Source organism: Streptomyces sp. NPDC050423 (assembly GCF_040655445.1).
Classification (GTDB): domain Bacteria; phylum Actinomycetota; class Actinomycetes; order Streptomycetales; family Streptomycetaceae; genus Streptomyces.
Map to the genome: position 1 here is coordinate 1 of NZ_JBFAJY010000008.1, position 115,343 is coordinate 115,343.

Annotated in this window: 98 protein-coding genes, 3 pseudogenes and 1 riboswitch (1 of these 102 running past the window's edge); of the genes and pseudogenes, 21 read left to right on the forward strand and 80 right to left on the reverse strand. The window is 71.1% G+C overall.

Annotation, left to right across the window (positions count from 1 at the left end; all coding sequences use genetic code 11):
- The 8 genes from AB0I52_RS08385 to rimP form a co-directional block, all read right to left on the reverse strand.
- A partial coding sequence (locus AB0I52_RS08385) for a serine protease (protein ID WP_363070210.1) occupies nt 1–3,730 on the reverse strand: 3,730 nt, incomplete at its 3' end.
- A 207-nt stretch (nt 3,731–3,937) separates the two neighbouring features.
- On the reverse strand, nt 3,938–4,837 hold the full coding sequence (gene truB / locus AB0I52_RS08390; protein WP_363070212.1) for a tRNA pseudouridine(55) synthase TruB: 900 nt from the start codon (nt 4,835–4,837) through the stop codon (nt 3,938–3,940).
- Nucleotides 4,834–5,286 carry a 30S ribosome-binding factor RbfA gene (gene rbfA / locus AB0I52_RS08395; protein WP_363070214.1) on the reverse strand — a complete coding sequence of 151 codons (453 nt, stop codon included), beginning with the start codon at nt 5,284–5,286 and terminating at the stop codon, nt 4,834–4,836. The genes truB and rbfA overlap by 4 nt, the downstream gene beginning before the upstream one ends.
- A 98-nt stretch (nt 5,287–5,384) precedes the next feature.
- Nucleotides 5,385–5,681 (reverse strand): DUF503 domain-containing protein, encoded by a 297-nt coding sequence (locus AB0I52_RS08400; protein WP_362966493.1) that lies wholly within the window; start codon nt 5,679–5,681, stop codon nt 5,385–5,387.
- A gap of 137 nt (nt 5,682–5,818) precedes the next feature.
- The gene (infB, locus tag AB0I52_RS08405) at nt 5,819–8,983 is read right to left on the reverse strand and encodes a translation initiation factor IF-2 (protein WP_363070216.1); all 3,165 of its coding nucleotides are present in this window, start codon (nt 8,981–8,983) and stop codon (nt 5,819–5,821) included.
- Between the two features lie 154 nt (nt 8,984–9,137).
- Nucleotides 9,138–9,416, reverse strand: a complete 279-nt coding sequence (locus AB0I52_RS08410; protein WP_362966489.1) for a YlxR family protein — start codon at nt 9,414–9,416, stop codon at nt 9,138–9,140.
- Nucleotides 9,417–9,576: 160 nt separating this feature from the next.
- Entirely contained in the window at nt 9,577–10,617 is a 1,041-nt protein-coding gene (gene nusA / locus AB0I52_RS08415) for a transcription termination factor NusA (RefSeq protein ID WP_123462619.1), read from the reverse strand.
- A 2-nt stretch (nt 10,618–10,619) separates the two neighbouring features.
- A complete protein-coding gene (gene rimP, locus AB0I52_RS08420) occupies nt 10,620–11,117 on the reverse strand; it encodes a ribosome maturation factor RimP (protein WP_363070218.1) in 498 nt (165 codons plus the stop codon).
- 177 nt (nt 11,118–11,294) lie between these two features.
- On the opposite strand from rimP, the gene AB0I52_RS08425 reads away from it, so the two are divergent.
- Genes AB0I52_RS08425 through AB0I52_RS08435 form a run of 3 tightly spaced genes read left to right on the forward strand, consistent with a single transcriptional unit; the run spans nt 11,295 to nt 13,335 of the window.
- Nucleotides 11,295–11,837, forward strand: a complete 543-nt coding sequence (locus AB0I52_RS08425; protein ID WP_363070220.1) for a hypothetical protein — start codon at nt 11,295–11,297, stop codon at nt 11,835–11,837.
- 11 nt (nt 11,838–11,848) lie between these two features.
- The gene (locus AB0I52_RS08430) at nt 11,849–12,373 is read left to right on the forward strand and encodes a ferritin-like domain-containing protein (RefSeq protein WP_363070457.1); all 525 of its coding nucleotides are present in this window, start codon (nt 11,849–11,851) and stop codon (nt 12,371–12,373) included.
- A gap of 29 nt (nt 12,374–12,402) precedes the next feature.
- On the forward strand, nt 12,403–13,335 hold the full coding sequence (locus AB0I52_RS08435; RefSeq protein ID WP_363070222.1) for an aminoglycoside phosphotransferase family protein: 933 nt from the start codon (nt 12,403–12,405) through the stop codon (nt 13,333–13,335).
- Between the two features lie 64 nt (nt 13,336–13,399).
- Here AB0I52_RS08435 and AB0I52_RS08440 read toward each other — a convergent pair whose 3' ends face one another.
- The 13 genes and pseudogenes from AB0I52_RS08440 to AB0I52_RS08500 form a co-directional block, all read right to left on the reverse strand.
- Nucleotides 13,400–15,100 carry a proline--tRNA ligase gene (locus AB0I52_RS08440; protein ID WP_363070224.1) on the reverse strand — a complete coding sequence of 567 codons (1,701 nt, stop codon included), beginning with the start codon at nt 15,098–15,100 and terminating at the stop codon, nt 13,400–13,402.
- 73 nt (nt 15,101–15,173) lie between these two features.
- Complete coding sequence (locus tag AB0I52_RS08445) at nt 15,174–15,749, reverse strand: GNAT family N-acetyltransferase (protein ID WP_363070226.1); 576 nt, start codon at nt 15,747–15,749, stop codon at nt 15,174–15,176.
- 74 nt (nt 15,750–15,823) lie between these two features.
- Entirely contained in the window at nt 15,824–16,666 is an 843-nt protein-coding gene (locus AB0I52_RS08450; RefSeq protein WP_363070459.1) for a GNAT family N-acetyltransferase, read from the reverse strand.
- Nucleotides 16,667–16,843: 177 nt separating this feature from the next.
- Entirely contained in the window at nt 16,844–17,998 is a 1,155-nt protein-coding gene (gene ispG, locus AB0I52_RS08455; protein WP_363070228.1) for a flavodoxin-dependent (E)-4-hydroxy-3-methylbut-2-enyl-diphosphate synthase, read from the reverse strand.
- 184 nt (nt 17,999–18,182) lie between these two features.
- Nucleotides 18,183–19,493 carry a site-2 protease family protein gene (locus AB0I52_RS08460; RefSeq protein WP_363070230.1) on the reverse strand — a complete coding sequence of 437 codons (1,311 nt, stop codon included), beginning with the start codon at nt 19,491–19,493 and terminating at the stop codon, nt 18,183–18,185.
- A complete protein-coding gene (gene dxr / locus AB0I52_RS08465; protein WP_363070461.1) occupies nt 19,490–20,752 on the reverse strand; it encodes a 1-deoxy-D-xylulose-5-phosphate reductoisomerase in 1,263 nt (420 codons plus the stop codon). Before dxr ends, AB0I52_RS08460 begins: the two co-directional genes overlap by 4 nt.
- Before the next feature lie 73 nt (nt 20,753–20,825).
- Nucleotides 20,826–21,593 carry a hypothetical protein gene (locus AB0I52_RS08470; protein ID WP_363070232.1) on the reverse strand — a complete coding sequence of 256 codons (768 nt, stop codon included), beginning with the start codon at nt 21,591–21,593 and terminating at the stop codon, nt 20,826–20,828.
- Between the two features lie 113 nt (nt 21,594–21,706).
- Nucleotides 21,707–22,201: an amino acid transporter gene (locus tag AB0I52_RS08475; RefSeq protein WP_363070234.1), complete on the reverse strand. Its 495-nt coding sequence runs from the start codon at nt 22,199–22,201 to the stop codon at nt 21,707–21,709.
- Between the two features lie 10 nt (nt 22,202–22,211).
- Nucleotides 22,212–23,506 (reverse strand): annotated as a pseudogene (gene aroA / locus AB0I52_RS08480) (3-phosphoshikimate 1-carboxyvinyltransferase).
- An 85-nt stretch (nt 23,507–23,591) separates the two neighbouring features.
- Nucleotides 23,592–25,553, reverse strand: coding sequence for an acyl-CoA dehydrogenase family protein (locus AB0I52_RS08485; RefSeq protein ID WP_363070236.1), 1,962 nt, complete (start codon nt 25,551–25,553; stop codon nt 23,592–23,594).
- 201 nt (nt 25,554–25,754) lie between these two features.
- A complete protein-coding gene (locus tag AB0I52_RS08490; RefSeq protein WP_363070238.1) occupies nt 25,755–27,200 on the reverse strand; it encodes an aldehyde dehydrogenase family protein in 1,446 nt (481 codons plus the stop codon).
- Between the two features lie 134 nt (nt 27,201–27,334).
- Nucleotides 27,335–28,900 carry a PucR family transcriptional regulator gene (locus AB0I52_RS08495; protein ID WP_363070240.1) on the reverse strand — a complete coding sequence of 522 codons (1,566 nt, stop codon included), beginning with the start codon at nt 28,898–28,900 and terminating at the stop codon, nt 27,335–27,337.
- A gap of 132 nt (nt 28,901–29,032) precedes the next feature.
- On the reverse strand, nt 29,033–31,483 hold the full coding sequence (locus AB0I52_RS08500; RefSeq protein ID WP_363070242.1) for an ATP/GTP-binding protein: 2,451 nt from the start codon (nt 31,481–31,483) through the stop codon (nt 29,033–29,035).
- Nucleotides 31,484–31,706: 223 nt separating this feature from the next.
- Between AB0I52_RS08500 and gabT the strand changes: the two genes are divergently transcribed.
- A complete protein-coding gene (gene gabT, locus AB0I52_RS08505) occupies nt 31,707–33,047 on the forward strand; it encodes a 4-aminobutyrate--2-oxoglutarate transaminase (protein ID WP_363070244.1) in 1,341 nt (446 codons plus the stop codon).
- 147 nt (nt 33,048–33,194) lie between these two features.
- Nucleotides 33,195–34,010 (forward strand): phosphatase PAP2 family protein, encoded by an 816-nt coding sequence (locus AB0I52_RS08510; protein WP_363070246.1) that lies wholly within the window; start codon nt 33,195–33,197, stop codon nt 34,008–34,010.
- Here AB0I52_RS08510 and AB0I52_RS08515 read toward each other — a convergent pair.
- The 8 genes from AB0I52_RS08515 to AB0I52_RS08550 all read right to left on the reverse strand — a co-directional run bounded on the left by AB0I52_RS08515 (nt 33,961) and on the right by AB0I52_RS08550 (nt 43,704).
- Nucleotides 33,961–35,790, reverse strand: a complete 1,830-nt coding sequence (locus tag AB0I52_RS08515; RefSeq protein ID WP_363070248.1) for a glycoside hydrolase family 18 protein — start codon at nt 35,788–35,790, stop codon at nt 33,961–33,963. The genes AB0I52_RS08510 and AB0I52_RS08515 overlap by 50 nt on opposite strands.
- An 89-nt stretch (nt 35,791–35,879) precedes the next feature.
- Nucleotides 35,880–36,338 (reverse strand): hypothetical protein, encoded by a 459-nt coding sequence (locus AB0I52_RS08520; RefSeq protein ID WP_363070250.1) that lies wholly within the window; start codon nt 36,336–36,338, stop codon nt 35,880–35,882.
- 160 nt (nt 36,339–36,498) lie between these two features.
- Entirely contained in the window at nt 36,499–37,914 is a 1,416-nt protein-coding gene (locus AB0I52_RS08525) for an FAD-dependent oxidoreductase (RefSeq protein WP_363070252.1), read from the reverse strand.
- Between the two features lie 23 nt (nt 37,915–37,937).
- Nucleotides 37,938–38,741 (reverse strand): ABC transporter permease, encoded by an 804-nt coding sequence (locus AB0I52_RS08530; RefSeq protein WP_363070254.1) that lies wholly within the window; start codon nt 38,739–38,741, stop codon nt 37,938–37,940.
- Nucleotides 38,741–39,658 carry an ABC transporter permease gene (locus AB0I52_RS08535; RefSeq protein ID WP_363070463.1) on the reverse strand — a complete coding sequence of 306 codons (918 nt, stop codon included), beginning with the start codon at nt 39,656–39,658 and terminating at the stop codon, nt 38,741–38,743. Before AB0I52_RS08535 ends, AB0I52_RS08530 begins: the two co-directional genes overlap by 1 nt.
- Before the next feature lie 5 nt (nt 39,659–39,663).
- On the reverse strand, nt 39,664–40,812 hold the full coding sequence (locus tag AB0I52_RS08540; RefSeq protein WP_363070256.1) for an ABC transporter ATP-binding protein: 1,149 nt from the start codon (nt 40,810–40,812) through the stop codon (nt 39,664–39,666).
- Between the two features lie 55 nt (nt 40,813–40,867).
- The gene (locus AB0I52_RS08545; RefSeq protein WP_363070258.1) at nt 40,868–42,118 is read right to left on the reverse strand and encodes a spermidine/putrescine ABC transporter substrate-binding protein; all 1,251 of its coding nucleotides are present in this window, start codon (nt 42,116–42,118) and stop codon (nt 40,868–40,870) included.
- 71 nt (nt 42,119–42,189) lie between these two features.
- Nucleotides 42,190–43,704: a gamma-aminobutyraldehyde dehydrogenase gene (locus tag AB0I52_RS08550; RefSeq protein WP_363070260.1), complete on the reverse strand. Its 1,515-nt coding sequence runs from the start codon at nt 43,702–43,704 to the stop codon at nt 42,190–42,192.
- 207 nt (nt 43,705–43,911) lie between these two features.
- Here AB0I52_RS08550 and AB0I52_RS08555 point away from each other — a divergent pair, with 207 nt between their 5' ends.
- On the forward strand, nt 43,912–44,499 hold the full coding sequence (locus AB0I52_RS08555) for an NADAR family protein (protein WP_363070262.1): 588 nt from the start codon (nt 43,912–43,914) through the stop codon (nt 44,497–44,499).
- Nucleotides 44,500–44,598: 99 nt separating this feature from the next.
- Here AB0I52_RS08555 and AB0I52_RS08560 read toward each other — a convergent pair whose 3' ends face one another.
- Nucleotides 44,599–45,417 (reverse strand): DUF4190 domain-containing protein, encoded by an 819-nt coding sequence (locus AB0I52_RS08560; protein WP_363070264.1) that lies wholly within the window; start codon nt 45,415–45,417, stop codon nt 44,599–44,601.
- Nucleotides 45,418–45,540: 123 nt separating this feature from the next.
- On the opposite strand from AB0I52_RS08560, the gene AB0I52_RS08565 reads away from it, so the two are divergent.
- Genes AB0I52_RS08565 through AB0I52_RS08575 form a run of 3 tightly spaced genes read left to right on the forward strand, consistent with a single transcriptional unit; the run spans nt 45,541 to nt 48,172 of the window.
- On the forward strand, nt 45,541–46,575 hold the full coding sequence (locus AB0I52_RS08565; RefSeq protein WP_363070266.1) for an adenosine deaminase: 1,035 nt from the start codon (nt 45,541–45,543) through the stop codon (nt 46,573–46,575).
- 24 nt (nt 46,576–46,599) lie between these two features.
- Nucleotides 46,600–47,304, forward strand: coding sequence for a glycerophosphodiester phosphodiesterase (locus AB0I52_RS08570; RefSeq protein WP_363070268.1), 705 nt, complete (start codon nt 46,600–46,602; stop codon nt 47,302–47,304).
- A gap of 13 nt (nt 47,305–47,317) precedes the next feature.
- On the forward strand, nt 47,318–48,172 hold the full coding sequence (locus AB0I52_RS08575; RefSeq protein WP_363070270.1) for an SAM-dependent methyltransferase: 855 nt from the start codon (nt 47,318–47,320) through the stop codon (nt 48,170–48,172).
- A gap of 246 nt (nt 48,173–48,418) precedes the next feature.
- Here the strand turns inward: AB0I52_RS08575 and AB0I52_RS08580 are convergent, their stop codons facing one another.
- Both AB0I52_RS08580 and AB0I52_RS08585 read right to left on the reverse strand, forming a co-directional pair.
- A complete protein-coding gene (locus AB0I52_RS08580; protein WP_363070465.1) occupies nt 48,419–49,582 on the reverse strand; it encodes a spermidine/putrescine ABC transporter substrate-binding protein in 1,164 nt (387 codons plus the stop codon).
- A 184-nt stretch (nt 49,583–49,766) separates the two neighbouring features.
- The gene (locus AB0I52_RS08585; protein WP_363070272.1) at nt 49,767–51,206 is read right to left on the reverse strand and encodes a gamma-aminobutyraldehyde dehydrogenase; all 1,440 of its coding nucleotides are present in this window, start codon (nt 51,204–51,206) and stop codon (nt 49,767–49,769) included.
- Between the two features lie 163 nt (nt 51,207–51,369).
- Between AB0I52_RS08585 and AB0I52_RS08590 the strand changes: the two genes are divergently transcribed.
- The 4 genes from AB0I52_RS08590 (at nt 51,370) to AB0I52_RS08605 (ending at nt 55,400) form a co-directional block, all read left to right on the forward strand.
- Complete coding sequence (locus AB0I52_RS08590; RefSeq protein WP_363070274.1) at nt 51,370–51,876, forward strand: Lrp/AsnC family transcriptional regulator; 507 nt, start codon at nt 51,370–51,372, stop codon at nt 51,874–51,876.
- Complete coding sequence (locus AB0I52_RS08595) at nt 51,861–53,240, forward strand: aspartate aminotransferase family protein (RefSeq protein ID WP_363070276.1); 1,380 nt, start codon at nt 51,861–51,863, stop codon at nt 53,238–53,240. Before AB0I52_RS08590 ends, AB0I52_RS08595 begins: the two co-directional genes overlap by 16 nt.
- Before the next feature lie 256 nt (nt 53,241–53,496).
- On the forward strand, nt 53,497–54,234 hold the full coding sequence (locus AB0I52_RS08600) for an ATP-binding cassette domain-containing protein (protein WP_363070278.1): 738 nt from the start codon (nt 53,497–53,499) through the stop codon (nt 54,232–54,234).
- Nucleotides 54,216–55,400 (forward strand): hypothetical protein, encoded by a 1,185-nt coding sequence (locus AB0I52_RS08605; protein ID WP_363070279.1) that lies wholly within the window; start codon nt 54,216–54,218, stop codon nt 55,398–55,400. Before AB0I52_RS08600 ends, AB0I52_RS08605 begins: the two co-directional genes overlap by 19 nt.
- A 108-nt stretch (nt 55,401–55,508) precedes the next feature.
- On the opposite strand, the pseudogene AB0I52_RS08610 reads toward AB0I52_RS08605, so the two are convergent.
- The 10 genes and pseudogenes from AB0I52_RS08610 to rpsB all read right to left on the reverse strand — a co-directional run.
- A pseudogene (locus AB0I52_RS08610) lies at nt 55,509–55,725 on the reverse strand (hypothetical protein); the annotation flags it as partial.
- A gap of 1 nt (nt 55,726) precedes the next feature.
- The gene (locus AB0I52_RS08615) at nt 55,727–56,776 is read right to left on the reverse strand and encodes an ABC transporter ATP-binding protein (protein WP_363070281.1); all 1,050 of its coding nucleotides are present in this window, start codon (nt 56,774–56,776) and stop codon (nt 55,727–55,729) included.
- A gap of 2 nt (nt 56,777–56,778) precedes the next feature.
- The gene (locus AB0I52_RS08620; RefSeq protein ID WP_363070467.1) at nt 56,779–58,392 is read right to left on the reverse strand and encodes an iron ABC transporter permease; all 1,614 of its coding nucleotides are present in this window, start codon (nt 58,390–58,392) and stop codon (nt 56,779–56,781) included.
- Nucleotides 58,393–58,478: 86 nt separating this feature from the next.
- Nucleotides 58,479–59,582: a thiamine ABC transporter substrate-binding protein gene (locus tag AB0I52_RS08625; protein WP_363070283.1), complete on the reverse strand. Its 1,104-nt coding sequence runs from the start codon at nt 59,580–59,582 to the stop codon at nt 58,479–58,481.
- A gap of 82 nt (nt 59,583–59,664) precedes the next feature.
- A riboswitch (TPP riboswitch) is annotated at nt 59,665–59,781 on the reverse strand.
- A 41-nt stretch (nt 59,782–59,822) separates the two neighbouring features.
- Entirely contained in the window at nt 59,823–60,929 is a 1,107-nt protein-coding gene (rlmN, locus tag AB0I52_RS08630) for a 23S rRNA (adenine(2503)-C(2))-methyltransferase RlmN (protein WP_363070285.1), read from the reverse strand.
- 104 nt (nt 60,930–61,033) lie between these two features.
- Nucleotides 61,034–62,119: a phosphatidate cytidylyltransferase gene (locus tag AB0I52_RS08635; RefSeq protein WP_363070287.1), complete on the reverse strand. Its 1,086-nt coding sequence runs from the start codon at nt 62,117–62,119 to the stop codon at nt 61,034–61,036.
- Nucleotides 62,119–62,676: a ribosome recycling factor gene (gene frr, locus AB0I52_RS08640; protein ID WP_362966856.1), complete on the reverse strand. Its 558-nt coding sequence runs from the start codon at nt 62,674–62,676 to the stop codon at nt 62,119–62,121. The genes AB0I52_RS08635 and frr overlap by 1 nt, the downstream gene beginning before the upstream one ends.
- Nucleotides 62,677–62,844: 168 nt before the next feature.
- Entirely contained in the window at nt 62,845–63,621 is a 777-nt protein-coding gene (gene pyrH, locus AB0I52_RS08645; RefSeq protein ID WP_362966854.1) for a UMP kinase, read from the reverse strand.
- 158 nt (nt 63,622–63,779) lie between these two features.
- Entirely contained in the window at nt 63,780–64,634 is an 855-nt protein-coding gene (gene tsf / locus AB0I52_RS08650) for a translation elongation factor Ts (protein WP_362966851.1), read from the reverse strand.
- 99 nt (nt 64,635–64,733) lie between these two features.
- Complete coding sequence (gene rpsB, locus AB0I52_RS08655) at nt 64,734–65,699, reverse strand: 30S ribosomal protein S2 (RefSeq protein WP_363070290.1); 966 nt, start codon at nt 65,697–65,699, stop codon at nt 64,734–64,736.
- A gap of 276 nt (nt 65,700–65,975) precedes the next feature.
- Between rpsB and AB0I52_RS08660 the strand changes: the two are divergent.
- A pseudogene (locus AB0I52_RS08660) lies at nt 65,976–66,629 on the forward strand (M23 family metallopeptidase); the annotation flags it as partial.
- Between the two features lie 92 nt (nt 66,630–66,721).
- Here the strand turns inward: AB0I52_RS08660 and AB0I52_RS08665 are convergent.
- From AB0I52_RS08665 to AB0I52_RS08750, 18 genes are all read right to left on the reverse strand, one after another.
- Complete coding sequence (locus AB0I52_RS08665) at nt 66,722–67,297, reverse strand: helix-turn-helix domain-containing protein (RefSeq protein WP_362966880.1); 576 nt, start codon at nt 67,295–67,297, stop codon at nt 66,722–66,724.
- 142 nt (nt 67,298–67,439) lie between these two features.
- Nucleotides 67,440–68,276, reverse strand: a complete 837-nt coding sequence (gene whiG / locus AB0I52_RS08670; RefSeq protein WP_363070292.1) for an RNA polymerase sigma factor WhiG — start codon at nt 68,274–68,276, stop codon at nt 67,440–67,442.
- Between the two features lie 290 nt (nt 68,277–68,566).
- Nucleotides 68,567–69,721 carry a DNA-processing protein DprA gene (gene dprA / locus AB0I52_RS08675; protein WP_363070470.1) on the reverse strand — a complete coding sequence of 385 codons (1,155 nt, stop codon included), beginning with the start codon at nt 69,719–69,721 and terminating at the stop codon, nt 68,567–68,569.
- 167 nt (nt 69,722–69,888) lie between these two features.
- On the reverse strand, nt 69,889–71,514 hold the full coding sequence (locus tag AB0I52_RS08680) for a YifB family Mg chelatase-like AAA ATPase (protein WP_363070294.1): 1,626 nt from the start codon (nt 71,512–71,514) through the stop codon (nt 69,889–69,891).
- The gene (locus tag AB0I52_RS08685) at nt 71,514–71,873 is read right to left on the reverse strand and encodes a YraN family protein (RefSeq protein WP_362967553.1); all 360 of its coding nucleotides are present in this window, start codon (nt 71,871–71,873) and stop codon (nt 71,514–71,516) included. Before AB0I52_RS08685 ends, AB0I52_RS08680 begins: the two co-directional genes overlap by 1 nt.
- An 84-nt stretch (nt 71,874–71,957) precedes the next feature.
- A complete protein-coding gene (locus tag AB0I52_RS08690; RefSeq protein WP_003965949.1) occupies nt 71,958–72,266 on the reverse strand; it encodes a DUF2469 domain-containing protein in 309 nt (102 codons plus the stop codon).
- A 63-nt stretch (nt 72,267–72,329) separates the two neighbouring features.
- Nucleotides 72,330–72,818 carry an NUDIX hydrolase gene (locus tag AB0I52_RS08695; protein WP_363070296.1) on the reverse strand — a complete coding sequence of 163 codons (489 nt, stop codon included), beginning with the start codon at nt 72,816–72,818 and terminating at the stop codon, nt 72,330–72,332.
- Nucleotides 72,808–73,548 (reverse strand): signal peptidase I, encoded by a 741-nt coding sequence (lepB, locus tag AB0I52_RS08700; protein WP_363070298.1) that lies wholly within the window; start codon nt 73,546–73,548, stop codon nt 72,808–72,810. Before lepB (AB0I52_RS08700) ends, AB0I52_RS08695 begins: the two co-directional genes overlap by 11 nt.
- 49 nt (nt 73,549–73,597) lie before the next feature.
- Entirely contained in the window at nt 73,598–74,503 is a 906-nt protein-coding gene (gene lepB / locus AB0I52_RS08705) for a signal peptidase I (RefSeq protein ID WP_363070472.1), read from the reverse strand.
- A gap of 188 nt (nt 74,504–74,691) precedes the next feature.
- A complete protein-coding gene (lepB, locus tag AB0I52_RS08710; RefSeq protein ID WP_363070474.1) occupies nt 74,692–75,591 on the reverse strand; it encodes a signal peptidase I in 900 nt (299 codons plus the stop codon).
- Nucleotides 75,488–76,564 carry a signal peptidase I gene (gene lepB / locus AB0I52_RS08715; protein WP_363070300.1) on the reverse strand — a complete coding sequence of 359 codons (1,077 nt, stop codon included), beginning with the start codon at nt 76,562–76,564 and terminating at the stop codon, nt 75,488–75,490. Before lepB (AB0I52_RS08715) ends, lepB (AB0I52_RS08710) begins: the two co-directional genes overlap by 104 nt.
- A complete protein-coding gene (gene lepB / locus AB0I52_RS08720; protein WP_363070302.1) occupies nt 76,557–77,327 on the reverse strand; it encodes a signal peptidase I in 771 nt (256 codons plus the stop codon). The genes lepB (AB0I52_RS08715) and lepB (AB0I52_RS08720) overlap by 8 nt, the downstream gene beginning before the upstream one ends.
- A 45-nt stretch (nt 77,328–77,372) precedes the next feature.
- Complete coding sequence (gene rplS, locus AB0I52_RS08725; protein ID WP_362963515.1) at nt 77,373–77,723, reverse strand: 50S ribosomal protein L19; 351 nt, start codon at nt 77,721–77,723, stop codon at nt 77,373–77,375.
- A 165-nt stretch (nt 77,724–77,888) separates the two neighbouring features.
- The gene (trmD, locus tag AB0I52_RS08730) at nt 77,889–78,710 is read right to left on the reverse strand and encodes a tRNA (guanosine(37)-N1)-methyltransferase TrmD (protein ID WP_363070304.1); all 822 of its coding nucleotides are present in this window, start codon (nt 78,708–78,710) and stop codon (nt 77,889–77,891) included.
- Nucleotides 78,710–79,345: a ribosome maturation factor RimM gene (gene rimM, locus AB0I52_RS08735; RefSeq protein WP_363070306.1), complete on the reverse strand. Its 636-nt coding sequence runs from the start codon at nt 79,343–79,345 to the stop codon at nt 78,710–78,712. The genes trmD and rimM overlap by 1 nt, the downstream gene beginning before the upstream one ends.
- Nucleotides 79,346–79,424: 79 nt before the next feature.
- Nucleotides 79,425–79,664, reverse strand: coding sequence for an RNA-binding protein (locus AB0I52_RS08740; protein WP_145765829.1), 240 nt, complete (start codon nt 79,662–79,664; stop codon nt 79,425–79,427).
- A gap of 2 nt (nt 79,665–79,666) precedes the next feature.
- The gene (gene rpsP, locus AB0I52_RS08745; RefSeq protein ID WP_073739096.1) at nt 79,667–80,110 is read right to left on the reverse strand and encodes a 30S ribosomal protein S16; all 444 of its coding nucleotides are present in this window, start codon (nt 80,108–80,110) and stop codon (nt 79,667–79,669) included.
- Between the two features lie 157 nt (nt 80,111–80,267).
- Nucleotides 80,268–80,861 carry a hypothetical protein gene (locus tag AB0I52_RS08750; protein WP_148021155.1) on the reverse strand — a complete coding sequence of 198 codons (594 nt, stop codon included), beginning with the start codon at nt 80,859–80,861 and terminating at the stop codon, nt 80,268–80,270.
- Nucleotides 80,862–81,387: 526 nt separating this feature from the next.
- On the opposite strand from AB0I52_RS08750, the gene AB0I52_RS08755 reads away from it, so the two are divergent.
- Nucleotides 81,388–82,242, forward strand: a complete 855-nt coding sequence (locus AB0I52_RS08755) for a methyltransferase domain-containing protein (RefSeq protein ID WP_363070309.1) — start codon at nt 81,388–81,390, stop codon at nt 82,240–82,242.
- A gap of 28 nt (nt 82,243–82,270) precedes the next feature.
- Here AB0I52_RS08755 and ftsH read toward each other — a convergent pair whose 3' ends face one another.
- The 6 genes from ftsH to AB0I52_RS08785 form a co-directional block, all read right to left on the reverse strand.
- On the reverse strand, nt 82,271–84,190 hold the full coding sequence (gene ftsH / locus AB0I52_RS08760; RefSeq protein ID WP_363070311.1) for an ATP-dependent zinc metalloprotease FtsH: 1,920 nt from the start codon (nt 84,188–84,190) through the stop codon (nt 82,271–82,273).
- Nucleotides 84,191–84,361: 171 nt separating this feature from the next.
- Nucleotides 84,362–85,912, reverse strand: coding sequence for a signal recognition particle protein (gene ffh / locus AB0I52_RS08765; protein WP_363070313.1), 1,551 nt, complete (start codon nt 85,910–85,912; stop codon nt 84,362–84,364).
- Nucleotides 85,913–86,044: 132 nt separating this feature from the next.
- Nucleotides 86,045–88,498, reverse strand: coding sequence for a [protein-PII] uridylyltransferase (locus tag AB0I52_RS08770; RefSeq protein ID WP_363070315.1), 2,454 nt, complete (start codon nt 88,496–88,498; stop codon nt 86,045–86,047).
- A gap of 31 nt (nt 88,499–88,529) precedes the next feature.
- Nucleotides 88,530–88,868, reverse strand: a complete 339-nt coding sequence (locus AB0I52_RS08775; protein WP_069170469.1) for a P-II family nitrogen regulator — start codon at nt 88,866–88,868, stop codon at nt 88,530–88,532.
- A complete protein-coding gene (locus AB0I52_RS08780) occupies nt 88,865–90,217 on the reverse strand; it encodes an ammonium transporter (protein ID WP_363070317.1) in 1,353 nt (450 codons plus the stop codon). Before AB0I52_RS08780 ends, AB0I52_RS08775 begins: the two co-directional genes overlap by 4 nt.
- Nucleotides 90,218–90,588: 371 nt before the next feature.
- Nucleotides 90,589–92,061, reverse strand: coding sequence for a hypothetical protein (locus AB0I52_RS08785; protein ID WP_363070319.1), 1,473 nt, complete (start codon nt 92,059–92,061; stop codon nt 90,589–90,591).
- A 445-nt stretch (nt 92,062–92,506) separates the two neighbouring features.
- Here AB0I52_RS08785 and AB0I52_RS08790 point away from each other — a divergent pair, with 445 nt between their 5' ends.
- Complete coding sequence (locus tag AB0I52_RS08790) at nt 92,507–93,166, forward strand: bifunctional DNA primase/polymerase (RefSeq protein ID WP_363070321.1); 660 nt, start codon at nt 92,507–92,509, stop codon at nt 93,164–93,166.
- 85 nt (nt 93,167–93,251) lie between these two features.
- Here the strand turns inward: AB0I52_RS08790 and ftsY are convergent, their stop codons facing one another.
- Together ftsY and AB0I52_RS08800 are read right to left on the reverse strand one after the other, a co-directional pair.
- Complete coding sequence (gene ftsY / locus AB0I52_RS08795) at nt 93,252–94,448, reverse strand: signal recognition particle-docking protein FtsY (protein ID WP_363070323.1); 1,197 nt, start codon at nt 94,446–94,448, stop codon at nt 93,252–93,254.
- Between the two features lie 127 nt (nt 94,449–94,575).
- Nucleotides 94,576–95,073: a hypothetical protein gene (locus tag AB0I52_RS08800; protein ID WP_363070325.1), complete on the reverse strand. Its 498-nt coding sequence runs from the start codon at nt 95,071–95,073 to the stop codon at nt 94,576–94,578.
- Between the two features lie 80 nt (nt 95,074–95,153).
- Here AB0I52_RS08800 and AB0I52_RS08805 point away from each other — a divergent pair, with 80 nt between their 5' ends.
- Nucleotides 95,154–96,119 (forward strand): LLM class flavin-dependent oxidoreductase, encoded by a 966-nt coding sequence (locus AB0I52_RS08805; protein WP_363070326.1) that lies wholly within the window; start codon nt 95,154–95,156, stop codon nt 96,117–96,119.
- A gap of 24 nt (nt 96,120–96,143) precedes the next feature.
- Here AB0I52_RS08805 and AB0I52_RS08810 read toward each other — a convergent pair whose 3' ends face one another.
- The 4 genes from AB0I52_RS08810 to AB0I52_RS08825 all read right to left on the reverse strand — a co-directional run bounded on the left by AB0I52_RS08810 (nt 96,144) and on the right by AB0I52_RS08825 (nt 102,799).
- Entirely contained in the window at nt 96,144–97,562 is a 1,419-nt protein-coding gene (locus tag AB0I52_RS08810; RefSeq protein WP_363070328.1) for a sugar porter family MFS transporter, read from the reverse strand.
- A gap of 220 nt (nt 97,563–97,782) precedes the next feature.
- Nucleotides 97,783–101,508: an AAA family ATPase gene (locus tag AB0I52_RS08815; RefSeq protein WP_363070330.1), complete on the reverse strand. Its 3,726-nt coding sequence runs from the start codon at nt 101,506–101,508 to the stop codon at nt 97,783–97,785.
- 358 nt (nt 101,509–101,866) lie between these two features.
- Nucleotides 101,867–102,079: a hypothetical protein gene (locus AB0I52_RS08820; RefSeq protein ID WP_024494492.1), complete on the reverse strand. Its 213-nt coding sequence runs from the start codon at nt 102,077–102,079 to the stop codon at nt 101,867–101,869.
- Between the two features lie 438 nt (nt 102,080–102,517).
- Entirely contained in the window at nt 102,518–102,799 is a 282-nt protein-coding gene (locus AB0I52_RS08825; RefSeq protein ID WP_026242487.1) for an acylphosphatase, read from the reverse strand.
- Between the two features lie 161 nt (nt 102,800–102,960).
- Between AB0I52_RS08825 and AB0I52_RS08830 the strand changes: the two genes are divergently transcribed.
- Together AB0I52_RS08830 and AB0I52_RS08835 are read left to right on the forward strand one after the other, a co-directional pair.
- Nucleotides 102,961–103,911 carry a CAP domain-containing protein gene (locus AB0I52_RS08830; RefSeq protein ID WP_363070332.1) on the forward strand — a complete coding sequence of 317 codons (951 nt, stop codon included), beginning with the start codon at nt 102,961–102,963 and terminating at the stop codon, nt 103,909–103,911.
- Nucleotides 103,912–104,019: 108 nt separating this feature from the next.
- Nucleotides 104,020–104,424 (forward strand): helix-turn-helix domain-containing protein, encoded by a 405-nt coding sequence (locus AB0I52_RS08835; protein WP_363070334.1) that lies wholly within the window; start codon nt 104,020–104,022, stop codon nt 104,422–104,424.
- A 16-nt stretch (nt 104,425–104,440) separates the two neighbouring features.
- On the opposite strand, the gene mutM is transcribed toward AB0I52_RS08835, so the two are convergent.
- The 8 genes from mutM to recG form a co-directional block, all read right to left on the reverse strand.
- A complete protein-coding gene (mutM, locus tag AB0I52_RS08840) occupies nt 104,441–105,301 on the reverse strand; it encodes a bifunctional DNA-formamidopyrimidine glycosylase/DNA-(apurinic or apyrimidinic site) lyase (RefSeq protein WP_363070336.1) in 861 nt (286 codons plus the stop codon).
- An 83-nt stretch (nt 105,302–105,384) separates the two neighbouring features.
- Nucleotides 105,385–106,212, reverse strand: a complete 828-nt coding sequence (gene rnc, locus AB0I52_RS08845) for a ribonuclease III (protein ID WP_363070338.1) — start codon at nt 106,210–106,212, stop codon at nt 105,385–105,387.
- Nucleotides 106,213–106,231: 19 nt separating this feature from the next.
- The gene (gene rpmF, locus AB0I52_RS08850; protein WP_003965982.1) at nt 106,232–106,405 is read right to left on the reverse strand and encodes a 50S ribosomal protein L32; all 174 of its coding nucleotides are present in this window, start codon (nt 106,403–106,405) and stop codon (nt 106,232–106,234) included.
- A 2-nt stretch (nt 106,406–106,407) separates the two neighbouring features.
- Nucleotides 106,408–107,016: a DUF177 domain-containing protein gene (locus AB0I52_RS08855; protein ID WP_363070340.1), complete on the reverse strand. Its 609-nt coding sequence runs from the start codon at nt 107,014–107,016 to the stop codon at nt 106,408–106,410.
- A 211-nt stretch (nt 107,017–107,227) separates the two neighbouring features.
- A complete protein-coding gene (locus tag AB0I52_RS08860) occupies nt 107,228–108,340 on the reverse strand; it encodes a cell division initiation protein (protein ID WP_363070342.1) in 1,113 nt (370 codons plus the stop codon).
- A 98-nt stretch (nt 108,341–108,438) separates the two neighbouring features.
- Complete coding sequence (coaD, locus tag AB0I52_RS08865; protein WP_363070476.1) at nt 108,439–108,918, reverse strand: pantetheine-phosphate adenylyltransferase; 480 nt, start codon at nt 108,916–108,918, stop codon at nt 108,439–108,441.
- Nucleotides 108,919–108,944: 26 nt separating this feature from the next.
- A complete protein-coding gene (gene rsmD, locus AB0I52_RS08870) occupies nt 108,945–109,529 on the reverse strand; it encodes a 16S rRNA (guanine(966)-N(2))-methyltransferase RsmD (RefSeq protein WP_123461894.1) in 585 nt (194 codons plus the stop codon).
- Nucleotides 109,530–109,639: 110 nt separating this feature from the next.
- A complete protein-coding gene (gene recG, locus AB0I52_RS08875; RefSeq protein WP_363070344.1) occupies nt 109,640–111,850 on the reverse strand; it encodes an ATP-dependent DNA helicase RecG in 2,211 nt (736 codons plus the stop codon).
- 230 nt (nt 111,851–112,080) lie between these two features.
- Between recG and AB0I52_RS08880 the strand changes: the two genes are divergently transcribed.
- Together AB0I52_RS08880 and AB0I52_RS08885 are read left to right on the forward strand one after the other, a co-directional pair.
- On the forward strand, nt 112,081–113,958 hold the full coding sequence (locus tag AB0I52_RS08880; RefSeq protein ID WP_363070346.1) for an HSP90 family protein: 1,878 nt from the start codon (nt 112,081–112,083) through the stop codon (nt 113,956–113,958).
- Nucleotides 113,955–115,343, forward strand: partial view of a tetratricopeptide repeat protein gene (locus tag AB0I52_RS08885; protein ID WP_363070348.1) — the start only. 1,557 nt of this gene lie beyond the right edge of the window; the window shows 1,389 of its 2,946 coding nt (coding positions 1–1,389); the start codon lies at nt 113,955–113,957; the stop codon falls past the right edge of the window. The genes AB0I52_RS08880 and AB0I52_RS08885 overlap by 4 nt, the downstream gene beginning before the upstream one ends.

Consider the following 115,343-nt stretch of genomic DNA (forward strand, 5'->3'; position numbering starts at 1 on the left):
CCCGCCCCCGCGCGCTGGCGCCCCCGCCCGCCGCCCACCCCGGGGGGGCGCCCGCCAGCCACCCGGTGACCCGGGCGGCGAAGCCGGGCCCCTCACGGCCCAGTACCACCCCCCCGCGCCCCCCCCGGCCGGCCCCTTCGGGGGTCCGGACGAGCAACATCCCGGTGCGGTGGACCAGGGCCCTGGTGCGGGCGCCGCCGCGGCCCGCACTGCCGGCCGCCGCGGCCCGCAGCAGCGCGTCGAGCACGATCGGGTCCCGGTGCGCACCGCCCTGCTCGAAGTCCAGCAGCACTTCCAGCAGCTCGTCCCGCAGCGGCTGCGAGGCCGGGCTGCCGGGTGAGGCCAGCACCCCGGCGAGCGCGCCGCGGACCGGCGCGGTCGCGGGCCGGTCCCGGAGCAGCCCGGTCAGCAGGGGGAGCAGCAGGGCACGGGCGGCGGGCCCCTGCTCCAGCCTGCGGTCGAGGTAGGCCGCCGCGTGCACCGTGTCCTCGGGGTGGCTGTCGACGTACGCCCGGACGAGCCCGGCGGCGTGCAGGGCGAGCGCGGGGGCATCGATCCCGGCCAGAGCACGCAGCACGTCGCCCGCACGGTCCCCGGACCGCACGAGCCGGTCGCGGAAGGCGGTCAGCACCTGCTCGGGGTGCGTGGGCAGCGCGACGGCGAGCGCGGCCGGGGACGGCCGGGGGCCGCCCGCGGCGAAGACGCGGAGCGCCTGCGGCAGATAGCGGTCCCTGGTCCGCGGATCGGCCACGAGCCGGGTCAGCGCGGGCCCGTGCAGATCGGTGTCCCCGGGGCGGGCCAGCAGGGCGAGGGCGGAGCGGCGCAGCAGGTCCCGGTCGGCGTCGCGGGTGAGGTTCGGTGCGACGACCGCTCCGTACGAGGCGGCCGCGATCCGCCGGGCGCGGCGGTCGTCGTCGCGGGACCACCGCTCGACGGCCCGGCACAGCGCCGAGGGCTCGTCCTCGGCCAGCGCGGCGAGCAGTTCCCCGGCGCGCGGGTGGTCGGTCGACACGAGCGCGTCGGTCAGATCGTCCACGGCGAGATCGCGGCGGGCGTACAGGAGGGCCTGCGCGGCCGCCGCGACGGTCGGGCGCATCGCCACTCCCTCCTCGGCGGCGAGCGGCCGCTCATCGGTGAACCAGGCGCACAGGAGCGGCTGGAGGGTACGCGGATGGGCGGCGAGCCGCCGTGCCACCGCGTCCAGGAAGCGCCCGCCGTCCGCGTCGCCCTCGCCGCGCGGCGGTCCGTCGGCGGGGACGAGCCGCCGGAACAGGTCCATCCGGTCCGCCTCGGGCAGCCGCAGCCGCCGCCAGAACCACGGCCCGAACTCGGCGTACACCCCCTGCGCACCGGACCCGCCCGCCACGGCCGAGCTGCGGACGACGCGCCCGGTGAGCAGCCGGAGCACCCCGAGATGCGGTCGGGCGTCGGGCACTCGCAGCAGTGTCCCGGCGAGCAGGTGCGCGGCCCACCAGCGGGCGTCGGGGGGCGGGCAGCCACTGCGCTCGGCGGAGGCGGCGCCGGAGGCCGTGCGCGAATCGGTGACGGCGACGAGGTCCGAACCCGGACCGGTGGTGACGATTCCAGAGGCGTCGCGCGGACCGGTGACAGCGCCGGAGGGCGTACCCGGCCCGAGAGCGGCTGCCCGCCCCGCCGGCAGCCGGTCCAGCGCCTCGATCAGGTCGGCCAGCCGGTGTGCCAGCGCGGCGGGGCCCTGGCGGCGGCCCAGGAGCAGCAGCGCCTGGATCACGGGGCCGATCCGATGGCGCGGCACCGGCAGGGTGCGCGGCTCCGCGTCCCCGGCCCCCCCGACGGCAGCGGAAGCGGCAGCGGGCACGGGCACGGGCGAGCTGCCGGGCCCGTCCGCGGCACCCGGGCGGCGGGGGTGCGGAACCCGCGCGCCGCTCTCCCCCTTGGCGGCACCCGGGGCATGCCAGCGGTGCACCAGGGCCCGCAGCGCGGCGTCCACGTCCAGATGCGCGCCCTGGACCCAGTCCCCCAGCTCCTCGTGCGCGAAGCGGTAGCCCGCCCCCGCCGGGACCAGCAGCCCCTCGGTGAGCACGGCCGACGCCCAGCCGGTGCGCCACGGGAAGAGGTGCTCGAACGCGGCCCGGTCCAGCTCCCCCTGGCCCGGCCCCAGACAGCGCCGGGCCGCCTCGTGGACCTGCCCCGCCACCCGCGCCGCCAGCCGCCGTACCGCCGTGCCCCTCGGCGCCGGGCGGCACTCGGCGGCGATCCGGACCGCGATGCGCAGGCACATCAGGTCCAGGTACGCGCCGAAGACCTCCTCCGTACCGGGCCGCCCCGGCGTGTCCGGGGGCAGGGCCGCGCGTACCTCCGCCAGCAGCCGCAGGGTGAGCGGGTGCCGGTCGTGGCCGGCGGCGAGCGCGTCGGGCGGGAGCGCGTACCGCTGCCGGGCCAGCTCGGTCTGGCCCACCGTGAGGTCGTCGATGCGCAGGGCGGACGGCAGCCGCCCGGCGGGCGTGGCCGGGCGGTGCAGCGCCCCGGGCGGACAGAGCGCGCCGGCGGTCTCCCAGTGCTCGGGGCGGCAGGCGACGACGAGCCGCGCCCCGTTCTCCCGGAGCCAGCCGACCGTGCCCGCGCTCCACCGGGCCAGCCGGTGCGCCAGGACGGGCGGCATCTCCTCCGGACCGTCCAGCAGGACGAGCAGTGGGCTGCCGGAGTCCGCTGCCAGCCGGGCCACCCGTTCAGGGGTGGCGGCCCCCATGTCGCCGAGGGCCCCGGCGGCGGTGACGATGCGTCCGGCCTGTCGGAGCGTGCGGGTGATCGCGTCGGCCACGGAGGTGTCGTCAGCCAGCAGATCGGCGCCGCGCAGCCACAGGGTGAGCGCGGGCACCGGGCCGCGGGCCCGGCGGGCGGCGAGGGCGGCGAGTTCGGTGGTGCGGCCCGTGCCCGGCTCGCCGACCAGGCCCAGAACCACCGCGCTCTCCCCCGTGTCCGCCGCCGGACCGGCGGCGGCGAACGCGCTGAACTCCGCGGTGGCTTCGGGCCGTTCCACCGGATCGGGGCAGGTGTCCGGTCCGCCCGCCGAGCCGACGGACATGGCGGTCAGCTGGAGGGCCCCGGCCAGGTTCAGGTCCCGGCCGTAGCCGGGGACGCTCAGGGCGTTGCGCAGCAGCAGGGCACCCAGGGGTCCCCCGTCGCCCGCCCCGGCCAGCGGCACCGCGCAGCCGGCGGCGGCGTGTCCGGCCCGCAGGGCGGTGCCGAGAACCGCGATGACCGCGCCGGTGTCCGGGTCCAGGACCGGCCCGCCCACTGCGGCGCCGCCGAGCAGGAGCGCGTCGCGGCCGTCCGTACCGAGGGCCAGTTCCAGCGCCCGGCCGATCCGGTGGGTGGCGCCGCCCGCGGTGTAGGTCACCGGGGCCGGGCCCAGGACGCGTGCCTCGCGCCAGCCGTGGGCCGCGATCGTCACATACGTACCGGCCTCGATCCGCTCCCGCTCCACGATCGGCAGCGGCTGCGCGCCCAGCGCGCCCGGCCCGCCGGTGGACAGGAGCGCGAGATCCAGCTCGGGCAGGGCGGTGATGTCATCGGCCTCGACGCGGCAACTGCGTCCGTCCGTGCCGTGCAGGACGAGGTGTGCGACCCCGTCGACCGCCTCGTGACTGGTCACGACCGTGCCCCGGTCGTCCGCGACGAACCCGGTCCCCCTTGGCCGGCCGGCCGGATCGCACAGTTGTACCAGCGTCGCCCGGTCCCCGCATCCCATGATCCGACGTTAGGTCCGCCGTGATCGACACGGAGCGATCAGAGCGAAAGCGCCCCCGTTCGCACCCCTGATTCACTCCGAGCGCCTGCCCGTTGGGGTGAATCAGGGGCGTTCGCTGGACAGGAAGCAGCGCACGGAGTGATGCGGATCGTGGAGCGGGCACCGGGCCCGGCCCGCTCCACGGTGCGATGCGGGTGTCCGAGGCGCTCAGCCGAAGACGGCGAGGCTCTTGGCCTTGCCCTTCTGCTCCTCGACGAGGACCAGGAACCGCCCGTCGGGTCCGAAGACCGCGACCGGCCCCGGCGGGTACGCGGGCATGTCCAGCCGCATCCCGTTGAGCAGCAGCCTGGCCCGCCTCTCGTCGACGTCCCAGCGCGGGAAGGCCGAGGCGGCGGCCTCGGCCACCGGCATCACGACCAGCTCCTCCTGGTGCTGGTCCAGGGTCCTCGCCCCGTCGAGGCCGTACGGACCGACGCGGGTGCGCCGCAGCGCCGTGAGGTGCCCGCCCACGCCGAGTCCGGCGCCGAGGTCGCGGGCGATGGCCCGGATGTACGTACCGGAGGAGCAGACCACCGAGACGACCAGGTCGACCACCGGGGTGCCGTCCTCGGCGACGGCCTCGCGGACGTCGTAGACGTTGAAGGACGAGATGGTCACCGGCCGGGCCGGGATCTCGAACTCCTCGCCGCCGCGCACCCGCGCGTAGGACCGCTTGCCGTCGATCTTGATGGCGCTGACCTTGGACGGCACCTGCATGATGGCGCCGGTCAGTTCGGCGACACCCGCGTCGATGCCCTCGCGCGTCACTCCGGAAGCGTCGGTGGACGAGGTGATCTCGCCCTCGGCGTCGTCCGTGACGGTGTCCTGGCCGAGCCGGATCGTGCCGAGGTACTCCTTCTCGGTCAGCGCGAGATGGCCGAGGAGCTTGGTGGCCCGCTCCACGCCGAGCACGAGAACGCCCGTCGCCATCGGGTCCAGCGTGCCGGCATGGCCGACGCGGCGGGTCCTGGCGATGCCGCGCATCTTGGCGACGACGTCGTGCGAAGTGAAGCCGGACGGCTTGTCGACGATGACAAGGCCGTCCGGCGTCTTGTTCTGCGCTGTCATTCGGAGGCGGTGTCCTCGTCGGTCTCGTCCTCCGGCTTGCGGTACGGGTCGGCGTCGCCGGCGTACTTGGCGCCCGAGGACGCCTCGCGCACCTTGGCGTCCGAGGCCCGTGCCCGGTCGAGGAGGGTCTCGATCGCCTTGGCGTTCTCGGGCAGCGCGTCCGCCATGAAGGCGAGCGTGGGGGTGAACTTCGTCCCCGCCGCCGCACCGACCGCCGAGCGCAGGACGCCCTTGGCGCTCTCCAGGCCGGCTGCCGCGCTCGCCCGGTCCTCGTCGTCGCCGTAGACCGTGTAGAAGACCGTGGCCTCCCGCAGGTCGCCGGTGACGCGGGTGTCCGTGATGGTCACGTGCGTACCCAGGCGCGGGTCCTTGATTCCGCGCTGCAGTTTCTCGGCGACCACCTCCTGGATGAGGTCCGCCAGCTTCTTAGCCCGCGCGTTGTCGGCCACTGGTCCGTCTCCTTCTCGCTTTGGACCGACCGGGAATCAGGGGCGGCGTCGCGGGGCTGGGCACGCGACGCCACCCCCCGATTTCCGGTCGGTCCTACTCAATCGTCTTCGTCGCTGTGCAGCCGCCGCCGTACGGACAGCAGCTCCACTTCCGGCCGGCCGGCGATCAGCCGCTCGCACCGGTCCAGCACGTCCGTGAGGTGCCCGGTGTCCCCGGAGACCACGGCGAGGCCGATCTCGGCCCTGCGATGGAGGTCCTGGCCGCCCGTCTCCGCCACGCTCACCCCGTACTTGCGCTGGAGCTCGGCGACGATCGGACGGACCACGGAACGCTTCTCCTTCAGCGACCGTACGTCGCCGAGAAGCAGGTCGAAGGACAGTGTCCCCACATACATGTATGTCCGGATGTCCCGCCGGTTCGGGTTCGTGCCCCGCCAATGATTGGCAGGGACACAAGAACCGTACACGGAACGGCCGGGGCCGATCGACGGAAATACGACCCGTCGACCGGCCCCGACTGTTGAGGTACGGGTCAGCCTCGCGGCTTCTCGCGCATCTCGTACGTCGCGATGACGTCGTCGATCTTGATGTCGTTGAAGTTTCCGAGGTTGATACCGCCCTCGAAGCCTTCGCGGATCTCGGTGACGTCGTCCTTGAAGCGGCGCAGACCGGAGATGTTGAGGTTCTCCGCGATGACCTTGCCGTCGCGAAGCAGGCGCGCCTTGGTGTTGCGCTTGACCTCGCCGGACCGGACCAGCACACCGGCGATGTTGCCCAGCTTGGACGAGCGGAAGATCTCGCGGATCTCCGCCGTACCGAGCTCGACCTCTTCGTACTCCGGCTTGAGCATGCCCTTGAGGGCCGCTTCGATCTCTTCGATCGCCTGGTAGATGACCGAGTAGTACCGGACGTCCACACCTTCGCGGTCGGCCATCTGCGCGGCACGCCCTGCGGCGCGCACGTTGAAGCCGATCACGATGGCATCGGAGCCGGTCGCCAGGTTGATGTCCGACTCGGTGACCGCACCCACACCGCGGTGCAGGACCCGGATGTCGACCTCTTCACCGACGTCGAGCTGGAGCAGCGAGGACTCGAGAGCCTCCACCGAACCGGACGCGTCGCCCTTGATGATGAGGTTGAGCTCCTGGACCAGACCGGCCTTGAGCGCCTCGTCCAGGTTCTCCAGGGAGAACCGGACACCCTTGCGGGCGAAGTTGGCGTTGCGCTCACGAGCGGCACGCTTCTCGGCGATCTGACGGGCCGTACGGTCCTCGTCGACCACCAGGAAGTTGTCGCCGGCACCCGGGACGTTGGTGAGACCCAGCACGAGGACGGGGGTCGAGGGACCCGCTTCCTCGACGTTCTCGCCCTTGTCGTCGAGCATCGCGCGGACTCGGCCGTACGCGTCGCCGACGACCACCGTGTCGCCGATGCGCAGCGTGCCGCGCTGGACCAGGACGGTCGAGACGGCACCGCGGCCACGGTCGAGGTGGGACTCGATCGCAATACCCTGAGCGTCCTGCTCCGGGTTGGCCCGCAGGTCGAGCGAGGCGTCGGCGGTGAGGACGACGGCCTCCAGAAGAGCCTCGATGTTGAGGCCCTGCTTGGCGGAGATGTCGACGAACATCGTGTCGCCGCCGTACTCCTCGGCCACCAGACCGAACTCGGTGAGCTGACCGCGCACCTTGACCGGGTCCGCACCCTCGACGTCGATCTTGTTGACCGCGACCACGATCGGCACGTCGGCCGCCTTGGCGTGGTTCAGCGCCTCGATCGTCTGGGGCATCACACCGTCGTTCGCCGCCACCACGAGGATCGCGATGTCGGTGGACTTCGCACCACGTGCACGCATGGCGGTGAACGCCTCGTGACCCGGGGTGTCGATGAAGGTGATCCTGCGGTCCTCGCCATTGACCTCGGCGCCGACCTGGTACGCACCGATGTGCTGCGTGATACCGCCGGCCTCGCCCGCAACGACGTTCGTCTTGCGGATCGCGTCCAGCAGTCGGGTCTTACCGTGGTCGACGTGACCCATGACGGTCACGACCGGCGGACGGGAAACCAGGGCCTCTTCGCCGCCCTCGTCCTCGCCGAACTCGATGTCGAAGGACTCGAGCAGCTCGCGGTCCTCCTCCTCGGGGCTGACGATCTCCAGGACGAAGTTCATCTCGTCCGCGAGCATCTTCAGCGTCTCGTCCGGGACGGACTGCGTGGCAGTGACCATCTCGCCGAGGTTCATCATCACGCCGACGAGCGACGCCGGGTTCGCGTTGATCTTCTCCGCGAAGTCCGTGAGTGAGGCACCGCGAGACAGCCGGACAGCCTGCCCGTTGCCGCGGGGCAGCATGACGCCGCCCACCGACGGGGCCTGCATCGACTCGTACTCCTGGCGCCTCTGCCGCTTCGACTTGCGGCCACGACGCGCGGGACCGCCGGGACGGCCGAAGGCACCCTGTGTGCCACCACGGGCACCGGGACCACCGGGACGACCGCCGAAGCCGGGACGACCGCCGAAGCCGCCGCCACCACCCGGACGACCGGGAGCGCCACCGCCGCCACCGGGACGACCGGCGAAACCGCCGCCACCGCCACCGGGACCGGCCGGACGGCCTGCGAAGCCGCCGCCACCGGGACGGCCTGCGCCGCCACCGCCGCCGGGACGACCGCCGCCGCCACCACCGGGACCACGGCCACCGCCGGGGCCACCACCGGGACGCGGGCCGGCAGCGGGACGCTGCGGCATCATGCCCGGGTTGGGACGGTTACCACCGCCGGCGCCGGGGGCGCCGCCGGGACGAGGAGCCTGCGGGCGCGGCATGCCGCCCGGAGACGGACGTGCGCCGCCCTGACCCTGACCCTGCGGGCGCGGGGCGCCGCCGGGGCCGCCCTGCGGACGCGGGGCGCCGGGGCGCTCAGCGCCGCCACCGGGACGCGGGGCGCCACCGGGACGGGGCGACTGCGGACGGGCCATGCCCGTCGAGCCGCCGGAGGTGAACGGGTTGTTGCCCGGACGGGGACCCGCCGGACGTGCGCCGGGACGCGGGGCGCCCTGGCCTGCGGGACGTGCCGGACGGTCGCCGCCACGGGCACCGTCGCGCTCGCCGCCACGGCCGCCGTCACGCTGACCGCCCTCGCGGCCACCGTCACGCTGACCGCCGGCCGGAGCCGGACGGGCAGAGCCACCGGCGGGACGCGGTCCCGGGGTGGCACCCGCGGGACGCGGGGCCTGCTGCTGCTGCGGCGCGGCCGGCTGTGCCGGGGCCGGGGCCGAGAACTCGGCCGCGGGCACCGGTGCCACCGGGGCGGGCTTCACGGGTGCGGGCTTGGGGCCCGGACGCGGGCCCGCGGACGGCGCGGAGGCCGCAGCGGGGGTGCTGCTCTCCGGAGCCTCGGCAGCGGCCGGCTTGGCAGCCGGTTCGCCGGGCTTCGGGGCAGCGGGACGTGCCGCAGCGGCCGGGGAGGGCGCTGCGGGCTTCACAGGGGCGGCCTTGCGGGGCGCGCCAGGCTTTGCAGCGGACTTGCCGGCGGCGTTGCCACCGGGACCCTGCAGTGCGTCAGTCAACTTGCGTACAACCGGCGCCTCGATCGTCGAGGACGCCGAACGTACGAATTCACCGAGTTCTTGGAGCTTGGCCATGACGACCTTGCTCTCAACCCCGAACTCCTTGGCGAGTTCGTATACCCGGACCTTAGCCACTTCGCTCCTTTTAGGTCCGGGTTACCGCCGGACCGTCGCTACTTCATGGGCGTACTCATCGCGTACTCATCGAGTGCTCATCGCAATCTCGACCTACTTCCAACTCGCGAGGTACCTGACCGCACGGGGACCCGTGCCGTTCAATTTCCTGTTCCTACGGTGTCACCCGTCCGACGAACCGCTGTACCGCGGCGGGATCGAACGGCCCCTTGGCCTTGAAGGCCCGGGGGAATGCCCGGCGGCGAACCGCCAGGTCGAGACAGACAGATTCGGGGTGTACGTACGCACCCCGGCCGGGCAGCGTACCGCGAGGGTCGGGGACGCATGCGTCCCCATCCGCCACGATGCGCAGCAGCTCGCTCTTGGCCGCTCGCTCCCGGCATCCCACACAGGTTCGCTCAGGGCAAGCGCGGGCGTGCGTCCGGCCAGACACGTTTAAGTCTACCTCCCCGTACCGACCTCACCTGTTTGGGGCAACGATCGAACGGATGTTGTCGTGATCTCAGCGGCATACCGACGAGATTCATTCCCTGTGGCCCGGTCCGGGCCGGGGCAGGGCGCGCTGTCGGAGCCGCGCCCGGCCCGTCTCCGGATCAGCTCCGCTCGGCCCGCTCCCGGGCCCGCTCGGCCCGCTCGCGGTCGGCCACATCGCGCTCGGCGTCGGTCTCGGTGTCCGGGCGGATGTCGATGCGCCAGCCGGTCAGGCGGGCGGCGAGACGGGCGTTCTGCCCCTCCTTGCCGATCGCCAGCGACAGCTGGTAGTCGGGCACGGTGACCCGGGCGGAGCGCGCGCCGAGGTCCACGACCTCGACCTCGCTGACCCGGGCGGGCGACAGCGCGTTGGCGACCATCTCGGCCGGGTCGTCCGACCAGTCCACGATGTCGATCTTCTCGCCGAGCAGCTCGGCCATGACATTGCGCACACGGCCGCCCATCGGGCCGATGCAGGCGCCCTTGGCGTTGAGGCCGGAGCGGGTGGAGCGGACCGCGATCTTGGTGCGGTGGCCGGCCTCGCGGGCGATCGCGCAGATCTCGACGGAACCGTCGGCGATCTCCGGGACCTCCAGCGCGAAGAGCTTCTTCACCAGGTTGGGGTGGGTCCGCGACAGCGTCACCGACGGACCGCGCACGCCCTTGGCCACCCGTACGACGTAGGTCCGCAGCCGCAGGCCGTGGGTGTACTCCTCGCCGGGCACCTGCTCCTGCACCGGCAGGATGGCCTCCAGCTTGCCGATGTCGACCAGGACGTTCTTGGGGTCCTTGCCCTGCTGGACGACGCCGGTGACGACATCGCCCTCGTGGCCCGCGTACTCGCCGAACGTCCGGTCGTCCTCGGCATCGCGCAGCCGCTGGAGGATGACCTGCTTGGCGGTGGTCGCGGCGATCCGGCCGAAGCCCGACGGGGTGTCGTCGAACTCCTTGGGCTCCTGGCCCTCCTCCAGATCGGCCGGGTCCTCCTTGGCCCACACCGTCACATGGCCACGCTCGTCCAGCTCCACCCGCGCCCGGCGGTGGCTGCCGTCCGTGCGGTGGTACGCGATGAGGAGGGCCGATTCGATCGCCTCGACGAGCACGTCGAACGGAATCTCCTTGTCCTGCGCCAAGCCCTTCAGAAGCTTCACATCGATGTCCACGGCTACGCCTCCTCTTCCTTCTTGTCCTTGCGGTTGAATTCCAGCTCCACGCGCGCCTTGGCGATCTCGTCGAAGGCGATCCGGCGGGACGTGGGCTTGCGGCCCTTGACGCCCGGCACCTCGAGATCGAGGCCCTCGTCGTCGACCGCGAGGATGCGGGCCACCAGCTCGCCGCCCTCGCGCAGCTGGAGCCTGGCCAGCCGGCCCGTGGCACGTACGTAGTGGCGGTGCTCCGTCAGCGGGCGGTCGGCACCGGGAGAGCCGACCTCCAGGACGTACTCTTCCTCGCCCATCACATCGGTCTCGTCGAGCCGCGCGGAGATCGCCCGGCTCAGTTCCGCGCAGGTGTCCAGCTCCACGCCCTCTTCGGAGTCCACGATGATCCGCAGCACCCGGCGGCGGCCGGCCCGGGACACTTCGATCTCTTCCAGATCCAGCTGCTCGGCGCTGACGAGCGGTTCTACCAGCCCGCGCAGCCTCTCGCTCTGGGTGGTGCTCATCCGGGTGACTCCTCGGCCGCGTGTGCTGTTGTGGGGATCGTCGCGTGTCTGGTCAAAGGGTATCCGGTCCCGAGGGGTGTTGCCGTCCGCCGGCCCCCCGAGCGCGGGTACGCTCGCCTGCGGTGATCACTTCCGGACACATCCGGTCAAGACAGGTCCAGGCCCGAAGGAGAACACGTGCGGCGCACGGGGACGACGCGCAGGGGCGCGCTCACCGCGACGGGAGCGATCGCCGTGGGGGCGGTACTGGCCGGCTGCGGAAGCGACGGCGACGACGAGGGCGGCGGCCGGAAGGGTTCCGCGCACACCGACGCCCGGACCGCGTCCGACAGCTCGTCGGCGGTGCGGTCGGAGACGTCGCTGCGGAAGCAGGCCGTCGGAGTGGCCACGTCGCTCCTCGGGCAGTACGAGAACGTGCTCGCCGCCCATCCGGCGACCGCAGCCGGGCTCACCCCGCTGCGCGACGCCGTCCGCGCCCACGCCAAGGCCCTCTCCCCGGCCGGGGCGGCCTCGCCCCAATCCGTCCGGACTCGGCCCGCCGGCGGCCGCCGGGAGGCCGTCAAGGCGCTGGCCGCCGCCGAGCGCCGTGCCGCGGCCTCGCACACGGCGGCCCTGCTGGAGGCGCCCCCGGAGCTGGCCCGGCTGCTCGCCTCGGTCGCGGCGGCCGCTTCGGCGCACTCCTACCTGCTGACCGAACTGGCCAAGGAGACGAAGGCGTGAGCGACGAGGACGTGCGCGACGGGGCCCTGAAGGCCGCACAGGCGGCGCTGGCCGCCGAACACGCCGCGGTGTACGGCTACGGGGTCGCGGGCGGCCGGGTCGCCGCGGGCCGCCGGGCCGAGGCCACCGCCGCCCACCACGCCCACCGGGCCCGCCGCGACTCACTGGTGCGGACGGTGCGCGGCCTGGGCGGTGAGCCGGTGGCGGCGGACCCCGCGTACGCTCTGCCGTTCGCGGTGCCCGGCCCGGCCGCGGCGGTGCGGCTCGCCGCCGTGCTGGAGGACCGGGTCGCGGACGTCTACTCCGACCTCGTACGGGCCGCCAAGGGCCCGCTGCGGCGGGAGGCCGCGGACGCGTTGCGGGAGGCCGCGGTGCGCGCGGTGCGCTGGCGGGGCAGCGGCGTACCCTTTCCCGGGCTCGCCGAGCGGGCCGCCGACGGCTCCCGCAAGGACGGTGCCGGTGAGAAGGACAAGGCGAGGGGTGCCGACGCGAGGATCGGTTCCGATGCGAAGGGCCGGACCGGCACGACGCACTGAAGCAGGCTCTGAAAGGGAACACGGCACGTATGGGTTTTGAACCGCCGCAGCGTCTAATGCGAGCGCTCGGCGAGTCGTACGGGGATACGGCCGCCGGGGAATGGCTCGCGGGGCTTCCCGCACTGACCGGGCAAGCGCTGGCCGGGACCGGGCAGGAGCTGTCCGTGGACCGGGTCGCGGCCCCGGGCGGGCGCAGCAGCCTGGTCCTCCTGGTGCGAGGCGGTGACGGCACCCCGGCAGCGCTGAAGATCTCCCCGTCCGGGGCTGTGCCCGAGCTCGAAAGGGCGGCGCTGGCGCACTGGAACGGCTGGGGCGCGGTGCAACTGATCGCGCCGGGTGAGGACCTGCTCCCCGGGCACCCCGCCGCCGGCGCCCTGCTGCTGGAGCGGCTGCACCCCGAGGTGTCGCTGCGTTCGCTGCCGGAGGCGAAGGCCCTGCTGGAGGCGGCGGGCACGGTACGGCGGCTGTGGGTCGAGCCGCCCGCCGGTCACGCCTTCGAGACGGTCGCCGAACGGACCGCGCCGCGGACCGGTCCCATGCGGGCCGCCGCCGAGGCCGATCCGGACCTGGAACCCCTGGTCTCGGCGGCCCTGGCAGCGCGCGAGGAACTGGTCGCCCACTCCCCCGAAACCCTGCTGCTGCACGGCAACTTCCGGCAGAGCAAGGTGCTCGCGGGCGAGCGCGCGCCCTGGCTGACGGTCGGGCCCGAGCCGCTGGTCGGCGAGCGGGCCTACGATCTGGCGCGGCTGGTGCGGGACCGGGTCGAGGATCTGATCGCCTCGCCGGGTGGCGCGGTGACGGCCCGGCGCAGGATCAAGAAACTCGCGGACGCGCTGGAGGTGGACCGGGAGCGGCTGCACGGCTGGACGCTGTTCCGCGCGGTGGAGTCCGGTACCCGGGCGCTGGCCGCCGGCCGCGGCCAGGAGGGCGAAGTGACGCTGGAGTTCGCGGGCTGGCTGTAGCTCCCGCAGGCAGGAGGGCGCCGCACGGATGTCCGTGCGGCGCCCTCCTGCGTGTGGTGAGTGGTCAGCCCTGCTCGGTGAGGCGGGCGATCGCCTCGTCGACGGTGAGCTCCTCGCGCTCGCCGGTGCGGCGGTCCTTCAGCTCCAGGACGCCCTCGGCGGAGCGGCGGCCGGCGACCAGGATCTGCGGGACGCCGATGAGCTCGGAGTCGGTGAACTTCACACCCGGCGAGATGCCGGGCCGGTCGTCGACCAGGACGCGCAGACCGGCCGCGCCCAGCTTCTCGGAGACGTCGAGGGCCAGTTCGGTCTGGAGCGCCTTGCCCGCGGCGACGACGTGCACATCGGCCGGGGCGATCTCGCGGGGCCAGCACAGGCCCTTGTCGTCGGCGGTCTGCTCGGCGAGGGCGGCCACCGCGCGGGAGACGCCGATGCCGTACGAGCCCATCGTGACGCGGACGGGCTTGCCCTGCTGGCCGAGCACGTCGAGGGAGAAGATGTCGGCGTACTTGCGGCCGAGCTGGAAGATGTGGCCGATCTCGATGGCGCGGTCCACCTGGAGGCCGGTGCCGCAGTTGGGGCAGGGGTCGCCCGCCTCGACGACGACGACGTCGAGGTAGTCGTCGACCTCGAAGTCACGGCCCGCGACGACGTTCTTCGCGTGCGTGCCCTCCTTGTTGGCGCCCGTGATCCAGGCGGTGCCGGACGCGATGCGCGGGTCGGCGATGTAGCGGACCTTCTCCAGGCCCTGCGGGCCGACGTAGCCGCGTACCAGGTCGGGGCGGCCCACGAAGTCCTCGGCGGTGACGAGCTCGACGACGGCGGGGGCGAGGTGCTCCCCGAGCTTGCCGAGGTCGACCTCGCGGTCGCCGGGCACGCCCACGGCCACGATCTCGCCGTCGACCTTGACCAGGAGGTTCTTCAGGGTGGCGGAGGCCGGGACGCCGAGGTGGACGGCGAGGGTCTCGATGGTCGGGGTGTCGGGGGTGTCCAGCTCCTCGACCGCACCGGTGCCCGAGGCGTCGCCCGGGGTGGCCTTGTAGGTCACGGCCTCGGTGTTGGCCGCGTAGTCACAGCCCGGACAGTCGACGAACGTGTCCTCGCCGGCCGGGGCGGGCGCGAGGAACTCCTCGGACGCCGAGCCGCCCATGGCGCCGGAGACGGCGGAGACGATGCGGTGGTCGAGGCCGAGCCGCTCGAAGATCCGGATGTAGGCGGCGCGGTGCAGCCGGTACGCCTCGGCGAGACCCTCGTCGGTGGTGTCGAAGGAGTACGAGTCCTTCATCTGGAACTCGCGGCCGCGCAGCACTCCGGCGCGGGGGCGGGCCTCGTCGCGGTACTTGGTCTGGATCTGGTAGAGGATCACGGGCAGGTCCTTGTAGGACGAGCACATGTCCTTGACGACCTGGGTGAAGATCTCCTCGTGGGTGGGGCCCAGGAGGTAGTCGGCGCCCTTGCGGTCCTTGAGCCGGAACAGCAGGTCGCCGTACTCCTCGTACCGGCCGCTCGCCTCGTACGCCTCCTTGGGCAGCAGCGCGGGGAGCAGGACCTCCTGGCCGCCGATGGCGTCCATCTCCTCGCGGACGACGCGGCTGACGTTGTCCAGGACCTTCTTGCCGAGCGGCAGCCAGGACCAGATGCCGGCGGCGGTGCGACGTACGTATCCGGCCCGGACGAGCAGCTTGTGGTTGAGCGTCTCGGCGTCCGCCGGGTCGTCGCGCAGTGTCTTGATCATCAATCGGGACATGCGCTGGACCTGGGCCATGGTGAACTCCTGCTCGGAAGGGTGATGTGCAGGAGGTTAGCCGGGCGGCGGGGGCGGGCGGAAATCGATTGGGTCACTCACGCGTCCGGCGGAGCAGCGGAAGCGGTGCTCCCATGACCGCGTACGGCTTGGGAGCGCTGGGGAAGAGCACCTGCCGGGCCAGGTCCTGGTAGCCGAGGGAGCGGTACAGACCGCGTGCCGGGCTCTCCGTGTCGATCGCGGAGAGGATGGAGCGTGGCTGGTCGACGGCGTCGGTGACCGTGGTGATCAGGGCGCGGCCGATCCCGCGGTTCTGGAACTCCGGGTGGACGTGCAGTTCGGTGATCACGAAGGAGTCGTCGAGCCAGCGCGTGGAGCCGGTGGCGCGCAGATAGGGCTCGACGACGGTGGACCACCAGTGGCCGCGTTCGTTCGGCATGCCGTAGACGAAGCCGACGAGCCGGTCGTCGGGGGTCAGGGCGCCCAGCGCGCGGGCGCGGGGGTGGTCGAGGTGTCTGAGGACGATATGGCGGCGCACTTCGATCTCGACGGCGCCGAGGCCGAACGCGACGGCCTGCACGGCGAGCGCCTCGTCCACGCGTGCGGCGAGATCGATCGGTCCGATCCGGACGCTGGGAGTGTGGGGGCCGCCCCCGGAAGCTGCTGCCATGGACAGACCCTACTGTCCGTGGCGGGGTGCGGGGTACGGGTCGGCGCGGGCCGGGGGCGGCGCCGGCGGCCGGGTCAGAACAGGACGCTCATGAACGCGCCGACCTCGCGGAAGCCGATCCGGCTGTACGACCTGCGCGCGGGGGTGTTGTAGTCGTTGACGTACAGGCTGACGATCGGCGCGACCTCGGTCAGCGCGTGGCGCAGAACGGCTGCCATGCCGGTCTCGGAATACCCGCGGCCGCGGAATTCCGGGGCGACCCAGACTCCTTGGATCTGGCAGGCCTGTGAGGTGGTCGCGCCGATCTCGGCCTTGAAGACGACCTTGCCGTCCTGGATCCGGGCGAACGAGCGGCCGGTGGCGACGAGTTCGGCGACGCGGGCCTGGTAGAGGAGTCCGCCGTCGCCCGCGAGCGGGGAGATGCCTACCTCCTCGGTGAACATGGCCACGCAGGCCGGCATCAGGACGTCCATCTCGTCCTTGCGGACGCGGCGGACCTGCGGATCGGGCGCCACGTCGGCGGCTGGGCTCTCGGCGACCATGAGCGGCTGGTTGGCCCGGACCTCGCGGGCGGGGCCCCAGCCCGGTTCGAGCAGCCGCCACAGCTGTGCGGTCCGCTCGGCGGGGCCGACGATCGAGGAGCAGCGGCGGCCGGCCCTGCGGGCCCGGTCGGCGAAGGCCCTGACGGCTTCGGGGGTGGCGCAGATGGGGACGAGATTGGCCCCGGAGTAACAGAGGGACCGCAGCCGCCCGTCGGCGTACCAGCCCCACATCTCGCCGCCGAGGCGCCAGGGGTCGAGGCCCGCGATCTGGACCCGGGAGGTCACGAAGGCGTTGGCTACGGGTTCGCTCTCCAGCACCGCGAGCGCGGCGCCGAGGTCGCTGGGTTCGAGGACCCGGGTGGTGGTCTGCGTCAACACGAGGGGGCCTCACCATACGGTCTGCTGATTTCCGCACTGTACCGAAAGAGGCAGGGGGCCGCCGCTCGTGGCCGTGAACAGCTTCCGCGGAAGGCGGTGAGCCCGCTCACGGGCAACGCCCCGCGGAAGTTCTCCGGCGGGGCGCTGTCCTGGCTTTCACGGGGTTCTTGGGGTTCAGCTGATGGAGACCTCGGGCTCGCCGGAGGCGATGCCGTCCTTCTCCATCTGTTCGGCGATCTTCAGGGCTTCCTCGATGAGGGTCTCGACGATCTTCGACTCGGGCACCGTCTTGATGATCTCGCCCTTGACGAAGATCTGGCCCTTGCCGTTGCCGGACGCGACGCCGAGGTCGGCCTCGCGGGCCTCGCCGGGGCCGTTGACGACACAGCCCATCACGGCGACGCGCAGCGGCACCTCCATGCCCTCCAGACCGGCGCTGACCTGGTCCGCGAGCTTGTACACGTCCACCTGGGCGCGGCCGCACGAGGGGCAGGACACGATCTCCAGGCGGCGCTGCTTCAGGTTCAGCGACTCCAGGATCTGGAGCCCGACCTTGACCTCCTCGGCCGGCGGCGCGGACAGCGAGACGCGGATCGTGTCGCCGATGCCCTCGCTGAGCAGGGCGCCGAAGGCGACGGCCGACTTGATGGTCCCCTGGAACGCCGGTCCGGCCTCGGTCACGCCGAGGTGGAGCGGGTAGTCGCTCTGTGCGGCGAGCTGCCGGTAGGCGTTGACCATCACGACCGGGTCGTTGTGCTTGACCGAGATCTTGATGTCCCGGAAGCCGTGCTCCTCGAAGAGCGACGCCTCCCAGAGGGCCGACTCCACCAGTGCCTCGGGGGTCGCCTTGCCGTACTTCTTCAGCAGTCGCGCGTCCAGCGAACCGGCGTTGACCCCGATCCGGATCGGGGTCCCGGCGTCATTGGCGGCCCGCGCGATCTCCTTCACCTTGTCGTCGAACTGCTTGATGTTCCCCGGGTTCACCCGCACCGCCGCGCAGCCCGCGTCGATCGCCGCGAAGACGTACTTCGGCTGGAAGTGAATATCCGCGATCACCGGGATCTGCGACTTCCGCGCGATCGTCGCGAGCGCGTCGGCGTCGTCCTGCGTCGGGCACGCCACCCGCACGATCTGGCACCCCGACGCCGTCAGCTCCGCGATCTGCTGCAGAGTCGCACCGATGTCGGACGTACGCGTCGTCGTCATCGACTGCACCGAAACCGGCGCGTCCCCGCCGACCGCCACCGATCCGACCTGGATCTTGCGGCTGACCCGCCGTACGGCGAGCTGGGTCGGAACGGTAGGCATTCCGAGAGAAATCGCAGTCATGCGCTGAGCATCCCCAAGGTGTGGATCAACGTCCCGAGATCGGCGGGCTCCGACCTTCGAGGTTACGGCACCGAGGACAACGTGAGGCACACGCCGTCCGGCTTCCGCACAAAATGTGGGCCGCCGGACGGATCGTGCGCGTCCGCGGTCGCTCGGGTTACATCAGGTGTGACCGTCTCACGGGTCAGCTGATCTTGACCGGATTGACGACGTCGGCCACCAGGACGAGCAGGGTGAAGCAGATGAACGCTCCGGCGACCACGTAGGCGACGGGCATCAGCTTGGCGACGTCGAAGGGGCCGGGGTCGGGGCGCTTGAAGACGCGCGCCACGTTCCGCCGGATCGCCTCCCACAGCGCTCCCGCGATGTGACCGCCGTCGAGCGGCAGCAGCGGCAGCATGTTGAAGAGGAACAGCGAGAGGTTGAAGCCGGCCAGCAGGAACAGCATCATCGCGATCTGGTTCTGCGCCGGAACGTCCAGCGTCATCACCTCGCCGCCGATCCTGGCCGCACCGACGACACCCACCGGGGAGTCGGCCGCACGGTCGCCGTCCGAGAAGGCCGCGTTCCAGAGGTCCGGGATCTTGGACGGCAGGGCGATGATCGAGTCGACGCCGTTCTCGATCATGTCGCCCATGCGGACGACCGAGTCACCGAAGGAGAGTGGGATGATCTCCGTCTGCGCCGCGAATCCGAGGTAGCCGGCGGAGACGAACTTCCCGGGGATCACCTCGCCGTCGGAGTCCTTCTTCGCCACCGCGTTCTTCTTGAGCACGGCGTGCAGGGTCTGCTCCTGGCCGTCGCGCTGGACGGTGATGGTGGCGGGGCCGATCGTGTCGCGGATCCGGTCGGAGAGCGTGGACCACTCGTCGATCTTCTGGCCGTTGAAGGCGACGATCTTGTCGCCCTCCCGGAGTCCGGCCGCCTGGGCGGGCGAGACCGGGTCGGACTTCTTGCAGGCCTCCCGCTTCTCGCTCTGGGAGATCACACACTTCTGGACGCCGGCGACCTCGGTCGTCTGGGTCTGGAACCCGAAGGTCATGGCCACGCCGAGGAAGATCGCGACGGCCAGGATCAGGTTCATGAACGGTCCGGCGAACATGACGATCACGCGCTTCCACGGCTTGCGCGTGTAGAAGAGACGCTTCTCGTCGCCCGGCTCCAGCTCCTCGAAGGCGGCCGACCTGGCGTCCTCGATCATGCCGCGCCACGGCGAGGTGGAGCGCGCCTCCAGCCGCCCGTCCGGGCCGGGCGGGAACATCCCGATCATGCGGATGTAGCCGCCGGCCGGGATGGCCTTGATCCCGTACTCCGTGTCGCCCTTCTTGCGCGACCAGACCGTCGGGCCGAAGCCGACCATGTACTGGGGGACGCGGATACCGAAGAGCTTCGCCGTCGAGAGGTGTCCCAGCTCGTGCCAGGCGATGGAGAACAGCAGGCCGATGGCGAAGACAGCGATGCCCAGAACGGTCAACAGGACCGACGTCATACTCATGCGCGCGCCTCCGCTGCGGCCTTGGCCGAGAGTTCAAGGGCCCGGGTCCGTGCCCAGGCCTCCGCTTCAAGGACGTCCGCGACGGTCAGTGAAGTTCCCGTCGGCGGCGTTCCGTGTTCGGCCACCACCGCCGTGACGGTGTCCATGATGGCGTTGAACGCCAGCCGCCCGGCCAGGAAGGCGTCCACGCACTCCTCATTGGCCGCGTTGAACACCGCCGGTGCGGTGCCGCCCAGCGTGCCCACGTGCCGGGCGAGCCCGACGGACGGGAACGCCTCGGTGTCCAGCGGGAAGAACTCCCAGGACGAGGCCTTCGACCAGTCGAAGGCGGGGGCGGCGTCGGGGACGCGCTGCGGCCAGCCGAGACCGATGGCGATCGGTCCGCCCATGTCGGGCGGGGTGGCCTGGGCGAGGGTGGAGCCGTCGGTGAACTCCACCATGGAGTGGACGTACGACTGGGGGTGGACCACGACCTCGATGCGGTCGAAGGGGATGTCGTAGAGGAGGTGCGCCTCGATGACCTCGAGCCCCTTGTTGACCAGGGTCGCCGAGTTGATCGTGATGACCGGGCCCATGGCCCAGGTCGGGTGCGCGAGCGCCTGTTCCCTCGTGACGTCCGCGAGCTCGCTCCTGGTGCGTCCGCGGAACGGGCCGCCGGACGCGGTGACGACGAGCTTGCGCACGTCGCCGCGCTTGCCGGCCGCCAGCGCCTGGAAGAGGGCGGCGTGCTCGGAGTCGACCGGGATGATCTGGCCCGGCGCGGCCAGTGCCTTGACCAGCGGACCGCCGACGATCAGCGACTCCTTGTTGGCGAGTGCCAGGGTGCGGCCCGCCTTGAGCGCGGCGAGCGTGGGCGCGAGGCCGATCGAGCCGGTGATCCCGTTGAGCACGGTGTGGCAGTCACCGGCGGCCAGTTCCGTGGCCGCGTTCGGGCCGGCGAGGATCTCGGGGAGCTGTTCCCCGGTCCCGTACTCCTGCCGCAGCGCCTCGCGCAGGGCGGGCACCGCTTCGGGAGCGGCGACCGCCACCGTGCGCACCCGCAGTCGGCGTGCCTGTTCGGCGAGGAGGGCGACCCGGCCGCCCGCCGCGGAGAGCGCGGTGACACGGAAACGGTCGGGGTTACGCAGCACCAGGTCGATGGCCTGGGTGCCGATGGACCCGGTGGAGCCGAGGATGACGAGATCCCGGCGGCCTTCCACGGCGTCGAAGACGAGGTGCGGGTCTGCTAGGGGGGCAGGGCTGTCGCTCATGGCCCCCATTGTTGCCGCATCCGCTGTGTGCGTGGACAGGGCGCCCCCGGCGCCGGCCCGTGACTGCTCGTTCATCGCGGCCTCAGCCCTTCGCCGCACGGAACTTCGCCCACTGGGCGGCCATGATCTCGGGCGGGACTCCGCCGATGTCCTTGGTGGAGGTGATCTCCGCGCGGAAGGCGAGGGTGGTGGAGCCGGAGCGGACGACGGTGAGGTACTCGTACAGCTTCTCCTTCCCCTTCACGTCGAGGATGGTGAAGCGGTACGCCTTCGACTCATCGGCCTCGGAGGCGAAAGCGGGGGCCTTGGCGGGCTCGACCTTCAGGTACTTCGCACGGGCGACGGCCCGCTGCTCGGTGAAGCCTCCGGCGCAGTCCCGGCCGGCCTTGCCGAGTGCCTTCATGACGGTGGCCGCCCCGCCGTCCCCGTAACCGCGCAGCGTGACGTCGACGGTGACGCCGAGCATCTCCTCCGGGACGTCGGCCTTGCGCTGCACCTGGGCGGTGGGGTCGGGGTCGCTGACCTCAGCGGCGAGGCTGACGAGCGGCTGGCATCCGGCCGGGTCCGCGGTGTAGTCGTCGCCGAGGGGGCCGCCGAGCGCGTACTCGGACGCGGTGTACGTGCCGACGCTCTCGCCGTCGGTGAAGGAGGCGGCCTTCAGCCGTGCCTCGTCGGGCGCCCGCGTTCCGGAGTGCTCGGCCGAGGCCTTGCCGCCCTTGTCCGCGCCGGCGGAGCCGCCCTTGCCGTCGTCGTCGCTGCCGCAGGCGGATACGCCCAGGGCCATCGCGGCCGCGATCCCGACGGCGGCCACCCGGTGCCGCCGTCCCCGCGGATTCCTCGCCCCGTGCATGTCTGTCCCCTTGTTCGCTTTGTTCGCTGGTTTCCCGTTGCCCGTCGCGCTCCCGGCCGACGCTCGATTGTGCTGCATCCCGCCGGTCCGGGACACCGGCGGGCCGGTCGCCCTCAGAAATGCGTGGTGACGCCGAACTCCCGGCGGAGCAGGGCCATGTCGTGCAGGTCGGCCGGGCCGGGGTCGTAGCCCTGGTGGAACTCGACCTGCTGCCGCACCGAGATGCAGCGCACCGGTGTCCCGCCGACGGTGCCGGTGACGAAGCACTCCGCCGGGTAGCGGAACGGCTCGCGCGGGTCGAACGACGACTGGGTCGCCGATCCGTCGGGGGCGAACTCCAGTGGATGCAGGTCGATTCCGGACCCGGACGGATGGCTGAGGACGAACCGTACGGGCCGCCAGTCAACCGTCTGCGCGTAGCCGGCCGCCACCAGGGCGGCGACGAGGGCGGGTTCCTGTTCACGCCGGTGCAGCAGGTCGAGGTCCTGGTGGGGGCGGGTCTCCTCGCCGACCAGCGCGTCGATCCCCCAGCCACCGGCGATCACCACGTCCGTACCGGCCTCGCGCAGCAGGGAGAGCACGGAGAGGACATCGGAGGCGGACATCATGCCGCGGAGACTATCCCTGAGCCGCGGGCGCCCGTCCAGGATTTCCCGGGCCGGGCTCCGGCCGGGCCGGGAGCTGCGCGAACGCGGCGAAGGCCTCGTGGAACCCGGGGAACGTCTTGCGTACGCAGCCGGGGTCGTCGTAGGTGAGGCCGGGGGTCCGCAGGCCGGCGACGGCGAACGACATGACGATGCGGTGATCGCCGTGGGTGGCGATCTCCGCGGCCCGCGGGGTGCCCGGCCTGATCTCGATCCAGTCCGGGCCCGTCGTGACCGTGACGCCCATCCGCCGCAGGTTCCCGGCGCACGCCTCCAGCCGGTCGCACTCCTTCACGCGCGTGTTGCCGACGTCCTCGATGCGCACCGGCCCCGAGGCGTGGGGGCGATCGCCGCCAGCGTCGGCATGGTGTCGGAGATGTCGCGCATGTTGACGGTGAGGCCTCGGAGCGTACCGGTGGAGCGGACCGTGGTGGAGTCGGCGGTCGTGCGCACCTCGGCGCCCATCCGGCGCAGTACGTCGACGAACCCCAGATCTCCCTGGAGGGCGTCCCGGCCGAGTCCGGGGACGGTGACCTCCCGGCCGGTGAGGGCCGCCGCCGCGAAGAAGTAGCTCGCGGAGGAGGCGTCCGGCTCGACGGCGTACGTGGTGGCCCGGTAGCCGCCCGGCGGCACCGTGAAGACGTTGTCGCCGGGGCCTCCGCGGGTGACCTCGACGCCGAAGCCGCGCATCATCGCGAGGGTGATCTCGATGTAGGGCGCCGACACCAGTTCCGTGACGGTGATCCGGAGCCCCTCGGCCGTCAGCGGTCCGAGCATCAGGAGCGCGGTGAGGTACTGGCTGGACTGCCCGGCGTCCAGGGTCAGTTCGCCGCCCCTGATGCCCGCGGCGGCGATCCGCAGCGGGTGGTGGCCCTCGGCCCCCTCGTGGTGGAGGTCGACGCCGAGGGCCCGCAGCGCCTCGGTGAGCGGGGCGAGGGGGCGGCGGCGCATCTGCGCCGAGGCGTCGAAGCGGTAGGTGCCGCGGGCCCCGGCCGCGGCGAGCGTCGGCAGGAAGCGGGCCGTGGTCGCGCCGTCGCGGCAGTAGATGTCGGCTTCGGTGGCGGCGGGCCCGGAGGGGCGGCCGGTGATCCGCCAGCGCTCCGCCTCCCGCACTACCTGGTAGCCGAGGCCGGTGAGCCCTTCGGCGAAGCCCTCGGTGTCGTCGGAGCTCAGCGGACGTACGAGCGTGCTGGTGCCGTTCGCGGCGGCGGCCAGGAAGAGGGCGCGCGCGGTGACGGACTTGGAACCGGGGACGTGGATGACGGTCACGGGTCCCCATCCTGCCGTGCCGCACGCGCGGCGGCGGGGCGCGTCCAGCGAGTGGACGCGCCCCGCCCGGTCCGGCGTCAGGCGCTCAGCGGATGGGCCGGTGCACGTTGTCCCGGGTGGAGGGGCCGGGGGTGGCGTCGGCGATCCACGGGCCTTCGCCGCTCGGGTCGACGATGCCCTCCTCCAGCCAGGTGTACGTACCCGACAGGACGCCGTCGACCACGCGCCGGTCCAGGTCGTCGGTGTTGGACCACAGCCGGGTGAAGAGTTCCTCGATCCGGACGCGGGACTGGTGGCAGAAGGCGTCGGCGAGCTGGTACGCCTCGCGGCCGTGGTCGTCGCCGGTGCGCAGGAGTTCGGCCCGGACGCAGGCGGCGCTCATCGCGAAGAGTTCCGCGCCGATGTCGACGATCCGGCCGAGGAAGCCCTGTTTGGTCTCCATCCGGCCCTGCCAGCGCGACATGGCGTAGAAGGTGGAGCGCGCCAGCTTGCGGGAGGAGCGCTCGACGTAGCGCAGATGGCCGGACAGGTCGGCGTGGCCCGCGGGGTGGAACTCCCCGTAGGTGCCCGGAAGCTGTCCGGGTCCGGCGACGAGCCTGGGCAGCCACCGGGCGTAGAAGCCGGCGGCGTTGGCGCCCGCCTTCGCCTTGGCGGAGAGCGGCTTGTCGGGGTCGATGATGTCCCCGGCGACCTTCAGGTGGGCGTCGACCGCCTCCCGGGCGATCAGCAGGTGCATGATCTCCGTCGAGCCCTCGAAGATCCGGTTGATGCGCATGTCCCGGAGCATCTGCTCGGCGGGGACGGCCCGTTCACCGCGGGCGGCGAGGGACTCCGCCGTCTCGAAGCCGCGGCCGCCGCGGATCTGGACGAGTTCGTCGGCCATCAGGCAGCCCATCTCGGAGCCCAGCAGCTTGGCGAGCGCGGCCTCGATCCGGATGTCGTTGCGGTTCTCGTCGGCCATCTGGGAGGCGAGGTCGACGACCGCTTCGAGGGCGAAGGTGGTCGCGGCGATGAAGGAGATCTTCGAGCCGACCGCCTCGTGCCGGGCGACCGGCCTGCCCCACTGCTCGCGGACCGCCGACCACTCGCGGGCGATCTTGAGACACCATTTCCCGGAGCCGACGCACATGGCGGGCAGCGAGAGCCGTCCGGTGTTGAGGGTGGTGAGCGCGATCTTGAGCCCGGCGCCTTCCGGTCCGATCCGGTTGGCCGCGGGGACGCGGACCTCGTGGAAGCGGGTGACGCCGTTCTCCAGTCCGCGCAGGCCCATGAAGGCGTTGCGGTTCTCCACGGTGATGCCGGGGGCGTCGGCCTCGACCACGAAGGCCGTGATGCCGCCCTTGTGGCCCTCCGACTTCGGGACCCGGGCCATGACGACGAGCAGATCGGCGACGACCCCGTTGGTCGTCCACAGCTTCACCCCGTCGAGCACGTAGTCGGAGCCGTCCGGGACGGCGGAGGTCGCCAGGCGTGCCGGGTCGGAGCCGACGTCCGGTTCGGTGAGGAGGAAGGCCGAGATGTCGGTACGGGCGAGCCGGGGCAGGAAGGTGTCCTTCTGCTCCTGGCTGCCGAAGATCTTCAGCGGCTGGGGCACGCCGATGGACTGGTGGGCGGAGAGCAGGGCGCCGATCGCCGGGCTGGCGGAACCGACCAGGGCGAGGGCCTTGTTGTAGTACACCTGGGTCAGGCCCAGACCGCCGTACTTCACGTCGATCTTCATGCCCAGCGCGCCGAGTTCCTTGAGGCCGTTGACCACCTCGTCGGGAATCCTGGCCTCGCGCTCGATCAGGGCCCCGTCGATCCTGCTGTCGCAGAACTCGCGCAGCCGGGCGAGGAACTCCTCGCCGCGCCGGACGTCCTCGCCGGCCGGCAGCGGATGCGGGTGGATCAGGTCCAGGCGGAAGCGGCCCAGGAAGAGTTCCTTGGCGAAACTGGGTTTGTGCCAGTCCCGCTCACGCGCGTCCTCGGCCACTTGGCGCGCTTCACGCTCGGAGACCTTGGGCGTGTGCTGTGGTGCGGACGGCCGTTGTGCGGATGGTGCGGACATGAGGAGCTCACCTCGCCGCTTCGTCGGGGGACTTCTACTTGTCCGTATGTACCCGATTCCTGCCGGTGCCACCATCCTCAGGACGCCGATCGGGTCGGCCGCCACTCCAGTGACCTGTACAGCTGGCGGAATACGGAAACGGCCGGAGCTCCCGCACAGTGGGCTCCGGCCGCTCGACTGAGGCCCCTGCGGGCCGCAGGGCTACAGGGCGAGACCGGTGAGGACCAGGACCCGCTCGTAGGTGTAGTCGTCCATCGCGTACCGGACGCCCTCCCGGCCGGTGCCGGACTGCTTGGTGCCGCCGTACGGCATCTGGTCCGCGCGGTACGAGGGGACGTCGCCGATGATCACGCCGCCGACCTCCAGCGCGCGGTGGGCGCGGAAGGCGGTCTGCAGGTCGTGGGTGAACACGCCTGCCTGGAGCCCGTACTTGGAGGAGTTGACGGAGGCGAACGCCTCGGCCTCGCCGTCCACCTTCTGCACCGAGAGCACCGGGCCGAAGACCTCCTCGCAGGAGAGGCTGACGCCGTCGGGGAGGTCGGTGAGGACGGTCGGGGCGTAGGTCGCCCCGTCGCGCTTGCCGCCGGTGAGCAGCGTGCCGCCGGCCCGTACCGCCTCGTCGACCCAGGACTCGACGCGCTTGGCGGCGTCCTCGTTGACCAGCGGGCCGACGTCGGTGGCGGCGTCGGACGGGTCGCCGGTGACCTGGGCCTCGACGGCCGCGACGATCTTCGGGAGCAGCCGGTCGTAGACCGTGACGTCCGCGATGACGCGCTGCACCGAGATGCAGGACTGGCCGCCCTGGTAGTTGGAGAAGGTCGCGATACGGGTCGCGGCCCAGTCCAGGTCCGCCTCGGAGGCGTAGTCGCCGAGGACGACCGCCGCGCCGTTGCCGCCGAGCTCCAGGGTGCAGTGCTTGCGCGGCACCGAGTCCATGATCGAGTAGCCGACCTGGGCGGAGCCGGTGAACGAGATCACGGGCAGCCGCTCGTCCTGGACGAGGGCGGGCATCCGGTCGTTGGGGACCGTCAGCACGGACCAGGAGCCGGCCGGCAGGTCGGTCTCGGCGAGCAGCTCGCCGAGGATCAGGGACGAGATCGGGGTGGCCGGAGCGGGCTTCAGGATGATCGGGGCGCCGACGGCGATGGCCGGGGCGACCTTGTGGGCGCTGAGGTTCAGCGGGAAGTTGAACGGGGCGATGCCCAGGACCGTGCCGCGCGGGAAGCGCCGGGTCAGGCCGAGCCGGCCGGTGCCGCCGGGGTCGGTGTCGAGGCGCTGGGCGTCGCCGCCGTTGAAGCGGCGGGCCTCCTCGGAGGCGAACCGGAACACCGAGACGGCCCGGCCGACCTCGCCGCGCGCCCACTTGACGGGCTTGCCGTTCTCGGCGGAGATCAGCTGGGCGATCTCCTCGGTGCGCTCCGTCAGGCGCCGGGCGACGTGGTCGAGCGCGGCGGCGCGGACGTGGGCCGGGGTCGCGGCGAACTCGTCGCGCACGGCGTGGGCGGCGGCGACCGCCTCCTCGACCTGGGCCTCGGTGGGCACGGCGACGGTGCCGACGAGCCGGCCGTCCCAGGGGTTGGTGACGTCGAAGCTTTCCTCGCCGGTGGCCTCGCGGCCGGCCAGCCAGAAGGCGTGGGTGGAGGTCATGGAGGTTCCGGCCCTTCGATGTCGTGGGGTGTTCCGCCCCCACCGTAGGGCCGTGCCGCCGGTCCGGCGTTTGTCCGGGGTGGAGCAGAGGCGCTCCGGGGTGCGCCGGTTTGTCGGAGGAAGGGGCCCCGTTCCTACGGCGTCGTCGGGGGGCTGGTGACCTTGAGGGCGAGCCAGAGTTCCATCCGGCTGTCCGGATCGTCCAGCGAGCGGCCGAGGATCTCCTCCACCCTCCGCATCCGGTAGCGCAGGGTGTGCCGGTGCACTCCCAGGTCCGCGGCGGCGGCGTCCCACTGGCCGTGGTGGGAGAGCCAGGCCCGCAGGGAGGCGACCAGGTCGCCGCGGCCCTTGGTGTCGTGTTCGTACAGGGCGCGGAGCATGGCGTCCGCGAAGGCGCGGACCGCGTCGTCGGCGAGCAGCGGGAGCACCGAGCCGGTCGCCAGCTCCTCGTGCTCGACCAGCGCCCTGCCCCGCCGGCGGGCCACCGACAGGGCCTGCTCGGCCTGCTTGTACGCGGCCGAGACGGCGATCGGCCCCGCGGGGGCGGAGAGGCCGACGACCACTTCGGTGTTCTCCGCCGGTTCGTGCGCGGGCCGCTTCTCCTGGGCCTCCGCGTAGGCCGTGCAGGCGGCGACCGCGGTGCCCCCGTCGGCGGCCAGGACGACGAGGCGTTCGCCCTCGGGCACCATGAGCACGGTCTCGCCCGACCGGGAGGCCGCGGTCTCCATCGCCTCGGCCAGCTGCGCCGTGGTCGAGGGTTCGGTGGCCTCGGCGATGAGCAGCCGGAAGGGCGCGTCGAGCAGTCCGCCGTAGAGATCTCCGGCGACGGCGCGTGCGTGGTCGGGCTGGCCGGCGAGCAGCATGCGCAGCACCGCGGCGCCGAGTCGCTGTTCGGCGCCCTGGAGCGAGCGGGAGCGGGCGGTGATGAGGGTGAGCAGGGCGACCGCCGAGTGCACCGCGTACCGTTCCGCGGTGCCGAGCGCCGACCCGGTGCCGACGGCGAGTGCGCCGCGGGCCCGGCGGCCGGTGCCCAGGGACTGGAGCTCGACCCGGTCGTCGGTGTCGCCGACGACCGCGCTGGCGGGGGCCGGGCGGTCCCGCAGGCGTTCCACGTCGGGGGTGAGCCGGGCGGCGCGGCGGGCGGCCCAGTCGGGGGCGGCGGCCACGACCGCCCCGGAGGCGTCGTACAGCGCGGCCCAGCCGTCGACGTGCGCGGCGAGCCGGGTGAGGAGTTCGGCGGGTCCGTCCCCGGAGAGCGCCGCCCTGGTGAGTTCGCGCTGCGCCTCGAAGCCGGCGGTGACGGCCCGGTACTGGTCGGCGGCGATCTCCGAGGAGACCGCCTTGGCGATGGCGATGAACGGGGTGCGGCGGGGCACTTCGAGGAGCGGCAGGCCCGCTTCCTCGGCGGCGTCGATCAGTGCCCTGGGTACGTCGTCGTAGTTCACGCCGACGGCGAAGCCCACCCCGACGACTCCGGACCCGGCCAGCCGTCGCACGTACCGCTGCATGCCTTCCGGGCTCTCGGCGTCGAGATTGGTCGCGGTGACCAGCAGCAGTTCACCGCCCTCCATGTAGCGGACGGGGTCGGCCAGCTCGCTGGCGTGCGCCCAGCGCACGGGCGTGTCGAGCCCGTCGGCCCCCGCACGGACCGTGAGCTTGAGCGCCGAGTGCTGGACGAGCGAGGCGAGCGTGGGCGGCATGGGACGGGCGACCTTTGGGAGGGGGCGTCGATTGTGCCGTCGCGTATGAACGGCTGCCATCGATTCTGCCAGGGCGGCAGGGTTCCCGTAACCGCTCTCAGCCCGCCCGTACCGCTGCTGCCACGTAACCCGTCAGCCTCCCAGTTCCACCAGGAGCGGGGGTGCGTGCTCGCCGTCGACGGTGGTGAGGGAGAGGACCGCGTGACCGGCCGGCAGCTCGTACGCCAGCTGTGACGCCGACCAGCGCTCCCGTTCCACTTGTCGCACGGTGACTGCGTCGGTGGTGACAGCGTTGCCCGTGGCCAGCTTCCGCAGTGCGTGCAGAGCGCGGGTGACCGGCTGGTCCGCGAAAACGGTGTGCTTGGCCACTTCCCGGACCGTGACCCATTCCTTGCCCCAGGCTTCCGAGAACCGTTTTCCGTCCCAGGTGGTGACGCCGGAGAAGATCATCCCGCACCCCATGGCACCGAGCAGTGCGGAATGCAGCCCTTCGGGGACGTCGTCCACGGTTCGCAGTGCCAGCACCGCACCGGCATTGACGGACCTGAGATGCCGCAGACCCCTGACGGTTCCGGGAGTGATCGTGCCGGTCGCGTCGTCGAGCACCAGACAGGCGAAGCGCGAGCGCTCCGTTCGCGCTGCGGCGATCGAGTTGAACTGCGCAAGAATCAGACGGGTCAGGACCCTCGACGCACCGGCGTGCACGCGTTCCGGAAGATCGATCCGGACCCTGACCGGGTGCTGTTCGAGAGAGCGGAGAGTGAAGGGCCGGGCGTCAGGACCGGTGGCGAAGAACCCCGCGAAAGCGGGCCGGTCGAGCAGGCCGATCCGCTCGGCGAGGACCGTGGCCGGGTCTCCGCTACTGCCCGTGTGACGCACTCGGGCATCCAGCTCACGCAACATGGCGTGGTGGCCGCCCTCCTCCAGAGCCTGTCGCAGCTCGGTGAGGACCAGCTCGCTCCCCGCGAGTAGTTCACGGAGCTCCGGGACGGACGGGAAGTGGCCATGGACGGTGCGATAGGGACCGAGCAACTGGCCGAGCGCGAGAGCCGCGCGTCGGCTGTCCAGGTCCGGAACGTCTCCGACCAGCCCTTCCGCGAGAGTGGCCGCGGCCTCGTCGGGATCGGTCGTGCTGCCGTAGAGATCGAAATCGTGCAGGGACGAGGGGTCACCGACCTTCACGACGACGTCGAACGCCTCGTCCGGACCGAGTGAGGCCCCCGCCGCGCCCACGGCGAGCACGGCGGCCTTGCCGGCGAGCGCCTGGAGCGCCAGCGTCTCGACGACCGGCCGCACCAGCCGGGCGGTCTTGCCCGCGCCGGACGGCCCGACCGCCAGCAGGGAGGTTCCCAGGGCGGCGGGTTCCAGAGCGACACCCGTGCCTCGGCGCGCGTGGGGGTTGCGCTCGTTGTCGACACAGACACCGATACGGACCTGATCGGTCAGCAGGTCGTGACGGGCCGACCGCAGTGGCAGGTCCCGGCTCCCCGAAGGGTGAAGGAAGGCATCCGGCCCTTTGCGTACGGTCTCTGCCGCAAAGGCGGCGAGGCGATCAGAGCTGAATCGTGCCCGCTCCCACGCCTGGCCCAGCCGCGCGCAGTCGACGTCGTTCATGCGATCGGCCTGGACTGCTCCGGTAAGGACGTCCGCCGCTTCGGGGAGTCCCGCAGCACGCAGTTCGGGCCAGCGCGACGAGTCCTCGAAGGCGGGCGCGGCCGGGAGTCGCGCCTGTGCGCCCGCCCGGCGTTGCCGGACTCCCTCGACAGCGGCGTGCCACCGGCCGATACGGGCGAAGGGCCACACCACCACGGCGGCGACCATGGCGTAGGCACCGTAGGCGACCAGAGCCACGGTGAACGCACTGCCGTCGGCACGCAGGAGACTTCTCGGAATCGCCAGGAAGACGATCTCCAAGATGGGCACGCTGCCGTTCCAGACGACCCACAGAGCAATGAATGCGCCCAGCCCCGTTGCCATCAGTCTCGCGCGCGCGAGGTTCGCCCCTGCGTAGTGACGGAAGAAACCCGCCCAGTTCCCGAGCTTTGCCGCCCACAGCGTGAGCAGGAGAGTCATGGCTTGGAAGTAGAGGGCCTGCCAGGCGTAGGCAATGTCCGGAGCGACACCCGGCCGGAGTTCGTTGCCCAGCGTCCACCAGTCCCGCGGCGTGAGGAAACGGAACGGAAGACCCAGGTAGGGAATGCGGTAGCCCGAGCTGTATGCCACGACGATCAGAGCGAGCACCAGCGTGAGCACGCGCCCCAGCACAGACGGCCGAGGAGGCTTCTCGGCGGGCCGCGGCACGTATGCGTACCGCCAGACCCCGGGGCCAACAGCAGGGCGGGGGGTGTCCAGCCACTGGGCGATCGGCGTTCCCCCTCGGGGCGCACCGCCAAGGTTCGGCGGCCCGCTGGGCGGCGGCACCGTCGGGGAGAACGCGGGCGGGGCGACGGGCGGCGGGCCGGGCGGAACGGCGGGCGGCGGGCCGGCCGGGTGCGGCACGGAGCTCCCGGGCCCGCCGGGGCGGCCGTCGGGCGGCTGCGCACCCCACGTGCCCCGGGTGCCGTGCGTGCTTTCGTTGTCCATGAACCGTTGCCCCCTGACCAGCCAGGTCCGACCGCTGCACGGCCAATCTAGTGCCCCGCCCGGATAGTGACGGGGAACGGGCCGCTCCGGTCCCCGTACCGCCTTCTGTCCGCCACGGACAAGGACACGCCCCCCACCACTCCCGATCGGAGCATGCCCGCGCCCCGCCCCCGCCCCTAGCCTGCAGAAACAGAAGCGTCCGAAACACCCCCAGGAGCCCCGCATGACCGCTATTCCGCAGGAGCGCCGCCTCGTCACCGCCATTCCCGGCCCGAAGTCGGTGGAGCTGCAGGCCCGCCGTCTCGCGACGGTCGCCGCCGGTGTGGGCTCCACGCTGCCGGTGTTCACCGCCCGTGCCGGTGGCGGGATCATCGAGGACGTGGACGGCAACCGGCTGATCGACTTCGGCTCCGGTATCGCCGTGACATCGGTCGGCGCCTCCGCCGAGGCCGTGGTGCGGCGCGCGTCGGCGCAGCTCGCCGACTTCACCCACACCTGTTTCATGGTCACTCCGTACGAGGGGTACGTCGAGGTCTGTGAGCAGCTCGCCGAGCTGACACCGGGCGACCACGCGAAGAAGTCCGCGCTGTTCAACTCGGGCGCCGAGGCCGTCGAGAACGCGGTGAAGATCGCCCGTGCGTACACCAAGCGCACCGCCGTCGTCGTCTTCGACCACGGCTACCACGGCCGGACCAACCTCACGATGGCACTGACGGCGAAGAACATGCCGTACAAGCAGGGCTTCGGCCCGTTCGCGCCCGAGGTCTACCGGGTGCCGGTGGCGTACGGCTACCGCTGGCCGACCGGTGCCGAGAACGCCGGTGCCGAGGCGTCCGCCCAGGCCATCGACCAGATCACCAAGCAGATCGGCGCGGACAACGTCGCCGCGATCATCATCGAGCCGGTGCTCGGTGAGGGCGGGTTCATCGAGCCGGCCAAGGGCTTCCTCCCGGCGATCGCGCGGTTCGCCCAGGACAACGGCATCGTCTTCGTCGCCGACGAGATCCAGTCCGGCTTCTGCCGCACCGGCCAGTGGTTCGCCTGCGAGGACGAGGGCATCGTCCCCGACCTGATCACCACCGCCAAGGGCATCGCGGGCGGCCTCCCGCTCTCCGCGGTCACCGGCCGCGCCGAGATCATGGACGCGGCGCACGCCGGCGGCCTCGGCGGTACGTACGGCGGGAACCCGGTCGCCTGCGCCGGGGCCCTCGGTGCCATCGAGACGATGCGCGAGCTGGACCTGAACGGGAAGGCCAAGCGCATCGAGGAGGTCATGAAGGGCCGGCTCGCCGAGATGCGGGCGAAGCTGCCGAACGGCGACCTCATCGGTGACATCCGCGGCCGCGGCGCGATGATCGCGATCGAGCTGGTGAGGTCCGGCACCAAGGACCCGAACCCGGAGGCGGCCGCGCAGCTCGCCAAGGCCTGCCACGCCGAGGGCGTGCTGGTGCTCACCTGCGGCACGTACGGCAACGTCCTGCGCTTCCTGCCGCCGCTGGTGATCGGCGAGGACCTGCTGGGCGAGGGCCTCGACGTCATCGAGCAGGCGTTCGCCACCCTCTGAGGCCGGCGGGTTCCGGAGGCGGCCGCGGCGTTTCCTCCGGGGATGCCCGGCGCCCGGGTGAGGGCCTGTGAAGAAGGTGTGCGGGGGCGATGGCGGGATACCGTTCCCGCTGTCGGTCCCCCATCGCCTGACGTACGGTTTCCGCAGATGAGAGAAACACCCCGCCCGCAGGGAACCGCGGGCGATACCGGGTCGGAGCTCCCCCAGCGCCGTCCTGGTCGTGCCTTCGCGCACACCACTGGAGCCTCGGGCTCCGGAACTCCTCACCGATCGGATGGCCGCCCGCCCCACACCCCCCGGGGCGCGCGGCACACCGGTCCTGCCGTCCGTCCCGGAACAACCCCCCCCGTTCCGGGACGGACGGCTCTTCTCGTTTCCGTGGTGTCGGGCCTGCTGGCCCTGTTCGCGCTTACCACCTGGCAGATCGCGGCCGGCGGCCCGCTGCGCGGCCTGGACGAGCGCACCGGCCGGGCCCTGGTCGGTCACGGTCCGGCCCGGCTCACCGAACTCCTCGCCGATCTCGGCAATACGCAGGTCGCGCTGCCGGTGCTGGGCTGCGCGATCGTCTGGTCGCTGGTGCGCGGCGCGCGCCGTGAACCGTTCACCGCGGCGCTCACCATGACCGCGGTGCCGCTGCTCGTCGTCCCGCTGAAGGACTGGATCGCCCGCCCGGGGCCGCTGACCGACGCCACCGGCTACTACCCGTCGGGCCATGCGGCGACCGCCGCCGTGGCGTACGGGGCGGCCGCGCTGCTGCTCGCCCCGTATGTGAGGCGCTCATGGATGATGCCCGTCGCCGCTGTCCTGCTGACGGCGGCGACGGGCATCGGTCTGGTGCTGCGCGGCTATCACTGGCCGCTGGACGTGCTGGGCAGCTGGTTCCTGTGCGGGCTGCTGCTCCTCCCGCTGGTGCTCAGCCGCCGAAGTAGGCGTCGAAGTTCTTCGAGAACTCCCAGTTGTTGAAGCGGTCCCAGTTGATCGACCAGGTCATCAGTCCGCGGAGTCCGGACCAGGTGCCGTGGGTGGCGTACGAGCCGCAGTCGGTCTTCTTCGTCAGGCAGTTCAGCGCCTTGGTGACCTCGGCGGGCGAGGTGTGGCCGTTGCCCGCCTGGGTGGAGGCCGGCAGGCCGATCGAGACCTGGTCGGGGCGGAGACCGGGGAAGACCTTGGTCTGGTCGCCCGCCACCGGGAAACCGGTCAGCAGCATGTCGGTCATCGCGATGTGGAAGTCGGCGCCGCCCATCGAGTGGTACTGGTTGTCCAGACCCATGATGGAGCCCGAGTTGTAGTCCTGGACGTGCAGCAGGGTGAGGTCGTCGCGCAGGGCGTGGATCACCGGGAGGTAGGCGCCGGCGCGCGGGTCCTGGCCGCCCCACGGGCCCGAGCCGTAGTACTGGTAGCCGAGCTGCACGAAGAAGGTCTCGGGGGCCATGGTGAGGACGAACTTGTCGCCGTACTTGGCCTTGAGGGTCTTCACCGCGGAGATCAGGTTGACGATGACCGGCGTGGTGGGGCTGCGGAAGTCGGTGTCGCCGGTGTTCAGCGAGAGCGAGTGGCCCTCGAAGTCGATGTCCAGTCCGTCCAGACCGTACTCGTCGATGATCTTGCTGACCGAGGAGACGAAGGTGTCACGGGCGGCGGTGGTGGCGAGCTGCACCTGTCCGTTCTGGCCGCCGATGGAGATCAGCACCTTCTTGCCGGCGGCCTGCTTGGCCTTGATGGCCGCCTTGAACTCGGCCGCGGACTCGACGTTCGGGCACTCCGCGACCGGGCAGAGCGAGAAGCGGATGTCGCCCGATGTGACGGAGGTCGGCTCGCCGAAGGCCAGGTCGATCACGTCCCAGGAGTCGGGCACGTCCGCCATCCGGGTGTAGCCGGAGCCGTTGGCGAAGCTGGAGTGCAGATAGCCGACGAGGGCGTGGGCCGGCAGGTCCGTGCCGCCACCTCCCCCGCTGCCGCCGGTCTTGGTGGTGGCGGGCACCGCGGCGGACTTGGCTGACTCGCCCGCCGCGTTGGTGGCGGTGACCTGGAAGCTGTACGCGGTCGAGGCCGCGAGGCCCGTCACGGTCGCCGAGGTACCGGTGGCGGAGAGGACCTTCGTCCCGCCCTGGTAGACGTTGTAGCCGGTGGCGCCCGCGGACGCCGTCCAGGACAGCGGGACCGAGGACGCGGTGGCCGTGCCGGTCTTCAGGCCCGCGGGTACCGCCGGGAGCGCGACCGGGTCGCCGCCGGGGCCGACGAGGGTGAGGTCGTCGGCGTAGTAGGCGGGGGTGCCGTACCAGCCGTGCGTGTAGACGCTCACCGAGGTGGTGGCCGCGCCCGTCCTGAACGTGGTGGTGAGCTGCTTCCAGCCGTCGGCGGACTGTGTCCAGGTGGACACGTCGGTGGTGCCGGTGCCGTCCGCCCCCAGGAAGACGTAGCTGCCCTGCACCCACGCGCTCAGTGTGTACGTGGAGTCGGGCTTGACCGTCACGGTCTGGGAGCACTTGGCGTTGTCGCTGCCGGCCGGGGTCGCCTTCAGCGCCGAGGTGCCGCCGTGCACGGGGGTGCTGACAGCGGCTCCGCTGCCGCCCGTACAGCTCCAGCCGTCCAGGCCGGCCTCGAAGGTTCCGTTGCGCGCCAGATCGGCGTCGGCCGCGGCGGCACTCGGCGCCGAGGCCGCCAGGCCGCCGGCGGCGAGCAGGGCGGCCGTGAAGGCGGCCAGAAGTCCGGTAATGCGGGCGGGGGGTCCCGTGCGTTCCACAACGGCCTCCGTGCAGGGGGGAATTGAGTGTGGCGCGCACAACATGGTCCAGACCAATCCGGTTGTCAAGACCTCTGGCACCCGGTCGCCTAACCGATGTCCCCCGCCGCGGCCCCTCCAGCGGCCTCGTGCATCGCGAGTTCCAGCAGCGTGGCGTCGGTGAGCGTGCCCGATCCGTCGGGCGGAATCAGCCAGCGCACCCCGCCTGCGGCCCGCCCCGGACGGGGCACCACGATCCAGGTGCCCTGGCCCGCGCCGCGGATCCCCGTGCCGATCCAGCGGTCGGCGGTGCCCGGCGGCACGAAGAACCCGATGCGGGCGTCGCCGAAGCCGGCGAGGACCGGCCCCGGCCGGTCGATGAGCCGGGTGAGCACGTCGAGCGTCCGACAGCCCAGCCTCCCCGGCAGAATCAGCACGTCCCAGCGCCGGCCGGCGGGAAGGAGCGCGATCCCCCGCGGATCGCGCTCCCACTCCCGCCGGCAGGCGCCGGGATCCGGTGCCACCGACACGAGCCACTCGACCGCTGCCTTGACCCCCGAGCCAGTCATGGCCCGCCTCCGTTCCGTGTCGCACCGGCAGGGATTTGCCGGTGCGTTCACGGAAAGAGAGCGGGGCGGGGCCGATCCATTACGCGGGTTCGGCTACCAACCGGTAGTGAACTGGGTCACGGTGGGCCCGGCCGGGCGACGCCGCAGGTCGGACGCGGGTTCAGCTGTCGAAGCCGAGCCCCATCCGGTCCATCGTCCGCAGCCACAGATTGCGGTGGCCGCCGTTCTCGTCGGCCCTGGCCAGGGAGCGCTTCGTCAGCTCGATTCCGGCCCAGGCCAGCGGCTCCGGCGGAAACGGCATCGGCTTGCTGCGCACCATCTCCAGCGCGGTCCGCTCCGTCCGCTCACCGGCGAGGAGGTCGAGCATCACGTCGGCGCCGAACCGGGTGGCCCCGACGCCGAGTCCCGTGTATCCGGCGGCATAGGCGACCCGGCCCTGATGGGCCGTACCGAAGAACGCGGAGAATCGGGAACAGGTGTCGATCGCGCCGCCCCAGGCATGAGTGAAACGCACTCCCGCCAATTGCGGGAAGCATTCGAAGAACTGCCCGGCGAGCTTCAGGAACGTTTCCGGCCGCTGGTCGAGACGGGCGCTGAGCCGGCCCCCGTACGGATAGATCGCGTCGTATCCGCCCCACAGGATCCGGTTGTCCGCGGAGAGCCGGAAGTAATGGAACTGGTTGGCGCTGTCTCCCAGCCCCTGCCGGTTCTGCCAGCCGATGGCGGCGAGCTGTCCGGCGGTCAGCGGCTCCGTCATCAGTGCGTAGTCGTAGACCGGGACGGTGTACGGGCGCACCCGCTTCACGAGCGACGGGAAGATGTTCGTGCCGAGGGCGACGCGGCGGGCGAGGACCTTTCCGTACGGGGTGCGGACCGCCATTCCGGTTCCGGTTCTGGCCAGCTCCAGCCCGCGGGTGTGCTCGTAGATCCGCACGCCCAGGTCGAGACAGGCCTGCTTGAGACCCCAGGCCAGCTTGGCGGGGTGCAGCATCGCGACCCCGCGGCGGTCCCAGAGGCCGCCCAGGAATGTCGGTGAGTCGACATGGGTGCGCAGCGCGTCACGGTCGAGGAAATCGACGCCGCCGAAGCCGCGCCGCTCCATCTCCTGGTGCCACTCCCGCAGCTCTTCGAGCTGGTGGGGCTCGGTGGCGACATCGATTTCACCGGTGCGCTCGAACTCGCAGTCGATGCCGTAGCGGGCGACCGCCTCCTCGATGGCGTCGAGGTTGCGCGCGCCCAGCTCCTCCAGCTTCCCGATCTCCTCGGGCCAGCGCTCCAGCCCGTTGGGCAGGCCGTGGGTGAGGGAGGCGGCGCAGAATCCGCCGTTGCGGCCCGAGGCGGCCCAGCCCGTCTCGTGCCCCTCGATGAGGACGACATCGCGTTCCGGTTCGCGCTCCTTGGCGAGCAGCGCGGTCCACAGTCCGCTGTAGCCGGCGCCGATGACGAGGAGGTCGCAGTGCTCGTCGCCGGTGAGCGCGGGGAGCGCTTCGGGCCTGCCGGGGTCGTCCAGCCAGAACGAGACCGGCTTGGCGTCGGCGAGTGACTGGGCGGCGGTGCGCATGGCGACTGGGGCCATGGTTTCCAACTCCTTCGGGACTTTCAGGGTCGTGCGCTGTTCTTGCGCCGGTTGGCGATGAGCTGGCCGGCGAGAACCACCAGTACCGCAACGATGAACATTGCCGTACCGATGACGTTGATCTGCACGGGCGTGCCGCGCTGGGCCGAACCCCAGACGAACATGGGGAAGGTCACGGTGGAGCCCGCGTTGAAATTGGTGATGATGAAATCGTCGAAGGAGAGCGCGAATGCGAGCAGCGCTCCCGCGGCGATTCCGGGGGCGGCGATCGGCAGGGTGACCCGTACGAAGGTCTGCACGGGCCCGGCGTACAGATCGCGCGCTGCCTCCTCCAGCCTGGGGTCCATCGACATGACCCGCGCCTTGACCGCCGTCGTGACGAAGCTGAGGCAGAACATGATGTGCGCGATGAGGATCGTCCAGAAGCCCAGTTGTGCGCCCATGTTGAGGAACAGCGTGAGCAGCGAGGCGGCCATGACGACCTCGGGCATCGCCATCGGCAGGAAGATCAGCGAGTTGATCGCGCCACGCGCCCGGAAGCGGTAGCGGACCAGGGCGAACGCGATCATCGTGCCGAGCACGGTCGCGCCGACCGTGGCCCAGAAGGCGATCTGGAGGGAGAGGGAGAGCGAGCCGCACATGTCGGCCACCCCGCAGGGGTCCTTCCAGGCGTCCAGCGAGAAGCGCTGCCAGGAGTAGTTGAACCTCCCGTTGGGCTTGTTGAAGGAGAACACCATCACGACGATGTTCGGAAGGATCATGTAGGCGAGCGTCAGCAGACCCGCGATGACGATGATGTGGCGTCGCAGCCAGCGCAGTACGGGCATCAGACCAGGTCCTCCGTCCCGGAGCGGCGGATGTAGAAGGTGACCGCGATCAGAACGACCGCCATGAGGATGAAGGAGAGCGCGGCCGCCGTCGGATAGTCGAGGACGCGCAGGAACTGGGTCTGGATGACGCTGCCGACCATCTTGGTGTCGGTGGAGCCGAGCAGTTCCGCGTTGACGTAGTCGCCGCTGGCCGGGATGAAGGTCAGCAGGGTGCCGGAGACCACGCCCGGCATGGAGAGCGGGAACGTCACCTTGCGGAAGGTGGTGGCGGGGGTGGCGTACAGGTCCCCGGCGGCCTCGTGCAGCCGGCCGTCGATCCGTTCCAGCGAGGTGTAGAGCGGCAGGATCATGAACGGCAGGAAGTTGTACGTGAGACCGCAGACCACCGCCATCGGCGTGGCCAGCACCCGGTTGGACTCGGTCCAGCCGAGCCAGCTGGTGACGTCCAGGACGTGCAGGGTGTTCAGTACGTCGACGACCGCGCCGCCGTCCGCGAGGATCGTCTTCCAGGCGAGCGTGCGGATCAGGAAGCTGGTGAAGAACGGGGCGATGACCAGCACCAGCACCAGGTTGCGCCAGCGGCCGGCCTTGAACGCGATGAGGTAGGCGAGCGGGTAGCCGAGCAGCAGGCAGAGGATCGTCGCGGTGCCCGCGTACAGCAGGGACCGGATGAACTGCGGGTAGTAGTCGGTCAGCGCGTCCCAGTACGTCTGGAAGTGCCAGGTGACCTCGAAGCCCTTCTCCAGGGATCCGGTCTGTACGGAGGTCGACCCCTGGTAGATCAGCGGCAGCGCGAAGAAGACGACGAGCCACAGGATGCCGGGGAGCAGCAGCCAGTAGGGGACGAGGCGCTTGCGGGTGGAGGGCTTGCGCACCTTCGGCTCCTCGACGGGAGCGGGTGGCGCCTCCTGGATGACGCTCACGCCGCGTCCTCCACCGTCTCCACACCGGCGTCGATGTCCTGGGTGGCGTCCAGGCCGAAGGTGTGTGCCGGGTTCCAGTGCAGGACGACCTCGGCTCCGGCGGTGAGCCCCGCGCGCCGCTCGACGTTCTGCTCGTACACGTGGAGGGACTTGCCGGCCGGGCTCTCCACCACGTACTGCGTGGAGACGCCGATGAAGCTGGAGTCGACGATCCGTCCGGTGACCCGGTTGCGGCCCTCCGCTATCTCGTCCACGTCGTCGCGGTGCGCGAGGGAGATCTTCTCGGGGCGGATGCCGAGGAGCAGCTTGCCGCCCTTCGTGGTCGGCTCCGGACACCGGCCGGCGGGCAGCCGGAGCTTCCCGCCGCCGGCCGACACGACGATGTCGTTGCCGGTGGAGAGGACTTCGCCCTCGATGAGGTTCGAGGTGCCGAGGAAGTTGGCGACGAACGTCGTCCTCGGGTTCTCGTAGAGATCGGCGGGGTCGCCGAGCTGCTCGACCCGGCCGGCGTTCATCACCGCGACGGTGTCGGCCATGGTCATGGCCTCCTCCTGGTCGTGGGTGACATGGACGAACGTGATGCCGACCTCGGTCTGGATGCGCTTGAGCTCGAGCTGCATCTGGCGGCGCAGCTTGAGGTCGAGGGCGCCGAGCGGCTCGTCGAGGAGCAGCACCTGCGGGTGGTTGATCAGGGCGCGGGCGACGGCGACGCGCTGTTGCTGGCCGCCGGAGAGCTGGTGGGGTTTGCGCCGGGCGAAGTCGCCGAGCTCGACGAGCTCCAGCATGTCGTCGACCTGCTTCTTGACCGACTTGATGCCGCGCCGGCGCAGTCCGAAGGCGACGTTCTCCGTGATGTCGAGGTGCGGGAAGAGCGCGTAGCTCTGGAAGACCGTGTTGACGGGCCGCTTGTACGGGGGGAGGCCGGTGATGTCCCGGCCGCCGAGCGACACGGTGCCGGTGGTGGCCTCCTCCAGGCCCGCGATCATGCGCAGGGTGGTGGTCTTGCCGCAGCCGGACGCGCCGAGCAGCGCGAAGAAGGAGCCCTGCGGGACGGTCAGATCGAGCGGTTGGACGGCGGCGAAGGAGCCGTACGTCTTGCTGATCCCGGTGAGGCGGACATCGCCGCCTGTCTGCTGCTGTGTCATGGATCGCAGTCCCAGTGGTGTCAGGGGGAGATCGGGGGGGAGGAAGGGCGGGGCGTCAGGCGCCGATGAGCTTGGCGAACTTCTCCTCGTACGCCGTCTCTTCCTCGGCGGTCAGGGACCGGAAGGCGTGCGAGGCGGACGCCATCTTCTTGTCCGGGAGAATCAGCGGGTTGTCGGCCATCGAACGGTCGATCCTGGCGAGTTCCTCGCGGACCCCGTCGACCGGGCAGACGAAGTTGATGTACGCGGCGAGTTCGGCGGCGACCGGCGGCCGGTAGTAGTGGTCGATGAGCTTCTCGGCGTTGGTCTTGTGCCGTGCCTTCACCGGAACCAGCATGTTGTCGCTGGATATGACGTAGCCCGCGGCGGGTATCGCGTACTTGACGTCCGGGTTGCCGGCCTGGAGCTGGACGATGTCGCCGGCCCAGGCGACGCAGGCGGCGATGTCGCCCTTGTCGAGATCCGCGGTGTAGTCGTTGCCGGTGAAACGGCGGATCTGGTTCCGGTCGACGCCCTTCTGGAGCCGGCCGACCGCGGCGTCGTAGTCGGCGTCGGTGAAGGCGCCGGGGTCCTTGCCCATGTCGAGCAGGGTCATGCCGATGGAGTCACGCATCTCCGAGAGGAAGCTGACCCGGCCCTTGAGCTGCGGGTCGTCGAGCAGCTGGCTGACGGAGTCGACCCGGCGCCCGCCGGTCGCCTTGGAGTTGTAGGCGATGACGGTGGGGATCCCGGCCCAGGGGTAGGAGTAGGCGCGGCCGGGGTCCCAGTCCGGGGAGCGGAACTGGGCCGAGAGGTTGGCGTAGGCGTGCGGCAGGTTCGACGGGTCGAGCTTCTGCGCCCAGCCGAGGCGGACGATACGGGCGGCCAGCCAGTCCGTGACGCAGATGATGTCGCGGCCGGTGTCCTGGCCGGCCGCGAGCTGCGGCTTGATCTTGCCGAAGAACTCGACGTTGTCGTTGATGTCCTCGGTGTACTTGACCTTGATGCCGGTCCGCTCGGTGAACTGCTCCAGGGTGGGCCGGTGCTTGCCGTCGTCGGTGACGTCCATGTACTCGGTCCAGTTGGAGAAGTTGACCTGCTTCTCCTTGGCCGAGTGGTCGTCGGAGGCCGCCGCGGCGTCCCCCTCCCGTTTCGCGGGAGGGATTCCGCACGCGCTCAGCGCGCCCAGTCCGCCGAGTGTGAGCGCGCCGGTACCGGAGGCGCGCAGCAGCGATCGGCGGGTGAGTGCTCCCCTGCCACTGGTCAGAGTGCGACGCACCGCGGCCAGCTGGGCCGCGGAGAGACGCTCGGGCTCGTACTGCTCCATGCGCGTTGCCCTTTCGGGTGGGTGAGCGGCCGGACCGGCCGGGGTGGACCGGCCGTCACATGGGGGCGGTCCTATCGGTCCCCGAAGATCGTGCGGTGCCAGTCCTTGCGGGCGACCGCGGTGTTGTCGTACATGACATGCTTGACCTGCGTGTACTCCTCGAAGGAGTACGACGACATGTCCTTGCCGAAGCCGCTGGCCTTGTACCCGCCGTGCGGCATCTCGCTGATGATCGGAATGTGGTCGTTCACCCAGACGCAGCCGGCCTTGATCTCGCGGGTGGCGCGGCCCGCCCGGTACAGGTCGCGGGTCCAGGCGGAGGCGGCGAGCCCGTAGGGGGTGTCGTTGGCCAGCGCGATGCCTTCGTCGTCGGTGTCGAAGGGCAGCACGACCAGGACCGGGCCGAAGATCTCGGACTGGACGATCTCGCTGTCCTGGGCCGCTCCGGCGATCAGGGTCGGCCGGTAGTAGGCGCCGTCGGCCAGTTCGCCGCCGGGGGCCTCGCCGCCGGTGACGACGGTGGCGTAGGCGCGGGCGCGCTCGACGAATCCGGCGACCCGGTCGCGCTGGGCGTGGCTGATCAGCGGGCCGAGGTCGGTCCCCGGGGCGAACGGGTCACCGACCCGGACGGTCGCCATCAGCTCGGCGACGCCCTGCACGAAGGCGTCGTAGAGCGGGCGCTGGACGTAGGCGCGGGTGGCCGCCGTGCAGTCCTGGCCGGTGTTGATGAGGGAGCCGGCTACCGCTCCGTTGACCGCGGCCGCCAGGTCGGCGTCGTCGAAGACCAGGAAGGGGGCCTTGCCGCCGAGTTCGAGGTGGAGGCGCTTGACGGTCGAGGTGGCGATCTCCGCGACCCGCTTGCCGACGGCGGTGGAGCCGGTGAAGGAGGTCATCACGACGTCGGGGTGGCCGACGAGGTGTTCACCGGCCTCCTTCCCCGCGCCGCTGACGATGTTGATCACGCCGTCCGGGATGCCGGCCTCGGTGGCCGCCTGCGCGAACATCAACGAGGTCAGCGGGGTGATCTCGGCGGGCTTCAGCACGATGGTGTTGCCCGCGGCGATGGCCGGGAGGACCTTCCAGGCAGCCATCTGGAGCGGGTAGTTCCAGGGGGCGATGGAGCCGACGACGCCGATCGCCTCCCGCCGTACGTACGAGGTGTGGTCGCCGTCGTACTCGGCGGCGGACTTGCCCTCCAGATGGCGGGCGGCGCCCGCGAAGAACGAGGTGTTGTCGACCGTTCCGGGCACGTCGAACTCGGTGGACAGCTTGACCGGCTTGCCGCACTGGAGGGACTCGGCGTACGCGAAGTCGTCCGCCTGCCCGGCGAGGACGGCGGCGAAGCGGTGCATCGCCTCGGACCGCTCGGCCGGGGTGGCTCCCGACCAGCCGGGGAAGGCGGCGCGCGCGGCGGCGACCGCCGCGTCGACATCGGCGGTGCCCGCCAGCTCGTACGTGTAGACGGTCTTGCCCGTGGCCGGGTTCACCACGTCCTGGCTGCGTCCCGATGTGCCGGGTCGCAGTCTTCCCCCGATGTACTGCGCGCCGTCCGCGAAGCGGTCCTGTACCTGGAAGCTGTTGCCCATCACGCTCTCCTCCGCCGCTGTCCCCGCAGAGCGGGGGCGGCGTAGCTTCTGCTCGATTTGACTGCCGATCCTGACAGAGGGGACCGGGCCCAACAAGTGATTCCGTTGTTGCCTTTTGGTTACGCAACGGAATCTGTCGACCATGTGTCGCGTCAGTGCGGAATACCCCGTACGTAGTGTCAGTGGCGGATGCCAGACTCGCGTGTCATGGAACACATCGATGACCTCGTGGCGCGGACCGGCCGGGGCGAGAGGGTGCAGTACCTGAGGTTCTGGGGGCACCGGCCGCGCCGTGACGGCACGATCGGTGCGAGTTGTCTCAGCCAGTGGTGGCTGTCGCCGTTCACGGTCGACGGGGTGACGTACGCGTCGGCGGAGCACTGGATGATGGCCGGCAAGGCGCGGCTGTTCGGTGACGCCGGGGCGGCGGAAGCGGCGGTGGCGGCGAAGAGCCCGGCCGAGGCGAAGAAGGTGGGCCGGCTGGTCCGCGGTTTCGACGAGGCCGTCTGGGAGCGCGAGCGGTACGGGCTCGTGGTGGCGGGCAGCCGCCACAAGTTCGGCCAGGACCCGGCGCTGCGGGAGTTCCTGCTGGGTACGGGCGAGCGGGTGCTGGTCGAGGCGAGCCCGATGGACCGGATCTGGGGGATCGGGCTGGCGGCGGACGATCCGCGTGCACAGGACCCGGCGGCCTGGCGGGGGCTGAATCTGCTCGGGTTCGCGCTGATGGACGCGCGGAGCGGGCTGCGTGCCGCGGCGGGGGCGGGAACCGCGTCGGGGACCCGGACGCCCCTATGAGACGGTCCGTGGGGCGGCGGGACGAATTCCCACCGCCCCACGGGCCACGTGCGACCGGGTCCGACGAACCCAGCGCCGCCGTCACACCGGCGACCGGCGTCAGCGCATCACACCGACGGCCGGGGAATCGACGACCAGCGAGGCCGACATCGGCTCGAAACCGGAGCCACTGTCCTCGTCGAAGCGGTCGCTGGTGGCGGCCCAGATGACCAGCCCCAGGAAAACGGCACTGACGGCGATGCCGATCGAGCCGAGGATGATGCCGGCGAGTGCCACTCCGCCGTTGTCGGCCTCGCCCCGGCTGACCCGGCCCCGGCCTATCAGTCCGAATATCAGCGCGAGGACACCGAGGATGACGCCGAGGCCGTACATGTAGAAGACGGCCACCGCGATGATGCCGAGCACCATGGAGGCGATCCCGAGCCCGTTCGCGGGCTGGGGCCCGCCCCAGACGGTCTGGCCGTAGCCGGGGTATCCCGGGTAGCCGCCGTACTGCGGGGCCTGCGGGGCCGGGTAGCCGTACTGGCCGGCGGGCTGCTGGGGCGGCGGCGCCGCGGGGTAGCCGTACTGGCCGACGTGCGGCGGGGCCTGCTGACCCGGGCCGTTCGGGCCGACCGGCGGTGGCGGCACGGCATCCGGGCCGTACCAGCCGCCGGGGCCGGACGGCTGCCCCGCCTCAGGCGGGGCGCCGAAGCCTGCCGCGGGTGCGGGGCCGTGTCCGGCGACCGGTTGCCCCCCGGCGTCCGGCACTGGGCCCGGTGCGGTGGCCGGCATCGAGGTGACGGTCTGCTGGTCGTGGACGGCCGGCGGGCGGTCGTCCACGGGCTCCTTCTTGTCCAGCGGCACCCTGTTGTCCGGCGGAGCCCACGGATCGCGCGGCACGGCCCCGTCCGCGGGCTGCTCTGTGTTGTCTGACATGGGCCTCCCCCATCGTGATGCCCGTCATGCTACGGCCAGCCCCCGTCCTACGATGACTTCCGTCCCCTGCCCGGTTCCCACATGTGTCCGGGCCCCGCGCCACCCCTGCCTCCGGAGGATCCGATGACCGATCTGCACCCCTTCATCGCGGGGCTGCCCAAGGCCGAGCTCCATGTTCACCACGTCGGTTCGGCCTCGCCCCGCATCGTCGCCGAGCTGGCCGCGCACCACCCCGACTCCAAGGTCCCCACCGCCCCCGAGGCGCTGGCCGACTACTTCACCTTCACGGACTTCGGCCACTTCATCGATGTCTACCTCTCGGTCGTGGACCTGGTCCGCACCCCGCAGGACGTACGGCTGCTGACCTTCGAGGTCGCCCGCGACATGGCGCGGCAGAACATCCGTTACGCGGAACTGACCGTCACCCCGTTCTCCTCGACCCGCCGCGGGATTCCGGAGCAGGGCTTCATGGAGGCCATAGAGGACGCCCGCAAGGCGGCCGAGGCCGAGCTCGGGGTGGTGCTGCGCTGGTGCTTCGACATCCCCGGCGAGGCCGGACTCGAAGCCGCCGAGGAGACCACCCGGCTCGCCGTGGACCTGCGGCCGGAGGGGCTCGTCTCGTTCGGCCTCGGCGGCCCGGAGATCGGGGTGGACCGCCCGCAGTTCAAGCCCTACTTCGACCGTGCCATCGCCGCGGGCCTGCACTCCGTACCGCACGCCGGTGAGACCACCGGACCGCAGACGGTCTGGGACGCGCTGACCGCGCTGCGCGCCGAGCGCATCGGCCACGGCACCAGCTCCGTCCGCGACCCGGAGCTGCTGGCACACCTCGCCGAGCACCGCATCGCGCTGGAGGTCTGTCCCACGTCGAACATCGCGACCCGCGCGGTGGCGGACATCGAGCGGCACCCGCTCCGGGAGATGGTGGAGGCGGGTGTGCTGGTCACGATCAACAGCGACGACCCGCCCATGTTCGGCACCGACCTCAACAGCGAGTACGGGGTGGCGGCCCGCCTCCTCGGCCTGGACGAGCGGGGGCTCGCCGCGCTCGCGAAGAACGCCGTCGAGGCGTCCTTCCTCGACCCGGCCGGCAAGCGCACGCTGTCCGACGAGATCGACACGTACACGACGAGCTGGCTGGAGCGCACCGACCGGTGACCCCCCGGTGGTGACAATGGCACCATGGCCACCCCTGTCACCGCTGTCGCCCATCGCGGCGATCCGTACCGTGTCCGCGAGAACACCCTCCCCTCGATCCGCTCCGCCCTCGAACGGGGGGCGGACGCGGTCGAGATCGACGTCCGGGTCACCCGCGACGGCGTGCCGGTCCTGCTGCACGACGCCACTCTGGAGCGGCTGTGGGGTCATGACCTGCGGCTGGACCGGCTCACCCGGCAGGAGCTGACCGAGCTGACGGCAGGTGGCGTGCCGACCCTGCGCGAGGCGCTGCTCGCCGTGGGGGCGCACCGCGTCATGATCGATCTGCCGGGCTCCACGGAGGACTCGGTGCGCAGGACCGTCGCGACGGTCCGGGAGTGCGGGGTCGGTGAGCGGGCCTACTACTGCGCGGGCCCGGAGACGATGCTGCGGGTACGGGCCGCCGACCCGTCCGCCGAGATCGCGATGACCTGGACGACCCACGCGCCGCCGCGGGCGGCCCTGCTGGAGGCGGTGCGTCCGCGCTGGCTGAACTACCGGTTCGGCCTGGTGAGCCGGGAGCTGACGGACCGCAACCACCGGGACGGGCTGCTGGTCTCGGCCTGGACGGCGGACACCGGGCGCACCATGCGCCGGCTGCTCCGCCACGGCGTGGACTCCATCACCACCAACCGGATCGATGTGCTGCACACCGTGATCGCCGGCTCCGCGGGCGACGCCTCCCCTTGATCGGTCCGGCATCATGGACACACCTCATCGTCCCGATGCCAGGCCAGGCGCCAGAGGAGCAGACGTGTTCGACCCCCGCAGCAACTCCTCATCCGCCCGCGTCCGTTCCGACGTCGCCCACAACGCCCGGGTCTGGAACTACTGGCTCGGCGGCCGGGACCACTTCCCGGTGGACCGGGCCGTCGGCGACCGGGTCACCGCCATGTATCCGAGCATCGGCGCGGTGGCGCGGGCCGACCGGGCGTTCCTGGGCCGGGCGGTGCGGTATCTGGCCGGTGACGCGGGCATCGGCCAGTTCCTGGACATCGGTACCGGTCTGCCGACCGCGGAGAACACCCATGAGGTCGCCCAGCACACCGCGCCCGACGCCCGTGTCGTGTACGTCGACAACGACCCGATCGTCCTGGCGCACGCCCGCTCGCTGCTCACCAGCTCGCCGGAGGGCGCGACCGAGTACATCGACGCGGACGCCCGCCACCCCGAGGAGATCCTGCGGGCGGCCCGGCCGACGCTCGACCTGGAGCGGCCGGTCGCGGTCATGCTCCTGGGCATCCTCAGCTTCGTCCTGGACACGGACGAGGCGCTGCGCATCGTGCGGCGGCTGATGGACGCGGTGCCGTCGGGCAGCTATCTGGTCCTCACCCATCCCACGCTGGAGCTGGGCGGTGAGGGCAACGAGGCGGCGATGCGGTTCTGGAACGAGAACGCCACGCCCCCGATCACCGCGCGCACCCGCTTCGAGTTCGCCGCGTTCCTGAGCGGGATGGACCTGGTGGAGCCGGGGATCGTCTCGTGCGCCCGCTGGCGGCCGGCGCCCGGCGGCGGTCCCGAGGTGGCCCAGTTCGGCGCGGTGGCGCGGAAGCGCTGACGTCCCGGCCTGGGTGCACGGGATGCCGTCGGGCCGCCCGGATCGGGGCGGAGCGTGGATTAATCGGGGCCGGTCTTGTGATCGGTGGTGGAGGCGGACTCCGCCTCGGCGGAGCTGAGAGCAAGGGTGGCGCCTGCCGCGGCCGCCGCCCTCCGACGAAACGGGACCACGCGCATTCCGCGTGGTGCCGTTGAACCTCAGCTGCGCCCGGAGAAAGCCCTTGTCACAAACGCCCTGGGCAGGGCCTCACAGGCCGACGATGGAGTTCCACTTCTTGGCGAACTCAGTGCGCTCCTCGGACGTGATGTCGCGGGCGATGGCGAGCCGTTTACGCATGGCGTCGTCGGGGAAGATCAGCGGGTCCTCGGCGAGTGCGGCGGTCTCCTCGTCCTTGGAGGAGGCCAGTACGTCGCGGGCGGCCGGGACCGGGCAGACGTAGTTGACCCAGGTCGCCAGTTCGGCGGCGACCTCGGGCTCGTAGTAGTAGTCGACGAGCTTCTCCGCGTTGCGCTTGTGGTGGGCGAGGTTGGGGATCATGAGTGATTCCGCCCAGAGCTCGGCCCCCTCCTCGGGCACCACGAACTCGATCTCCGGGTTGTCCGCCTGGAGCTGGATGACATCGCCCGAGTAGGCCTGGCAGGCGAGCACATCGCCGGTGGAGAGGTCCTTGATGTAGTCGTTGCCGGTGAAGCGGCGGATGTGCTTCGTCTTCACCAGCTTCTCCACCTGGTCGCAGATGTCGTAGAAGTCGTCGCGCTTCCAGCGGGTGATGTCGACGCCGTTGCCCTGCATGAGCAGGGCGAAGGACTCGTCGAGCCCGGAGAGCAGCGTCACCTTGCCGCGCAGGTCGTGTGCCCACAGGTCGCTCAGGTGCCTGATCTCGCGGCCGAGCCTCTTGCGGTTGTACGCGATGCCGGTGATCCCGGACTGCCAGGGCACGCTGTGGGTGCGGCCCTTGTCGAAGGCGGGCGAGCGCAGCTGCGGATCGAGGTACTTCGCCACATTGGGCTGCTTGGCCCGGTCCATCTCCTGGACCCAGCCGAGCCGGACGAACCGGGCGGCCATCCAGTCACTGATGACGATGAGGTCGCGCCCGGTCTGCTGGTGGTTCATCAGCGCGGGGCTGATCTTCCCGAAGAACTCGTCGTTGTCGTTGATCTCCTCGGTGTACGTGACGGAGATCCCGGTGCGTTTGCTGAACGCGTCCAGAGTGGGCCGCTTCGACTGGTTCTTGTCATCGGTGTCGATGTAGAGCGGCCAGTTGGCGAAGTGCAGGGTGTGGTCGTCGGCGGAGGAGTCGCGTCCGGCGCGGTCACCGGGCTTCACATAGGCGGCGGGCACTCCGCAGCCGGCCAGCGTGGCACCGGCTGCCCCCGCCCCGAGGGCGCGGAGCAGGGACCGGCGGGACATGGGGTTCTTCGGGATTGCTCGCACCTGCGCAGGATGCCGGTCAGCGGGTGCCCCGGGCAATGGACCAACCGTCCAGCGGTGGCGGCCCACCGCGCACACCCTGTCGATGCCGGGCGGGTCCGGGGGCACGGATGCGGCCCCGGGCAGGAGCCCGGGGCCGCATCCGTACGGGTCGCCGCGGCGGTCAGCCGTCGAGCGAGGTCATGACGTGCTTGATCCGGGTGTAGTCCTCGAAGCCGTAGGCGGAGAGGTCCTTGCCGTAGCCGGACTTCTTGAATCCGCCGTGCGGCATCTCGGCGACGAGCGGGATGTGGGTGTTGATCCACACACAGCCGAAGTCGAGGTTCTTGGACATCCGCATGGCGCGGCCGTGGTCCTTGGTCCACACCGAGGAGGCCAGGGCGTACTCGACGCCGTTCGCCCACTCCAGCGCCTGTGCCTCGTCCCTGAACGACTGGACGGTGATGACCGGGCCGAAGACCTCGTGCTGGATGATCTCGTCGTCCTGCTTGAGGCCGGAGACGACGGTGGGGGCGTAGAAGTAGCCCTTCTCGCCGACCCGGTGGCCGCCCGCCTCGACCCTGGCGTGGGCGGGGAGCCGCTCGATGAAGCCGCTGACCTGGGCGAGCTGATTGGCGTTGTTGAGCGGACCGTAGAGCACGTCCTCGTCGTCCGGCTGCCCGGTCTTCGTGTCGGCCGCCGCCTTGGCCAGCGCGGTGACGAACTCGTCGTGGATGGACTCCTGGACCAGGACGCGCGTCGCGGCCGTGCAGTCCTGCCCGGCGTTGAAGTAGCCGGCGACCGAGATGTCCTCGACGGCCTTGGCGATGTCGGTGTCCTCGAACACGACGACCGGCGCCTTGCCGCCGAGCTCCAGGTGGACCCGCTTGACGTCCTTCGCTGCGGACTCGGCGACCTGCATGCCGGCCCGTACCGAACCGGTGATGGAGGCCATCGCCGGGGTCTTGTGCTCCACCATCGCGCGGCCGGTGTCCCGGTCGCCGCAGATGACGTTGAAGACGCCCTTGGGCACGATCTGCCCGATGATCTCGGCGATCAGCACGGTGGACGCCGGGGTGGTGTCGGACGGCTTGATGACGACGGTGTTGCCCGCGGCGAGCGCCGGGGCGAACTTCCAGACGGCCATCATCATCGGGTAGTTCCACGGCGCGACCTGGGCGCAGACGCCGACCGGTTCGCGGCGGACGATGGAGGTGAGCCCCTCCATGTACTCCCCGGCCGAACGGCCCTCCAGCAGCCGGGCGGCACCCGCGAAGAAGCGGATCTGGTCGACCATCGGCGGGATTTCCTCGGTGCGGGTGAGCCCGACCGGCTTGCCGGTGTTCTCGGACTCGGCCGCGATGAGGTCCTCGGCGCGCTCCTCGAAGGCGTCCGCGATCTTCAACAGGGCGCGCTGCCGTTCGGCGGGGGTGGCATCGCGCCAGGCGGGGAAGGCCGCCGCGGCGGCGTCCATGGCGGCATCGACGTCGGCACCGCCGGAGAGCGGTGAGGTCGCGTAGACCTCTTCCGTCACCGGGTTGACCACGTCGATGGTCCGCCCGTCGGCGGCGTCACGGAACTCTCCGTTGATGTAGTTGCGCAGACGGCGCACCTCGGTGGTCACAGCCGGCCCTCCTGCTCTGAAGTCCAATGGGTGAGACGCCCAGCGTAGTCGCTCAGGTAACGCTTTCGACATACCCAACCGCCGCGAACTTCGGATTCAGTGCTATTCAAGCCCCTCAACAACGAATTTCATCGATCGAGGGTTGCCAGACAGACGAGTCCCGGTGCACAGTGACTCCGTGGCCAGTCGCAGCGCAGACTCCAGGACCGGGAACGGATCGTCCTCAACGGTCGATGCCGTGTCCCTCGCGATCATCGAACAGCTCCAGGAGGACGGGCGTCGTCCGTACGCCGCGATCGGCAAGGCCGTCGGCCTCTCCGAGGCGGCCGTGCGGCAGCGCGTCCAGAAGCTGCTCGACCAGGGCGTGATGCAGATCGTCGCCGTCACCGACCCGCTCACCGTGGGATTCAGACGGCAGGCGATGGTCGGGATCAATGTCGACGGCGACCTCGATCCCGTCGCGGAGGCCCTGTCGGCCATGACCGAGTGCGAGTACGTGGTGATGACCGCGGGCTCCTTCGACCTGATGGTGGAGATCGTCTGCGAGGACGACGACCACCTGCTGGAGACGATCAGCAAACGCATCCGGGCCATTCCCGGTGTGCGCTCCACCGAGAGCTTCGTCTACCTCAAGCTCAAGAAGCAGACCTATATGTGGGGAACCCGATAGCCGTGAGCAAGGACCTCAGCCGGACCGCGTACGACCACCTGTGGATGCACTTCACCCGCATGTCGGACTACGAGAACGCTCCCGTTCCCACCATCGTGCGTGGCGAGGGCACCTACATCTTCGACGACCAGGGCAAGCGCTACCTCGACGGCCTGTCCGGCCTGTTCGTGGTGAACGCCGGCCACGGCCGTCACGAGCTCGCCGAGGCGGCGTACAAGCAGGCGCAGGAGCTGGCCTTCTTCCCGGTGTGGTCCTACGCCCACCCGAAGGCCGTCGAGCTGGCCGAGCGCCTCGCCGACTACGCCCCGGGTGACCTCAACAAGGTCTTCTTCACCACCGGTGGCGGCGAGGCCGTCGAGACCGCGTGGAAGCTGGCGAAGCAGTACTTCAAGCTCACGGGCAAGCCGACCAAGTACAAGGTCATCTCGCGTGCGGTCGCCTACCACGGGACCCCGCAGGGCGCCCTGTCCATCACCGGTCTGCCGGCCCTCAAGGCCCCCTTCGAGCCGCTGGTCCCCGGCGCGCACAAGGTGCCGAACACCAACATCTACCGCGCCCCGCTCTTCGGCGACGACCCGGTGGCCTTCGGCCGCTGGGCCGCCGACCAGATCGAGCAGGAGATCCTCTTCGAGGGCGCGGACACCGTCGCCGCCGTCTTCCTGGAGCCCGTGCAGAACGCGGGCGGCTGCTTCCCGCCCCCGCCCGGCTACTTCCAGCGCGTCCGCGAGATCTGCGACAAGTACGACGTGCTGCTCGTCTCCGACGAGGTCATCTGCGCCTTCGGCCGGCTCGGTACGATGTTCGCCTGCGACAAGTTCGACTACGTGCCGGACATGATCACCTGCGCCAAGGGCATGACCTCGGGCTACTCGCCGATCGGTGCCTGCATCATCTCGGACAAGCTCGCCGAGCCGTTCTACGAGGGCGACAACACCTTCCTGCACGGCTACACCTTCGGCGGCCACCCGGTCTCCGCGGCGGTCGGCCTCGCCAACCTCGACATCTTCGAGCGGGAAGGCCTCAACCAGCACGTCCTCGCCAACGAGAACGCGTTCTTGACCACGCTGCAGAAGCTGCACGACCTGCCGATCGTCGGCGACGTCCGCGGCAACGGCTTCTTCTACGGCATCGAGCTGGTGAAGGACAAGGTCACCAAGGAGACGTTCACCGACGAGGAGACCGAGCGCGTCCTGTACGGCTTCCTCTCCAAGGCGCTGTACGACAACGGCCTGTACTGCCGGGCCGACGACCGCGGCGACCCGGTCGTCCAGCTCGCCCCGCCGCTGATCTCCGACCAGTCCACGTTCGACGAGATCGAGTCCATCCTGCGGTCCGTGCTGACGGAGGCCTGGACGAAGCTCTGACCGACGGCCCGGCCCGGCTGATCGACCGAGCTCGGCTTGACCACCGCTTGACCGTCACCCGACGGCCCTCCAGCGGTCATTTCATACGGTCCACGCGGCCCGGATGCGCCCAATCGAGTGGGAAGAGGCGCACCCGGGCCGCGTGCTGTGCGCACACCGCGGTCCGAATCCTTACGGTGCCGAGTGACCGATCGGCCCCCTCTTCGTTCCCCCGTACGGGGGAACGGGATATCTGATCTGAACCGAGGTGTACGCCATGGTGGCCCCGCCGGACAACGACGTGATCTGGGCGCGCTCCCTGCACCACTCCCACAACGGCTCACCCGCGCTCGGCGGGGTTTCCCTGGGGATCCGCGACGGCGAGATCCTCGCCGTGACCGGCCCGCGCGGCAGCGGCAAGACCACGCTGCTGCACTGCCTGTCCGGCCAACTGGTGCCCACCCAGGGGGAGGTGTGGTTCAACAGCGTCCCCGTCCACACCATGGGACCCCGGCTGCGCGAACGGCTGCGCCGCGACAAGTTCGGCTGGATCGCCCCCGAGCCCCAGCTCGTCCCTGAGCTGACCACCTGGGAGAACACCGCCCTCCCGCTGCTGCTGCGCGGCGTCTCGCACCGGGAGGCCAAGAAGTCCGCCATGGAGTGGCTGGAGCGCCTCGACATCGGCGGGTGCGCCAGGAAGCGGCCGCACACCCTCCAGCAGAGCCAGCGGCAGCGGATCGCGGTGGCCCGCGCGCTGGCCACCGCCCCCGCGGTGATCTTCGCCGACGAGCCGACCGCGACCCTCCACCGCACCGACCGCACCCATGTGCTGCGCACCCTGACGAGCGCGGCCCGCTCGCACGGCATCACGGTGGTCCTCGCCACGCACGACGCGGAGATCGCCGCCCTCGCCGACCGTGCGGTGCCGCTGCTGGACGGGCGCCGGGTCGCCACGGTCGCCCTGCCGGCCGCAACCGACACGGAGGGCCGCGCGGCGTGCTCGCTCTCCGTCTAGCCCGCGGTTCCCATCCACTGGTCCTGATGCGGCGGCTGCTGGTCGCGGCCGCCTCCGCCGGGGTCGGCTTCCTCCTGCTGTGCACCCTGGGCTACGCCTCCGGGCACCCGGCGCACTCCACCGGTTCCGTGCTGCGCCTGCTGTGGTGCCTCGTACCGCTGGCGGCCACCGTGCAGTTCGCGGTAGCGGTCGCCCGGACCGACCCGAGCACCCGCCCGCGCGCCGGGCTGTCCGCCGTCGGCCTCGGGCCGGTCCGGCTCAGTGTGCTGGCCGCCGTCTCCACCGCGGTCTCGTGCACCCTCGGCTCCGTGGTGGCGCTGCTCTTCTTCCTCCATCTGCGCGGCGACCTGTCGGGGCTGCCGTTCGACGGCGCGGCGGCCGGGCTGCTGGGCGCGGAGGCGTCGCTGCCGCTGGCCGCCGTCCTGGTCCTGCTGACCCTGGTGCCCGCGGCGGCGGCGACGGCGAGCGCGCTGGCGCTGCGCACCAGGCCGGTGCGGGCGGCGGGCATGCAGGACGGTTCGCAGGACCTGCTGCCCGAGGAGCAGGCCCCGGCCCCGGCCGCCCCGCCGACCGGGCTGCCGTGGGGCGTGGCCCTGACGGCCGCCGGTCTCGCGGTCGAGGCGTACGCGAGCCGCGGTTCGTCGGGCAGCCCGTTCCCGCTCCCCGGAAAGCTCGACTCCACTCCGGTCTGGGTCCTGGTGGGGTGGACGCTGACGGCGGTCGGCCTGGCCACGGCCGGCCCCGGGCTGACCCATCTCGCCGGTCGGCTGCTCCAGGCGGTGCGCCCCGGAGCCGTACGCCTGCTGGCCGGGCGGGTGCTGATGGACGAGGCACGCCGGCTCGGCCGGCCGCTGGGCGTCGTCAGCGCGGTGCTGTCGGCCGTCATCGCCGCGTTCGCGCTGTACGGGACGGGTCCCCGGCCCTTCGGACCGCTCACCGCGCTCGGCGCCGTGCTCGTCATCGGCTGCACGACGGCGACGCTGCTGACCTCGGCGCTGGAGGCGAAGCAGGCCCGCGCGGAAACAGCGCGGGCACTGCTGCGGCTCGGCGCCCCGGCCTCGGCGCTGCGGGCCGCGACGGCGCTGCGCGCGGCCGCGCTGCTCCTCGTCTTCGCCCCGCTGACCTGGGCGATCGCCGAGCTGGCCGCTCTTCCGCTGACGCCCTGAGCGGCTGAGCGGCTGAGCGGCTGAGCGGCTGAGCGACCGGACAGACGGCCGCCATGGGGGGCGCCTGCCCGTCGGTCCCTAGCATGAGGCCGTGGAGAACCCGGACGAGACCGCGTCCGCGGGCCCGGCCGCGTGCGCCGTACGGCGCAGGGCTGCCTCGTGGGGGACGTCGCCGACCAGCAGGCAGGAGGGTCGTTCCCGGCACCGCCCGTCGGACCGCGGGCAGCGCCCGGACCGGCGTGTCCCTGCCCTTGCGCGGGACGAGCCGCGCGGCGCAGAGGATCACCCGCCGGTCGTCCAGCCCGTAGCGGCGCCGGACGGCGCTCTCACCGGGGCGGGCCCGGAAGGCGTCGGCGTCCAGCGGGCAGGACGACGCTCTCCGACGCGTCGAAGGTGACGCCGACCCGCGCGCCCTCCTCCGGTGTGGCGCGCAGTGCGCACTCGGCGTCCAGGGCCGGGCCGTGGTCGGGGTTCAGTGTGACGGCGACGTGGTTGCCGCGGAAGGTGCGGGCGCCCACCGTGCAGCTCAGGCCGTCCTCCGGGGCGCCGATCCGGACTCCGGCCGGACGTACCAGCAGATCGCAGGCCCCCTGCGGCGATCCCGCGGGCACCGGCACCTTGCCCCAGTCCGTGTCGGCGGCCTCGCCGGTGACCGTCGCCTCCACCACGTTGTCGAAGCCGAGGAAGCGGGCGACGAAGGCCGATGCGGGACGCTGCCAGACCTCCAGGGGGGTTCCCACCTGGGCGATGCGTCCGTCACGCATCACGACGACGCGGTCGGCCAGCGCGAAGGCCTCGCCCTGGTCGTGGGTGACCGCGAGCACGGTCGTGCCCAACCGGCCGAACAGTGTGCGCAGTTCGACGACGAGGCGTTCGCGCAGGCTGCGGTCCAGCTGACCGAGGGGTTCGTCCAGCATCAGCAGCTTGGGCCGGGGGGCGAGCGCCCGCGCGAGGGCGACGCGCTGCTGTTCGCCGCCGGACAGCGCGGCGACGGCCCGCCGTTCGGCGCCGGGCAGCCCCACCAGATCGAGGAGTTCGGCGACCTTGCGGTCCTGCTCGCTCCGGCTCACGCCGTGCATCCGCAGCCCGAAAGCGACGTTGGCGCCGACGTCGCGGTGCGGGAACAACTGGTGGTCCTGGAACATCAGGCCGAGCCCGCGCCGGTGCACCGGCACCCCGGCCTGGTCCGCTCCGTCGAGCAGTACCCGCCCGCCGTCCGGATGCTGGAGTCCGGCGACCACTCGCAGCAGTGTCGACTTTCCGCTGCCGCTCGGCCCCAGCACGCAGACGATCTCGTGCTCGGCGACCTTCAGGTCCACCGCGTCCAACGCCGGCCGGTCGCCGAAGCGCACGGTGGCCGATTCGAGTGTCAGCATCCCTAGAACTCCCCGGATCGATCGGTGCGGATACGTTCGAGCAGCAGCAGGGACACCGCGCACACGAGCATCAGAATGGTGCTGAGTGCCATCGCCTGGCCGTAGTTGAGCTCCCCGGACCGCCCCAGCAGCCTTGCCACGGCGACCGGGAGCGTCGGGTTGTCGGGCCGTGCGATGAACACCGTGGCGCCGAACTCTCCGAGCGACACGGCGAACGCGAAGCCCGCCGCGACCAGCAGCGCCCGGCGCACCAGCGGCAGATCCACCTCGCGCCAGGCCCGCAGCGGCGAGGCGCCGAGCACCGCGGCTGCCTCGCGCAGCCGCCCGTCCACCGCGCGCAGGACGGGCAGCATGGTCCGTACGACGAACGGCACCCCGACCAGTGCCTGGGCCAGCGGCACCAGGATCCAGGAGGTCCGCAGATCGAGCGGCGGCTTGTCCAGGGTGATCAGGAATCCGAAGCCGACGGTGACGGCGGAGACCCCGAGGGGCAGCATCAGAAGGGCGTCGAAACCCCTGACCAGCCGGCCGGCCCGCCTGGTCAGAGCCGCCGCGGCCAGGCCCCCGACGACCAGTGCGATGACGGTCGCGACCAGCGCGTAGCGCAGCGAGTTCCCGATCGCTTCGAGAGGGGCGACCAGGAACGTACCGCTGTTCGCGTCCGCCGATGCCAGCGCCCGGTAGTAGTCGAGACCGTGGCCGCCGGACACGTCGAGCGAGCGCTCCACCAGTACGCCGAGCGGCAGCAGGATCAGTACCAGCACGGTCAGCAGGACGCCCCCGAGCAGCGCCCACTGGCCCGCGCCGCGCGGCCTGCGGGCGGTCTGTGCCGGGTCGACCAGCTTCAGCGCGGTCTCCCTGCGCCGTACGGTCCAGGCGTGCACGGCGAGGATGGCACCGACCGCGGCGAACTGCACGAGCGTCAGCACGGCGGCCGTGGGCAGGGCGAGCAGCTGTGCGGTCTGGCGGTAGATCTCCACCTCCAGCGTGGAGAATCCTGGGCCGCCGAGGATCTGGACGACACCGAAGGAGGTGAAGGTGAAGAGGAAGACCATCAGCGCCGCGGCGGCCACGGCGGGGCCGAGCGCCGGGAGCGTGACCCGCCGCCAGGCGGCGAACCGTCCGGCACCGAGGACGCGAGCGGCCTCCTCCTGCCGCGGGTCGAGCTGCGACCACAGTCCGCCGACGGTGCGCACGACGACCGCGTAGTTGAAGAAGACGTGGGCCAGCAGGATCGCCCACACCGTGGTGTCGAGCCGTACGCCCCACAGCTCGTCGAGGAAGCCGCCGCGCCCCAGCAACGCGAGGAACGCGGTGCCCACGACGACGGTCGGCAGGACGAACGGCACCGTGACGATCGCCCGCAGCAGTTGCTTGCCCGGGAAGTCGAACCGGGCGAACACATAGGCGCCCGGCAGGGCGATCAACAGGGTCAGCGCGGTCGAGGCGAGCGCCTGCCACAGGGTGAACCAGAGGACATCCAGGATGTCCGGCCGGCTCAGCACCTCACCGAACCGGCCGAACTGCCAGACACCGTCGGCTTTGAGTCCCCGCCCGACGATCGCCGCGACGGGGTAGGCGAAGAACACCGCGAAGAAGGCGACGGGCACGGCCATCAGACCGAGCCGCACCGCGCTCCCGCGCCGTGACCGGGTGCGTGCGGCCTTCCCGCGCGCGCCCGGTCCGCGTACGGGAGTCCTCGCTACTTCACTACGAGCGAGGACCATGACTGGACCCACTGCTCACGGTTCTTGGCGATGGTGTCCGGGGCGACGGTCGCCGGCTTGTCCGCGGTGGCCCCGAACTCCGTGAAGAGTTCCGGCACCTTCGCGCCCTTGGTGACCGGGCTGACGAACATGTTGAGCGGCATGTCCTCCTGGAACTTCTTTCCGATCAGGAAGTCCAGCAGGGCCTTGCCGCCCGCCTCGTTCTTCGCGCCGTCGAGCAGACCGGCGAACTCGATCTGCCGGAAGCATGTCCCGGTGGCGACCCCGGTCGGGGCCGACTTGGGCTGCGGGTCCGCGTACAGCACCTCGACGGGCGGGCTGGAGGCGTAACTGACGACGAGCGGACGGTCGGCCTTGGCCTTCCTGCCGCCCGCGGAGCCGGAGAACTCCTCGTTGTACGCCTGCTCCCAGCCGTCGACGACCTTGACGCCGTTGCTCTTCAGCTTCTTCCAGTAGTCCTGGTAGCCGTCCTCGCCGTAGGTGGCGACGGTGCCGAGGAGGAAGCCGAGACCGGGCGAGGAGGTCGCGGCGTTCTCGGTGACGAGGAGGTTCTTGTACGCGGGCTTCGCCAGGTCGTCGAAGGACTTCGGCGGCGCGAGCTTCTTGTCGGCGAAGTACTTCTTGTCGTAGTTGACGCAGATGTCGCCGGTGTCGACCGGAGTGACCCGGTGCTTTCCGGCATCCAACTGGACGTCGGACGCCACCTGGCCGAGGCCCTTGGCCGCGTACGGCGTGAAGAGACCGTTGTCGAGGGCCCGCGACAGCAGGGTGTTGTCGACGCCGAAGAACACGTCACCGCGCGGCGATCCCTTGGTCAGGATCTCCTGGTTGAGGGCGGCGCCCGCATCCCCGCTCTTCAGCACCTTGACCGTGTATCCGGTCTCCCGGGTGAACTCCTTCAGTACGCCCTTGGACGCGTTGAAGGAGTCGTGGCTGACGAGGGTGACGGTCTTGGATCCGGTGCCCTTGGTGCCGGCGGAGCCGGACGACGAGTCGTCGGAGCCACCGCAGCCGGCGAGCGCGGTCGCGCCGATCGCGGCGGCGACGGCCGACACCGCGATCTTCTTGGTTGTGCTCATGTGATTCCTCCTGGGGGTGACCAGGAAGAGACGCGGCCCTGCCCGCGCCCGGAACGAACCGGAAGCGGGCAGGGCGCAACAGCTTGAGTAAGGTCCGAACTTCCTACCCGGAATGACCCGGGCGAGGTTCAGAGGGTCTGCGGCCAACCTGTCCTTGGTGCCGCACTCTCAGCGCTGTGGCGCTCCCCTGTCGGAATATGAAGTTGGATGCACGCCCAGGCTACACGGCCGGTTTCGGCCTCAGCGCTCGGATGCCGCCAGCTGCCCGCAGGCGCCGTCGATCTCCTGGCCCCGGGTGTCCCGGACGGTCACCGGCACCCCGTGGGCGGCGATGGCCTCGACGAACGCCTTCTCGTCCTCGGGCCGCGAGGCGGTCCACTTCGAGCCGGGCGTCGGGTTCAGCGGGATCAGGTTGACGTGTACCCGCTTGCCCTTGAGGAGCCGGCCCAGCCGGTCGCCCCGCCAGGCCTGGTCGTTGATGTCACGGATCAGCGCGTACTCGATGGAGATACGGCGACCGGACTTCTCCGCGTACTCCCAGGCCGCGTCCAGTACCTCGCGCACCTTCCACCGGGTGTTCACCGGTACGAGGGTGTCGCGCAGCTCGTCGTCCGGGGCGTGCAGCGAGACCGCGAGACGGCACTTGAAGCCCTCGTCGGCGAAGCGCAGCATCGCCGGCACCAGGCCGACGGTCGAGACGGTGATCCCGCGCTGCGACAGCCCCAGCCCGTCGGGCTCGGGGTCGGTCAGCCGGCGGATGGACCCGACCACCCGCTTGTAGTTGGCGAGCGGCTCGCCCATGCCCATGAAGACGATGTTGGAGAGCCGCGCCGGGCCCCCGGGGACCTCGCCGTCGCGCAGGGCCCGCATGCCGTCCACGATCTGGTGGACGATCTCCGCCGTGGAGAGGTTGCGGTCGAGACCGGCCTGCCCGGTGGCGCAGAACGGGCAGTTCATCCCGCATCCCGCCTGCGAGGAGATACACATCGTGACGCGCTCGGGGTAGCGCATCAGGACGGACTCGACCAGCGTGCCGTCGTGCAGCTTCCACAGCGTCTTGCGGGTGGTGTCGTCGTCGCAGCTGATGTGCCGGACCACGGACATCAGGTCGGGGAACAACGCCTCGGCGAGCTTGCCCCGCGACGCGGCCGGAATGTTGTTCCACTCCGACGGGTCGTGCGCGTACCGCGCGAAGTAGTGCTGCGAGAGCTGCTGGGCGCGGAAGGGCTTCTCGCCGGTCGCGGCGACTGCTTCCTTGCGCTCGGCGGGCGTGAGGTCGGCGAGGTGCCGCGGCGGCCTCTTGGCTCCGCGGGGCGCGACGAAAGTGAGTTCTCCGGGCTTAGGCATGGTTCATCCAGTGTCGCAGACAGAACAGTGAGGGCCCGCCGCCCTGTGGACAACGGACCCTCACTCGTGAAGACGCAGGTCAGAAGGGGTGATCTGGCAGTCGCTCAGCCCGAGCCGACGAAAAGCACCATCAGCAGCCAGACCACCGGCGCGGTCGGCAGCAGGGAGTCCAGCCGGTCCATGATGCCGCCGTGTCCGGGGAGCAGCGTGCCCATGTCCTTGATTCCGAGGTCCCGCTTGATCATGGACTCGCCCAGGTCACCGAGGGTGGCGCTGGCGGCGACCGCGAGGCCGAGCAGCAGGCCCTGCCACCAGGAGCCGTCGTCGATCAGGAACTCCATGCACAGCGCACCGGCCACCATCGCGAAGGCCACGGCTCCGAAGAGGCCCTCGCGGGTCTTCCCGGGGCTGATCCGCGGTGCGAGCTTGTGCTTGCCGAACCGCCAGCCGACGGCGTACGCGCCGGTATCGCTGACCACGGTCAGCAGCAGGAAGGTCAGTACCCGCTGCGGCCCGTCGGACGCGGTCAGGAGCATGGCGACGAAGGTGGCCAGGAACGGTACGTAGAACGCGGCGAAAACGCCGGCCGTGACGTCCTTGAGGTAGCCCTCCGGCGGCTCGGCCATCCGCCAGACGAGCACCGCGAGGGCGGTCAGCGCCATGGCCGCCCAGGCGCCTTCGGCGCCTCGCGCGTAACCGGCCACGACCATGGCCGCGCCACCGACCGCGAGAGGGACGAGCGGCGCCTTGATGCCCTTGCGCTCCTCCAGCCGGGAGGTGAGCTCCCAGAGGCCCACGACGACGGCGACCGCGATCACACCGACGAAGACGGCCTTGACGATGAAGAGCGAGGCGACGACGACGGCACCCAGCCCCACGCCGACCCCTATGGCGGCTCCGAGATCACGGCCCGCACGTTTCTTCTGCGGGGGTGGCGGCGCGGTGGACATGGGCTCCTGCGGCTTCTCGTCGCGGAACAAGGGGCCGCCGCTCAGGCGTGCGGCCCCCTGGTCCCGGTCATCACGGTCGTCAGCGTCTCTACCTGCGTCGGGAACGTCCGGCACAATGGGCATGGGCCGAGTGTGCTGGGCGTTATGCACATCGTATGCAGGACCCGCCGGAGCGGCCCGCATCTCGGGAGCGGCCCAGTGGCCGGCGCCCTGCGGGGCGCCCCGGGAAGAGTCGTTCATCAGACTTCGAGCAGCTCGGCTTCCTTGTGCTTCAGCAGCTCGTCCACCTGCGCGACGTACTTCGCGGTGGTGTCGTCGAGCTCCTTCTCGGCGCGACGTACCTCGTCCTCGCCGGACTCCTTGTCCTTGACCAGCTTGTCGAGGATCTCCTTGGCCTTGCGGCGGACCGCGCGGATCGAGATCTTGGAGTCCTCGGCCTTGGTCTTCGCGACCTTGATGTAGTCGCGACGGCGCTCTTCGGTGAGGTCGGGGAAGTTCACCCGGATGATATTGCCGTCGTTGCTCGGGTTGACGCCGAGGTCGGAGTCGCGGATGGCCTGCTCGATGTTGCGCAGCGCGGTCTTGTCGAACGGCGTCACGACGGCCATACGGGGCTCGGGCACCGAGAACGAGGCCAGCTGGTTGATCGGGGTCAGCGCGCCGTAGTAGTCGGCGACGATCTTGTTGAACATCGCCGGGTGCGCACGGCCGGTGCGGATCGCGGCGAAGTCCTCTTTCGCGACCACGACGGCCTTCTCCATCTTCTCCTCGGCCTCGAGGAGGGTTTCTTCGATCACCACGTGCTCCTGCGTGTCTTGAGTGGGCCCGGCATGCTCGGGCCCGGCGGGTCCTGCGTCGCGTCCTCACCTGCACGGTGTCCGACCGGCAGGCCGTTGTCCATCCTTCGGGCCCCTAACGCGGGCCCCGGGAACACACCGGGTCCCCCCGGTTCGGTCCCCCGGTTCTCAGGCCCGGGTGCCCTGGTCACTCACGAGCGAACCGATCTTCTCACCCTTGACGGCGCGGGCGATATTGCCCGCCGTCGTCAGCTCGAAGACGAGGATCGGCAGCTGGTTGTCACGGCAGAGCGTGATGGCGGTGGCGTCGGCGACCTTGAGATCGCGGGCGAGCACCTCGCTGTACTCCAGCGCGTCGAACTTCACCGCTGCGGGGTTGGTCTTCGGGTCGGAGTCGTAGACCCCGTCCACACCGTTCTTGCCCATCAGCAGCGCCTCGGCGTCGATCTCCAGGGCGCGCTGGGCCGCGGTGGTGTCGGTGGAGAAGTACGGCATGCCCATACCGGCGCCGAAGATGACGACACGGCCCTTCTCCAGGTGCCGTACGGCGCGCAGCGGGATGTACGGCTCCGCGACCTGGCCCATGGTGATGGCGGTCTGGACGCGGGAGTCGATGCCCTCCTTCTCCAGGAAGTCCTGGAGCGCGAGGCAGTTCATGACGGTGCCGAGCATGCCCATGTAGTCGGACCGGGCCCGGTCCATGCCGCGCTGCTGGAGCTCGGCGCCGCGGAAGAAGTTGCCGCCGCCGATGACGATCGCGATCTCCGCACCGTCCCGGACGACCGCCGCGATCTCGCGTGCGATGGCGTGCACGACGTCGGGGTCGACGCCGAGACCTCCGCCACCGGCGAACGCCTCTCCGGACAGCTTCAGCATGAAGCGTCCGGCCACCTTGCCGTCGTCGCGCCTGTGGTCACCTGTTGCGGCGTCCGCGCCCTTGTTCATGGAGATTCTCCTCGTGCACATACGAAGAAAGCCATTGCCGGTGGGTCCGATGTCCCTCAGCGGCAATGGCCTCCTCGTCAGATCTGCGGTCGTACGGCGGTGTGCGGCCGTCGACTGCACCAGACCCTATCGGGGTCCACCGTTTTTCGCGGACGGACTCAGATGCCGACCTTGATGCGCGAGAAGCGCTTCAGGCTGACACCGGCCTCGTCCAGGACCTTCTGGACGGACTTCTTGCTGTCCTTGGCGAAGGCCTGCTCGACGACGACGACGTCCTTGAAGAAGCCGTTGACGCGACCCTCGACGATCTTCGGGAGGGCGGCCTCGGGCTTGCCCTCCTCACGCGAGGTGGCCTCGGCGACGCGGCGCTCGTTCTCGACCGTCTCGGCCGGGACCTCGTCGCGGCTGAGGTACTTCGGGGCGAAGGCAGCGATGTGCTGCGCGACGTCCTTGGCAACCACTGCGGCTGCCTCGTCCGAGGCGGTCCCCTTGTCGAGATCGACGAGCACGCCGACCTGCGGCGGGAGGTCGGGCATCGTGCGGTGCATGTACGCAGCCACGTAACCGCCGGTGAACTGCGCGAAGCGGTCCAGGACGATCTTCTCGCCGAGAGTGGCGTTGGCCTCGTCGACGTACGCCTGAACCGTCTTGCCGGCCTCGATCTCGGAGGCGAGCAGCGTGGCCAGGTCGGCCGGGGAGGTGGCGGCGACGTGCGCGGCCAGCGCGTTGGCGACGGCCTGGAACTTCTCGCCCTTGGCGACGAAGTCCGTCTCGCACTTCAGCTCGAGCAGGACGCCGGAGGTCTTGTCCTCGGAGATGAGGGAGACGACGGCGCCGTTCTCGGCAGAACGGCCCTCGCGCTTGGCGACGCCCTTCTGGCCCTTGATACGAAGGGCCTCGACGGCACCATCGACGCTGCCATCGGCCTCGTCGAGCGCCTTCTTGCAGTCCATCATGCCGGCGCCGGTGAGCTCACGGAGCTTCTTGACGTCAGCGGCGGTGTAGTTCGCCATGAGTCTGTATTTCTCTCTCGAAGTCTGAAAGATCTACGGGTGAACGGCGGGGGCGGTGCTTGTGGCACCGGCCCCCGCCGTCGTCAGCCGTGACGGGTGTCAGGCCTGCTCGCCGTCCGCGGCCGGAGCCTCGGCGGCGGGGGCCTCGACGGCCGGCGTCTCGGTGACGGGCGCCTCGGCAGCGGGAGCCTCGGCAGCGACCTCGGCCTCAGCCTCGGCCGGCGTCTCGGCGGCGTCCGCGACCTTCTCGGTCTCGGCGGAGGTCTGGACCTCGGCGTCGGCCTTCTTGTCACCCTCGAGCAGGTCGCGCTCCCACTCGGCGAGGGGCTCGCCGGCGGCCTTCTCGCCCGGCTTCGAGTCGCCGGTCGCAGCGCCGGAGCGGGCGATGAGGCCCTCGGCGACGGCGTCGGCGATCACGCGGGTGAGCAGGGTGACGGAGCGGATCGCGTCGTCGTTGCCCGGAATCTTGTAGTCGACCTCGTCGGGGTCGCAGTTGGTGTCCAGGATCGCGACGACCGGGATGTGGAGCTTGCGCGCCTCACCGACGGCGATGTGCTCCTTCTTGGTGTCGACGATCCAGACGGCGCTCGGCACCTTCTGCATCTCGCGGATACCACCGAGGGTCTTCTCCAGCTTGGCCTTCTCGCGAGAGAGAACCAGGAGCTCCTTCTTGGTGAGGCCGGAGGCGGCCACGTCCTCGAAGTCGATGAGCTCAAGCTCCTTCAGACGCTGAAGGCGCTTGTAGACGGTGGAGAAGTTGGTGAGCATGCCACCGAGCCAACGCTGGTTGACGTACGGCATGCCGACGCGCGTCGCCTGCTCGGCGATGGCCTCCTGGGCCTGCTTCTTCGTACCCACGAACATGATGGAGCCGCCGTGGGCGACGGTCTCCTTGACGAACTCGTAGGCGCGGTCGATGTACGACAGCGACTGGAGCAGGTCGATGATGTAAATGCCGTTGCGCTCCGTGAAGATGAAACGCTTCATCTTCGGGTTCCAACGACGGGTCTGGTGACCGAAGTGGACGCCGCTTTCCAGCAGCTCCCGCATCGTGACGACGGCCATGGCCGTACTCCTTGAGGTGCTCGGTTACCGCGACGGCAGGTTTGCTGTCGCGCCTGACGCCCCGACGCGCCGTGCCACGAGGGACCGAGGAGCGCGGCCATCTCCGTTGAGAGGGAGATGGCGGGGCGTGCGAAGTCGACCCGGTGACCCGGATCGCCACAAGAAGTGTACGGGACCCGTCGAGTGCCGGGTGACGGCGCTGTCCACAACCGGCCGGTACTCCACAGATCCGGTCCATGATCCCCGCGAACGGGCCCGCCGGGGGACGGTTGTGCCATGCGAAACACATCTGACCAGGGCGGATCCCGGGTCCGGACGGGAGGCCGCGGCTCACCGGGCGGCGAACCCGGGCGTCTGGCACGGGCGGCGTCGGCGGCAGCCGCCGCGGCGCTCCTCGCGATGGCGTGCTGCGGGACGGCCGCCCCGGCCGCGGGACAGCCGCCCGCACCCGTGACGCCACCGGCCCCGGTGGATCCGCCGGACCGAGGAGGCGTCTGGCCGCTGGCTGGGCGGCCCGTGGTCGTACGGGGGTGGGAGCCGCCCGCCACGGACTACGGGCGGGGGCACCGCGGGGTGGACCTCGGCGCCGGACCGGGAACGGCGGTGCTCGCGGCCGCCTCGGGCCGGGTCTCGTTCGCGGGCGGCGTCGCGGGACGGGGGGTGCTGGCGATCGAGCTCGCCGGGACGGGTGATCCGCCGCTGCGGACCACGTACGAGCCGGTGCGCCCCATGGTCGCCAAGGGGGACGAGGTCACCGCGGGGCAGGTGGTGGCGGTCATGGCGCCGGGGCCGTCCCACTGCACGTCGGGCTGTCTGCACTGGGGGCTGCGCCGCGTGGCGGCGTATCTGGACCCGCTGTCCCTGCTGCCGCCCTCGCTGCTGCGGCGCGGACCGTCCCGGCTGCTGCCGGTGACCGGCGTGCCCGAGCCCGCACCGACACCCGGCGGGGACCCGGTAGCGCCGGCCGACCGCGGGCAGGCCGGGCCCGCACCGCTGACGGGCGCAGCGTTGACGCGCCGGTGTCAGCCCTGCCCGCCGGGGGCGCCCCGGACACCGCAGAGGATCATGGCGACGGCGGTGTCCGCGATCACGTCCGGCTCCTCCGCCACGCTGAGTTCGATACGCCGCACCGCCGCGTCCACGGAGCCCTGCAGCAGCATGGCCGCCAGCCGGGGCTGCTCGTGGCCGAGGTCGCCGAGCGCCTCGACGATCATGGCGATCAGCCCGCCGTGGGCGGCACGGATCTTCTCCCGGGCGCCCGCATCCAGCTCGCTCGCGGAGATCGCGACGACGGCCCGGTGGCGCCGGTCCCCCACGAGATCGAGCTGCCGTCGCACGTACGCCTCGATCTTCTCCTCGGGCGTCTGCGCCCGCTCCATCGCGTTCTCCACCTCGGCCGCCCAGACGGGGAAGTCGACGGTGCAGAGTTCCTCCACGACGGCCGCGCGGGAGCGGAAGTACTCGTAGACGGAGGACCGGGCGAGGCCCGTGCGCTCGGCGAGGGCGGGGAAGGTCAATGCCTCCGTGCCTCCCTCGGACAGCAGGGAACGCGCTGCGTCCAGGAGGGCGCCGCGCTGCATGGTCCGGTGCTCGGCCACAGAGGCCGCTCGAATCCTGGGCACGCGTCCACTCTACGGCGACCGGTGCCCCGGAGGGGGCGGGCGGCCCCGATCGGTGGCCGGAGCAGACCTGGCCGGGGCTCCCTGGAGGTGTTCTCCGGCGGTGTTCCCGGTGGTGTCATCAGCGCCCGGCGTCGGCCAGTTTCACGCGCAGCTGCAGCACTGACTTGGTGTGGATCTGGCTGACCCGGCTCTCGGTGACCCCGAGGACGTTGCCGATCTCGGCGAGGGTGAGCCCCTCGTAGTAGTAGAGCGTGACGACCGTCTTCTCACGGTCCGGGAGGGTGTTGATCGCGCGGGCGAGCAGCCTCCTGAGCTCACGGCCCTCGGCCACTTCCACCGGATTGTCGGCGGCGGTGTCCTCAAGCGTGTCCATCAGGCTCAGCCGGTCGCCGCCCTCGCCGCCCACATGCAGCAGCTCTTCCAGGGCGACCACATTGGCCAGCGACAACTGGCTGAAAACCGCGTGCAGTTCCTCCAGCGCGATCTCCATCTCCGCCGCGACCTCCGCCTCCGACGGGGTACGCCGCAGCCGCGCCTCCAGCGTCGCGTAGGCGCGTTCCACCGCCCGCGCCTTCTGGCGAACGGAGCGGGGGATCCAGTCCAGCGCCCGGAGTTCGTCGATCATCGCGCCCCGGATGCGGGTGATCGCGTACGTCTCGAACTTGATCGCACGCTCGATGTCGAACTTCTCGATCGCGTCGATCAGCCCGAAGACCCCCGAGGAGACGAAGTCCGCCTGCTCGACGTTGGACGGCAGGCCGACGCTCACCCGGCCGGCGACGTACTTCACCAGAGGCGAGTAGTGCAGGATCAACTGCTCCCGCAGCCGCTCGTCGCCCGTGCTCTTGTACGAACGCCACAACTCGTCGAGCGAGGAGGGGGCGGGAGGGCGCACAGTGCCACGCGCAGCCGGTGGTACTGCCGCTCGGTCAGACCCGGAGGTGTGCTGGGGCATGTGGTGCCTTGAGCCGTTCTGCTGTGAAGTGCTGGGAGATTTACGTCTGGAGCGGGATTCTTGTGAGCGTAGCGTGACTGAAGTGTCGCGGTGCGCGCAGGATATGGGATCGGTGCTGTGTGCTTCCGGGAGAACGGACACGACACCGGACGCGGCGACGGACATGACCGCGCATGCGGACGAGGACATGGCCGGCCTCCGGGGCCGACGCGTCGCGCGCCGGCCCCGGAGGCGTTGCCGAACGATCCGCCGAGGTCATCGGCATCACCTTTTCACCCGAATGCCCCAGGTCAAGTACCGCCTCGCCGCGCGTCGTCATTGCAAATCGGCCGTCGCGTCAACTGCCATCCATCGCCACGACGTTCGACGAACCCCAGTGAGTGCAGTTCGTACAGCTTGGCGAGCGCCTCGTCGGCGCCCGTTCCGGCGGTGCGGGCCACCTCGCGTGCGTCGGCGGCGCCGCAGGCCGGCAGCGCGTCGAGAACCCGGGTGCAGCCGGCGTCCAGAAGGTCTCGTGGAAGCACCGGACCGCGCCGGGGCGGGGCGAGCTCCCCCATGTCACCCACCAGTTCGGCGACTTCCGCCGCATCGGTCACCAGCACTCCCTCTCCCCGCAGGAGTTCGTGGACGCCTGCCGACAGACCGCTGGTGGCAGGCCCCGGAACGCCCATGGCGAAGCGGCCGAGCCGCTGGGCGCAGCGCGCCGTGACCAGAGAACCGCTGCGGTATTCCGCCTCGACCACGACGGTTCCTCGCGTCAACGCGGCGATCACCCTGTTCCGGAGGATGAACCGGCTTCGGGTGGGGTGTTCGGCCGGCGGGAGTTCACCGATGACGAGCCCCTGTCCGGCCACGCGTCCGATCAGTTCGGCATGGCCGCGGGGGTACGCGACGTCCACCCCGCAGGCCAGCACCGCCGCCGTCGCCCCACCGGCGGCGAGGGCGCCCCGGTGAGCGGCCCCGTCCACCCCGAACGCCGCGCCCGAGACGACCACCCACCCCAGCTCCGCGAGTCCGGCGCCGAGTGTCGTCGCCATGTGGGCCCCGTACGGAGTGCAGGCGCGGGCGCCGACCACCGCGACCGAACGCAGCGCCCAGAGCCGCAGATCGGGCCTCCCCCGCACCCAGAGCCCGGTGGGCCGGGTGTCGCCCAGGTCGTCCAGCTGGCTCGGCCACTCGCGGTCGCCCGGACAGACGAAGCGCCCGCCGACCGCCGCCACCGCCGCCAGGTCCCGCCCGGGGTCGGCCGCCTCCGCCCGCAGCCGATAGCCGGCCAGACGCCTCGCCGTCATGCCGCTCAGCTGCTCGGCCGATCCGTCCCGGGCCGTGATCCGCCGCAGCAGTTCCCCGGCGCCGCACTCCCGCAGCCAGCGGCCGCCCCGTTCGTCCCCCGGCTCCAGGACCCGGGACAGCGCGACCCGCGCCAGCCGCTCCCCGTCACTCACCCCACCGGTGGCCCGCCCCTCCCGCTCCCCCTCGCCCACTCCACCGGAAGCCCGCGCCGGCCGCTCCCCCTCGCCCGTTCCCGGCACCCGCATGCGCATGGGCCCCTCGGCCGGCGGGCCGCACCCGGCGCCCGGCTCCCGGCCGCTCCCCCCGGCCGCCTGCCCCGTCATGCCGCCCCCGCCGTCATCGGGGCCCCTCGCGGAATCCCGGTCCGCAGTTCCAGCGCCACCGCGATGTCCGAGGCGTCCGGCCGGCCGGCGCCCCGCAGATCCGCGACGGTCCACGCCACCCGCAGGACCCGGTCCAGGCCGCGCGCGGTGAGCAGGCCCCGCTCCATGTCCCGCTCGGCCGCCACCAGCGCCCCCGGCGCCGCGACCAGCCGGGTCCTCAGTTCGTGTCCGGGCACCTCGCTGTTGGTGGTCCAGGGGGTACCGGCCAGCCGCTCCGCCGCCCGCACCCGCGCCTCCCGCACGCGGGCGGCGACCGTCGCGGTCGACTCGCCCCGGCCGCCCTGCCCCATCAGGTCCGCGCGCTTGACGGGGTCGACGGCCACCCGCAGATCCACCCGGTCGAGCAACGGCCCGGAAAGCCGGGCCTGGTAGCGCCTGACCGACGCGGGAGGGCATTCGCAGCCGGCCCCGCTCAGGGTGTGCCGCCCGCACGGGCACGGGTTGGCGGCCAGCACCATCAGGAAGCGGGCGGGCAGCCGCACCACCCCGGCACTGCGGGCCACCACCACGTGCCCCGACTCCAGCGGCTGACGCAGCGCGTCCAGCGCCCGTACGGAGAATTCCGGCGCCTCGTCCAGGAAGAGGATGCCGCGATGGGCCAGCGACACCGCGCCGGGCCTCGGCAGCCCGTTGCCCCCGCCGACCAGCGACTGCATGGTCGCCGAGTGGTGCGGTGCGCAGTACGGCGCCCGGGAGACCAGGGGTTCGCCCGGCGGCAGGATGCCCGCCACCGAGTGCACCGCGGTCACCTCAAGGGATTCCTGCCTGGTCAGGGGCGGCAGGATCGCGGGCAGCCGTTCGGCGAGCATGGTCTTGCCGGCGCCCGGCGGTCCGGACAGCAGGAGGTGGTGGCCGCCCGCCGCCGCGACTTCCAGGGCCTTGCGCGGCCGCTCCTGGCCCGCGACGTCCGCCAGGTCCGGCCGGTGTCCCTCGCCCTGCGCCGAGCCCCTGGCGATACCGGTGCCCATACCTGCACCGGGCACCATGAGACCGGCCAGCATGGTGTCGGGACGACCCTGGTCGTGGGGCTCCTGTTCCTCGGGCACCGGTTCGTCGCAGAGCACGGCGATCAGCTGCCGCAGGCTCCGCACCCCGAGCACCGAGACCCCAGGTACCAGCGCGGCCTCGCCCGCCGTCTGTTCGGGGACGACCACCTGCCGGTACCCGGCCTCCGCCGCGGCCAGAACGGCGGGCAGTACCCCGCGCACCGGCCGCACCCGGCCGTCGAGTCCCAGCTCCCCGATCATCACGACATCGGCGATCGAAGCGGGATCGATCCGCTCGGCCGCGCCGAGCACCGCACACGCCACAGCGAGATCGAAACCCGAACCGCCCTTGGGGACCGAGGCCGGGGAAAGACCCACCGTGAGCTTCTTCTGCGGCCACTCCGCGCCGGAATTGACCACGGCCGCCCTGACCCGGTCGCGGCTCTCCACCAGGCTCTTGTCCGGCAGCCCCACCAGAGTGAAGGCCGCCACTCCCGCCTCCAGGTCCGCCTGGACCTCCACCACCACGCCCTCGACGCCGACCAGGGCCACCGAGCAGGCCCGCGCGAACCCCATCAGGCCACCCCCCGCGCATGCTCGGCCAACGGCGCACCGCGCCTGGGCAGCACCACGCCGACCAGGTCGATCCGCACCCCGCCGGGCGGCGGTCCGCCGTGCCGGTCCAGCCAGAGTTCGGCCAGCCGGCGCAGGCGGTCCGCCTTGGCCGGTGTGACGGCGGCCATCGGGTGCTCGAAGTCACCCGCCCTGCGCGTCTTCACCTCACAGATGACAAGCGCGTCGCCGTCCAGCGCGACAATGTCGATCTCGCCGGTGCGACAGCGCCAGTTCCGCTCCAGTACGGACATGCCGGCATCGGTCAGCAGCCGCGCCGCCAGATCCTCGCCGTACCGCCCGAGTGCCCCCCGTGCGTTCATATCGGCACCACCTCCGGCACCGACTCTGACGCGTTCGCCCGCCGCTAGTGGATCTTGGTGGACAAGCCGGCGGATGTGGACAACTCAGCCACCCGGAAGTTCGAGATCGCTCTTGTTGAGCTCCTCGATGTTGACGTCCTTGAACGTCAGCACCCGGACCTGCTTGACGAACCGTGCGGGCCGGTACATGTCCCAGACCCAGGCATCCGCCATGGACACCTCGAAAAACACCTCACCCTGGACCGAGTGCACCTGCATCTCGTAGTCGTTGGTGAGGTAGAAGCGCCGTTCGGTCTCGATCACATATTTGAACAGACCGACGACATCGCGGTACTCCCGGTAGAGCTTCAGCTCCATCTCGGTCTCGTACTTCTCGAGGTCCTCGGCGCTCATTGACATGTTCCCCTTCAGCCGTGCGTTCCCCCATTGTGCGCCAGGCCCCGGCGCCCCGGACGCTCAGGCGATTTCGGGAGCAAGAACCAACGGCGTACGCGGGGGACCCTCGTCGAGCAGCGTGCGCAGCAGCCCGGCGAGTCTGGTCGGGTACACCGTCTCACGCGTCGCCGACAGTTCGGCGGAGGTCCACCACCTCAGACCCGCGACACTGCGCCGTTCCAGCCCGGTCTGCCCGCTGGTGTCCGTCAGGGTCTGCGTGGTGCGGGCGAGGAAGTACCACTCGTCCTGCTCCCAGCGCCGGCCGTCGAAGGGGAAGGAGCACAGCCGCTTCCAGAGGAGCGGGCCCAGCTCGACATCCCGGATCCCGGTCTCCTCGGCCAGTTCGCGCAGCGCGGCCCGCTCCCGGGTCTCGTCACCCTCCAGCCCTCCGCCGGGGGTGAACCACCAGGTGCTCGCCGGGTCCTCCGGTTCGAACCCGTGCATCAGCAGAATGCGGTCGTCCGGATCGAGGAGTACCAGGCGGGAGACCTTGCGCTTCTCAGTGGACACCGACAGCCGCCTTCCCCTGCTTCTTCCGCTTCGACCGGGCGGCGACCGGGCCGTACACGGCACCGGCCAGGATCAGTACCACGCCACCGGCCATGGCCCCGAGCTGAAGCTTGAGCGGCCCCGCCGACGACACCCCGCCCGGCAGCGCGGCGAAGGCCTGCGGCCGTCCGATCATGCTGCCCAGCGGCCAGGCGACGGCGTCCACCCGGGCCGTCACGGCGCTGCGGGGCACCGAGCCCTGTCCGCCGTCCTCCAGATGGACCCGGGAGTCCAGCGAGACCCGGCGGTCGTCGCCCAGGAGGAAGAGCCGGCCCTTGGGCACCTCGGCCGTGAAGTCGTTCCCCGAGGCGGGGTCCGCCGTCTGCAGATACGGTTCCTCAACGGGTATGCCGTTGACCGTGAGCCGGCCGTCCTTCTCGCAGCAGGCGACCTTGTCGCCACCGATCCCGACGACCCGCTTCACCATCGGCATATCGCCCCACGCCGGATCGGTGAACACCACCACATCGCCGCGGCGCACCTCGCTGCCGTCCACCCGTTGCGCGAGAACCCGGTCGCCCGCGTTCACCGTCGGGGTCATCGACTCGGTCGGCACCGTGTACGGCCGGTACTCCACGGCCGCCCAGGCGAACCCGCCGAGGAAGAGCACACAGCCGACGGCCACCGCCAGCCCCGACAGCATGCTGCCGAGCCGGCCGCGGCCGTCATCCGTACGTCCTGTACCACTCATCCCAGCGTCCCCCATCGGAGATCGACAATCGCTGATCCGAGTCGGCACCCTACCCGGCGGTACGCTCGCCGGTCAGCCTCCGCCTGCGCCGGATCACGATCGGCAGGGCACCGGCGATACCGAGCGCGCCGGGCGCCATCGCGGCCGCGGCGCTCATGCCCGGCTGGTCGAAGGTGTCCGGGACGGGCAGGGTCGCCCAGCGGTTGAGCGGCCAGGCCACCACCACGGCCCGGCCCACCACGTCGTCCACCGGAACGAAGCCCTTGTTCACGTCGCTGGTGTGATAGCGCGAGTCGGAGGAGTCCTGCCGGTGGTCGCCCATCACCCAGATCTTGCCGTCGGGCACCTTGAACGGCCCGAAGGGCATGTCGTCGCACGGCGTGCCACCGGGGAAGATGTACGGCTCGTCGAGCGCCTTCCCGTTGACCTCGACGGGACCGCCCTTCTTGCACGACACGGTGTCACCGCCGACCGCGATCGTCCGCTTGATCAGGTCCTTCTCCTGCGAGGACGGCATCAGCCCGATGAAGCTGAGGAACGTCTGCACCGCGTTCGGCTCAGGGGTCGGCTCCCCGTCCAGCCAGCCACTCGGGTCGTGGAAGACGACGACCTCGCCGCGCTCCGGCTCCGAGCCGAACCACGGGGTCAGCTTGTCGACCAGCACCCGGTCACCCCGCTGAAGGGTGTTCTGCATCGAATCCGAGGGAATGGAGAACGCCTGCACCAGAAACGTCTTGATCAGCAGCGCCAGAACCAACGCGATACCGATGAGGAGGGGCAGCTCCTTCCAGAGAGGACGGGGCTTCTTGACCGGCTTTCCTCGCCGGTCCGAGGTGGGCGCGCTCTCCGGCTCCTCCGGATGCCCTGGGCTTCCCACAGGGTCGAAGGCGGAGTCGGCGGGCTGCGAGAGCCTCTCCGTGGACTGTCCGTGTCCAGCTCGTGCTTCGCCTGCCACGTCGCTCACATTCATTCCTCACTCTGCGCCAACGACTGCCCACCGGGCCTGCCGATCACAAACCCGCCCCCTGTACAACGAGCGGGGGTTCCCCGGGGCTACTGCCCCCTCCCGGCCGGTGGAGGCGGAGGGGACGGCCGGCCCGCGACGGAGGGGACGGGGCACCCACCCGGGGCGACTCCGTACTCCTACCGCTGCCGCGCCGGCACGGCCCTGCTCCGCCTGCGCCAGAGCACGATGGGCACGGCACCCGCGATGCCGATCGCACCGGGCGCCATCGCGGCCGCAGCGTTCAGGCCAGGCTGGTCGAAGGTCTTCGGGATGGGCAGGGTCGCCCAGCGGTTGATCGGCCACGCGACCACGATGGCCCGGCCCACCACCTCCTTCGTGGAGACGGTGCCGCCACCCGGCAGCTCCTGGTGGTAGCGGGAGTCGAGGGAGTTCTGGCGGTGGTCTCCCATCACCCAGATACGGCCCTTGGGCACCTTGACCGGGCCGAACGGCTCGTCGTTGCAGGCGGAGTTCCCCTTGAAGATGAAGGACTTGTCGTCCAGCGCCTTGCCGTTGACCGTGACCGGGCCGTTCGTCTTGCACTCCACCGTGTCACCACCGATCGCGATGACCCGCTTGATCAGGTCCTTCTCCTCGGCCGACGGCATCAGCCCGATGAAGCTCAGGAACTTCTGCACCGCGTTCGGGTTGGCTGCCGGGGTGTTCTCCAGCCAGCCGCCCGGGTCGTGGAAGACGACGACCTCGCCGCGCTCCGGCTCCGAGCCGAACCACGGGGTCAGCTTGTCGACCAGCACCCGGTCACCCCGCTGAAGGGTGTTCTGCATCGAATCCGAGGGAATGGAGAACGCCTGCACCAGAAACGTCTTGATCAGCAGCGCCAGAACCAACGCGATACCGATGAGGAGGGGCAGCTCCTTCCAGAAGGAGCGGGGCTTCTTGCGGGCGGTACTGCCGCCGCTCGGGGAGTCGCCGTCACTCTCCGGCCGGTCCGCCGTCGTCCCGTCCGACTCGGTGTTCTCCGGAGTGTCCGGCCGGTCCTCGGGTCCGTCGTGTCCGGATCGTGCGCCCACCGCCAAATCCCCCACATCTGCTCCTTATTCCGTGCCACCGCCTGCGCCCTAGCCGGTGCAGGCCAACCACTCCCATAACGAGCGGGAGTTCCGCAGGGGTCGGGAGCCGGATCATTCCGTTGGGATCCTCGGACACACTATTCGACGGTCCGGGGGCAGCCGCCGTCCCGGCGCGCGCGTCCGGTACCGAGGAGAACACCGAACGCTGCTCCAGCTTCCCCCAGTGCCCGAAGGGCCAGGCGATCACCACGGCCCGTCCCACTACGGCATCCTCGGAAACCGTCCCGTCGGCCGTCTTGTCCAGATGGAAGCGTGAATCGGCGGAATTGGAGCGATGGTCACCCATCACGAAGATTCGTCCGGCTGGAACCTTTACCTCGAATTTGATCGTGGAGGGGGGATTGCCGGGAAAGAGATAGGGCTCGTCGACCGCCTGGCCGTTGACCATGAGCCGGCCACCCTTGTCGCAGCACTTCACCGTGTCGCCACCGACGGCGACCACCCGCTTGATCAGGTCCTGCTCGTCATCGGACGGCAACAGGCCGATAAAGGTCAGCGCCTGCTTCACCTGTTTGATGACGACCGGAGGCTCCTCGGCCGTCACCGGATTCGGCGGCGGCCAGTCGGAGGGGTTCTTGAACACGACCACGTCGCCACGCTGCGGCCGGGACCCGAACCACGGAGTCAGTTTGTCCACGAGGACCCGGTCGCCGATCCGGATGGTCTGCTCCATGGATCCGGACGGGATCACGAAGGCCTGCACCAGGAACGTCTTGAGGACCAGCGCGATCACCAGCGCGACGGTGATGAGGAGGGGTATCTCCTTCACGGCCGATCTGCGCCGCTTCCGCTTCACCTTGCGTGCCAGTCTGCGCCGCTCCGCCCGGGTGGGCAGTGAGCGGGCGGCCCTCGGCCCGCCGCCGGTGGGCGCCGGTACCCCGGGATCGGCGGCGTCAGGTGCCCGCCCGCGGTTACCCATGCGTCGCGCCCGGGGCGGGTACCCCGCCGAAGGCCACTGTCCCCGGAAGGGAGCCCAGCCGCCCCAGCGGCCAGCCGATCCAGTCGACCCTGCCGATCACCCTGTCGACGGGCACCATGCCGCCCCCCGGTTCGCCCAGGTGGTCACGGGAGTCCCGGGAGCGGCTGCGGTGATCGCCCATCATCCAGAGCGTGCCGTCCGGCACGACGATGTCGAACGGGGCGCGGGACGGCGCGTCACCCGCGTACAGGTAGTCCTCGTCCAACGGCCGGCCGTTCACCTCGACCCTCCCCCGCTTGTCGCAGCAGACCACCCGGTCGCCCCCCACACCCACCACCCGCTTCACGAAATCGGTCTCGGCGGGCTCCACGAGCCCCAGGGAAGCCGCCGCGCCGTGCAGCAGTCCGGTGACGGGGTTCTGCCGTGGCACCTCCTGCACGAAGGAGCCGGTGCCGTCGAAGACCACCACGTCCCCGCGCCCCGGTTCGGAGCCGAAACGGTACGCCAGCTTGTTGACCAGCACCCGGTCCCCGACCCGCAGCGTGGACTCCATCGAGCTGCTGGGGATCAGGAAGGGCTGCACCACGAAGGCGCTGAAGAGCAGTACGAAGACCGAGCAGACGGCACCGAGCGCGAGGGTGCGCCGCCATGACATCGAGGCGGCGAAACGGTGCGGGATACGCGAAAAGCGCGACCTCTCCCCCGGCCCCGAAGGGGCTGCGGAGGAGCGGTCGCGCTCCGTGGTTCTTGCTTCCGTGTCCATCGGGGCCAGAGCTTATCCGGCCGTGCTGTGGACCTGGGAGCCAGCTCAGCGGTCGCGCTTCTCCTTGATCTTCGCGGCCTTGCCGCGCAGCTCACGGAGGAAGTACAGCTTGGCGCGACGGACGTCACCGCGGGTGACGAGCTCGATCTTCTCGAAGATCGGGCTGTGCACCGGGAAGGTGCGCTCGACGCCGACGCTGAAGGAGACCTTGCGGACCGTGAAGGTCTCGCCGACGCCCGCGCCCTGGCGGCGGATGACGATGCCCTTGAACTGCTGGATACGGGAACGGTTGCCCTCGATCACGCGCACGTGAACGTTGACGGTGTCACCGGGGCGGAACGCCGGGACGTCGGTGCGCAGCGAGGCGGCATTGACGCCATCGAGCAGGGAAGCCATGTTGTCTGCTTTCTTCGCCCATGCCACAGGTCATCGGCGGGAGAGTGATGAGTTCGGAGTGCTGATCGCGTCGGGCGGGCGTCGGGACCTTCCCCACATGTGCGGGGATCACAACGGCCGCTTTCCCCCTGTGGCAGGGGCGCACGTCGGACGTACAGCAGCGGCCTATTGTTCCACGGCGTCGGGCCTGCGCCAAAATCGGCCGCCGGGCTCGGGTGACCAGCCCAGGATCGAGAGCATCTCCCGGTCCTTCTTGTCGAAGCCCGCCGCCTCGCAACGCTCGATCAGATCGGGCCTGTTGAGCGCGGTGCGGCGGAAGGCCTCGTCCCGGCGCCAGCGCGCGATCCGGCCGTGGTGGCCGCTGAGCAGCACGTCCGGGATCCCCCGGCCGCGCCACTCGGGCGGCTTGGTGTAGACGGGCCCCTCCAGCAGATCGGCCATCGCGCCGGGGGCGAAGGAGTCGTCCCGGTGCGATTCGGCGTTGCCGAGCACGCCGGGCAGCAGCCGGGCCACCGCCTCCGTGATCACCAGCACCGCGGCTTCCCCGCCTGCCAGCACGTAGTCGCCGATGGACACCTCGACGACCGGCATCCGGGTGGCGTACTCCTCGGTCACCCGCCGGTCGATGCCCTCGTAACGGGCCGGGGCGAAGATCAGCCAGGGCCGCTCGGAGAGCTCGACGGCGAGTTCCTGGGTGAACGGCCGGCCGCTCGGTGTGGGCACCACGAGCACCGGTGAGTGGGCACCGCTCCCGTAGCCGTCGGCCAGGGTCTCGTCCAGGGCGTCGCCCCACGGCTCGGTCTTCATGACCATGCCGGGACCGCCGCCGTAGGGGGTGTCGTCGACCGTGTTGTGGCGGTCGTACGTCCACTCCCGCAGATCGTGCACGTGCACGTCGAGGCGTCCGCGGGCGCGGGCCTTGCCGACGAGCGAGACGTTCAGCGGTTCGAGGTACTCGGGGAAGATCGTGACGACGTCGAGGCGCATCAGTCGTCTTCCCCGGGGCGGGCAGGACCGGGCTCAACAGGGCCGGTCCCATCGGCACCGGACCCGGCGGGCTGCGCACCGGCGGCCTCGGACTCCTCATCGCGCGTGGAGACCACGACGGCCTCGCTCTCGTCGATCAGGCCCGGCGGCGGAGTGATCACCGCGCGCTGCTCCTCCAGGTCGATCTCGGAGACGATCTCCTCGACGAACGGGATCATCACCTCGGTGCCGTCGGGACGCTCCACGATGAAGAGGTCCTGCGACGGCAGGTGCGTGATCTCGGTGATCCGGCCGATCTCGGTGCCGTCGGCGAGAACCACGTCCAGGTCCATCAGCTGATGGTCGTAGAACTCCTCGGGGTCCTCCGGGAGCTCCTCCGGGTCGACGTCGGCGATCAGCAGCGTATTGCGCAGCGCCTCGGCGCCCGTGCGGTCCCGTACGCCCTCGAAACGCAGCAGCAGCCGGCCGCTGTGCACCCGGCCGGTCTCGATCGTCAGCGGTCCTGTCGAGGCCGGCTCGGTGGCCAGTACCGCACCGGGTCCGAGCCGGATCTCCGGCTCGTCCGTGCGTACCTCGACGGTGACCTCGCCCTTGATGCCGTGGGCGCGACCGATCCGCGCGACTACCAACTGCACCTTGTGTCTCTCCTGTCGTACGACGACGGGCCGGGGCGGGCGCTTGGCCCTCCCCGGCCCGTGCCGGTGTTCAACTCTGTCAGCGAACCTGATCCACATCGACGAGGTCGACGCGGATACCACGGCCGCCGATGGCGCCGACGACGGTACGCAACGCGCGTGCGGTGCGGCCGTTGCGGCCGATCACCTTACCGAGGTCATCGGGGTGGACCCGGACCTCGAGCACACGGCCGCGACGCAGGTCGCGCGAGGCCACCTGCACGTCCTCGGGGTTGTCGACGATGCCTTTCACGAGGTGCTCGAGAGCCTCCTCGAGCATGCTCAGGCCTCGGTCGACTCGGCGGGCGCGGCTGCGTCAGCAGCCTCGTCCGCCTTCTTGTCGGCCTTCTTCGCCTTCTGCGTGATGGCCTCGCCCTTGGACTCCTCGGCGGTGTCCTTGGTCAGGGCCTCGAACAGGGCGCGCTTGTCAGCCTTGGGCTCCGGCTGCAGAAGCGGCGCGGGGGCCGGGAGACCCTTGTGGGCCTGCCAGTCACCGGTGAGCTTCAGGATCGCGAGAACCGGCTCGGTCGGCTGGGCGCCGACGGACAGCCAGTACTGCGCGCGCTCTGCGTTGACCTCGATGCGCGAAGGGTTCTGCACCGGGTGGTACAGGCCGATCTCCTCGATGGCCCGGCCATCACGGCGGGTACGGGAGTCGGCGACGACGATGCGGTAGTGAGGCGAACGGATCTTGCCCAGACGCTTCAGCTTGATCTTGACTGCCACGGAAGTGGTGTCTCCTGGTCTATGACGTGGTTGGGCACAACGAAGATGCCACGTGGGGTTGCGGTACTCGAGTGCCCGATGGACGCGTCAGCCGGAGGAGAGAGGGGTCCTGTGCGACTGTCGAGTACAGCTAGCCATTGTGCCACACCACATCGGCTCACCCCACCGCGACCACTGCCTCCGGGATCCGGAACGGCTTTCCGCAGCCGCCGCAGACGATCGGGGCCTGTGCGAGGACCGAGGGGACGACGCGCACGTTGCGACCGCAGTCGCAGACGGCCTTGACCCGCACGCCCCCTCCGGAGGAGCCGTGCCGGGCGGCCGGGCCGCGGAAGGAGCGCTTGGTGTCGGCGGCGGTGGCCACGGTGTGCGCCTTGAGGGCGCGCTGCAGCCGTTCGGTCGTCGGCCGGTACCGGCGCTTGGCCTCGGGGTTGAGCGTGACCAGCGAGAAGCCACTGCTGGGGTGGGGCTCCTCGGCATGGTCGAGGCCCAGCTCCTCGGCGATCGCGAGGAATCGACGGTTGTGGTATCGGCCGGCGCGCGAGGTGTCACGGACACCTCGGGCGGCGGCAATGCCATGGACTGCCTCATGGAGCAGCCGTTCGAAGGAGAGCTCGGCGCCACAGGCGGACGAGGACTCTCCGATCAGGGACTCGGGCGCGGCAAGATCGGGCAGCTCGGGGTGGTACCGCTGAATGTCGGCCCACGCCTGTGCCAGCTCTGCGGCAAGTACAGGTGGTGTCGTGCTCACGTCGTGACAACGAGCGCGAGTGCCCCGGTGTTCCGATTCCGGGCCATCCCAAATAATTTGCACGTACCAGTCAGTTGCCCTTGATGCGTCCTGACGAGGGCGGGTGCGCTGATCTGCGGAGAAGTCTCACAGCTCACACCAAGGTGGTACGTAGCGACGTGTACGCCCGAGCGCGTGGACCGCGCGTACGCCCCCTGGAACCCGCACCGCCCCGGGCGCCCGGAAGATCAACGGGCGCGGACGCCGGGAACCGACAGTACCGGGACTCCGCCCGCCCCGTCCGCCCCTTCCCCCGGACGCCCCGGGCGCCGTCCCCGAGCCCTCGACATGCCCGGTCCCGCGTGTCGGGTGAGACTGGACCGGCGAACGGCACCAAAGGCAACGACGGCCCGTAGACCCCTGGACGCGGCGGCGGATGCTCAGTTCCCTGGCATACGGGGAAAGCGCGGCCGCAGGCACGGGGAAACCGTCCACTCGGACATGACCGACCGGCATCACCGGCATCTCGGCGGATTGGGGCGCATCCATGACACCAACGCTCGTCCGGCACCATGCGTACACGGAGTCGTCCGCCTCGGTGGACACCGGATCCCGCGCCCGTGACTGGGCCGAGATCCAGGAGCGGATGCTCGCGCCGCTGTACGAGGCGGTCTACCGGCGGCTGGAAGTGGGGGCCGCCACCCGGATGCTCTCGCTCGGCTGCGGCTCCGGGCTCGCGCTGCTGATCGCGGCCGGCCGCGGAGCACGCGTCACCGGCGTCGACGCCGACACCGAACGGCTCGCGCTCGCCCGGACCCGGCTGCTGCCGGACCCCGGGGGCGACGCCGGGGCCCCGGCCGCCGGGCCGCGGCTCCTGGACGGCGTTCCGGCCGCGGCGACCGGCCACGAGCCGTACGACCTGATCACCGCGTTCACACCGATCGGCTGCACGGCCGACGACGCGGAGGAGCTGGTGGGCGCGCTCGGTTCGGCGGTACCGCTGGCGGACCGGGGAAGCACGGTCGTGCTGACCGGCTGGGGCCCGCCCGAGCGGTGCGCCACGGCGGCGGTACTGCGGGTGGCGGCCCGGCTCGCGGAGGGGACGCGTTCCCCCGGGGCGGGCGGCTGGCTGGGCGCGCAGCGCGACGATCTGGAGGACGTGGCGTTCCGGGCCGGGCTGAAGCCCGACGGCTCCGGGCGGGTGGCGTGCCCGTTCGGCTACGCGGACATGGACAGCGCGGTCCGGGGCCTGCTGTCGACACGGCTCTTCGACGCGGCGGTACGGGCGACGGACCGGTCCCAGGTGGAGAAAGAGGTGGCCCAGGCCCTGCACCCGCACCGGCACCGGGACGGCACCGTCTGGATGCCCAACGTGTTCCGCTACCTCGTCTGCACGACGTAGGCGGTCGGGCCCCGGCCGCCGGGCCCCGTCACGGCTTGGCCAGCCGGGTGATCCCCGCGGCCCGGTACGCGGCCACCTCGTCCAGCGTCTCGTTCTCCAGCAGAGCGCCGGCCAGCGAGTCCAGCCGGTCCCGGTTGTTGCCCAGCAGCCGGCACGCCTCCTCGTAGCACTCGTCGACGATGCGCCGCATCTCACCGTCCACCGCGTCCAGCGTCGCGGGCGCGGCCGAGAGGCCGTACGCCTGCTGGGCATCGGCCGGGATCGCCGTCAGCCGGCCGACCTTGTGGCTCATGCCCCAGCGGCCCACCATGCCGCGGGCCAGGCCGGTGACCTGCTCCAGATCGCTCTCCGCGCCCGTGGTGACGACGCCGAACACCACCTGCTCGGCCGCCATCCCGCCGAGCGCGCCGATGATCCGGCCGCGCAGATACTCCTCGGTGTACGCGTACTTGTCGGCGTCCGGCGTCGAGAGCGTGACCCCGAGCGCCCGGCCGCGCGGCACGATGGTGACCTTGCGGACCGGGTCGGCGCCGGGATGGAGCATCCCCAGCAGCGCGTGTCCGCTCTCGTGGTACGCGGTCCTGCGGCGTTCCTCGTCCGACATGACGAGCGAGCGTTCCGCACCGAGCTGGACCTTCTCCAGGGCGTCCGAGAGATCCGCCCCGTTGACCTCCGACTGCCCCCGCTTGACGGCGAGCAGCGCGGCCTCGTTGGCGAGGTTGGCCAGATCGGCGCCGGTCATCCCGGGCGTCGTACGGGCCACCTGGCCCAGGTCCACGTCGTCGGCCATCGGGATCTGCCGGGTGTGGATCTCCAGGATCGCCTCCCGGCCGTTCTTGTCCGGCGGGCTGACCTGGACGATCCGGTCGAAGCGGCCGGGCCGGGTGAGCGCCGGGTCGAGGACGTCGGCGCGGTTGGTGGCGGCGAGCACGACCACGCCCTCCGAACCCGAGAAGCCGTCCATCTCGGTGAGGATCTGGTTGAGCGTCTGCTCGCGCTCGTCGTGCCCACCCATGCCCGAACCGCCGCCGCGGACCCGTCCGATGGTGTCGATCTCGTCGATGAAGACGATGGCGGGGGCGACCTTGCGCGCCTCGGCGAAGAGCTCCCGGACCCGGCCGGCGCCGACGCCGACGATCATCTCGATGAACTCGGAAGCCGAGGCCGAGAAGAACGGCACCCCCGCCTCCCCCGCGACGGCCCGTGCCAGCAGCGTCTTGCCGGTGCCGGGAGGACCGGCCAGCAGGACGCCCCCGGGCATCCTGGCGCCCATCTTCCGGTAGGCGTCCGGGTTCTTCAGGAAGTCCACGACGTCGTTGAGCTCGCCCTCGACCTCGTCGATGCCGGCCACGTCCTCGAAGGTGGTGCGCCGGCTGCCCTCCAGCTCGACCGGCTTGGGCGGGGCCTTGCGGCCGAAGCCGCCCATCCCGCCGCCCATGCCGCCACGCGACATCCGCCGGGCGATGAACACCCAGAGCAGGACGAGCAGCATCATCGGTGCCAGCGAGATCAGCAGGTTGGCCAGGAAGCTGCGCTCCTTGACGACCGGTTCGGCCGTGACCGTGACGTCGTCCTTGACCAGCTCGCCCCAGAGGTTGTCGTCGGCGAAGGCGGGCCGCTGGGTGACGAACTTGGTGTACTTGTCGTCCTTGCCCGGGACCTTCGCCTCCTTCTTGAGCTGCCCCTCGATGGCATCGCCCTTGGAGTAGATCTTGGACACGTTGCCCGCGGTGACCTGCTTGCTGAACTCCGTGTACGCGATCGTCCGCTCCTCCTCGCCGTTGAAGAAGGAGAGCAGCAGGTTGGCGATCAGGTAGACGGCCAGCGCGGTCAGCAGCAGTCCGCCCCAGCCCCCCGGCATCTTCCGGCGGGGCGGCGGGGGCGGTGGTGCGCCCTCGGAGCGCCAGGGCTGGTCGGTGCGGTCGCGGGGAGGTACCGGACTGGTCACGCGCGCTCCTCTACCGACAGCCGTTGAGCCGACATTAAGGGAGAAACGAGGACGAAGCCCTCGGAGCGGCACCCCGCTGGGCCCATGGAGGGAACCCGGCTCCCCCGCACACGCCCGAGGGGGCGCCCGCCGTGAAGCGGGCGCCCCCTCGGGGACGTGACACGGGCTTGCTCAGCCCATGAACTTCTTGAACTCGTCCGGCAGCTCGAAGTTCTTGTCCTCCTGGCCGGCCGGCAGACCGAGCGCGCCGCCCTGCGCCGCCTGCTCGCGACGGGCGGCCTCGGCCTGCTCCTCGGCCTTGCGCTTCATCGGGTTACCGCTCTTGCGCTTGCCCTTGGCCTGCTTGACCTGCTTCTTCTGCCGGCCGGGGCCGCCGCCCATGCCCGGCATCCCGGGCATCCCCGGCATGCCGCCGCCCTGCGCCATCTTCGACATCATCTTGCGGGCCTCGAAGAACCGCTCGACCAGGTTCTTCACGGCGCTGACCTCGACGCCGGAGCCCTTGGCGATACGGGCGCGGCGCGAGCCGTTGATGAGCGTCGGCTCGGCGCGCTCCTTCGGGGTCATCGACTTGATGATCGCGGCGGTACGGTCCACGTCGCGCTCGTCGATGTTGTTGATCTGGTCCTTGATCTGCCCCATGCCGGGCAGCATCCCGAGCAGCTTGGAGATGGAGCCCATCTTGCGGACCTGCTCCATCTGGGCGAGGAAGTCGTCGAGCGTGAAGTCCTTGCCCTTGCTGGACGCCAGCTTGGAGGCCATTTTGGCGGCCTCTTCCTGGCTGAAGGTCTTCTCCGCCTGCTCGATCAGGGTGAGCAGGTCACCCATGTCGAGAATGCGCGAGGCCATCCGGTCCGGGTGGAAGGCGTCGAAGTCCTCGAGCTTCTCGCCGTTCGACGCGAAGATGATCTGCTTGCCCGTGACGTGGGCGATCGACAGGGCCGCACCACCGCGGGCGTCGCCGTCGAGCTTGGAGAGCACCACACCGTCGAAGCCGACGCCGTCGCGGAAGGCCTCGGCGGTGTTGACCGCGTCCTGGCCGATCATCGCGTCGACGACGAAGAGGATCTCGTCGGGGCTGACGGCGTCGCGGATGTCCGCGGCCTGCTGCATCAGCTCCTGGTCGATACCGAGGCGGCCGGCGGTGTCCACGACGACCACGTCGTACTGCTTGGACCTGGCGTACTCGATCGAGTCCTTGGCGACCTGGACCGGGTCACCGACGCCATTGCCCGGCTCGGGAGCGTACACCGCGACACCGGCGCGGTCGGCGACGACGCTCAGCTGGTTGACGGCGTTGGGGCGCTGGAGGTCACAGGCCACGAGCAGCGGGGAGTGGCCCTGGCCCTTGAGCCAGAGGCCGAGCTTTCCGGCGAGGGTCGTCTTACCCGCACCCTGGAGACCCGCGAGCATGATCACGGTGGGCGCGGTCTTGGCGAAGCGCAGGCGCCGGGTCTCGCCACCGAGGATGGAGACGAGCTCCTCGTTGACGATCTTGATCATCTGCTGGGCGGGGTTCAGCGCCTGGGAGACCTCGACGCCGCGCGCCCGCTCCTTGACGTTGGCGATGAATGACCGGACGACGGGCAGGGCGACATCGGCCTCGAGCAGGGCGATACGGATCTCGCGAGCCGTGGCGTCGATGTCCGCCTCGGACAAGCGGCCCTTGCCCCTGAGGTTCTTGAAAGTCGCGGCAAGGCGGTCGGAGAGAGTATCGAACACGGCGCTCGTCGGTCCTCAGGGTCGGGGGCGGGGTCGGGTCAGTCGTTCCCCAGAGTATCCGGACGCCGGGGAACGCAAAGCCCTCGCCCGGTTCTCATGACGCACGGGGGCGGATTCACGTGGTGACGGGGCTCAGCCGAGCGCGTTCTCGACCTCCTGGGCCAGTTCCGCGGCGCGGGCGGCGGGCAGCGGCCGGCCGTCGGGATCCGTGACGTAGAAGGCGTCGACCGCGTTGGCCCCCAGCGTCGACACGTGCGCGCTGCGGACCCGTACCGCGCTCTGTTCCAACGCCCGGCCGATCCGGTGCAGCAGCCCCGGGGCGTCCTGGGCGCGCACCTCGATCACCGTGGCCAGCCGCGAGCCGGCCGGCGCGACGGTCACCCTCGGCGGCGGGGCCTTCACCCCGCGGCGGCGCGGGTAGGCCGCCTCGCGCTCGGCCAGCCGGGACCGGATGTCCAGGGATCCGTCCAGGGCGCGTACGAGATCGGCGCGCAGCCGGGTGGCCTGGGGCAGCGCCCCGTACTCGGCGGCGACCCGCCAGCTGAGCAGCAGTACGTCGGCCAAGTCGCCCAGTTCGGTGGGGAGCTCGACGGCCCGCAGGTCCGCGGCGCGGACGGTGAGGCGGTGCAGGGCGAGGACCCCGGCGGCGGCGGGCAGGACTCCGGGCCGGTCCGGGAGCGCGATGAGGAGTTCGACGCCGACGGGTTCGGGAGCGCCGTCCTCGTGCGGGGTCTCGGTCTGGGCGTGCAGGGCGAGGACCGGCTCACCGGTGCGCAGAGCCTCGATGGCGAGGCGTTCGTGTTCGACGCCGGGGGCGGCGGGCTCCGGTTCCTCGGGTTCCTCGCCGGCGAGGACGGCCGCGACGCGTCTGACCAGGTCGGTGACGAGGGAGGCGCGCCAGGTGGACCAGGCGGCGGGCCCGGTCGCGAGCGCGTCGGCCTCGGTGAGCGCGTGCAGGAGCTCCAGCGTGGAGGCGGTGCCGACGGCGGTGGCGACGGAGCGGACGGTCGCCGGGTCGTCGAGGTCGCGGCGGGTGGCGGTCTCGATGAGCAGCAGATGGTGGCGGACGAGGGTGGCGATGACGCCCACGTCGTGGGGGTCGAAGCCGATCCGGGCGGCCATGTCCCGGGCGATGACCTCACCGGCGACGGAGTGGTCGCCGGGCCAGCCCTTGCCGATGTCGTGCAGCAGCGCGGCGACGAGCAGCAGGTCGGGGCGGCCGACACGGCGGGTGAGGGAGGAGGCGCGGACCGCGGCTTCGACGAGGTGGCGGTCGACGGTCCAGGTGTGGACGGGGTTGCGCTGGGGCCGGCAGTGGACCCGTTCCCAGTCGGGCAGGAGGCGGGTGATCAGCCCCTCCGCTTCGAGGGCCTCCCAGACGGGGACGGTCGCCTCGCCCGCGCCGAGCAGGGTGACGAGCTCCTCCCGGGCCTCGGCGGGCCACGGCACCGGCAGCGGCGCGGCGGCGGTGGCGAGGTGGCGTACGACGTGGCGGGAGAGCGGCAGTTCGGACTGGGCGGCCGCGGCGGCAGCGCGCAGGACGAGCACCGGGTCGCGTTCGGGGCGGGCGGTGCGGGCGAGGACGACCTCGCCGTCGGCCTCGACGACGCCGTCGGCGAGCGGGCTGCGGTCGACGGCCGCGGCCCTGCCGCCGCCCAGCATGGCGCGCAGCCGGGGGCGGACCGAGCGGGCGCGCAGCACCCGGTTGACCTCGCGCCAGGTGACGTCGGTGGCGTACGAGACGGTGCGGGCGGCCTCATACACCTGGCGCAGCAGCACATCGGCGTCGAGGAGGCCGAGGGCGGCGGCGACCCGGTCCTGTTCCTGGAGGGCGAGGCGGTCGGTGGCGCGGCCGGTCGTGAGGTGCAGGGCGTCTCGGGCGTCCAGCAGGACGCGGCGGGCCTCGGCGAGGCCCTCGCGGGGTGCGTCGGCGACCCAGGAGGCGGCGACGGCGCGCAGGGCGGTGGCGTCGCGCAGTCCGCCGCGGGCCTCCTTGAGGTCGGGTTCCAGGAGGAACTGGAGCTCGCCCTGGCGTTCGGCCCGCTCGCGGCAGAGCTCGTCGAGCGCGGGCAGCCGCTTGGGGGCCTGGTTGCGCCAGTCGGCGAGGACCGCGGTGCGCAGCGAGGCGACGAGGCCGAGGTCCCCGGCGACGGGCCGGGCGTCGAGGAGGCCGAGCTGGACCTTCAGGTCCTCGCCCGCCGTCCTGCGGGCTTCGGCGGGGGTGCGCACGGAGTGGTCGAGGGCGAGGCCGAGGTCCCAGACCGGGTACCAGATGCGGTCGGCGAGGGCAGCGACGGCTGCGGCGTCGGCGCTGCCGTCGTGCAGGAGCAGCAGGTCGAGGTCGCTGCGCGGGGAGAGTTCGCCGCGGCCGTAGCCGCCGACGGCCACGAGGGCGGCGCCGCGGACGCCGGCGTGTCCGGCCGCGGCGGCGAAGAGGGCGGTCAGCCAGCCGTCGGTGAGCGAGGCGAGGGCCGCACGGCGCGGCGGCCCGGACCGCGCCTTCTCCTGGAGGAGGCTCAGCCGGGCCGCCGCATAGCCGCTGGGTCCCGATTCCCCGGATTCGGTGGTCGCTTCGGTGCTCGTCACCCAGTTGCCTTTCCGTGTGCGGAACCGCCGGTCAGAGTGCGTCCGGGCCGCGTTCGCCGGTACGGACCCGGACCGCGGTCTCGACCGGGACGCTCCAGACCTTGCCGTCACCGATCTTGCCGGTCCGGGCGGCCTTGACGACGACGTCGATGAGCTGTTCGGCGTCCTCGTCCTCGACGAGGACCTCGATGCGGATCTTCGGGACGAGGTCGACGGTGTACTCGGCGCCCCGGTAGACCTCGGTGTGGCCGCGCTGACGCCCGTAGCCGCTGGCTTCCGTGACGGTGAGGCCCTGGACGCCGAAGGCCTGGAGGGCCTCCTTGATCTCGTCAAGCCGGTGGGGCTTCACGACTGCGGTGATGAGCTTCATGCGTCCACCTTCTTGTTCGTCGGGGCCGCCGTGGTGCCGGGGGCGGGAGGCGTGGGGCGCGAGGACAGACCGCCGCCGGCGCCGCTGAAGTCGTACGCGGTCTCGGCGTGCTCGACCTGGTCGATGCCGGAGACCTCGTCGTCCTCCTCGACCCGCATCCCGATCGTCCGGTCGAGGATGAGGGCGAGGACCGCGGAGACGACCAGAGAGTACGCGAGGACGGCGAAGACGCCGACGGCCTGCTTGCCGAGCTGTTCGAGTCCGCCGCCGTAGAAGAGGCCCTTGGCGTCGGACTGGACTCCGCCGGTGGCGAAGAGGCCGACGAGCAGGGAGCCGACGATGCCGCCGACGAGGTGGACGCCGACGACGTCCAGGGAGTCGTCGTAGCCGAACTTGTACTTGAGCCCGACGGCCATGGCGCACAGGACACCGGCGACGGCACCGACCGCGATGGCGCCGAGCGGGCTGACGGCGCCGCCGGACGGGGTGATGGCGACGAGGCCCGCGACAGCGCCGGAGGCGGCGCCGAGGGTGGTGAAGGAGCCGTGGCGGAGCTTCTCGTAGCCGAGCCAGGCGAGCATCGCGGCGGCGGTGGCGACCTGGGTGTTGACGAACATGACCGCGCCGACGCCGTCGTCGTTGCCGAGCCACGAGCCGGCGTTGAACCCGAACCAGCCGAACCAGAGCAGTCCGGCGCCGAGCATGACGAGCGGCAGGCTGTGCGGCCGCATCGGGTCCTTCTTGAAGCCGACCCGCTTGCCGATGACGAGGATCACGCCGAGGGCCGCGGCACCGGCGTTGATGTGAACGGCGGTACCGCCGGCGAAGTCGATGACACCGAGCTCGTACAGCCAGCCGCCCGCGCCCCAGACCCAGTGCGCGACCGGGAAGTAGACGACGGTGACCCAGAGGGTGATGAAGAGCGCCCAGGAGGTGAACTTGACCCGGTCCGCGAGGGCACCGCTTATCAGGGCCGGGGTGAGGACCGCGAACATCAGCTGGAAGACGGCGAAGACGTACACCGGGATGGTGTAGCCGTCCCAGAGCTGGGTGACGCCGATCCCGCTGAGGCCGGCGAAGTCGGAGCTCCAGCCGATGAAGGACCCGATGTCGGTGCCGAAGGCGAGGCTGAATCCGTACAGCACCCACAGGATCGTGACGATCCCGAGGCTGATGAAGCTCATCATCAGCATGTTGAGGGTGCTCTTGACGCGGACCATGCCTCCGTAGAAGAAGGCCAGGGCCGGAGTCATGACCATCACGAGGGCCGAGCAGATGAGCATGAATCCGGTATTGGCGGCAGACAGCGTCGGGGCGTCTGCTGCGAACGTCGTGATGCCTGGGGGCATCGGCGTCTCCTCGTCGTCGGTGCGGCCGCGTGCGGGCGGTGGGGGCACAACCACGTGCGGGACCACTGGGGAAAAGGTGCCGGTCGGTCCTTATGCGCCATGAGATTCGCCCAGCGCCGTTTCCGCCGATGCCGCACGGTGTTTCGCCCCAGTGACGAAGGGGAGCGACGTGTTACGTCCCCATGAACCGCCCGTGCCGCATCCGCGCTCGGGCCTACTCTGCGGCCGTGGCCGCATACGGTGCGGTTACGACGCTCCGGTACGGGAACGACCACACGAACCGGCCACGGCGACCACCCACTGACCTGGCAATCGGGGGAGCCGAAGTCGGTCTGTGCGGGGTGGTCGTCGTGGCCGGGGCAGAGGTGCCGTCAGACCGCTTCGGCGGTCTCGGGCAGTTGTTCGGTGAGGAGATCGGTGAGCCGGGCGACCTCGGGAATGTCCCCGAAGTCCCTGGCCGCGGTGTCGACCGTCTTGCGCAGCCGGGTGTTGACGCGCTCGGAGCGGACCTTCTTGGCGACGCGCAGCGCCTTCTCGGCCAGCACGGTGGACTCCTCGGGCTCGCGCTTGAGGAGATGGACCGTGGCGAGACCGATCAGGTTGAGGGCGTACGACCGCTGGTGCTCGTCGTCCTCGCCGAACAGCTGTACCGCCTTGCGCATGACGGGTTCGGCGAGCGAGGCGTACGTGGGGCTGCGGCCTGCCACATAGGCCAGGTCGCGGTAGGAGTGGGAGTTCTCGCCGTTCAGCTCGGCGTCGGAGAAGAACCGGATCCAGTCGGGTTCGGGCTCGCCGTCGATGCCCGCGTCGAGGAAGGTGTCCTCGGCCATCCGGACGGCTCGTTTGCACTTGCTGGGCTGGCCCATGTTGGCGTAGGCGCGGGCCTCCATCGCATACAGCATGGCCTGGGTCCGCGCGGTGGCGCAGTCGCGGCTGCCGTACTGCGCGAGGTGGATCAGTTCGAGGGCGTCGTCGGGCCGGCCGAGGTGGATCATCTGGCGGCTCATGCTGGAGAGCACGTACGAGCCGAGCGGCTTGTCGCCGGCCTCCTTGGAGGCGTGCAGGGCGAGGACGAAGTACTTCTGGGCGGTGGGCTGGAGGCCCACGTCGTAGCTCATCCAGCCCGCGAGCTCGGCCAGTTCGGCGGCGCAGCGGAACAGGCGTTTGGCGGTGGCGGCCGGCTGCGGCTCCTGGAGCAGGTCGGTGACCTCGTGGAGCTGGCCGACGACGGCCTTGCGGCGCAGTCCGCCGCCGCACTGCGCGTCCCACTGGCGGAACATCGCGGTGGTGGATTCCAGCAGGTCGAGCTCGGGGCCGGAGAGCCGGGAGGGGCGGCGGGCGGCGGCCGGGTCCGGCTCCGGGGCCGCAGCGGCGGCGACGGGCACCAGCCAGCGCTGCATGGGTTCGATGAGGGCGGGGCCGGCGGCGAGGGCGAGGGAGCTGCCGAGGAAGCCCCGGCGGGCGAGCATCAGGTCGCTGCGGGAGAACTCGCTGAGCAGGGCGACGGTCTGCGGTCCGGCCCAGGGCAGATCGACGCCGGCCACCGACGGGGCCTGATGCGCGGCGCGTAACCCCAGGTCCTCGACGGCGACGACGGTACCGAAGCGTTCCGAGAACAGCTCGGACAGGATGCGCGGGATCGGTTCGCGCGGCTGCTCGCCGTCGAGCCAGCGCCGCACCCGGGAGGTGTCGGTGCTGATGTGGTGGGCGCCCATCTGGCGTGCCCTGCGGTTCACCTGGCGGGCCAGCTCGCCCTTCGACCAGCCGCTGCGCACGAACCATGATCCCAATTGCCCGTTCGGACGCTTACCGGCATTCGAATCGCCTGCGCCGCTGCCACTCACTGGAACGCCCCCATCCCGCCGAATACTGTCCGCCGCGAACCACTCAGAATGCCGTGAACCGATGCTGTCCGTACGGAGGTTGCACACCATCGAACAGAAAATCGAGTTGCCTCCGGCATACCCATGGGAGCACATACTTCCATGGTTCGCGTACCGACGGTAATCCTACGATCACTGTCTCAACGAGGGTGATTGCGGAAACGCCACCATTCGCCACCCCTTCGGATGAACGTCACTACGGCAGGGCGCGATTCACTTGACAGAGAACGATCAGCGGTGGGCACAAAGGCGCATTCAGGGGCGTGCGGACCGATTCGGACACTCCCGGTGCACGCCCCACGTCCAGCCGGATCGGCAGGAACAACAGGAACAGCAGGGAACGGCGGAGTGTCACGAGTGGGCTCCGGTCCGTAACCACCGGCGAGTTGGACCCGTTGGAGGGGGCATGGGCTTCACGATCGGCGGCATCCGCGAACTGCGATCCGGCTCACGGCGCCGCGGCCGTGCGGCCGAGGGCACCGCGGTGGCCGAGTACACGGGGCTGTGGGGCTGGGCCGTCACACCGGGTGCGCGGGCCGCGGACGGCAACTGCTCCTGCGGGGAGACCGACTGCCCCTCCCCCGGCGCGCATCCGCTGGACTTCGCGCGGGAGGTGCCCGCCGGGGCGACGCTGGAGACGGCGGCGCGCGCCTGGGCCGAGGTGCCGGGTGCCTCGATGCTGCTGCCGGTGGGCCGCGGCTTCGACGTCCTCGATGTCGCCGAACAGTCCGGGCGCCGGGCGCTGGTACGGATGGAGCGGATGGGGCTGCCGCTGGGCCCGGTGGCGGTGACGCCGGCCGGCCGGGCGCAATTCTTCGTGGCGCCGGGCGCCGCGGCCGGACTCCCCCAGCTGCTGTACCGGATGGGCTGGGACGACGCGGGGCTGGATCTGCGGGCGCTGGGCCTCGGCTCCCACATCACCGCACCGCCGTCGGACCAGGGCGGCCTCGGACCGGTCCGCTGGCTCCGGTCACCGGCCCTGGACACCGCGGCGGCGCCCCCGGAAGCACAGCTGCTGCTGGGCACGCTGGCGTACATCTGCCACCGCTGGGCGCCCTGCGGCTGAGCCGCCCGGGAGCGGTCCGTCCCGGCTCAGCGAAGAGCCCGGCCGCATGGGGTCATGCGGCCGGGCTTCTCTCTGCCTGCGGGTGTCAGTCCCCGATCAGGGCGTCCACGAACGCCTCCGGGTCGAACGGGGCCAGGTCGTCCGGCCCCTCTCCGAGCCCGATCAGCTTCACCGGAACGCCCAGCTCGCGCTGGACGGCGATGACGATGCCGCCCTTCGCGGTGCCGTCGAGCTTGGTGAGGACGATGCCGGTGATGTCGACGACCTCGGCGAAGACGCGGGCCTGCACCAGGCCGTTCTGCCCGGTGGTGGCGTCCAGGACGAGCAGGATCTCGTCGAGCGGTCCGTGCTTCTCGACCACCCGCTTGACCTTGCCGAGCTCGTCCATCAGACCGGTCTTGGTGTGCAGCCGGCCCGCCGTGTCGATCAGTACGACGTCGGCGCCCTCGGCGATGCCTTCCTTCACCGCGTCGAAGGCGATCGACGCCGGGTCGCCGCCCTCGGGGCCGCGCACGGTGCGGGCACCGACGCGCTCGCCCCAGGTCTGGAGCTGATCGGCGGCGGCGGCCCGGAAGGTGTCGGCCGCGCCGAGCACGACGCTGCGGCCGTCGGCCACGAGCACCCGGGCGAGCTTTCCGGTGGTGGTGGTCTTGCCGGTGCCGTTGACACCGACGACCATCACGACGCCCGGGGTGTCGACGCCGCTCTCCGTCTTGACCGCACGGTCGAAGTCGGTGCCGAGCAGGGTGAGCAGTTCCTCGCGCAGGAGCGAGCGCAGCCCCTCGGGGGTGCGGGTGCCGAGGATCCGGACGCGCTCCCGGAGCCGTTCCACCAGCTCCTGGGTGGGGGCGACGCCGACGTCGGCGGTGAGGAGCGTGTCCTCGATCTCCTCCCAGGTGTCCTCGTCGAGGTTGTCCCGGGACAGGAGCGTGAGCAGCCCCTTGCCGAGGGAGTTCTGCGAGCGGGCGAGGCGGGCCCGGAGCCGTACGAGACGGCCGGCCGTGGGCTCGGGAACGTCGAGCGCGGGGGCCTCGACGACCTCCGGGGCCTGCTCGTCGGCGGTCTCGGCGGGCGGGAGCCCGACCTCCTCGATGGTGCGGCGCGATTCGTCGCGCGGCGTCTCGGCCTCCTCGCCGACATGGGGCTCGGCGGGAGGAGTGATGGTCGGCGTGCTCGACGGTGCCGGGGGCAGCTGCTTCTTCTTGCGGCTGCTGACCACGAGCCCGCTGATCACGCCGACCGCGACCAGGGCGATGACTACAGCAAGGATGACGAATTCCATAACCCACCCAGTATCAGTCACGTGCGGGGACAAACGAGGAATGGCCGCCCCGCCGGGCGGCGGACGGGCGGCGCCTGCGCGGTCCCCGTCGTCTCATGCGGAACGGCCGAACTGGTCCCCGTCGCGATCACGGCGACCCTGACGGCCTTCGTGGCGGCCGGCCGTCCGCTCCCGGGGCCGCGGGCGCGGGCGCTGCGGGAATCGTGATTCCGCCGACGGTGCCGAGGGGAGCGGCGCTGGCGGCCGGCACACCGGAACTGGCCGTCACCCGGGATCCGGTCTCCTTCGTCGGCGCGTTACTGCCGGACCGGATCCCGGTGCCGCATCCGCTCGTCGCCGTGCTCGGCACGGTGCCGATCAATGCCATGCCGATGCATTCGGCGGGTTTCACCGCGCAGACGCCGGGATTCCGCGGCCCGCTCGCCTGGGCGGTCGCGGTGAATGCCGCGATCAGCCTGATCCTGGGCGCGCCGCTGATGATGGCGGCGAACCGTTTCATCGATTTGTTCGTCTCCTTTCCGAATCTGCTCGCGGTGACGTTCTCGCGGAATGGTTCAGCGGTCCGCTCGCCACCACGTGGGCCGGGCGCAACAAACTGGGCCGGGCCATCTCCGGCGGCCCGCACGCGGCACACCCCTACACTTCTGACGCCACGTCAGCTACTGTCCGGCCTCGCCCAGCCCGCCCGGCGAAGGGGACAGTGCCATGGCCTTCACAGTCGTCCGGTTCAACCTCGTCGATCCAGCCGCCACGCCCGCCTCGCTCTCGGCCCGCTACCGCGCGGCCCTGGACATGGCCGCGTACGCCGACGAGCACGGCGTCGACACCGTGCAGACCGAGGAGCACCACGGCGCCGCCAACTCCTGGCTGCCCTCCCCCTTCGTCCTCGCCGGTGCCGTGTTCGGCGCCACCGGCCGGATCGCGGTCACGGTCTCCGCGGTCATCGGGCCGCTGCACGACCCGCTGCGGCTGGCGGAGGACATCGCGGTGCTCGACCTGCTGAGCGCGGGCCGGCTGGTCACGGTCGCGGGGATCGGCTATCGGCCCGAGGAGTACGAGCGGGCGGGCGTCGAATGGGGCAGGCGCGGACGGCTCCAGGACGAGCTGCTGGAGACGCTGCTGCTGGCGTGGACCGGGGAGCCGTTCGAGTTCCGCGGCCGCACGGTCACGGTCACCCCGCGTCCTTTCACCCGGCCGCACCCGCTGCTGCTGGTGGGCGGCAGCTCGCGGGCGGCGGCGCGGCGGGCGGCCCGGCTGGGGCTGCCGCTGTTCCCGAGCGCGCATCTGCCCGAGCTGGAGGCGTACTACCACGAGCAGCGCACGGAGCACGGCACGGAGGGCTTCTGCATGATGCCCGCGGCCGAGACGCCGTTGCTGCACGTGTCCGAGGACCCGGACCGGACATGGGCCGAGTACGGGGAGCACTTCCTGCACGAGGCGCGCACGTACGCCTCCTGGCAGTCCAAGGACATCCGCTCGGCCGTCCGTTCGGCGGCGACGACGGTGGCGGAGCTGCGCGACGAGGGCGTCTACCGGATCATCACCCCTCAGGCGTGCGCGGATCTGGGCCGGGAGCTGGACAGCCTGGTGCTGCATCCGCTGTGCGGCGGGATGCCGGTCGAGGAGGGGTGGCGCAGCCTGCGGCTGTTCTGCGAGGCGACCGGCGGCTGAACGGAGTCGGCAACGGGGTGGGGATCAGCCCATCTCCTCCAGCGCCTTGCCCTTGGTCTCCTTGACGAACTTGATGACGAAGGGGATCGAGAGCGTGGCGAAGCAGGCGTAGATGATGTACGTGCCCGACAGGTTCCAGTCGGCGAGGCTCGGGAAGCTCGCGGTGATCGCCCAGTTGGCGATCCACTGTGCGGACGCGGCGACGCCGAGCGCGGCGGCGCGGATCCGGTTCGGGAACATCTCGCCGAGGAAGACCCAGACGATGACACCCCACGACAGGGCGAAGAAGAGCACGAACACATGGGCCGCGACGAGCGCGACCACGCCCTGGGTGGTGGGGAGTTTGCCGTTGACCAGGGCGGCGGAGAAGGCCCATGCCTCGAAGGCGAGGGCGACGGCCATACCGCAGGAGCCGACGAGGGCCAGCGGGCGACGTCCCACCCGGTCCACCAGGACCATCGCGATCACGGTACCGATGATGTTGATGATCGAGGTGGTGAACGAGTAGAAGAACGAGGCGGTCGGGTCGATGCCGACGGACTGCCACAGCGTCGCGGAGTAGTAGAACGCCACGTTGATGCCGACGAGCTGCTGGAAGACCGACAGTCCGATACCGACCCAGACGATGGGCAGGAAGCCGAAGCGGCTGCCCAGCAGATCCTTGAAGGTCGACTTGTGCTCGCGGTGCATCGCGGTCTCGATCTCGGCCACCCGGGCGTCGAGGTCGACATCGTCGCCCTCGACCTCCGACAGGATCCGACGGGCCCGGTCCTTCCTGCCGACCGAGATCAGGAACCGCGGCGACTCGGGGATGGCGAAGGACAGCAGCCCGTACAGGACGGCGGGCACGACCATCACGCCGAGCATCCACTGCCAGGCTTCGAGGCCGCCGATCTTGCCGCGCTGGTCGCCGTCGGCGATCTGCAGGATGCCGTAGTTGACCAGCTGGGAGATGGCGATGCCGATGACGATCGCCGCCTGCTGGAAGGAGCCGAGACGGCCGCGGTAGGCAGGCGGCGAGACCTCGGCGATGTACGCGGGGCCGATCACCGAGGCCATGCCGATGGCGAAGCCACCGATGATGCGCCAGATCGCCAGGTCCCAGAGGGCGAAGGGGAGCGCGGAACCGACGGCGCTGATGGTGAAGAGGACCGAGGCGATCTGCATGCAGCGGATGCGGCCGATGCGGTCGGCGATACGCCCCGCGGTGGCCGCACCGATCGCACAGCCGATCAGGGCGATGGCGATGACCTGGGCGAGCGTGCCGGAGCCGATGCCGTACCGGCTGCGGATCGCCTCGACGGCCCCGTTGATCACGGAGCTGTCGTAACCGAAGAGGAAGCCGCCCATCGCAGCGGCTGCCGTGATGAAGATGACATGGCCGAGGTGGTCCGGGTGGGCCGCTCTGGCTCCGGACTCCGGTCCCTGCGATGTGCTGGTCACATGAACTCCTGGTACCTGGCCGCGAGCGCAGGCGTGGGGGGGGCGAGCTGTTCCCAGTGGCGCATAGGTTCACCACTGCCACCACTTGAAGACGAAAGCAGTGACAGCGGATAAATCTCTTCGATTTCCGAAGTCAGCACCGCGCTTCTTGCGGGCATTTACCTCGGAGTATCGAGCGGACCCGTTGAAGTCCTGAAGGTTGAGCCGATCCGGAAAGGGCTCAGCGCAGCCGCTGACTGATGACCTTCGAGACCCCGTCGCCCTGCATCGAGACGCCGTAGAGCGCGTCGGCGACCTCCATCGTCCGCTTCTGGTGCGTGATCACGATGAGCTGGGAGCTCTCCTGGAGTTCCGCCATGATCCGGATCAGACGCTGGAGGTTGGTGTCGTCGAGCGCCGCCTCGACCTCGTCCATGACATAGAACGGGCTCGGCCTGGCCTTGAAGATCGCGACGAGCAACGCCACTGCTGTGAGCGACCGTTCACCGCCGGACAGCAGGGACAGCCGCTTCACCTTCTTGCCCGGTGGGCGGGCCTCGACGTCCACACCGGTCGTGAGCATGTTGTCCGGGTCGGTCAGGACGAGCCGCCCCTCACCGCCCGGGAAGAGGCGCGAGAAGACGCCCTCGAACTCGCGGGCGGTGTCCCGGTACGCCTCGGTGAAGACCTGCTCGACGCGCTCGTCGACCTCCTTGATGACCTGCATCAGATCGGCCCGGGTCTTCTTCAGGTCCTCAAGCTGCTCGGAGAGGAACTTGTGCCGCTCCTCCAGCGCGGAGAACTCCTCGAGAGCGAGCGGATTCACCTTCCCGAGTTGCTGGTACGCCCGTTCGGCCGACTTCAGCCGCTTCTCCTGCTCGGCCCTGACGAACGGCTTCGGCTGGTTGCGCGGATGCTCCGGATCCTCCGGCAGCTCCTCGCCCTCCGCGGCCGGGGACGGCGGCACGAGCTGATCGGGCCCGTACTCGGCGGCCAGACCGGCCGGTTCCACGCCCAGCTCCTCCAGGGCCTTCGCCTCCAGCTGCTCTATCCGCAGCCGCTTCTCGGCGCCGAGCACCTCTCCCCGGTGGACCGAGTCCGTCAGCTTGTCGAGCTCGCCCTTGAGCTCGCGGCCCCGCAGGCGCTCGGCCGCCAGTTCCTGTTCCCGCTCGGCCTTCGAGGCCTCCGCGGCGGCCCGTTCCCGCTCCGCCCGTACGACGGACACCTCGACGTGGGCCAGCAGCTGACGGGCACCGGACGCCACGGCGGAGGCCACCGCGGCCTCGTGGCGCAGCCGGGCCCTGCGCTGCTCGACGCGGGCCCTGGCCTCCCGTTCGGCGCGGGCGCCGCGGTCGAGGGAGTCGGCGCGGCCGGCCAGCGCCTTGACGCGTTCCTCGTGGGTACGGACCTGGAGGCGGGCCTCCATCTCGGTCTGGCGGGCGTTGGCACCGTCGGCGGCGAGCCGGTCGCGCACGGCGGTGTCCGGCTCCTCGTCCGCGCCGTCCTCCGAGGCCTCCTCGGCGACGAGCAGCCGTTCGGCGAGCTCCTCCGCGTCCTGGGTCGCGCGCTCCAGCGCCTCCTGGGCGCGGGCCGCGGAGGCGGCCATCCGGTCCGCCTCACCGGCCGCGCCCCGCGCCTGGCCGGCCAGCCGCCCGAGCTGCTGGGCCACCCCGGACTTCTCCCGCTCGGCGGCCCGGCGCCGCTCCCCCAGCTCCTCGACGAGGGCCGCGACGCTGCCGCGACGCTGCGCCGCGAGCCGCTGCGCCGCGGCCAACTCCGTGCACCGCACCGCCAGTTCGGCCAGCTCGGCGGCCGCCTCGTCCACGGACGCCTGGACTTCGAGGAGACTGGGCGCCCCGGCGGAACCACCGTGCGCGAAGTGCGCCGAGAGCACGTCGCCCTCGCCGGTCACCGCGGTCAGCTCCGGGCGGGCGGCCACCAGGTCCTCGGCGTCCTCCAGCGTCCCGACGACCACCATGTCCCGCACCAGCCTGCGCACCGCGGCCATCAGTTCGACGGGACCGCTGACGAGACCGGCGACGGCGGGAGCTTCCCGGCCGTCGAGAGCCACGGCCACCGGCCTGTCGGCGGCCGCCGCCCCGGTCCCGGCGGGCCCCTGCGGCGCCGGCAGGGCCGAGCCCTCCTGCGCGGGGACGTGGGCGACGCCGCCCCGGGGCGCGGTGTCCGCCTCCGCACCCTGACCGGGTACGTGCCCCACCGCGTCGGGCGCCCCGGGGAGGGCGCCTGGTCCGCCTCCGAGCAGCAGCGCGGCCCGTCCCGCGTCCAGTTTCCGCAGCAGCCGGATCGCCTCCGCCGCGGTGGCCGGGTCCGTCACCGCCACCGCGTCCGCCGCCGCGCCCAGTGCGGCGGCCACCGCGACCTCGTGTCCCGGCGCCACCGTGAGCAGCTCCGCGGCCGGCCCGAGCAGGCCGGCCAGCCGGTCCCGGGCACCGAGCAGCACCCCGGTGCCGTCCTTGCGGCGCAGCCCGAGGGCCAGTGCGTCATGGCGGGCCGCGACCGCGGCGCGCTCGCGTTCGGCGGCGGTGGCGGCCTCGCGGGCGGCGGAGAGCGCGGCCTCCGCCTCCTTCAGCTCGTTCCTGGCGGCCTCGTGCCGCACGCCGAGCTCGGCGTCGCCGGCGTCCAGGCCGTCGACCTCGGCCTTGAGCTCCTCGTACTCCTCCTGTGCGGCGACCGCCCGCTCCCGCGCCTCGTCGCGCGACGCGGCCAGCCGGTCGATCTCCGCCTGCGCCGAACCGGCACGGCTGCGGGCCGCGTTGACCTGGCCGCTCAGCCGGGCGAGCCCTTCGCGCCGGTCCGCGAGGGCGCGGGCCGCGTCCTTCAGCCTGCGCTCCTCGGCCGCCAACTCGCTTTCCAGCTCGGACCGGTGGGATGCGGTGTCCTCCAGGGCGTGTTCCGCGGCTTCCAGCGCCGCGGTCAGCTCCGCCTCCTGCTCGCGGATCCGGGCGGCCTCGCGCTCCATGTCCTGCGGGTCGCGGCCGCGCCGCTCCTCCTCCGGCGCGGCGGTGGCGCTCTTCACCCGGGCGTCGGCCAGCGAGATCGTGCCGCGCACGCGTTCGGCCAGCTGCGACAGCTCGTACCAGTTCTGCTGGGCGCGCTGGAGCCGCGGCGTCAGCCGCCGTACCTCGTCCTCCAGTTCCGCCTCGCGCCCCAGTACCGCCTTGAGCTCCGCCTCTGCCGCCTCCCGGCGCTGCTTCAGGGCCGCCTCGTCGGCGATCTCACCGCGCAGCGCTGTGTGCAGCCGGCCCAGGTCGTCGGCGAGCAGCCGCAGCCGGGCGTCGCGCAGATCGGCCTGGATGACGGCGGCCCGGCGCGCGACCGCGGCCTGCCGGCCGAGCGGCTTCAGCTGTCGCCGCAGTTCGTCGGTGAGGTCCTGGACCCTGGCCAGGTTCGCCCCCATCGCGTCCAGCTTCCGCAGCGCCTTCTCCTTGCGCTTGCGGTGCTTCAGTACGCCGGCGGCCTCCTCGATGAACGCGCGGCGCCCCATCGGGTCGGCGTGGAGCACGGAGTCCAGCTGGCCCTGGCCGACGATGACATGCATCTCCCGGCCGATACCGGAGTCCGAGAGGAGTTCCTGGATGTCGAGCAGCCGGCAGGTGTCGCCATTGATCTGGTATTCGCTGCCGCCATTGCGGAACATGATCCGGGTGATCGTCACTTCGGCGTACTCGATGGGCAGTGCGCCATCGGAATTGTCGATGGTCAGCGACACCTCCGCCCTCCCGAGCGGAGGCCGCCCGGTGGTACCTGCGAAGATCACGTCCTCCATCTTGCCGCCGCGCAGGGATTTGGCGCCCTGCTCCCCCATGACCCAGGAGAGCGCGTCCACGACATTGGACTTGCCCGATCCATTGGGGCCGACCACACAGGTGATCCCGGGTTCGAACCGCAGGGTCGTGGCAGAGGCGAACGATTTGAAACCACGCAGGGTCAGGGACTTGAGGTGCACGCCGCCGGACTCTACCTTTCGCTCTCGGTTTCGCTGATGAAGGTGCAGGGCACATCAGACGGTAAGGGAAGGGGTGTACGTCCGGGGCGGGACGGGCGCGGTTCGGAGGGGAAAAGAAAGAAGGGACGCCGAAGCGTCCCCTACAAATCTTGTGATTGCTCTCTGGTGCATTGCCGTACCGACGGATCCGACGCCTCCGTGGAGACGCGCATGCCGGATCAATGACAGGCAGACGAAGACGCAGATCAGGCTCAGTCGATGATCAAGCGCATTCGATCTTCAATGATCCGGTGGCGATACGACGATGACGATTCCGTGCGGCTGACGCGTGCAGCCCGACCGGCCCTGGGGCCATCGGTCAGGTCAGCGCCGGCTCCGCCTGAGGTACGTCGATGTCGATGCTGTCGAGCAGCGACTCCTGGTGCTGAGCGGCGGCGTTGAGCGCGTCGTTCTCGTCCTGAATCCGTACGATCTCGGATTCAAGATCCTGGACGCGCTGCTGAAGCCGTCGCATCTCGGCGAGGAGTCGCGGGTCGGAACCGCCGACGTAACCGAGAAGCGCCTTTGCCATGAGGATGGTCCTCCACACTGAGTGACCGACCGATGCGGTGTGGGTCGTGAGGGAATCGCACCCGCGGTGCTCGGCAGTGCTCTGTGTTCACTGCTGTTCTGCTGCCAAACAGCTCTGCCGAACAGCTAAGGTGCGCGGGGTTTTCAGCGTCTCACCAAAAAGTTTGACGGTCAACACGATCACACACTGTAGAGACGGGCGTCCCGGGGGCGCGCGGCTTGACGATCATGCGGCGCGACTCTCCTGCGGGGCCCTCAGCGGCAAGGAGATCATCCTTCTCGCCGCAGCCTCGCACGGCAACCGAATCTTGGCAACCACCGGATCATTCCGCAGGTCATTTCATGTGTACGCACAATGGCACCCCTCGCCGTCACCCCACGCCGCCCTTCGAACACAGCCCGAACACGAGACTTCTCCCGACCCTGTCCGGGTACCGGATCAACGGATCGCGAACCCCTCGTATCCGCCCCGCGGGGTGTCCCAGATCTCAGTGACTCCGTCAACGCGCCCGGGTGTGTCGTCCGAGCGCAGCCAATCCAGCAGACGGTGGCAATTCTCACGCCGCCCCTCGGCGACCACCTGCACCCTGCCGTCGTCGAGATTGAGGGCGAATCCGGTGAGGCCACCGATCTCCAAAGCGTTTGCCCTGGTGAACCAGCGGAACCCTACTTGCTGTACTCGGCCGCGTACCCAGGCGGTGAGTCGCACATCTTCGTTCATGCCCGAACGCTAACCGGCCAATTGATCCCGGAGCACTTCTCTCCGAAAGGCCATGGCGTACAGTCCCCTCGCACATGCTTCACTCGATCGGGTGAGTCCTCGATCGGGTGAGTCATGGTGACGCCGAAAACGGCGTCCAGGTCGTCAGAAGGGCACAGCAGATGGGACGCCACCGACGCTCCGCCGCAGCTCCCGCCGCTGAAGAGACCGCGGAACGGGACACGGGCCAGAGCCGGGGAACCCGCCGCGGGAAGCGGTCCGGGATGCCGGTGCGTACGGGACTGCTCGGTGTCTCCGCGGCCATGGCCGTCGGGGCCGTCGCCGTGGCCTCCGGACTGCTGCCCGGCGGCGACAACTACCTGGGCGGCGGTTCGGCCGCCGACCAGGTGCGCTCCCAGGGCGCCCCGGACCTGCTGACCCAGGGCGGCTCCACGACCCCGCCGGCCGACCGCACAACCGCGTCCGACACGGCCAGCCGCGGCACCGGCCGCACCGACGGGCCCACGAAGTCGGGCCCCTCCGCCGACGGCAAGCCCTCCTCGTCCCCTTCCAGGACGTCCGGGCCGGCGAAGGAGGCGGAGAAGAAGGAGCCGTCCGGGAAGGCTTCCGCCTCGAAGACTCCGGCGGCCAGGGCCACGAAGAGCGCGGTCGCAGCCGCGAGCTCGGCGCCGACGGCACCGGCCCCCTCGACCTCCGCTCCGGCTCCCCACCGGACCACGGCGCCGCCGCCCGCCGACACCTCGGCCCAGGCCGCCGTGCTCTCCCTGGTCAACCAGGAGCGCGCCAAGGTCGGCTGCAGCCCGGTCACCGCGAGCAGCTCGCTGGCCTCGCTCGCGCAGAACTTCAGCGACGACATGGCCGCCCGCGGTTTCTTCGACCACACCGACCCCGACGGCAACACCCCGTGGGACCGTGCCGCCAAGGCCGGCGTGGACGGACTCGGCGGCGAGAACATCGCCCGCGGCCAGGCCGACGCGCAGGCGGTGATGGACGCCTGGATGAACAGCGAAGGCCACCGCGCGAACATTCTCAACTGCGACTACAAGACGCTCGGCGTCGGTGTCCACTTCGGTTCCGGCGGCCCCTGGTGGACCCAGGACTTCGGCTTCTGAGCCCTGCCCGCCCCGCACCACCACCCCCTGCGACCCCGTACGCCCCACCGCTCACCCACGGATTGCGCAACCTCGTGGAGAGCGCTGTGCGGGCGTACGCTGGTTTCCATGGACGAGAACGGCGGCAGCGGGACGGACGGCTGTCCGGACGACGAGTGGCTCTTCGACGTGTTCTCCAAGCGGTGCCCCTCGCGCGGCACCCTGGAACATGTCACCGGCCGCTGGGGAAGCCTGACGCTCGGCGCCCTGTACGAGGGCAGCCTCCGCTTCAACGCGCTGCGCCGCCGGGTCGACGGGGTGAGCGAGAAGATGCTCTCCCAGACACTGCACGCGCTGGAACGTGACGGGCTGGTGCACCGCGAGGCACAGCCGGTCAACCCGCCCCGCGTCGACTACGAGCTCACCCCGCTGGGGCGACAGGTCGCCGAGCAGTTGCTCGGGCTGATCCATCTCGTCCAGGGCCGGATGACCGAGGTCATGGCAGCTCGTGAACGCTACGACGAGGCCCGATAGGGCGTGTATGGGGTTGTCACGCGGCGTCGCGCGGCGGGCGCTGGCAGCGCGGGCAGAAGTAGCTGGACCGGTTCATCCAGGCGCGGCGCCTCATCGGCGTACCGCAGCGGTGGCAGGGCTCGTCCTCGCGCCCGTAGGCGTCGAGCGACCGGTCGAAGTAGCCCGACTCGCCGTTCACATTGACGTAGAGGCTGTCGAAACTCGTGCCGCCCTGCTCCAGCGCCGCGTTCATCACATCGCGGACGTGGCCGAGCAGTTCGGCCGACTTGGGGCGGGTCAGGGTCGCGGTCGGCCGGTCGTAGTGCAGCTTGGCGCGCCACAGCGCCTCGTCCGCGTAGATGTTGCCGACACCGCTGATCAGCGACTGATCGAGCAGGGCACGCTTGACCGTGGTGCGGCGCAGTCGCAGCGCGGTGAAGAACGCGGCGTCGTCGAATTCCGGGTCCAGGGGATCGCGGGCGATGTGCGCGATGGTGTCGGGCACTCCGTCGGGGGTGTTGTCGTGGAGCGAGAGGCCGCCGAAGGTGCGCTGGTCGACGAAGCGCAGTTCGGTGCCGACGGAGTCGTCGAAACGGATCCTGACCCGCAGATGCTTCTCGTCGGCGGCGTCCTGCGGCTGCACGAGCAGCTGGCCGCTCATGCCGAGGTGGCCGAGGAGCGAGCCGGACGTGTCGTCCAGCGGCACCCAGAGGTATTTGCCGCGGCGCATCGCCGGCCCGAAACGGATACCGGCGAGCCGGGCCGCGAAGTCCACGCCCCCCGCGAGATGGCGGCGGACCGCCCGCGGGTGCAGGACCTCGACCTCGCCGACCGTGCGCCCGGTCACCCAGCGCTGGAGACCGCGTCGTACGACTTCGACCTCGGGCAGCTCGGGCACGGTGTCGCTCCTGTATCTGTGTCGGGATCTGGTTCAGGGCAGGGAAAACCCCCCGGTGCACAGGGCACCGAGGGGTTCTCGGGTCAGGCCGGAGCGACGTCCGTGGACGGCGGCGGGTCGGCAGGGGTGTCGGCGGCCCCTCCGTCGGCAGTGGCCTCCTCGGCCACAGCCTCCCGCGCCTCCGCGGCGGCGCTGATCTCGCGCCAGGCGGATTCTGCCGCCTGTTGCTCCGCTTCCTTCTTGCTACGGCCGGTGCCGGTGCCGTACGAGACACCACCGACGCGAGCAGCAGCAGTGAAGGTCTTCTCGTGGTCCGGGCCGGTCTCCGTGACGAGGTACTCGGGAACTCCGAGGCTCTCGCTCGCGGTGAGCTCCTGGAGACTGGTCTTCCAGTCCAGGCCGGCGCCGAGGTTGGAGGACCTGTCGATCAGCGGGTCGAAGAGCCGGTGGACCAGCTCCGAGGCCGCGCCGAGGCCCTGATCGAGATAGACCGCACCGAGCACCGCTTCCAGGGTGTCGGCGAGGATGGACGCCTTGTCCCGGCCACCCGTGCCCTCTTCACCGCGGCCGAGCCGGATGAAGGAGCCGAGTTCGAGGCCGCGGCCCACTTCCGCAAGCGCACGCGAGTTGACTACCGCGGCCCGCAATTTGGCCAGCTGGCCTTCAGGCAGGTCGGGGTGAGTGCGGTACAGCGTGTCCGTGACCACCAGACCGAGCACCGAATCCCCGAGGAATTCGAGCCGCTCGTTGGTGGGCAGACCGCCGTTCTCGTACGCGTACGAACGATGGGTCAGCGCACGCACCAGAAGGGCGGACTCGAGGTGGTACCCGAGCCGCCCTTCCAGAAGCGTGTGGGACGAGGCTGTGTTGACGTTGTCTGCCTGCTTCTTGGCTTGGGACAACTCAGACATCGGGCCTCTCACCAGCCGCTCAGACCTCGAGGACCTGGCGCTTGTTGTACGTGCCGCAGCTGGGGCACGCGATGTGCTGCAGCTTCGGCTCCTGGCAACGCTCGCACGAAACCAGGGTGGGGACCGCAGCCTTCCACTGCGACCGGCGGTGGCGCGTGTTGCTGCGCGACATCTTCCGCTTCGGAACAGCCACGGCTACTTCTCCTGCTTCTCGTCGACGCCACGTTCGGCGCCGCCCATGTTGTCCTTCTCGCCGTCCTGAACGGTCTCGGCGAGTCCTTGCAATGCCGCCCAACGGATATCGAGGGCTTCGTGATGGTGACCGGGGTTCTCGTCCAGCCTGACTCCGCATTCGGAGCACAGACCGGCGCAGGTCTCCCGGCACACCGGCTGCATCGGCAGTGCGAGCACCACCGCATCACGCAGCACTGACTCGAGGTCGAACAAGCCGTCCTCAAGGAAGAACCTGTCCTCGTCGTCCTCGGCGTCGTCGACCGGGTCCGCCGTCTTGCTGCGGTTCCGGTCATCGGCGTCAGGGTACGAGAACATCTCCTGGAAGTCCGCCTCGACCTCAAGGCTCAGCGGCTCCAGACACCTTACGCACTCCCCCTCGGCCGATGCACGGGCGGTGCCTGTGACGAGCACACCTTCCATGACCGATTCGAGGCGGACGTCCAGCTCCACGGGTGCGCCTTCCGGCACACCGACGACTCCGTCGATACCGAAGTCCTTGGGGGCGCCCACCGAGCGGGTCAGCCGCTTCATGGCACCTGGACGCCGACCCAGCTCGTGCGTATCGAACACGAGAGGGTTTCGGTGGTCGAGATGGCCGTTCAGGGCTTTTCCTGCTTTCGAATCATGCGCATCACGCGTGGTGGGGAGGGCCGACCGGCTCCGGAGTCGAAGTGGGCAGCCTGGATCGCGGACATACGCGCGACCGAAAGCCAGGATACTTGACGCGCCGCCCAGCTCCCAATCCGGTCCTGATCCGACCCCTGAGCAGCGCCCCGGCCGGTCAGTGCTCCTGTTCGTACCTGCGGAGCTGGTCCAGGTCGATCATGCTGGTGTCGAACAGGCTGGTCTCGTCCAGGGCGCCCTCGCCCTGCTGCTGGAGGGGCTGCTGCGGCTGGACGGGCTGCTGCTGCCAGGTGTCGTAGCCCTGCGCGGGCAGCGGGGCCTGGTTCTGGTCGTAGCCCTGCTGCTGGTAGCCCGCGTAGGGGTCCGGCTGCTGCTGGTAGCCGTACACGTCCTGCTGCGGCTGGTCCTCCTGGTAGGCGTACGTCTGCGCGTACTGCGGCTCGGCCTGCGCGGGGAAGTGCGGCTCGGCCTGCGCGGGGAAGTGCGGCTCGGCCTGCGGAGGCAGCTGCTGGGACATCTGCTGCGGTTGCGGGGTGGCCGTCTCGGCCAGTCCCGCCCAGTGGTCCTCGTCGCTGGTGCGGGCCTGGCTGCCCGCGGCGTCCTGGGCGGCCATGTGCGCGCCGAGGTCGTCGGTGGCGACCCGGCCGTGCAGCTTCTGCCGGCCCCGGCCCACCGCCTCCAGGGTCTTGGCGAGCACCGCTTCGAAGGCGCCGAGCTTGGTGTCCACGTACTCGTCGGCCCGGCGCTGGAGCGTGGCCGGGTCGGCGCTGCGCTCGGGGGCCTCGGCGAAGTCGGGGTCCTCGTAGCCCTGCTCGTCGAAGCCCTGACCGCGGCCGAGGAGCTTCTCGCGGCCCCGGTCGACGGAGCCGATGGTCTTGGTGAGGACGACCTCGAAGTTGGCGAGCTTGCTGTCGACGTACTCGTCGGCCTCGCCGCGGATCTCCTCGGCGTCCTTGCGGGCCTCACCGAGGATCCGGTCCGCCTCGGTCTGGGACCGCCGGGCGATCTCGGTGCCGGAGATCAGCGAGCCCCGCTCGGCGTGGGCGGTCTCGATGATCCGCCCGGCCTCCTGACGGGCCTGCTCGACGAGCTGCTCCCGGCCGCCGATGAGCTCCTGCGCGTGCGCGAGGGAGCCGGGCAGGGCCTGGCGCACCTCTTCGAGCATCGCGAGCAGTTCGGCGCGGTTGACCACGCAGGACGCCGACATGGGCATCGACCGGGCGTTCCCGACCGCTTCGACGATCTCGTCGAGCTTCTTCTGCACGTCCACCGTGTGCTCGCCACTCTCTACTGCCGATTGGAGACGGACGGGACGACTGTACGGCCAGTCGGCGCCCGCCCGACACCTGGTGACGGGCTGTCAGCGCCTCACCTCTGGGCGAGGCGCTCCGTCAGGGCCTCCTGAACCAGTGGCGGCAGCAGGTGCGAGACGTCGCCGCCCCAGGTCGCCACCTCCTTGACCAGGGAGGACGACAGGAAACTGTAGGTCGGATTGGTCGGCACGAAGAGCGTTTCGACACCCGAGAGCCCGTTGTTCATCTGGGCCATCTGGAGTTCGTAGTCGAAGTCGCTGACGGCCCGCAGGCCCTTCACGATCGCCGGGATGTCGCGCTGCTTGCAGAAGTCGACCAGCAGCCCGTGGAAGGCCTCGACCTGGACGTTGCCGAAGTCCGCGGTGACCTGGCGGATCATCTCGATCCGCTCGTCGATCGTGAACAGACCCTTCTTGGACTGGTTGATCATCACCGCGACGTGTACGACGTCGTACAGCTTCGAGGCGCGGCCGATGATGTCGAGATGTCCATTGGTGATGGGGTCGAACGACCCCGGGCAGACGGCGCGGCGCAACTTGATTCCCTCGCTCTCCGGTCCGGTCATCGTGCGTCTTCGCACGTAGCGGCGGCGCGACCGTACCAAAGCGTTCCCTCGCCGTAGCGACGGGCCCGCAATGGCTCGAATCCCTTGGGCCAGCTGAATTCTCCGCCTCTGGTGCTGCGCTCCACGGTGACGAGCGCATCGGCCGAGAGCCACCCCTGCGCACGGAGTGTGAGCAGGATCTCGCCAAGATCGTCGTCGGTGACGGCGTACGGCGGGTCCAGGAACACCACGTCGTACGGCTCCGCGGGCGCCGGTCCTGTCACGATCTGTTCGGCTTTGCCCGCCCGGACCTCGGCGCCGGGCAGGCCCAGGGTGCGGACGTTGTCCCGGACGGTGCGGACGGCCTTGGCGTCGGCCTCGACGAGCAGGGCGTGGACCGCGCCCCGGGAGAGCGCTTCGAGGCCGACGGCTCCCGAGCCCGCGTACAGATCGGCGATCCGGATGCCGTCGAGGGTGCCGAGGAGCGCCTGCCAGGTGGAGAACAGGCCCTCGCGCGCGCGGTCGGAGGTGGGGCGGGTGCCGGTACCGGGCGGGACGGCCAGGCGGCGTCCGCCGGCCGAGCCGGCGATCACGCGGGTCATGGGTGTCTGATCCTCGGGTCGGGGCGGCGCGCAGGGTGCTGCGGGCGCCGTGCCACCCACGATATGGCGTCGCGGGGACCGGGGCGCCCGCAGCACCCGCACCGCGTGCGTCACCCCTTGTCGAGGTACTCCTCGCGCTCCTTGTCGAGCAGCGCGTCCAGTACGAGGCGCAGCTCGGGCAGGTGCTCCAGGTCCGGGTCGGCGGCGACGACGGTGACGGCCTCCTCGCGGGCGGCGGCGATGACCTCCTCGTCATCGATGACGCTGAGCACCCGCAGCGAGGAGCGGACCCCGGACTGGGCCTGGCCGAGGACGTCGCCCTCGCGGCGCTCCTCCAGGTCGATCCGGGACAGCTCGAACCCGTCGAGGGTGGAGGCGACGGCGGAGAGCCGGGCGCGGGAGGGGCTCGCCTCGTGGGCCTCGCTGACCAGCAGACACAGTCCGGGGGCCGAGCCGCGGCCGACCCGGCCGCGGAGCTGGTGCAGCTGGGAGACGCCGAACCGGTCGGCGTCCATGATCACCATCGCGGTGGCGTTGGGGACGTTGACCCCGACCTCGATGACCGTGGTGGCGACCAGGACGTCGGCCTGGCCGGCGGCGAAGCGGCGCATCACGTCGTCCTTGTCGTCGGGGTGCATCCTGCCGTGCAGCACCTCGACGCGCAGGCCGCTCAGCGGCCCCTTGGCGAGCTGTTCGGCGATGTCCAGGACGGCGAGCGGCGGGCGCTTGTCCGCCTCCTCCCCGGCGTCCTTCTTCCCCTTCTTCTTGGCCGCCTCGTCCTCGTCGTCGCCGATCCGGGGGCAGACCACGTACGCCTGGTGCCCGTTCTCCACCTCCTCGCGGACCCGTTCCCAGGCGCGGCTGAGGAAGTGCGGTTTGTCCTTGGCGGGGACGACATGGCTGGCGATCGGCGAGCGGCCGGCCGGCAGCTGGTCCAGGACGGAGGTCTCCAGGTCACCGAAGACGGTCATGGCGACGGTACGGGGGATGGGGGTGGCGGTCATGACGAGCAGATGCGGCGGCTGCTTGCCCTTGGAGCGCAGGGCGTCGCGCTGCTCGACCCCGAAGCGGTGCTGCTCGTCGACGACGACAAGACCCAGCTCGTGGAACTTCACCTTGTCCTCGATCAGCGCATGGGTGCCGATCACGATCCCGGCCTCGCCGGTGACCAGGTCGAGCAGTGCCTGGCGGCGGGCGGCCATGCCCATGGAGCCGGTGAGCAGGACCACCTTGGTGCCGCGCTCGGATCCGCCCAGCATGCCGCCCTCGGCCAGCTCCCCCATCATCTCGGTGATGGACCGGTGGTGCTGCTGGGCGAGCACCTCGGTGGGCGCGAGCATCGCGGCCTGCCCGCCGGCGTCTACGACGGTGAGCATGGCGCGCAGCGCGACCATGGTCTTGCCGGAACCGACCTCGCCCTGGAGCAGCCGGTGCATCGGGTGCTCGGCCGCCAGATCGTCGAAGATCTCCTTGGTGACCTTGAGCTGGCCGTCGGTGAGGGTGAAGGGCAGTCTGGCGTCGAATGCGTCGAGCAGCCCGCCGGGGACGGGCCGGCGGGCGACTGCGGGCAGCTGGGTGTCCGCGTACCTGCGGCGGGCCAGTGCGACCTGGAGGACGAAGGCCTCGTCCCACTTGAGCCGGTCCCTGGCCGCCGCGACGTCGGCCTTGGTCTGCGGCCGGTGGATCTTCAGCAGCGCCTCGGGCAGCGCGGTGAACCCGCGGCCCTCGCGCAGCGCGGGCGGCAGTGGGTCGACGGCCTCCTGGGCGCTCGGCAGCACCGCGTCGACCGCCTTGGCGATCCGCCAGGAGTCGAGCTGCTTGCAGGCCGGGTAGATCGGCAGCAGCTTGCCGGCGAAGGCGTCCACGGCCTCGGTAGCCCCGGCCTCGTCGGTGGACTCCGCGTCGAGCAGTTGGTACGTGGGGTGGGCGAGCTGCATCTTCCGGTTGAAGACGGAGACCTTGCCGGCGAACATGGCGCGCCGGCCCGGCAGCAGCTCCTTGTGCGGCTTGTGGACGCCGTGGCCGAAGAAGACCAGCTGGAGCCGGCCGTGGCCGTCGGTGAGGGTCACTTCGAGGCGCTTTCCCCGGCCGTTGTTGAACGCCATGACGCGGGCGTCGGCGACCTGGGCGACGACGGTCACATGCTCGTCCAGCGGGAGGTCGGTCAGCGCGGTGAGCCGGCCGCGCTCCTCGTACCGACGCGGGTAGTGATGCAGCAGATCGCCGACCGTGTGCAGGTCGAGGTGCTCGGCCATCACCTTGGCGGTGGCGCCACCGAGCAGCTTCTTGAGGGGTTCGTCGAACGCAGACACGCGATCCATTGCACACCACACCACTGACAGTTGTCCGCCGGGCACCACCGGGCCGCGCCACGTACTGGTCGCGATCACCGCACCGGGACGCGATAAGCCCTGGTCGGAATCGTGCCCGCAACCCTAGGATCGGCTCCCACGCTTCTCGTTCGCGATCACCTGCCAAGGGATCGCCCGACCCGCGCTGTCGCAAGTGCCTCGTCCGATGAGGCACGGGTCCCCCCACCTGCGCTGCGACGATGACATCTGAGACCTCAGCGAATTCCGCCTCCCCCGAGTCCGACGCCCGGTCGCCGCACACCTTTCAGGTGGATCTGCGCGGGCTGGTCGACCTCCTCTCCCATCACCTCTACTCCTCTCCCCGCGTCTACCTGCGTGAACTGCTGCAGAACGCGGTGGACGCCATCACCGCCCGCCGCTCCGAGCAGCCGGACGCGCCCGCGCGGGTACGGCTGTACGCCGAGGACGGCCGGCTGCGGGTCGAGGACAGCGGCATCGGTCTGACCGAGACCGATGTGCACAGCCTGCTCGCGACGATCGGCCGCAGTTCCAAACGGGACGGTGCGCAGGGGCTCGCCTCGGCGCGGGCCGACTTCCTCGGCCAGTTCGGCATCGGGCTGCTGGCCTGCTTCGTCGTCGCCGCCGAGATCCGGGTGGTGAGCCGTTCCGCGCGCACGCCCGGCGCGCCGCCGGTGGAGTGGCTCGCCCGTGACGACGGTTCGTACACCGTGCGGACGCTTCCCGACAGTGCCCGGCCGGAGCCCGGCACCACCGTGCATCTGACCGCCCGCCCCGGCAGCGCGGAGTGGCTGACCGAGGAGCGGGTGCTCGCGCTCGCCCGCGATTTCGGCTCGCTGCTGCCGTACGACGTACGGGTCGGGGACGCGGCCGTCACCGATCTGCCGGCGCCGTGGGACCGCGCGTACCCGAGTCCCGCGGGGCGGCGGGTGGCGCTCGCCCGCCACTGCCACGAGCAGTTCGGCTTCTCACCGCTCGACACGATCGACCTCGATCTGCCGCTCGCCGGGATCCGCGGGGTCGCCCATGTGCTGCCGTCGGCGGTCAGTCCGGCGCAGCGCGCGGGCCACCGGGTGCATCTGAAGGGCATGCTGCTGACGGACCGGGCGGACGAGCTGCTGCCCGACTGGGCGTTCTTCGTGCGGTGCGTCATCGACACGGACAGCCTGCGGCCCACCGCCTCGCGCGAGGCGCTGTACGCGGACGAGACCCTGGCCGCGGTACGGGACGCGCTCGGCGAGCGGATCAGGGACTGGCTGACCGGCCTCGCCGCGGGTGATCCGGAGCGGCTGGCCCAGTTCCTCTCGGTGCACCACCTGGGGGTGAAGTCGCTCGCCCGGCACGACGACGCCATGCTGCGCACGATGCTGCCGTGGCTGCCGTTCGAGACGACGGACGGCCGGCTCTCGCTGGAGGAGTTCGCCAGGCGCCATCCGGTGGTGCACTTCACCCGGACCGTGGAGGAGTTCCGGCAGGTCGCGCCGATCGCCTCCGCACAGGGGATCGGGGTGGTCAACGGCGGCTACACGTACGACACCGAGCTGGTCGAGCGGCTGCCCGCGGCACGGCCCGGGACGGTGGTCGCGGAGCTGGACGCCGACACGGTCACCGCGCACCTGGACTCCGTGGACCCCCGGGAGGAGCTGGCGCTCGGCCCGTTCCTCGCGGCGGCCCGCGCCGGGCTGGACCCGCTGGGGTGCGATGTGGTGCTGCGCGCCTTCCACCCGCTGACCGTGCCCGCGCTGCATCTGGACGACCGGTCCGCCCGCCACGAGCAGGCCCGCGCCGAGGCCGAGGAGCAGGCGGACGACCTGTGGGCGGGCATCCTGGGTTCCCTGCGCGGGAGCGCGCCGCGGGCCCGGCTCGTACTGAACCATCTCAATCCGCTGATCCGCCGGATCAGTTCGCTGGACACCCCGGAGCTGGCGGTGACCGCGACGGAGGCCCTGTACGGGCAGGCGCTGCTGATGGCGCAGCGGCCGCTGCGCCCGGCCGACTCGGCGCTGCTGAACCGGGCGTTCCTCGGCCTGCTGGAGTGGGCCACGCATCCCGCCGCACCGGGGCACTCCCCCGCGAACCCCCAGGAGGACGGCCGATGAGCGCCGATGCCGCGACGGTCCGACAGGCCCTGCGGGACAACCAGGAGGAGCCGGAGGGGCCCGCGCGCAACGCCCGCGCGGAGCGGCTGCTGGCCGAGGCCGAGCAGAGCGGGGACGCGGCGCTGCTGGTCGAGGCGCTCGTCCATCAGCTGCAGGTCTACAACTACAGCTCCGAGAAGGACAAGATGTTCGTCCCGTTCGCGCGACTGCTGCGGGTGTGGGACGAACGGCCGGCTGATTTCGACCCGGTCATGACCCACCATCTGTTCTGGATGTTCAAGTGGGTCTCCAGCTCCATGGTCGACCAGCCGCACATCCCGCTCGCCTCCATCGAGAAGTGGCAGGGCGAGATGGCACACCGCTACCGGCTGGCCGGCCACTCCGAACGGGCGGTGCGGCAGGGCGAGCTGGAGATCGCGCGGCATCTGGGCGACGTGGCGCGGGCCGGGCGGGCGTACACCGCCTGGCAGGCCGCGGACCGGGACCGGATGGCCAACTGCCACGCCTGCGAACTGCACGAACAGGGCGGCTGGCAGGTGCAGCGCGGTCAGGACGAGGAGGCGCTGAACAGCTGGGCGCCGGTGCTGGACGGGGAGCACGTCTGCGCGCACGAACCGCATGCGGTGCTGGCCGCCTCGCTCCTCCCGCTGCTGCGGACGGGGCGCCCTGAGCAGGCCCGCGCGCACCATCTGCGCGGGTACCGGATGGTCCGGCCGATGGAGAGCATGCGGTACGCCGTCGCGCTGCACATCGAGTTCTGTGCCCTGACGGGCAACGAGGCCCGGGGGCTGGAGATCCTCGCTGAGCGGCCGGCGTACTTCACCGACAGCGGGAACCCCGCCAGCCTGATGGACTTCACGGCCGTCACCGCCGTGCTGATGGACCGGCTGACCGCGCTGGGGCACGGCGGGCAGTCCGTGCCGGGCCCGGCGGGGACGGACTGGACCGCCGCGTCACTGGCCGTCCACGCCCGTACCCGGGCCCTGGCGCTCGCGGCCCGCTTCGACGGGCGCAACGGCAACACGTACGTGGGTGAGCAGGTACGGGAGCGGCTGGCACGGCTGCCGCTGCTGGACCGGCTGCCGCTCGGGGTGCGCGCGGTGCGGCTCGCGGCACCGCCGGCGGCGCCGGCCGCCGTGCCGTCCTCCGCCCCGGAGCCGGTGCGGGACCTGGCCGCTCTGCTGGCCGAGGCGCGGCGGCTGTCCGACGCCCAGCACCCGGACGCCGGGGACGCCTGGCGGGCCGTCGCCGAGCGGGCCGGGGACACGGACGCACTGAGCGCCCACGACCGGGCGAACGTGGCGGACCACCGCGCGATGGACGCTTCGCTGTCGCCCGCCGAGGCGGCGGAGGCGTTCCGGACGGCCGCCTCGCTGTACGAGGAG

What these genes read in the sequence shown, in the direction of transcription:
- truB (WP_363070212.1), bottom strand. Translation starts at nt 4,837, where the DNA reads ATGACAGCGCAGAACAAGACGCCGGACGGCCTTGTCATCGTCGACAAG.
- AB0I52_RS08400 (WP_362966493.1), bottom strand. Translation starts at nt 5,681, where the DNA reads ATGTATGTGGGGACACTGTCCTTCGACCTGCTTCTCGGCGACGTACGG.
- rimP (WP_363070218.1), bottom strand. Translation starts at nt 11,117, where the DNA reads ATGAGCACCACCCAGAGCGAGAGGCTGCGCGGGCTGGTAGAACCGCTC.
- AB0I52_RS08435 (WP_363070222.1), top strand. Translation starts at nt 12,403, where the DNA reads ATGGGTTTTGAACCGCCGCAGCGTCTAATGCGAGCGCTCGGCGAGTCG.
- AB0I52_RS08440 (WP_363070224.1), bottom strand. Translation starts at nt 15,100, where the DNA reads ATGGCCCAGGTCCAGCGCATGTCCCGATTGATGATCAAGACACTGCGC.
- AB0I52_RS08445 (WP_363070226.1), bottom strand. Translation starts at nt 15,749, where the DNA reads ATGGCAGCAGCTTCCGGGGGCGGCCCCCACACTCCCAGCGTCCGGATC.
- ispG (WP_363070228.1), bottom strand. Translation starts at nt 17,998, where the DNA reads ATGACTGCGATTTCTCTCGGAATGCCTACCGTTCCGACCCAGCTCGCC.
- AB0I52_RS08460 (WP_363070230.1), bottom strand. Translation starts at nt 19,493, where the DNA reads ATGAGTATGACGTCGGTCCTGTTGACCGTTCTGGGCATCGCTGTCTTC.
- dxr (WP_363070461.1), bottom strand. Translation starts at nt 20,752, where the DNA reads ATGGGGGCCATGAGCGACAGCCCTGCCCCCCTAGCAGACCCGCACCTC.
- AB0I52_RS08470 (WP_363070232.1), bottom strand. Translation starts at nt 21,593, where the DNA reads ATGCACGGGGCGAGGAATCCGCGGGGACGGCGGCACCGGGTGGCCGCC.
- AB0I52_RS08475 (WP_363070234.1), bottom strand. Translation starts at nt 22,201, where the DNA reads ATGATGTCCGCCTCCGATGTCCTCTCCGTGCTCTCCCTGCTGCGCGAG.
- AB0I52_RS08485 (WP_363070236.1), bottom strand. Translation starts at nt 25,553, where the DNA reads ATGTCCGCACCATCCGCACAACGGCCGTCCGCACCACAGCACACGCCC.
- AB0I52_RS08490 (WP_363070238.1), bottom strand. Translation starts at nt 27,200, where the DNA reads ATGACCTCCACCCACGCCTTCTGGCTGGCCGGCCGCGAGGCCACCGGC.
- AB0I52_RS08495 (WP_363070240.1), bottom strand. Translation starts at nt 28,900, where the DNA reads ATGCCGCCCACGCTCGCCTCGCTCGTCCAGCACTCGGCGCTCAAGCTC.
- AB0I52_RS08500 (WP_363070242.1), bottom strand. Translation starts at nt 31,483, where the DNA reads ATGGACAACGAAAGCACGCACGGCACCCGGGGCACGTGGGGTGCGCAG.
- gabT (WP_363070244.1), top strand. Translation starts at nt 31,707, where the DNA reads ATGACCGCTATTCCGCAGGAGCGCCGCCTCGTCACCGCCATTCCCGGC.
- AB0I52_RS08510 (WP_363070246.1), top strand. Translation starts at nt 33,195, where the DNA reads ATGAGAGAAACACCCCGCCCGCAGGGAACCGCGGGCGATACCGGGTCG.
- AB0I52_RS08520 (WP_363070250.1), bottom strand. Translation starts at nt 36,338, where the DNA reads ATGACTGGCTCGGGGGTCAAGGCAGCGGTCGAGTGGCTCGTGTCGGTG.
- AB0I52_RS08525 (WP_363070252.1), bottom strand. Translation starts at nt 37,914, where the DNA reads ATGGCCCCAGTCGCCATGCGCACCGCCGCCCAGTCACTCGCCGACGCC.
- AB0I52_RS08530 (WP_363070254.1), bottom strand. Translation starts at nt 38,741, where the DNA reads ATGCCCGTACTGCGCTGGCTGCGACGCCACATCATCGTCATCGCGGGT.
- AB0I52_RS08540 (WP_363070256.1), bottom strand. Translation starts at nt 40,812, where the DNA reads ATGACACAGCAGCAGACAGGCGGCGATGTCCGCCTCACCGGGATCAGC.
- AB0I52_RS08545 (WP_363070258.1), bottom strand. Translation starts at nt 42,118, where the DNA reads ATGGAGCAGTACGAGCCCGAGCGTCTCTCCGCGGCCCAGCTGGCCGCG.
- AB0I52_RS08550 (WP_363070260.1), bottom strand. Translation starts at nt 43,704, where the DNA reads ATGGGCAACAGCTTCCAGGTACAGGACCGCTTCGCGGACGGCGCGCAG.
- AB0I52_RS08555 (WP_363070262.1), top strand. Translation starts at nt 43,912, where the DNA reads ATGGAACACATCGATGACCTCGTGGCGCGGACCGGCCGGGGCGAGAGG.
- AB0I52_RS08560 (WP_363070264.1), bottom strand. Translation starts at nt 45,417, where the DNA reads ATGTCAGACAACACAGAGCAGCCCGCGGACGGGGCCGTGCCGCGCGAT.
- AB0I52_RS08565 (WP_363070266.1), top strand. Translation starts at nt 45,541, where the DNA reads ATGACCGATCTGCACCCCTTCATCGCGGGGCTGCCCAAGGCCGAGCTC.
- AB0I52_RS08570 (WP_363070268.1), top strand. Translation starts at nt 46,600, where the DNA reads ATGGCCACCCCTGTCACCGCTGTCGCCCATCGCGGCGATCCGTACCGT.
- AB0I52_RS08575 (WP_363070270.1), top strand. Translation starts at nt 47,318, where the DNA reads ATGGACACACCTCATCGTCCCGATGCCAGGCCAGGCGCCAGAGGAGCA.
- AB0I52_RS08580 (WP_363070465.1), bottom strand. Translation starts at nt 49,582, where the DNA reads ATGTCCCGCCGGTCCCTGCTCCGCGCCCTCGGGGCGGGGGCAGCCGGT.
- AB0I52_RS08600 (WP_363070278.1), top strand. Translation starts at nt 53,497, where the DNA reads ATGGTGGCCCCGCCGGACAACGACGTGATCTGGGCGCGCTCCCTGCAC.
- AB0I52_RS08615 (WP_363070281.1), bottom strand. Translation starts at nt 56,776, where the DNA reads ATGCTGACACTCGAATCGGCCACCGTGCGCTTCGGCGACCGGCCGGCG.
- AB0I52_RS08620 (WP_363070467.1), bottom strand. Translation starts at nt 58,392, where the DNA reads ATGGCCGTGCCCGTCGCCTTCTTCGCGGTGTTCTTCGCCTACCCCGTC.
- AB0I52_RS08625 (WP_363070283.1), bottom strand. Translation starts at nt 59,582, where the DNA reads ATGAGCACAACCAAGAAGATCGCGGTGTCGGCCGTCGCCGCCGCGATC.
- rlmN (WP_363070285.1), bottom strand. Translation starts at nt 60,929, where the DNA reads ATGCCTAAGCCCGGAGAACTCACTTTCGTCGCGCCCCGCGGAGCCAAG.
- AB0I52_RS08635 (WP_363070287.1), bottom strand. Translation starts at nt 62,119, where the DNA reads ATGAACGACTCTTCCCGGGGCGCCCCGCAGGGCGCCGGCCACTGGGCC.
- pyrH (WP_362966854.1), bottom strand. Translation starts at nt 63,621, where the DNA reads ATGAACAAGGGCGCGGACGCCGCAACAGGTGACCACAGGCGCGACGAC.
- tsf (WP_362966851.1), bottom strand. Translation starts at nt 64,634, where the DNA reads ATGGCGAACTACACCGCCGCTGACGTCAAGAAGCTCCGTGAGCTCACC.
- rpsB (WP_363070290.1), bottom strand. Translation starts at nt 65,699, where the DNA reads ATGGCCGTCGTCACGATGCGGGAGCTGCTGGAAAGCGGCGTCCACTTC.
- whiG (WP_363070292.1), bottom strand. Translation starts at nt 68,276, where the DNA reads ATGCCCCAGCACACCTCCGGGTCTGACCGAGCGGCAGTACCACCGGCT.
- AB0I52_RS08680 (WP_363070294.1), bottom strand. Translation starts at nt 71,514, where the DNA reads ATGGGGTTCGCGCGGGCCTGCTCGGTGGCCCTGGTCGGCGTCGAGGGC.
- AB0I52_RS08685 (WP_362967553.1), bottom strand. Translation starts at nt 71,873, where the DNA reads ATGAACGCACGGGGGGCACTCGGGCGGTACGGCGAGGATCTGGCGGCG.
- AB0I52_RS08690 (WP_003965949.1), bottom strand. Translation starts at nt 72,266, where the DNA reads ATGAGCGCCGAGGACCTCGAGAAGTACGAGACCGAGATGGAGCTGAAG.
- lepB (WP_363070298.1), bottom strand. Translation starts at nt 73,548, where the DNA reads ATGAGTGGTACAGGACGTACGGATGACGGCCGCGGCCGGCTCGGCAGC.
- lepB (WP_363070300.1), bottom strand. Translation starts at nt 76,564, where the DNA reads ATGGGTAACCGCGGGCGGGCACCTGACGCCGCCGATCCCGGGGTACCG.
- lepB (WP_363070302.1), bottom strand. Translation starts at nt 77,327, where the DNA reads ATGGACACGGAAGCAAGAACCACGGAGCGCGACCGCTCCTCCGCAGCC.
- rplS (WP_362963515.1), bottom strand. Translation starts at nt 77,723, where the DNA reads ATGGCTTCCCTGCTCGATGGCGTCAATGCCGCCTCGCTGCGCACCGAC.
- trmD (WP_363070304.1), bottom strand. Translation starts at nt 78,710, where the DNA reads ATGCGCCTCGACGTCGTCACGATCTTCCCCGAGTACCTCGAACCGCTG.
- AB0I52_RS08740 (WP_145765829.1), bottom strand. Translation starts at nt 79,664, where the DNA reads ATGCTCGAGGAGGCTCTCGAGCACCTCGTGAAAGGCATCGTCGACAAC.
- AB0I52_RS08755 (WP_363070309.1), top strand. Translation starts at nt 81,388, where the DNA reads ATGACACCAACGCTCGTCCGGCACCATGCGTACACGGAGTCGTCCGCC.
- AB0I52_RS08775 (WP_069170469.1), bottom strand. Translation starts at nt 88,868, where the DNA reads ATGAAGCTCATCACCGCAGTCGTGAAGCCCCACCGGCTTGACGAGATC.
- AB0I52_RS08780 (WP_363070317.1), bottom strand. Translation starts at nt 90,217, where the DNA reads ATGCCCCCAGGCATCACGACGTTCGCAGCAGACGCCCCGACGCTGTCT.
- AB0I52_RS08790 (WP_363070321.1), top strand. Translation starts at nt 92,507, where the DNA reads ATGGGCTTCACGATCGGCGGCATCCGCGAACTGCGATCCGGCTCACGG.
- ftsY (WP_363070323.1), bottom strand. Translation starts at nt 94,448, where the DNA reads ATGGAATTCGTCATCCTTGCTGTAGTCATCGCCCTGGTCGCGGTCGGC.
- AB0I52_RS08805 (WP_363070326.1), top strand. Translation starts at nt 95,154, where the DNA reads ATGGCCTTCACAGTCGTCCGGTTCAACCTCGTCGATCCAGCCGCCACG.
- AB0I52_RS08820 (WP_024494492.1), bottom strand. Translation starts at nt 102,079, where the DNA reads ATGGCAAAGGCGCTTCTCGGTTACGTCGGCGGTTCCGACCCGCGACTC.
- AB0I52_RS08825 (WP_026242487.1), bottom strand. Translation starts at nt 102,799, where the DNA reads ATGAACGAAGATGTGCGACTCACCGCCTGGGTACGCGGCCGAGTACAG.
- AB0I52_RS08830 (WP_363070332.1), top strand. Translation starts at nt 102,961, where the DNA reads ATGGGACGCCACCGACGCTCCGCCGCAGCTCCCGCCGCTGAAGAGACC.
- AB0I52_RS08835 (WP_363070334.1), top strand. Translation starts at nt 104,020, where the DNA reads ATGGACGAGAACGGCGGCAGCGGGACGGACGGCTGTCCGGACGACGAG.
- rnc (WP_363070338.1), bottom strand. Translation starts at nt 106,212, where the DNA reads ATGTCTGAGTTGTCCCAAGCCAAGAAGCAGGCAGACAACGTCAACACA.
- rsmD (WP_123461894.1), bottom strand. Translation starts at nt 109,529, where the DNA reads ATGACCCGCGTGATCGCCGGCTCGGCCGGCGGACGCCGCCTGGCCGTC.
- recG (WP_363070344.1), bottom strand. Translation starts at nt 111,850, where the DNA reads ATGGATCGCGTGTCTGCGTTCGACGAACCCCTCAAGAAGCTGCTCGGT.
- AB0I52_RS08880 (WP_363070346.1), top strand. Translation starts at nt 112,081, where the DNA reads ATGACATCTGAGACCTCAGCGAATTCCGCCTCCCCCGAGTCCGACGCC.